This is a genomic window from Pseudooceanicola sp., assembly GCF_041987405.1.
GTDB lineage: Bacteria > Pseudomonadota > Alphaproteobacteria > Rhodobacterales > Rhodobacteraceae > Pseudooceanicola.
This window is the reverse complement of the sequence record NZ_JBHIWR010000001.1, coordinates 505,055-617,230: the sequence shown is the minus strand read 5'-3', so window position 1 is coordinate 617,230 and position 112,176 is coordinate 505,055. Positions and strand designations below refer to the sequence as shown.

The following is a 112,176-nucleotide window of genomic DNA, read 5'->3' as shown; positions in this document are numbered from 1 at the left end:
GCGTCCAGCTTGGCCTTCACCGCCTCCGGATAGGGCGCGACCCGCGGCCCCGACTGGTCGATATGCAGCGATATTCCCTCGCCCGTGGCCGCGACCCAGCCATCCTGATGGAACAGCTCCTGGCAGAAATGATAGGCCTTGGGCCCCACATCCAGCAGCCGGAAGGACACGCGGACCCTGTCGCCCAGATGCAGCTCCCGGACATAGCGGATGCGGAATTCGGCGGAATAGGTCGTATGCGTGCCCCCCGCGGTATAATCCCATCCCAGCCCGAACATCTTTGCCAGCTCATCGACCCCGGTATCGAACAACACGCCGTAATAGGCCATGTTCAGATGACCGTTCTGGTCGATCCAGTCGGGTTTGATATCCATCGGGTCTGACAGGAAAATATCGCTCAAGATCTCACTCCAAGTGGCAGCCCGACCCAATCGGGCAGGGGCCACTCTGCCTGTTCCGCGGCCATCTCTTCAAGCGCTTTCCGCCGCGCCTCCGTATAGGGCGCCACCTTCCGCGCCTTGATGTCCACATGCAGGTTGACCCCCTCCGCCGTCGCCGCGATCCAGCCATCGGAATGGAACAGCTCCTGACAATAATGGAACGCCTTGGTCCCGACCTTCACCACCCGGAACGAACACCGCACCCGATCCCCCAGGTGCAGCTCCCGCAGATAGCGGATGCGGAAATCGGCGGTCATCGTGGTGAACCCGTGGCTCTTGCGATAGTCATCGCCGAACCCCAGCTTGCGAAATCCGTGATTGCACCCGACGTCAAAGAGCACGCTGTAGTAGGCCATGTTGAGATGGCCGTTAAAGTCGATCCACTCCGGCAATATCTCCATGTCTTCGCTTAGGAAATGGCCATCTATGACCTCGCCTGACATATTGCGGCGGTAGGGATCTGGGGTCATGTGCGGGCTCCGTCTGGTGTCTTGACCCTTTGGTAGAATGGGTGAACGGCGGAGTAAACGGCCAACGACCCATGTGGCGCGCAGCGTTGACTTGAAGGGCGGTTCCCATAGGCTCTGCCCATGCGGATCAAAGAGAAAACAGACACCCGTTTGACCCTGACCGACGATCAGGCGGTCAAGCGTATCGCCCTGACGATCCTTGGCGTCCTGCTGATCGGCGGTGGTCTTTGGATGGCCATGTCCGGCGACTGGATTGCCCTGCCAATCGCGGCCCTGGCAGCTGCGGGGCTTTATCTCTACGCCAAACGCAGCGCCATCCGGTCCGTCCTCAAGATTGATCGCGCCGCCGACAGCGTCACGCTGACGGTAGATGATCGGACCGGGTCGCAGACATGGACCTGGCCCCTGTCAGACGTCCAAACCGCCGAGGTAAACACTCGTGGGCAACAGGGCACGGACTCGGGCATCGACCGCCCCGACCTTGTTCTGAAGGATGGCACCCGCGTGCCCATGCGGCCCTATCATTCCGCCGGCAGCCAAAGCTGGCACGCCGTCGCCGCGATCAAGCTGTTTCTGGGCCAGGACCTCGATGATGCCCCCGTTGGCTGGATCCCGCCCGAACAATTCGACCAGCTGTTCGGCGAAGAAATGGCACGCCACTACAAGTGATCCCGCGTCACGAAGAAGGCCGGGCAGGGCCAACCCGTCCCGCCCGCGTCACCTCATGGCGGTAGGGCGGGGTTCCACCCCGCCGGCCCACCCGCCGCCGAAAAAACACCGACGCAATACCGACGTAATACCGACGTGCCACCGACCACAGAATCCCCAACAATAAAGGCCGGAGACGCCCTCGCGTCCCCGGCCTTCCAAAACCACCGTGCGCCCCGTTAACCCGGCGCGCGGGGGGCTACACCGCCCTCAAAGCCCCAGCTTCTGGCTCACCATCTGGTTCACCGCCGCCGGGTTCGCCTTGCCGCCCGTGGCCTTCATGACCTGGCCGACAAACCAGCCCGCAAGCTTCGGATTCTGCTTGGCTTTTTCTACCTGAGCCGGGTTCGCCGCGATCACCTCGTCCACCGCCGCCTCGATGGCGCCGGTATCGGTGACCTGCTTCATCCCCTCGGTCTCCACGATCTCCTCGGGGTCGCGGTCCGAAGTATAAGCGATTTCAAAGACATCCTTGGCGATCTTGCCGCTGATGTCGCCCTTCTTGATCAGCGCCACGATCTGCCCCAGGCGCGCCGGGGAAATCGGGCTCGCCTCGATCTCGTGATCCTCTTTCTTCAACCGGCCGAAGAGCTCGTTGATGACCCAGTTCGCGGCCAGTTTTCCGTCCCCGCAGGCCGCCACAACCTGTTCAAAATAATCGGCATTTTCCGTCTCTGCCGTCAGGACGGAGGCATCGTAATCCGACAGGCCCATATCCCCGATGAACCGCGCTTTCTTCTGGTCCGGCAGCTCCGGCAGGGAGGCCGCGATGTCATCCACCCAGCCCTGTTCGATCTCCAGAGGCAGCAGGTCGGGGCAGGGGAAGTACCTGTAATCATGGGCTTCTTCCTTCGACCGCATCGACCGCGTCTCGTTCTTGTCCGGATCGTAAAGCCGCGTCTCCTGCACGACCTCGCCGCCCGCCTCGACAATCGCAATCTGCCGCCGCGCCTCGACCTCGATCGCCGCCTGGATGAACCGCATGGAGTTCATGTTCTTGATCTCGCAGCGCGTGCCCAGATGCGAAAAGTCCTGCGTTTCCTGATACTTCTCATACTGCCCCGGCAGGCAGACCGAGACGTTCACATCCGCCCGCAAATTGCCGTTCTGCATGTTCCCGTCACAGGTCCCCAGGTACCGCAGGATCTGCCGCAGCTTGGTCACATAGGCCGCCGCTTCCTCCGGCCCCCGGATATCGGGGCGCGAGACGATCTCCATCAGCGCCACACCCGTCCGGTTCAGATCGACAAAGGACATCGCCGGATCCATGTCATGGATCGACTTGCCCGCATCCTGTTCCAGGTGGATCCGTTCGATCCGCACCAGCCGCGCCACCCCTTCGGAAAGCTCCACCAGCACCTCGCCCTCGCCCACAATCGGATGATAAAGCTGGGAAATCTGGTAGCCCTGCGGCAGGTCAGGATAGAAATAATTCTTCCGATCGAAGGCGCTTTCCAGGTTGATCTGGGCTTTCAGACCCAGCCCGGTGCGCACCGCCTGTTCGACGCAGAATTCGTTGATGACGGGCAGCATCCCCGGCATGGCCGCATCCACGAAGGCGACGTTGGAATTCGGCTCGGCCCCGAATTTCGTCGACGCGCCCGAGAAGAGCTTGGCGTTGGAGGAGACCTGCGCATGGATCTCCATCCCGATGACCAGTTCCCAGTCATGCTTTGCCCCGGCGATCACCTTGGGCTTCGGCGCTTCAAAAGTCAGGTCCAGCATGGCGGCCTCTCATGTCCCGTATCGAGAGGCGTTCTAGGCCAGCGGCGCAAGGGGGGCAAGGGGCGCGACGGCGCCGGGTCAGAGTTGCGCGGCGGCGCTGACGGCGCCGGGCAACGTGGTGAGGGCCAGCGCCATTCCCACGGCGCCCTGGGCCCGCCGCGTGGCCGCGGCGATCCGGCCCGACGACAGCGGGCCCAGGTGCGACGCGCCGGGCAGGGCATCGGCCCGTGCCCAGACCTGCGGATGCAGTTCCGTCAGGTGGCGTTCGGTCAGGTCCGGCAGGGCGGCATGAATGCGCGCGCGGGTCTCCAGCGCGGCAGCGGGCAGATCATCCGGCGCCGCCTCCGGGTCCATGCCGTCGGCATAGGCGGCAAAGAGATTGGCCAGAACCGGATCGGGCCGCGATGTCAGGATGGCATGCATCCCTGCGATAAAACGCTGTGTATCAATCACTTCCCCCGCCAGCGGATCAAGGCGCAGCGCATCAAACCACATCCAGGTATAGCCGCCGTCGGCCCAGATGTGACGCATGTCCCGTGCCACCTTCTGCGCGGTCTCTTCCAGGCGCTCATGGGTCCCGAACCAGCGCGGCAGCAGATGCACGCCATAGGCCCGGATGCGGCCGGGATTGTCCCGGTCCGTGGTCACGGAGGCAATATGCAGATCATCCACGCGATCCATGGCCCGTGGGTCCGCCGCCAGAAGGTCGCATCGCGTCGCGGCGATCTCCGCACTTTCGGGGGCCTGGGCCGTGGCGCGTTCGATCAGCGTCGCCGCCTCCTCGAACCGTTCAAGGAAGCCGTCACTGGGATCCGACGGCAAGGCATAGGGATCGACCTGACCCTCATAGGCCCAGGCACACTCGATCTGCGCCCGGGCGACGACCAGCGCGACCCCCCAGGCGTTTTCATGTTCTTCGGCGATCTCCTGCAACGCGAGAATGCCGCCCGGCACCTCCGTATCGCCCTGGCTTACCGCCCCGCGCGCATGCCGCACCGCATCCGACCGCGCCCCGTCCGCCAACAAGGCGGCCATGGAGACACCGGAGAGCGAGGAGGCGCGCTTGCGATCCGTTTCCGCGATCAGTTTGGCCAGCATGTCCCAACGATCCTGCCGGGCCAGATCCTGCCCCTTGGAGAAATAGACATTGCGACCGCGGTCCTGCACCGTTTCACCGCGCACGGGCAATTTGGTGCGGGCGGTCGTCTCGGCGGGGGTCGAGGTCTGCTGTTGGGGGGTCGGCATCGGGGGCTCCGTCATCTGTTGCCGACACTCTGACCCGTCTTTCGGGCCGAAACGCGGCGCCCTTCGGGTCATTGCGAGAAAATCCCGGGCCAGCCTGTCGACATCGCGGCACATTGATGGCCGATCCCGCATGATCTGGGCAATCCGGTGTGAACCAAGGCAAAGCTGCCCGATCCTCGCCACCGGGCTTAATGGGGCGGGGCCAGTTCAGGGACTGTCCGCCAAGCCGGGAAACCGCACATCCGTCAGCCGGGCCTTGAAGAAGGGGAAATAGTCTGCCGTGCCGACATGGTTGCCCACCTCCGCCGCAAAGGGAATGACCAGCCCGCCGACCTCGCGATGGTCAGACAGGGTGCCGCCAAAGGGCTGAACTCGATAGGTTTTCTCCGAGTTGGCATTGCTCCACCGGGGCAGGGTGATCTCCACCGCATGTCCCGCCGCATTCAGGGTGATCTCCGCGCTCTGCTCCATCCCATCGCGGGTGATCGTGACCCGTGCCCGTTGATCGTCGACCGCCTCCCATGTCACCCCGGGTTGCGGCAGGACGGAACTGGGCAACCAGATCACCGCCTCCGCCACCGACCGCCCGAAGGCGGAGCGTCGGTGATCCGCATCCCCGCCGACCCGCGCCACGGGGATCAACCCTGCCAACCAGAACCGTGTCCAGCCCTCGCTGTCGGATCCCGAAACCCGCATCCCGCCCCGCATCCGCGCCTGCCAGAGAAAGCCCTGCACCCCGGCAAGAACCTGCCGCGCCTGCATCTCCAGCGGCCTGGGCGCCTCCAGCGAGCCAAGGTCGAACCGGCCGGTCATCTCGATCTCCGCAACGCGGTAAAGGGGCGTGCCAGGCCGGATCGCCCCCTCGAAGAACCGCCGCGCCGGGGCGGGCAGATCGGCGACCATCGCGGGATCGAACCGACCGCTGGCCTCGGCCACGAGACCACGCAGCCGGTCCATCTCCGCCCGGTCACGCCGCAGATCGCTCCACCGCCAGAGGGCGAGCGCAGCGAGCAGGAGAAGGACAAGCAGGATCAGGAAGAGCAGGATGCGCATGACGGTCTCCGAAAGATACTCGCCGATCTTCCACCCGCCGCCCCGCAGCGTCCTTGCGGCAGGTCAACTTGCCTACCGCCCGCCAGCGACATCCACGACGGTGCGTGTGACGTAGGAGGCGCTGTCGGATAGCAGCCAGAGGATCACCTCCGCCACTTCCTCCGTCGATCCGGGGCGGCCGAGGGGCGGGGTATGGCCGATACTGTCCAGCCGCTCCGGCTGCCCGCCCTTGGCATGGATCTCGGTCTCAATCAGCCCCGGCCGCACGGCATTCACCCTTATCCCTTCGGCTGCCAGCTCATCCGCAAGGCCGATGGTGAAACAGTCGATCGCGGCCTTGGAGGCGGCATAATCCACATATTCACCGCCCATCCCCTTGCGCGCAGCTGTCGACGAGACATTGACGATCTGCCCGCCCGCGCCCCGCCGCATCAGCGCCACCGCCGCCTGCGCGACAAGGATCGCGCCCACGGTGTTCACCGCGAACATTCGGGTCAGCCGCTCCGCCGTCAGATCGGCGAGGGAGGCGCGCTGATCCACGATCCCGGCATTGTTGATCAGATGCAGTGGCAGGGCGGGGTCCGCCGCCTCGGCCATCTCCGCCCCCAGTCGCGCGATCTCCGTCGCGTCGCCGACATCGGCCTGAAGCAAGGTCACCGTCGCGCCCTTGGCCCTGGCGTCCTTGGCCACCGCCTCCGCCCCTTCCCGGTTGCGCCCGTAGTGCAGCAGCAGATGCTGCCCCGGTGCCGCCGCCAGACGCGCGCAGGCCGCGCCGATGCCGGAGCTTGCGCCGGTGATGAGTAGTGTTCTGTCCATATGTCCCGGGCCTCGCGTTTCAGTTCAGAAGGCAGGGTCGCACTTGCGATGCCGCACTGCAAGCGGAGGGGAGGGGCGCAGCCCCCGGGACCCCTTTCAGGCCGACAGGATCCGCCCCACCATCTCGCCCGTATCCCGGCTCAGCTCTTTCAACCCGGCGATCCGCTCCAACTGCTCCTGCATCATCCCCTGCCGGTCCGCATCGTAGCGCCGCCAGGTCTGGAAGGCCGAACACATCCGCGCCGTGGTCTGCGGGTTCACCGGGTCGAGCTTCATCAGCCAGTCCGCCATCAGCTGGTAACCCGCGCCGGAGGCATGGTGGAACCCCGCCTGGTTCATCGCCAGCGCGCCAAAGACCGCGCGGAAGCGGTTGGGGTTGGTCATGGTGAAATCCGCCCGCTCGGTCAGCGAGTGCGCCACCGGCGCCGCCTGATCGGGCCGGGCATGGGCGACCTGCACCATGAACCATTTGTCCATCACCAGCCGCTCATGCGCCCACTGATCGGCGAAAAGGCCAAGCTCCAGCGAGCCCAGATCGGCCGCCAGGAGCGACGAGAGGGCGCCCAACTGTTCGGTCATGTTGTCCGCAGCCGCATATTGCGCCCTGGCCGTATCCCCCTGATCCCGCAGAGTGATCAGCGACAGCAGTGCCCCGGTCAGTGCGCGCTTGCCCGCCGGTCCGGCCTCCGGGCTGTAGGGCCCGGGCACGCGATGCGCGGCGTAAAGGCGGGGCAGGTCGGCCGAGAGCACCTCCGCCAGCGCCGCGCGCATCTCTTGCCGCCCTTGCCAGATCGCCTGCGGATCGGGGGTGCGGCCCATGTCGACAAAGCTCTGCGCCAGGTCGTCCTCCGACGGCAGGCCGAGGCAGAGCGCCCGGAAGGCCGGGTCGAGGCTTTCATCCGTGACCAGCCGCTGCAGCCCGTCGAGGTAGGCGGGATCGGGCGATTGCCCGCCGTCGATCATCCCGATCAGCGCGGATTTCGCCAGTTGCCGCCCGGCTTCCCATCTGTTGAACGGGTCCGTGTCATGGGCCAGCAGGAAGGCGCGGTCGGCATTCGTCACCTCCCGCTGCAAGATCACCGGGGCCGAAAAGCCACGCAGGGGGGAGGGGATGGGACGCTCCGCCAGCCCCTCGAAGGTGAAGCTCTGCTCGGCTTCGGTGAATTCCAGCAGGGTGGTGGGCACGACCTCCTCGCCCGAGGGATCGAGCAGCCCGATGGCAAAGGGGATCACCTGGGGTTTTTTCTCCGCCGTCTCCGGCGTGGGGCGCAGGGTCTGTTTCAGGTGCAGGGTATAGGTGCCATCGGCCCAGTCGTCGGTCATGGTGACCTTCGGCGTGCCGGCCTGGCTGTACCACAGCTTGAACTGCGTCAGGTCGCGACCCGTCGCATCCTCGAACACCTTGAGCCAGTCCTCGATCGTGCAGGCCTGCCCGTCGTGCCGCTCGAAATAGAGGTCCAGCGCGCGGCCATAGGCCTCATCCCCGACCAGCCGCTTGAGCATGCCGATCACCTCGGCGCCCTTCTCATAGACGGTGGCGGTGTAGAAGTTGTTGATCTCCTGAAAGCTTTCCGGTCGCACCGGATGGGCCAGCGGCCCGCCATCCTCGCGGAACTGCCGCCCGCGCAGGTCCAGCACGTCGGAGATCCGCTTCACCGGTTCGGACCGCATGTCGGCGGTGAACTGAGCATCGCGGAAGACGGTCAGCCCCTCCTTCAGGCACAGCTGGAACCAGTCGCGACAGGTGATCCGGTTGCCGGTCCAGTTATGGAAATACTCATGCGCGATGATCGCCTCGATCCGCTCGAAATTCGCATCCGTCGCGGTTTCGGGGCTGGCCAGAACGGCGGAGGAGTTGAAGATATTCAACCCCTTGTTCTCCATCGCGCCCATGTTGAAGTCGTCCACCGCCACGATGTTGAAGATGTCGAGGTCGTATTCCCGACCATAAACCTCCTCGTCCCATGTCATCGACTTTTTCAGCGCCTCCATGGCGAAGTCGCATTTGTCCTCGTCGCCCTTGCGGACCCAGACGTTCAGCTCGACCTCGCGGCCCGACCGCGTGGTGAAGCTGCCGGGCAGGTTCAGCAACTCCCCCGCTACCAGCGCAAACAGGTACGCAGGTTTGGGCCAGGGGTCGTGCCATTCGGCGAACCCGTTGCCCTCCGCCACCTTGTTGCCGTTGGACAGCAGCACGGGCAGGTCGCTTTCGATCCGGACGGTGAAGACCGACATGACGTCGGGCCGGTCGGGGTAGTAGGTGATCTTGCGGAAACCCTGCGCCTCGCATTGGGTCGAATACATGCCGTTCGACATGTAGAGCCCTTCGAGCGCGGTATTCGTCGCCGGGCTGATCTCGACCTCCGCCTCCCAGGTAAAGGCGTCATCAGGCACGGCGCAGGTCAGCCCCTCCGCCGTCACCTCGGGCTTGACCTCCACCCCGTCGATCCGGGCGGAGATCAGCTTGAGCTCCTCGCCCTCCAGGAAAAACCTCCGGTCAGCCGTGGCGGGGTTCGGGACAAAACGGATCTTCGACACCACACGCGTGGCCTCGGGGGCGAGGCGGAAGGTCAGGTGGACGTCTTCGACCAGCCAGGCAGGCGGGGTATAGTCCTTGAGGTAGATGGTAGGATTTTCCGCGTCCTTCATGGCCTGCTCTCCTTGGCATCGGGAAGTGCGCCGGTTGTTCCACCCGGGGCGGGGGAGCGCAAGGCCCCGGAAATTTTCGTCGGAGTTGCACATTTGACAGGCTGTGCGGATCGTCTCTGCGCTCACGCACAGCCTGACCTGTTCCACAGGGCCGCGCCGCACTGTATATAGTCACTCAGACAAAGGACCGGACAAACCATGGCACGCCCCCGCATCGGCATCATCACCAACCTGCACGTCATGAACGAAGGCTATCGCACCCATATGGGCGGCGTGATGAATTCCGAGGCCGTGGCCGAGGCGGCGGGCGGCATGCCCCTGCTGATCCCCGCGGACCCCCGCCTGATGTCGGTGGAGGAACTGTTGGAGACCTTCGACGGTTTCGTGCTGACCGGCGGCCGCCCGAACGTCCATCCGGAGGAATACGGCGAAGAGGAAACCGTTGCCCATGGGGCATTTGACCGGGGGCGGGATGCAATCACCCTGCCGCTGGTGCGCGCCTGCGTTGAGCGGGGGCAGCCCTTCCTAGGCATCTGCCGCGGCTTTCAAGAGGTCGCGGTCGCCATGGGATCGGCCCTGCATCCGGAAATCCGGGATGTGCCGGGACGGATGAACCACCGCATGCCCCCGAACGGCACGCAGGAAGAACGCTTCGCCCTGCGCCACAAGGTGACGGTGAGCGAGGGCGGCCCCTTCCACAAGGTGTTCGGCGCCACTCAAGTGATGACCAATACGCTGCACGGCCAGGCGGTGATCCGGGCGGGCGACCGCTTTGTCGTCGATGGCACGGCGCCGGATGGCACCGCCGAGGCGGCCTATATCAAGGACGCGCCGGGCTTCACCCTGTCGGTCCAGTGGCATCCGGAGTTCAACGCCGCACAGGATCCGGTCTCGCGCCCGCTGTTCGAAGCCTTCGGAGACGCGGCCCGGTTGTGGATGGAACGCCGACAGCCCCTGGCGTTGGCCAAGAGCGCCTGAGCGGGTCCGTCTCGCCGCTCCGCAATCGTGGACGGCTAGCACGGCGCCTTGCGGCCTTATCCCACCCGGTACGAAATGGGGGCGCCCGATAAGGCGCCCCTGGGTGATGAAAAGCAATTTGGGTTCAATGGTTTCAACGCCTCGGCGTCACCGAAGCCCGAGCAATGTCAGCGGCGCGGTGAGACGCGTGGTAGCATCCGCAGGAGGCGATCTGTCCGGTGCATTGCCATGTCTGGCCCCGGAATTGCCGCGAACTTTGTGCCGTTGTTAACTTTTTGAACACTGTGCGATCCGAAGGTGGAGGCGCGGACTGCACTGCGTCAAGAATTCGGAGCGGGCCTTTTCGGATTGAAAAGAGGATGGGCTTTCCTGTGCCGTTGTCGTCAACTTCGGTCCATCGCTTCACGCCGCGCATCGCCATGATATTCGGTAAGTTCAGGTCTAGATCGGCGGCCGATCTGCCCTGAAGCGGAAAGTTCTTTTTTTCAAAATGAAAATCGCCGGAGCCGACCAGTATTGCAGGTCGCTGCGGACTTCCTCCCAACACGCCCATGTCTCGAGGAAATTCCGATTCGCTCTCTCCGACAAGCTTAGGCCCCCTTGCGAGGGGGTCAGCAGGCCGTTTCAGGATACGCTGCCCGCGATGCCCGGAGGAAGGACCAGCTCAGCCCTGGCCATCACCCCTCCTAAGCGGACACGACCTCAGCCCCGAACCTCTCTCAGGGGGAGGGAGGTTCGGGGCCGCGCTTACGTGAGTGACAGACCGCCCGCTCAGGCAACGAAATCGAACTCCTGCGCCAGCGGCAGCCGCCGCGCCCGCTGGCCGGTCAGGTCGAACAGCGCATTGGCCAGGGCCGCCGCTGCCGGGGGTGTCCCCGGCTCGCCCACACCGCTGATCTTGTGGCCGTTTTCGAGGATGCGGATCTCCATCACCTCCGGCATCGTGTTCATGCGGATGGAGTCGAAATCGTAGAAGTTCAACTGCTCCGCCGCGCCATCGGCAAAGGTGATCTGCTGATGCACCGCCGCCGACAGCCCGTAGACCATGCCGCCAAACAGCTGCGCCTCGATGTTTTTCGGATCGACCGCCATGCCGGGGTCTGCGGCGATCCAGGCTTTGGCGATGCGGATGCCGCCGTCGGTCTGATGCACCTCGATCACCTCGGCCACCGGGGTGCCGAAGGAATAGCAGAAGCCAACACCCCGACCCACGCCCTCCGGCGTCTGGCCGGTCCAGTCACAGCTGTCGCGTACCGCCTCCAGCACCTTGGCCGACCGGGGATCTTCGGCGCGCATCAGCGCCAGCCGGAACTCCAGCGGGTCGGCACCTGCGGCATGGGCCAGCTCGTCCATGAAGCTGTCAAAGAAGAACCCGTTGACCGAGGCCCCCACGGACCGCCAGGGCCCGACCGGCAGGCCGATCCGCGACAGGTAGCCCCGGATCCGCGCATTGGGGATCGCATAGGGCTGGTCAAAGGCGCCCTCGACATGGATCTTGTCCGGCCCCGGCGGCGTAAAGCCCAGAAGAACCGGCATCACCCCGTTGGTCGCCGGCTGGCCGCCGATCTTGCCGTCCAGCATCACCAGCTTGCCGTCCTTGACCGCGCCCCGGAAGGAGCCGAGCGCGCCGGGGCGGTAATTGCCATGGGTCATGTCCTCTTCGCGCGACCATAGCAGTTGGACCGGGGTGCCCTGCATCTTTGTCGCCAGCCGCGCGGCGTAGCGGGTGAAGTCCTTGTACCCGCGCCGACCGAAGCCGCCGCCCATGAGCGTCGTGTGCAACTCCACCGCCTCGGCCTCCAGCCCCGCCTCCTCGGCGGCGGCGTCGCGGCAATGCACGGGGATCTGGTTGCCGGACCAGACCTCCATCCGGTCGCCGTGGTGCAGGGCCGTGGCGCTCAGCGGTTCCATCTGCGCATGGCTCAGATAGGGCACCGAATATTCCGCCGTCAGCAGCTCCGCCCCCTCGGGCAGGCTCTCCACATCGCCGCGGTCGAGGAAGGTGGAATTCGGGTCCCCCTCCATCACCCGGGCGATGTCGGCAAAGATTTCCTCGGTCGTTTCGGGGTAGGGGCCCTTACCCCAGTCAAAGCTGACCGCCTCCGCCCCCTGCATCGCGGACCAGGAGTTGTTGGCGACCACCGCGACCCCGTCGCCCAAGTCGATCACATCCTCCACGCCCGGCACTTCCAGCGCGGCGGCGGCGTCAAAGCCATTCATCGCGCCGCCCTGATAAGGGTTCCGCTTGAGCGCGGCGAACTTCATGCCGGGCAGGCGCACGTCGATGGAAAACTCCGCCGTGCCGGTCGCCTTGGGCATCTGGTCATGGCGCGGCTGGCTCTTGCCGATATAGCGCCAGGTGGATTTCGGCCGCAGATCGGCACGCACCGGCTCGATCTCCGCCGCCTCCAGCGCCAGCTCGGAATAGGCGATCCGCGTGCCATCGGGGGCAATCACTGCGCCGCCCTCGGTCTTGAGGGTCGAGCGGTCTACGCCGCGCCTCAGCGCCGCCGCCTCTTTCAGCGTTTCGCGGGCGGAGGCGCCTGCATGGCGCATCTTGTCGAACCCGTCGACGGTGGAGGTCGAGCCGCCGGTGATCTGCAGGTTCAGGAACTTGCCCATGACAGTCATCTGTTCGCCAAGCGATTCCTGCCAGGCCGACAGTCTGTACTCCGCCTCGGGCAGCAATTGCGCGCCCATGCCCCGGTTGTAATAGGCCTTGCCCGGGGGGCCATGCTCGATGCGCAGATCGGCCGGGTCCATGTCCAGCTCCTCCGCTGCCAGCGCGGCCCAGGTCGTTCGTACGCCCTGGCCCATCTCGGCCTTGGGCACGATGACGGTCACGCCGTCGCCATCCACCACGATAAACGGGTTCAGCGCCACTTCGCCCTCACCGGGCGACAGCGGGTTCGGGGCAGGTTTGCGCGCGGCATAGACGCCGAAGGCAACGCCACCGGCCACGGCGGCGGTGCCGATCAGGAAGGTGCGGCGGGCGATTTTTCCGATACGTGACATGGATCAGGCCTCCTGCATCTTCTGCGCGGCGTCATGGATCGCGGCGCGGATGCGCGGATAGGTGCCGCAGCGGCAGAGGTTGCCTGCCATGGCCTCGTCAATCTCCGCATCCGTGGGATTGGGCGTCTCCGCCAGCAGCGCCGCCGCCTGCATGATCTGGCCGGACTGGCAATAGCCGCATTGGGCCACCTGGTGATCCACCCAGGCCTGTTGCAGCAGGGCGGGGGTCTCGGGCGTTCCGACACCCTCGATCGTCGTCACCTCGCCCCAGACATCGCCGATGGCGACCTGACAGGAGCGGACGGCCTCGCCATCGATATGCACGGTGCAGGCGCCGCAGGCCGCGACCCCGCAGCCAAACTTCGTCCCGGTCATGTTCAGACCGTCCCGCAGCGCCCAGAGCAGGGGCACCTCGTCGGGCAGATCGACACGCTGCGCGGTGCCGTTGATCGTCAGATTGGCCATGGAATCGTCTCCCTGATTACGCAATGACAAAATGCGCTTAGATTGTCACTCTGTCAATTGACAGTTTTCACAAATTCTGTCAGAACGCCGGAATGACGCTCCAACTCCTTCCATCCGCTGATGAAAAAAGCGCCCGCATCCTCAATGCGGCGCTGTCTGTTTTCGCGCTCTACGGCTATCGGCGCGCCTCGATGGAGGATATTGCCAAGGCGGCGGGCATGTCGCGGGCGGCGATCTACCAGCACTTCCGCAACAAGGAAGACATCCTGTCCCACGGGGTCGAGGCCTATTTCACGGTCGCGCTCGCCGCGCTGAAAGAGGCGCTGCGCCCCGGTCGTCCGCTGCGCGAGGCGCTGCAACTGGCCTGCGCCTCTGGTACAGGCGAATTGGCCGAGGCCCTGCTGGACAGCCCGCATGGCGAAGAGCTTTTGTCGATGAAATCCGGCGAGGCGGAGGAGGAGACCCGGCGCGGCAATGAACAGATTGCGGCGGTCTGGGTCTCCTGGCTGACGGATGAGGCGGCCGCAGGGCGCATCTACCTGCCCGATGGCGATGCCGGACGTGTCGCGGATGCGATCATTGCGGGCCAGCACGGGCTGAAGATGACGGCGAAGAACTATCGCGATTACGTCGCCCGGTTGGAGATTTTCGCGGATCTGATGGCGCGCGGGTTGACGCCGTGAGGTGTTGAGCCGCTGGCCGGGGCGGCGGGGTTATCCCGCCCTGCGGGTGTCGGGCGTTCCGGTGCCCCTTGAAATTCTTTTGGTCGGTTTTTCCTTCGAAGATTTTTCGAAGCCCCGAGCATATCTCTCGCCCGGCGGCACGCCGGGCAGCGCCGACCCGCCCCCATGGGGCGGCGCTTGTGCGCCACCCCTCGGGTCGGCGCTGCCCTCAGTCCGAACCTGTTTCCATCGAAAGCGGCTCACACCAGAACAACCGGACGTATTCGCCCACACGGGCGGGGGCCAGGTCTGAACACTCAGTCGACCGCGGCGATAAAACTCACACCTGACCGCCGGCAATCTGCACCTCGGTCCCGCTGACGCTTTCGCAGACCGGGTTGCACAGCCACAGTGCCGCTGCGGCGACCTCCTCGGGCGCGATAAGCTTCTTGTGGCGGTTGAGGTCCACCATCATGTTTCGCGCCTCTTCCTCCGACACGCCCGCCCGCTGCGAAATCGCATCGGTGTTGCGGGTCACGATCGGCGTGTCCACATAGCCCGGGCAGATCGAGTTGAAGGTATAGGGCTCCTTCAGGAAATCCTCCGCGAAGGAACGGATCATCCCGATTACCCCGTGTTTCGATGCCGCATAGGCCCCGGCCCCCGCCGACCCGCGCACCCCCGCGATGGAGGAGATGGCGATCACCCGGCCATAATCCGTCGTCATCATCGACTTCAGGCTCTCGCGCACCGTGTAGAAACACCCGTCGAGGTTGGTCGTCATGATCTTGCGCCAGAAGTCGGAGGTCGTCTTGTGCAGCTTGCGCCCCTCGGCGATCCCCGCATTGGCGATGCAGATCTGGATCGGACCGCGCGCCGCCACCGCAGCGGCGGTCACCTCGATGATCTGGGCTTCGTCGGTCACATCCATGACCATCGGGAACATGCCCTCTTCGGCCACGTCCTCCAGCACCGCCAGCCGCCGCCCGGTGATCGTCACCTGCGCGCCCTCGGCCACCAGCGCCCGCGCGATGGCAAGACCGATCCCCGTGCCACCCCCGGTGACGATGGCGTGTTTCCCTGTCAGCATCATGATCCGCCCTCCCGCGCGAAATTAAATTCCGCCAGACCTTAGCCCCGCCGAGGCAAAGAGCAAGCCACCCTGTGCGCCCCTCCCCGATCTTGACGCAGGTCATTGACCCCAAGGCGCTGGCCGGGTCTGGTGCGGGCATGAAGTCCTGGATCGACATTCCGCCCGTCTGGCTTGCCCTCTGCCTGCTCCTCGCATGGGCACAGGCAACCTGCTGGCCCTTCGGTCTGTCCTTCGGGGGCGCCTGGGCGGATTTCATCGGCGGCATCCTGGTTGGCGGCGGGCTCCTCCTTATGGCGCTCGCTGTCTACGAGATGCGGGCCAAGCGCACGACCGTCATGCCGCACCGCGACGCGGACCATCTGGTGACCACCGGCATCTTCAGCCGGTCGCGCAATCCGATCTACCTGGGCGATGCGCTGATCCTCTCCGGTGCCATCCTCGCCTGGGACGCTGTGTTGGCCCTGCCGCTCATCCCCATCTTCGTCTGGTGGATCGAGCGACACTTCGTTATTCCCGAAGAAGACAGACTCAGACGGAAATTCCGGGCTGACTTTGCCCGCTATTGCCAGAAGACACGTCGTTGGGTTTGACTCTGCGGCGCAGAAAGGGCAAATCGGCACGGAATGCCCGCGCAATAATATTGCGCTGTGCGTGTCAAATCGGTCGGAATATTCCGGCCTGCGAAAAACCAGTTGTTCATAAGGGGGACGACACAGGTGAAGATCGGAACGCCTAAAGAGGTATTCGAAGGCGAGAACAGGGTCGCGATGACGCCGGACTCGGCAACGCAACTCCAGAAGCTCGGCCACGAATGCTACATCGAAACCGGGGCAGGGGCCGCCGCGGGCTTCTCTGACGAGACATACGAGGCCGCAGGGGTCACTGTCGTCAAGACCGCCGCCGCGCTGTGGAAAGAGGTCGACATCATCGCCAAGGTGCGTCAGCCGAACGAGACAGAGCTGAAGCGCCTCAACTCGGAGAAGACGCTGATTTCCTTCTTCAACCCTGCGGGCAACGAAGAGGGGATGGAACTGGCGAAATCCAAGGGTGCCACCGTCATCGCGATGGAGATGGTGCCGCGGATTTCGCGGGCGCAGAAGATGGACGCCCTGTCCTCGATGGCAAATATCGCAGGCTACCGCGCGGTGATCGAGGCCGGCAACAACTTCGGCCGCTTCTTCACCGGGCAGGTCACCGCCGCGGGCAAGGTGCCCCCGGCCAAGGTGCTGGTCGTCGGTGCCGGTGTGGCGGGTCTGGCCGCCATCGGCACCTCGACCTCCCTCGGGGCCGTGACCTTTGCCTTCGACGTGCGGCCCGAAGTGGCCGAACAGGTCGAATCCATGGGCGCGGAATTCGTCTACCTCGACTTCGAGGAAGAGCAGGCGGACGGCGCAACGACCGGCGGCTACGCCTCTGTCTCCTCGCCGGAATTCCGCGAGGCGCAGCTGGCCAAGTTCCGCGAACTGGCGCCGGAGATGGACATCGTCATCACCACCGCGCTGATCCCGAACCGCGAGGCGCCGGAGCTCTGGACCGAGGACATGGTCAAGGCCATGAAACCCGGCTCCGTCATCGTCGACCTGGCGGCGGAAAAGGGCGGCAACTGCAAGCTGACCGTCGCGGACGAGAAGATCGTCACCGACAACGGCGTGACCATCATCGGCTACACCGACTTCCCGTCGCGCATGGCCACCCAGGCCTCCAGCCTCTACGCCACCAACATCCGTCACATGATGACCGACCTCACGCCCGAGAAGGACGGTGTGGTCGATCACAACATGGATGACGACGTGATCCGCGGCGCCACCGTGACCCACAAGGGAGAGATCACCTGGCCGCCGCCACCGCCCAAAGTCGCGGCCATCGCGGCGCAGAAGCCCAAGGAAAAGGCCCCGGAACTGACCCCGGAAGAGAAGCGGGCGGCCGAGGTTGCAGCCTTCAAGAAAGAGACCAAGAACCAGGTCACGCTTCTGGGCGTCGGCGCGGTGCTGCTGCTGGCCGTGGGCCTTGTCGCCCCCGCCTCCTTCATGCAGCACTTCATCGTCTTCGTCCTGGCGGTCTTCGTCGGCTTCCAGGTTATCTGGAACGTGTCGCACTCGTTGCACACGCCGTTGATGGCCGTGACGAACGCGATCTCCTCGATCATCATTCTGGGCGCGCTGATGCAGATCGGCTCCGGCTCCTTCCTGGTGATCCTCCTTGCCGCGGTTTCGGTCTTCATGGCCGGGATCAACATCTTCGGCGGCTTCCTCGTAACACGGCGCATGCTCGCCATGTTCCAGAAATCGTAAGGGGTAGGGGATAATGGAATACGGATTCACCACGGCGGCCTATGTGGTCGCGGCTGTCCTCTTTATCCTGTCGCTCGGGGGCCTCTCGGGGCAGGAAAGCGCGAAGCGTGCCGTCTGGTACGGCATTGTCGGCATGGCGCTGGCGGTCTTCGCCACGCTCATCGGCCCAGGCGCGGGCCTGTGGCTGCTGTCGCTCGTCCTGATCGCGGCCGGCGGGGCCATCGGCGTCTATGTCGCCAAGAAGGTCGAGATGACCGAGATGCCGCAGCTGGTCGCGGCCATGCACTCGCTCGTCGGTCTGGCGGCGGTCTTTGTCGGCTTCAACGCACATATCGAGATCGGGCGCGTCGCCACGGCCTTTGCCGAAGCCAACGTGCCCTTCCCGCACGAAACCTACGGCGTGATGAGCGCTGCGGCCCTTGCGGTCGAGGAGTCGTTCCGCGGCTTCGCGGCCATCGTGGCGCACAAGACCGGGGTCGAGATCAACATCCTGCGGGTCGAGCTGTTCCTCGGGGTCTTCATCGGTGCAATCACCTTCACCGGTTCGGTCATCGCCTTTGGCAAGCTGGCGGGCAAGGTGACCTCCGCGGCCGAGAAACTGCCCGGCGGTCACATGCTGAACGCGGCGGCGGCGATCATCTCGCTCGTCTGTCTCTTCTGGTACGTCGGCGGCGGCGGGTTCCTCCCGCTCTTCATCATGACGCTGGCCGCGCTCTTCATCGGCTATCACCTGATCATGGGGATCGGTGGGGCGGACATGCCTGTCGTCGTCTCGATGCTGAACAGCTACTCGGGCTGGGCGGCGGCGGCCATCGGCTTCTCGCTCGGCAATGACCTGCTGATCGTGGTCGGGGCGCTGGTCGGCTCCTCCGGTGCGATCCTCAGCTACATCATGTGCAAGGCGATGAACCGCTCGTTCATTTCGGTGATCCTCGGCGGTTTCGGCGGCACGACGGGCCCGGCGATGGAGGTCGAGGGCGAACAGAAGCCGATCGACGTAGACGGTGTCGCCCAGGCGCTGGACGAGGCCGACAACGTCGTGATCGTCCCGGGCTACGGCATGGCCGTGGCGCAGGCACAGCAGAACGTGGCCGAACTGACCCGCAAGCTGCGCGCGAAGGGCAAGGAGGTGCGTTTCGCCATCCACCCCGTCGCGGGCCGTCTGCCGGGCCACATGAACGTGCTGCTGGCCGAGGCCAAGGTGCCCTACGACATCGTGCTGGAGATGGACGAGATCAACGACGACTTCCCGGATACGGACGTCGTGATCGTCATCGGGTCGAACGACATCGTGAACCCGGCGGCGCAGGACGATCCGAACTCTCCGATCGCCGGGATGCCGGTTCTGGAGGTCTGGAAAGCCAAGCAGGTCTTCGTGTCGAAGCGCGGCCAAGGCACAGGCTACTCCGGCATCGAGAACCCGCTGTTCTACAAGGACAACACGCGGATGTACTACGGCGACGCCAAGGAGTCGGTCGGCAACCTGCTGGCCAAGCTGGACTGAGCAACGGCACATCGCATGACAAAGGGCGGCCCTCGGGCCGCCCTTTTTCGTCAGATCACCATCCGCGCAATGGTGAAGAGGCCCATGGCCATCATCATCAGGTTCTCGGTCAGCGACACGAAGCCGAGTGGCACGTTCGACCCGCCCCCGACGCAGGCACATTTCAGCTCTCGCCGGTCGATATACACGGCCTTGAAGACCGAGACCGCCCCGACCGTACCGATAAACAGCGCCACCGGGCCCGAGACCCAGGGCAGAACCCCCGCGATCATCAGCACCCCGGCCAGCGTTTCGGCATAGGGATAGATGTAGCCATACGGCACCCATTTCCGCGCCAGCAGGTCGTAGTTGAGAAACATGGTCGAGAAGCTTTCGACATCTTGCAGCTTCTGGAGACCCAAAAGGACCATCGCCGCCGAGACGAAACCGGTGAGCAGGAACAGTGGGTCGATCCCGCCAGCCCGCAGCATCAGCGCGGCCGCGATCAGGAAGGCGACGGAGAAAATGGCGATGACGGGGCGGTAGGAGGTCTCCTCTTCGCCCTTCAGCGGCTCGTCAAAGTAGGCCCGCAACGCGTCATATCCTCCGATCCGTTCGCCCTCGATAAAGGTCTGCGGCGTGGTGTCGACCTCGTGCCGCTCCATGAAAGCGTCCGTTTCGGCGCGGGTGGTGAGGGTGTGATCCTCGACCTCATAGCCCGCGCGTTTCAGCAGCCATTTCGACTTGAGCCCGAACGGGCAGAGGTGATCGGGCGTGTCCATGCGGAACAGCCGCGCGCGGATCTTGTCCTCACGCGCTGCAGGTGTCTGGGTAAACAGCAGTGTATCGGTCATCCTGCGGCCTCCTTTCGGATCCCTGCAGGGTCAACGAGGCCGCAGTAAGGAAAGTTCCGACCTACCGCCCGCGGATCCGCGGATCCAGCGCGTCGCGAAGACCGTCGCCCAGGTAGTTCACCGTCAGCACCGTCAGCGAAATTGCCACACCGGGCAGGATCACCCGCTCGGGGTTCTGCTGCATGTAATCCACCGCATCGAACAGCAGCCGACCCCAGGTCGGGAAGTCCGGCGGGAAGCCGAGGCCGAGGAACGACAGCGCCGACTCGGTGATGATCGCGTTGGCGATGCCAAGCGTCGCCGACACCACGATCGGCGAGATCACGTTCGGCAGGATATGCCGCAGGATCATCTTGCCATCCGTCGTCCCGATGGACCGCGCGGCCAGGACGAACTCCCGCTCCTTCAGGGCCAGGACGTCACCGCGCACGATCCGCGCTGTCGGCATCCAGGAGGTCACGCCGATGGCCACCACGATCAGGATGAAGATCCCCGTCTCAGGCCCGAAGGACGCGTTCAGCGGTTCGCGGAAGAGCAGCACCATGACCAGCAGCAGCGGCAGCAGGGGCAGGGCGAGGAACAGGTCCGTCGTCCGCATCAGCAGGTTGTCGAGCCATTTGAAATAGCCCGCGACCACCCCGACAAGCGAGCCGAGGAATAGCGCCAGCAGCATCGCGGTGATCCCGACAGACAGCGACACCTGCCCCCCCGCCATCATCCGGGCCAGCATGTCCCGGCCCAGCTGGTCGGTCCCGAAGGGATGCGCCAGCGACGGGCCCTGGTTACGCGCACGGATGTCGATATAGGTTGCCTCCACATGCCAGAAGATCGGCCCGAGGAAGACGGCCAGGACGATAAGCAGGAAGATGATCCCCCCCGCCATGGCGCCCTTGTGATGGCGAAACTGGTTCCAGACCTCCGCCCACTGGCTTCGCGGCGGGGTCGCAGGCAGCGGGGTGACCAGCACATCTGCGGCCTGCGCCTCGCCCGGGCCGGGTTCGATATGGCTTTGCGTGTTGTCGTCAGTCATAGCGGATCCGTGGGTCGAGAATGCCGTACAGCACATCGGCGATCAGGTTGAAGAGCACGATAAGCACGGCGAAGATGAAGGTCAGGGTTTGCACCATCGGCAGGTCATTCGCCTGGATCGCGGTGATCAGCAGCTGGCCGATCCCGTTCACCTTGAACACCTGTTCGGTGATGATCGCCCCGCCGAAGATCTGCGGAATGCCAAGCGCGATCACCGTGACCACCGGGATCATCGAATTGCGCACGACGTGGCTCAGCACCACGACGCGTTCCGACAGGCCCTTGGCCCGCGCCGTGCGGACGTAATCCTGGTTCAGGTTGTCGAGGGTCGAGGCCCGCATGAACCGGGCGATCTGCGCCGTGATCTGCAGCGCCAGCACCATCACCGGCAGGATCATCTGGCGCAACTGGATGACAAAGCTGTCCCAGTCGGTGACCTGATGCGTCGTGTCGTAGATCGAGGGGAACCACCCCAGGATCACGGAGAACACGACGATGGCCAGCACGCCGGAAAAGAACGGCGGGACGGAAAAGCCGATCATCGACACGAAAGTCCCGATATTGTCGAAGATCGAATATTGCCGATAGGCCGAATAGATCCCGATCGGCAGGGCGATTAGAACAGCGACCACATAGGCCGTCCCCACCACCCAGAGCGTCTGGGGAATCCGCTGGATCACGATGTCCATCACCGGCGAGCGGGTCTGCCAGGACAGCACGCGCAGCTGCCCTTCGGAGAAATTCGTTCCGAAGACCCAGTCGAACAGCACCTTCGGCTCGGTCCAGAAGAACTGCACGATCCATTTCCAGTACTGGATATACCAGGCATCCCCGAGGCCGAGCGCCTCGCGCATCTTCTGCTTCACCTCCGGCGGCACCGTCAGTGGCACCTGGGCCATCGGGTCCCCTGGGGCCAATTGCAGCAATCCGAAGATGACCAGTGAAATGAACAGGAGCGTCGGAATCGCCAGGATCAGGCGGCGGATCGTGAAAGTCAGCATCGGCCGGTCTCACGCGGGAGGGGAGGGTAGGTCAAGGAGTGCAAAGGCGGAATCCGTCTTCGAGGGCTGTATTCAAGAACCATCCTAGTGCAATGGCTCGCCAATACCGTCCGAAAAAACGAAGACGCCCCCGTGCAAAGGCACGGGGGCGCAAAGATCAGGCGTTTAGCCGTCGATCCGGTACCAGTCGGCTGCGTTCCACAGTTCCGAGTCCCAGGTGTTCAGGACCACGCCGCCAAGCGTGTTGGAATGTGCGGAGACACGACCACGGTCGACCAGCGGAACGATGACATAGCTGTCCTTGGTCAGCATGTCGTTCAGCTTCTTGGCGATCTCGGCCCGCTTTTCCAGCTCGCCGGTCTTGCCCAACTCGGCGACGAGCGCATCGAATTCCTCGTCGCAGAAGCGGTTGATGTTCTCACCCTGCCACTGGCTTTCCGGGCGCGGGAACTTCTCGCAGGTGTGCTGCGCGAGGTAGGCTTCCGGATCGGTGCCGTCGAAGTTGTTGGCGTACATTTCCACGTCCGCATAGAACTTCTGGAAGGTGTCCGGGGAGCCCGGGTCGCCACCGAAGAAGACCGAGCCGGAGATGTTGCGCAGTTCGGTTTCAACACCGATCTCGCTCCACCACTGCTTGATCAGGGCCTGGAAGTCCTGACGCACGGCGTTGGTCGACGTCTGGTAGGTTAGCGACAGTTTCATGCCGTCCTTGTCGCGGATGCCGTCACCGTCGGTGTCGGTCCAGCCTGCCTCTTCCAGCAGCGCCTTGGCGCCTTCGATGTCCTGGGTCAGACATTCCGTGTTGTCGGAGGCGTAGATTTCCGGCGCGGGTACCAGGTTACAGGTCGGACGACCCGCCTGGCCGTAGCCGATTTCAACCAGCAGCGGACGGTCGATCGCCATCGACAGCGCCTTGCGCACCTTCATATCCGTCAGGATCGGGTGCGGATGCTTGGCCGTCGCGCGTTCGCCTTCCGGCAGGTCCGGGGACGGGTCGGTCAGGTTCATCTCGATCCGCTCGACCAGGGTCCCGAAGGCCGACACCGGCGTGCCCTTGCCGCCTTCGGCCATCTTGGCGATGACTTCGGGGGCCAGTTGCAGGTTCCATGCGTAATCGTATTCGCCGGTTTCCAGAACCGCACGACCGGCTGCAGCCGCATCACCGCCACCCTTGAAGGTCATGGTGGCGAAGGCCGGTTTGTTCGGGTCGCGGTAGTTCGGGTTGGCCGAGAGGGAGATCACGTCGTTGGGACGGAAATCATCCACCACGAAGGGGCCTGTGCCGATTGGGTTGAAGTTGGCTTCGGTGCATTCCGGGGCCTTGGCGCCCAGGCACTCGGCGAATTGCGCTGCCTGGATGATCGGGGACTGGCCGCCCATGAACGCCTGGTAGGGGTTCGGCTTGGGTTCGGAGAAGTTCACCACGATGGTCAGGTCATCCGGCGTTTCGATCGAGGACACGCCCTCGAACTTGGCCGCCTGTGCGCAGCCGCCTTCGGGATGCATGCAGTATTCGGCGGTGAAGGCCACGTCGGCCGAGGTCACGGGGCTGCCGTCGGACCACAGCAGGCCCTCTTTCAGCTTCCAGGTGATCTGCTTGAGGTCTTCGGTCACGCCACCGTTTTCGATCGTCGGGATCTCTTGGGCGAGGTAGGGGACCATGGCGCCGGTTTCGTCAAAGCGGCCAAGCGGCTCGATCACCAGCGAGGCGGATTCGATATCCTTGGTGCCGGACGACAGATAGGGGTTCAGGATCGACGGCGCCTGCCAGTAGATCACGTTGACATGACCGTCCGCGCCACGCTCCGCCATGGCAGCGGGCGCCATGACCGATGCAGCGGCGGCGCCGAGCAGCAGGGATTTGAGTTTCATCACATACTCCATTGTTGGATTGGCCTCGCCACTTCTGCGGTGACGCGGCTTTTTGTTCGTGGGGTGAGAAAGCGACATTCGCTACCGTAACCGGAATTGCCACCCCCCACGCATTGGACCATCGAAAAGCGGTTTCGTTCAAAATGCAAGCCCGCTGACGACCGGACCCAAGGTCAGCCGTGTCCCGCGTTTGACATTTTGGCCGCTCCGTCGCTAGCGTCGGGGGGTCAGACAGGACAGGACCCCCATGTTGGATCAGCCCCAAACCTCGGATGCCACTGGCGCATCCGCCATCGCCCGGATCGAAAACCTCAGGGTGTCGTTTCAGACCAAGGACGGCGAGGTCTTCGGGGTCGAGGATGTCTCCTTCTCCATCAATCCCGGCGAAACCGTCTGCATCGTCGGCGAATCCGGGTCCGGCAAATCCGTCTCGTCGCTGTCGCTGATGCGGCTGGTGGAATATGGCGGCGGCAAGATCGCGGGCGGGCATCTCTTCTTTGATCGCAGTGATGGCAAGGAAATGGATATTGCCAAGGCGGATCAAGGCCTTATGCGCACGATCCGCGGCAACGAAATCGGCATGATCTTTCAGGAGCCGATGACGGCCCTGAACCCTGTTTTCACCGTCGGACGCCAGCTGACCGAGGGGTTGCGCCTGCACCTCGACCTCGACAAGGAGGCGGCAAAGGCCCGCGCCATCGAACTGCTGCGCGAGGTCCGCATCCCCGAACCGGAACGCCGGATGACGCAATACCCGCACGAACTGTCTGGCGGGATGCGGCAGCGTGTGGTCATCGCCATGGCGCTGGCCTGCAAGCCGCGGCTGCTGATCGCGGACGAGCCGACGACCGCGCTGGACGTGACGATTCAGGCAGAGATTCTCGCCCTGATGGACCGTCTCAAGCGCGAAACCGGCACCGCGGTGATGTTCATCACCCATGACATGGCCGTTGTTGCACAAATGGCGGACCGTGTGGTCGTCATGTTCCGCGGCAACAAGGTCGAGGAAGGGCCGGTTGCTGAAATTTTCAACAACCCGCAGCATGACTATACCAAGGCCCTGCTCGCCGCCGTGCCCAAGCTGGGCGAGATGACCGGTAAATCCGCGCCGGAACCGATGCGGCTGGTCGGTGTGGATGCGGGTGAGGTCAAGCCGATCCCCGGCACGAACGAAGTGCTGCTGGAGGTCAAGAACCTGACCACGCGCTTTCCGGTGAAGGGCGGCTTTTTTCGGCGGACGGTCGCGCAGGTCCATGCGGTGGAGGATGTCTCCTTCACGGTGAACAAGGGCCAGACGCTCAGCCTTGTCGGGGAATCCGGTTGCGGCAAATCCTCGGCGGGTCGGTCGCTGCTGCGGCTGGTCGAACCGAACTCCGGCGAAATCCGCCTCGATGGCAAGGATATCATGGCGCTGAACGACCGCGAATTGCGCAAGGCGCGGCTCGACATGCAGATGATCTTCCAGGATCCCTTCGCCTCGCTCAATCCGCAGATGATGCTGCGCGATCAGGTCGCCGAACCGATGTGGAACTACCGCACCCTCAAGGGGCAGGAGATGGAAGACCGCATCGCCATGCTCTTTGACCGGGTCCACCTGCCGCGCGGTTTCATGCGCCGCTATCCGCACGAACTCTCCGGCGGCCAGCGGCAGCGTGTTGCCATCGCCCGGGCGCTGGCCCTGAACCCCAAGCTGATCGTCGCGGACGAGGCGGTCTCGGCGCTCGACGTCTCTGTGCAGGCGCAGGTCCTCAACCTGATGATGGAACTGCAGGCGGAACTCGGCCTCTCCTTCCTCTTTATCAGCCACGACATGGCCGTCGTCGAACGCGTCAGCCACCGCGTCGGCGTGATGTACCTGGGCCGGATCGTGGAAATCGGCGCGCGTCAGGCAGTCTTCGAGAACCCGCAACACGCCTATACCCGCGCCCTGATGAAGGCCGTGCCGATCGCCGACCCGAACCGTCGCAAGTCCGAGCGGGAGCTGAACTTCAAGCCCATCCCGTCCCCGATCCACGACCTCGGTTACAAGCCCGAGCCCTCCGTCTATGAACAGGTCGGCGATGACCACTACGTACTGACGACCGACTCCGGTTACTGAAATGCCCGCAAGACTGACGCCCTACGAGATCATGGAGAAGCTGGTCAGCTTCCCCACGGTATCCCGCGACACGAACCTGCCCCTGATCGACTGGGTGCAGGACTATCTGGAAAGCCACGGCGTCGCCGTGCAACGCCACCTGCATCCCTCGGAACCAAAGGCCGGCCTTTGGGCCCATGCCGGACCGATGGAGGAGGGGGGCGTTGTCCTGTCCGGTCATACCGACGTCGTGCCGGTCGATGGTCAGAAGTGGTCCTCCGACCCCTTTACCGTGACCGAGCGCGACGGGCGCTACTACGGGCGCGGTTGCTGCGACATGAAGGGGTTCGACGCCCTGGCCATCTGGGCCGTGGTGGAGGCGCAGGCCAATAGCACCGTCCGCCCGCTGCAACTGGCCCTGACCTATGACGAGGAAATCGGTCTGCTCGGCGCGGAACCCCTGATCGAGGATCTGGGCGAGGCCTTCCCCCGCGCTGCCGCCGCCATCATCGGCGAGCCGACCACGATGCAGGCCGTCACCGGCCACAAGGGCGGGCTGGCCTGGACGATGCATTTCCATGGCTATGAAATCCACTCCTCCCTCTCGCATCGCGGTGTGTCCGCCATCATGGAGGGCGCGCGGCTGATCCAATGGGCCAACGAGGTCAACGCGGAAAGTGCCGCCGCCACCCCGAACGAGATCAACGCGCTCTTCGAACCGCCATGGTCGAACCTGCATGTCGGCATGATCGAGGGCGGCACCGCCCATAACATCACCGCCAAGGACTGCGAATTCGTCTTCTCCATCCGCGTTGCCCCGGGGGATGACCCGGAGGACTGGCGCCGCCGCGTCATGGACAAGGTGGCGGAGATCGAGGCGGGCATGAAGGCCATCCACCCCGAAGCCCGGATCGAGGTGACCGAGCGGTTCTCCGGCCCCGGGCTCTTTTCCGACCCCGGTGGCCCGGCGGAAACGCTGGCCCGGCAGCTCACCGGCGACAACGCCCGGCATGTAGTAAGTTACGGCACCGAAGCCGGGTATTTCCAGAAACACGGATTCGACGCGGTGGTCTGCGGCCCCGGCGACATCGAACAGGCGCATCAGCCCGACGAATTCATCGAGATCGCGCAATTCGAGGCCGGGGAGGCCTTCATGCGACACCTGCTCGACCACTTGAACCAAGACTGAGTCCCCCATGCCCATCAAGAACCGCTTCGCCGAACTCCTGCCCGAAATCACCGCCTGGCGGCATGATTTCCACGAACACCCCGAAATCCTCTACGAGGTGCACCGCACCGCCGGGATCGTTGCCGAAAAGCTGCGCGAGTTTGGCTGTGACGAAGTGGTGGAGGGGATCGGCCGTACCGGTGTTGTCGCCGTCATACGGGGACAGACAGACACAAGCGGCCGGACCCTTGGCCTGCGCGCCGACATGGACGCCCTGCCGATGGAGGAGAAGACCGGGCTGCCCCATGCCTCCAAGACGCCGGGCGCGATGCATGCCTGCGGGCATGACGGCCATACCTCCATCTTGCTGGGCACCGCGAAATACCTGGCCGAAACCCGGCGTTTTGACGGCACGGTCGTGTTGATCTTCCAGCCCGCCGAAGAGGGCGGGGCCGGCGGCAAGGCCATGGTCGACGACGGTCTGATGGAGCGCTGGAAGATCGACGAGGTCTACGGGCTGCACAACATGCCCGGCATCCCGGCGGGCGAATTCGCCATCCGCCCCGGCGCCCTGCTCGCCTCCGCCGATGAATTCGCGATCACCATCAACGGCAAGGGCGGCCATGCGGCCCAGCCCCATACGACAATCGACCCCGTCGTGGCCTCCGCCCATGTGATCGTCGCCCTGCAAAGCGTCGCCAGCCGCAACGCCGATCCGACCAAATCCGTCGTCGTCTCGGTCTGCACCGTCAAATCTGACACCGAGTCGCAAAACATCATCCCCGGCGCGGTCGCTCTGCGCGGCACCGTCCGCACGCTCGACCCCGCCATTCGTGACCTCGCCGAAACCCGCATCCGCGCGTTGGTGACCTCCACCGCCGAAGCTTTCGGCGCCACGGCCGAGATCGACTACAAACGCGGCTATCCCGTCACAATGAACACGCCCGAACAGACCGATTTCGCGGCCCAGATCGCCGAAAAGGTCGCCGGAGCCGTGACCACCGACATCCCGCCCATCATGGCGGCAGAAGATTTCGCCTATATGCTAGAGGAACGCCCCGGCGCCTATATCATGCTGGGCAATGGCGACACCGCCATGGTCCATCACCCCGCCTATGACTTCAACGACGAGGCCATCCCGGCCGGCTGCAGCTGGTTCGCGGAGCTTGTCGAAACACGCATGCCCGCCTGAGCGCGGGCCAAGAGAAGGAGAGAAACATGCCCGTGAAGAACCGTTTTGCCGAGCTGCTGCCCGAGATTACCGAGTGGCGGCACGACCTGCACGAGAACCCCGAGATCCTGTTCGACACCGTCCGCACCGCCCAGGTGGTGGAAGAAAAGCTGAAGACCTTCGGCTGCGACGAGGTCGTCACCGGGCTGGGCCGCACCGGCCTGGTCGGAGTCATCAAGGGCAAATCCACCGCGTCGGGCAAGGTGATCGGCCTGCGCGCCGATATGGACGCCCTGCCGATCCTGGAAAACACCGGGGTGGATTATGCCTCCAAGACCCCGGGCGCGATGCATGCCTGTGGGCATGATGGGCACACGGCGATGCTTCTGGGCGCGGCCAAATACCTGGCGGAGACGCGGAATTTCGACGGCACGGTCGTCGTGATCTTCCAGCCCGCCGAAGAGGGCGGCGGCGGCGGCAAGGAGATGTGCGACGACGGCATGATGGAGCGCTTCGGCATTCAGGAGGTCTACGGTATGCACAACTGGCCCGGCATCCCCACGGGCCAGTTCGCCATCCGGCCCGGCGGCTTCTTCGCCTCCACCGATCAGTTCGAGATCACGGTGCGCGGCCAGGGCGGCCATGCGGCGCAGCCCAACCGGACCGTGGACCCGATCGTGACGACCTCTTCGGTGGTCAGCGCCTTGCAGAGTATCGCCTCGCGCAATGCCGACCCGATCCAGCAGATCGTGGTCTCCGTCTGCTCCATCGAAAGCTCCTCCAAGGCGTTCAACGTGATCCCCGACGCGGTGACCATCCGCGGCACGATCCGCACCATGTCCAAGGAAACCCGCGAACTGGCGGAAACCCGGCTGAAGGCCATCGCGACCTCCACCTGCGAGGCCTATGGCGCCAAGGCCGAGATCACCTGGATCAAGGGCTACCCGGCCATGGTCAACAGCGAGGAGCAGACGGATTTCGCCGCCGAGGTGGCGCGAGAGGTCTCCGGCACCTGCGATTTCGCGGAGGTCACCATGGGGGGCGAGGATTTCGCCTATATGCTCGAAGAACGCCCCGGCGCCTATATTCTGGTCGGCAACGGCGACAGCGCCAATGTCCACACGCCGGAGTACAACTTCAACGACGAGGCCATCCCGGCGGGCTGTTCCTGGTGGGCCGGGATCGCGGAACGGCGGATGCCGGCGGCCTGATCTGACGGGGGCAGGGGGCTGTCTGCCCCCCGCCGCCTGCGGCGTCTCCCCCCGAGGATATTTCGGGCAAAAAGAAAGCTCAGCCGCGCCAGAGCGCCTCGTAGACCTCGGCGATCCCCGCGGCCTCCCGCTCGATCGAGAAGAGTTGTACGGCGTCGCGGCGGGCATGGGTGGCCATCTCCGCCAGCCGCGCCTCGTCGCGTAGCAGGGCGATCATCTCTGCCGCCGCGCGGTCCGCGGCCTCTTGCGGCACGACCACGCCGTTGGAGCCGCCCTGGGTGAAATGCCGGAAATACCCGGCCTCCGACGCCAGCAACGGCACGGCGGCGGCCATGGCCTCCAGCGGGGCCAGCCCGTAGCCCTCGTAGCGCGGCAGTTGCACGCAGAGATCGAGCGCGGGCAGCAATTGAGCCATCCGCTCCGGCGGCAGTTCGCCGGCGAAAATCACCCGGTCGCCCAGCCCGGCGGCGGAGAGTTTCGCCTTCTGCTCGGCCAGGAACCCTTCGTGTTTCCGGGTCGCCTTGCCGATGATTAACGCGGTGACGCCCGGCAGATCGGGCAGGGCGCGGATCAGCGTTTCGACAAAGACATCGGTGCCCTTTTCCGGCCGGATGCGTCCCACGGTGGCGATGCCGCGCTGGCCGGGATAGCCCGTGGCCGCCCAGGCCGCCCTGCGGTCTGTCGCGGGGGTGTAGAGCGCGGCATCCACCCCATGCGACACCACCGCCCGGACATGCGGCACGAACTCCGCCGCCCGGTCTGTCGTTGCGATGACCGCATCCATGCGGGAGATCAGCCAGCGCGGAAAGGCCGAATGCAGCCTTTGCGCGGCGGAGGTGAAGACGATGCGGATCGGCAGGCGCAGGACATCCCGCGCCCAGATCGCCGTCTGCATCTCCGGATTGCGGCGCACATGCCAGATCGCAAAGGGGCGGCCCTCTGGGGGCTGGCGCGACAGCCGCTTGGCCTCCGTCTTGGTGATCGGGGCGGGCGCGCCGGGCAGGGGATGTCCGACGAGCCGCAGGTCATATTGTCCGACCTGCTGGCGCAGCACACCGGCCGCCGTGGCGGAGACCCCGGTGTAATTGCGATTAAAATTTGTGACGAAAAGCTCCGGCATGGCCCGTCATCGCCGCGCGGCGGGGTCAGGTCAAGAGTTGCTGCTCCAGCACATCGGCCAGGTCGTCCAACTCCGCCAGTTGTGACTGGGCCAGGGCCATGGCGACGGATTTCTGGCTGCGCTGTTCCTCCAGATCGGTCAGCAGCAGGGCCACGGCGGAGGCCAGCTCCTTGGCGTTCTTGACCAGCCGTACCGCGCCTGCCTCCTCGAAGGCGGCATAGGTGTCGGCGAAATTGGCCACCCGCCGCCCCGACAGCAGGGCGCAGTTCATCTGGGCCGGCTCATAGGGGTTGTGCCCGCCCGCGCGCCCGAAGGAGCCGCCCATGAAGACCACCGAGGCCAGCTGATACCACAGCCCCATCTCGCCAAGGGTGTCCGCGATGTACACCTCCGCCGCGCCGGGATCCTTGGTCTGGCTGCGCCGGGCGCAGGTCAGCCCCTTGGCCTCGACCATCGCGGCGATTTCGCCTGCGCGTTCGGGATGGCGCGGCACGAGGATGAGCCGGGCACCGCGCACATGTTCCGCCAGCCGGATCTGCGCCTCGATCACCTTGGCCTCCTCCCCGGGGTGGGTGGAGGCGGCAACCCAGACCAGCCCGGTATAAGCCGCCTCGATGTCGTCATAGGCCATGTCGTCTACCGGCAGGGGGTCCGACATCGCCTTGAGGTTCGGGCCAAGTGCCAGGCTGGCAGGGTCGGCGCCCAGCTCCAGCAACCCGTCCAGGGTGCGCTGGTCCTGGGTGCGGATCATGGTGAACAACCCCAGGAGATAGCGCGCCGTGTCGTTGAACCGCTGCCAGTTCTTCAGGCTGGAGGCCGACATCCGCGCGTTCAGCAGCGCCAGCGGAATCCCCGCCTTGTGCGCCGCGCCCAGCATCTGCGGCCAGAGCTCGCTCTCGATGAAGATCGCGGCGTCCGGTTGCCAATGCGCCAGAAAGCGTTTCAACGCGTCGCGCCGGTCGAGCGGGGCAAACTGGTGGCGGCAGCCCGGCGGCATGCGGCTTTCGAGGATCTCGGCGGAGGAGGCCGTGCCGGAGGTGATCAGCACCTCTGTCCGGTCGTCTCGCTCTACCATTCGCCGCGCCAGGGCCAGGACCGACAGGCTTTCGCCGACGCTGGCGGCATGAAACCAGATCAGCCGCCCTTCGGGACGGGGCAGGGTGGCATGGCCCAGCCTTTCGCGCCGCCGTTCAGGCGATACGCCATGCCGGGCCAGTTTGCGTGATACGCGATACCAGACCACCGGCGCGGCGATGCCCGCGATGACCCTGTAGAAGTGATAAAAGACGGTACCTTGCGGCGCCATCAGCCGCCCGTATGGCTCATGTGGCGGGACACCTGGCCATCCGCACGCTGCCGCGAGTAGTCGAAATCATGTCCTTTGGGTTTCAGGGCGATTGCCGCGCGAATGGCGTCCTCCAGCGGGCCGGTGTCGTCGGGATGGGCGCGCAGCGGCGCGCGCAGATCGGCCACGTCCTCCTGTCCGAGGCACATGTAGATCTCGCCGGTGCAGGTCACCCGAACGCGGTTGCAGCTTTCGCAGAAATTATGGCTGAGCGGGGTGATGAAGCCGATCTTCTGCCCCGTCTCCTGCAGCTGCACATAGCGCGCCGGGCCGCCGGTGCGCTCCGCCAGGTCGATCAGCGTGTAGTTCTCCGCCAGCCGGGCGCGCACGTCCTTGAGCGACCAGTACTGGCCGATCCGGTCCTCGTTGCCCAGATCGCCCATGGGCATGACCTCGATCCAAGTCAGGTCCATACCACGCTCGGCGCAGAATTCGGTCAGGGTGAAGAGCTCGTCCTCGTTGAAGTCCTTCAGCGCCACGGCGTTCAGCTTCACCCGAAGTCCCGCCGCCTGCGCCGCGTCCAGCCCCCGCAGAACCTGCGCCAACCGCCCCCATCTGGTGACGCGGGCGAATTTCGCCTCGTCCAGCGTGTCGAGCGAAACGTTGATCCGGCGCACCCCGGCCGCATAGAGATCCTTGGCAAAGCGTTCGAGTTGCGAGCCGTTGGTCGTGACTGTCAGCTCTTTCAGAGCGCCGCTCTCCAGATGCCGGGACATGCCCTGGAAAAAGGTCATGATGTCCCGCCGCACCAGCGGCTCCCCCCCGGTGATCCGCAGCTTTTCGACGCCGAGCCCGACGAAGGTGGAGCAGAGACGGTCCAGCTCCTCCAGCGTCAGCAGCTCCTTCTTGGGCAGGAAGGTCATGTTTTCCGACATGCAGTAGACGCAGCGGAAATCACACCGATCCGTAACCGAAACTCGGAGGTAGGTGATCGCGCGGGCGAAGGGATCGATGAGAGGTGCCGACATGCGAGGAACTTATGCCTGCCAGGGCATCGGGGCAAGGGGCCACGACCGCACCGCGCCGGAGGTGGGACCGGGCGGAATTGCCATTGACCCGGGATGCGCAACCGCCATCATTCAACCTATGAGAATTCTTGTCCTTCCCCTCTGTCTTGCTCTGGCGGCCTGCGGCTCAGGCAATGGGCCCTTTTCGCGCTCCGCCACGCCCGCCGCCGCGCCGCCTGCCGTCGGTGGCCCCTATGCCGAAATCCGTCCGCAGGGGCGACCGGGGGAGGGCGGTGAGATTTCCGTGGCTCAACCCGCCGCGCCACTTGAGACAGGGTCGCTTGGCACGACGATCGCGTCGCTTGGCAATGCGGCGGAACCGGGGCTCTGGCTGAAAACCCCTCTGGTGCGGGCGGAGGGTCCGGGCACCGTGCGCTACAGTGGCACCGGCAAGAGCGTGACCGCGCGGCTCATTCCGATTGATGGCCCCAGGACAGCCGGATCGCGCGCCTCGCTGCAACTGATGCAGGCCCTGGGCGCGCCGCTGACAGGCCTGCCGGAGTTCAGCGTTAGCCGCTAAGGCTCTGTCCTAGAGGTATTTTTCGGCTTCCTTGCGGGCGAAGGCTTTCATCTCGGCACCGTGAGCGTCCAGAAAGGCCCGGGCGCGGTCCGGATCGTGTTTCGACAGATCGCGCAGCCACCAGGCCACGGCCTTCTGGATGAACCATTCCCTGTCAGGCACATAGCCCGCAGCCCAGCCCAGCACACGATCCCGGGCGGCGGCCTCGGGCTCCGACGGGTGGTTCGACTTGGTCAGGAACAGGGTCGCGACAAGGGCGGCGCGTCGCGTCCACATGTGATCGGAGGTGACCCAGCCTTCAACCTCGTCCAATCGTGCGAGGTCCGCCTGAATACGCCGCCCGATCGCGCTGCAGGCATGGTCCGCAATAGCCCAGGCGTCGAAATCCGGCACCCAGGACAGCAACAGCGCCCAGACCTCCACATCCTCCTTGATCCGGGCCTGGGTCAGCAGTTTGGCTGCGGCGATCCGCGCTTCGTGAATATTTGTGTCCCAGAGCGCCGCCGCAATCTCCGACCGCTGCGCCAGCGTCATCTCGCGCCGCCAGGCCGCCGTCAGATCGTTGATCGCCGGGTTGGGCACGCCCAGATAACGACGCGGCACCTTGTGATAGGCCGCGCTGCCCTCCGCCCGTCCCGGTTCCTCATGGGCTTGGAGCGCCGCCAGCGCCTCGTCCAGCGTCGTAGGCGCGGTCATTCCACCGTCACGGATTTCGCCAGGTTGCGCGGCTGATCCACATCCGTCCCCTTGGCCACCGCCGTATGATAGGCGATCTGCTGCGCCGGGATGGCGTATAGGATCGGGGCCAGGACATCCTCGATCTCCGGCATCTCGATGCTACGCCACAGACCGTCGCCCGCGGTGTCCAGCCCCGCCTTGTCAGAGATAAGCAGCACCTTGCCGCCCCGTGCCAGAACCTCCTGCATGTTCGACACCGTCTTGTCGAACAGCGCGTCGCGCGGCGCCATGACCACCACCGGCATATTGGCGTCGATCAGGGCGATCGGCCCGTGCTTCAACTCCCCACTGGCGTAGGCTTCGGCGTGGATGTAGCTGATTTCCTTCAGCTTCAATGCGCCTTCCAGCGCCAGCGGATACATCTGCCCGCGCCCCAGGAACAACACGTCGCGCGCCTCTTCCAGCTCCACTGCCAGCGCCTCGATCACGGCCTCGTTGTCCAGCGCGATGTTGATCCGCGAAGGCAGGCCGCGCAACGACGCGACAATCGCGGCCATGCGATCGTCCGAGAGCGTCCCGCGTTGCCGCGCCGCCTCCATCGCGACGACCAGCAGGACCGTCAATTGACAGGAGAACGCCTTGGTCGAGGCCACGCCGATTTCCGTGCCCGCCAGGATCGGCAGGGCCACGTCGCTTTCCCGCGCGATGGAGCTTTCGGGCACATTGACGACCGAGACGATCTTGTCCGCCTTGTCCCGGCAATAGCGCAGGGCGGCGAGCGTGTCGGCAGTTTCGCCGGACTGGCTAACAAACAGCGCCAGGACCCCGGGGCCGACCGGCGGCTCACGATAGCGGAATTCCGAGGCGACATCGACCTCCACCGGAATGCCGGCCAGCTTTTCGATCCAGTATTTCGCGGTCAGACAGGCATAATAAGCCGTGCCGCAGGCCACCAAGACCATGCGCTGGACCTTGGTGAAATCCACCTGATCCGACGGAAATCGGATCTCGTGCCCGCTGGCACCGAAATAATGGCCGATCGCCTCGGCAATGACCTGCGGTTGTTCGGCGATTTCCTTGGCCATGAAGTGCTTGTGGCCGCCCTTGTCCACCCGCACCTTGTCCATCTGAACCTGTCGCATCTCGCGATTGGCCAGCTGCCCTTCGGCATCCCGGATTTCCACAGAGTTCCGAGTGATGACGGCCATGTCACCCTCTTCGAGATAGGTGATCTGGTCGGTCAGCAGGGCCAGGGCAATGGCGTCGGAGCCGACGTAGTTCTCGCCCTCACCGTGCCCGATGGCCAGGGGCGATCCCTTGCGCGCGGCGATCATCAGATCTTCTTCGCCCTCGAACAGGAAGGCCAGCGCGTAGGCCCCTTCCAATCGTTCCAGCAGACGTTCGACGGCCATGCGCGGCGTGTCGCCCTGGCGCATATATGTTTCCACCATCAGGGCGACGGTTTCGGTGTCGGTGTCTGTATGGAAATCGACGCCTATCTCACTGAGTTCGTTGCGGAAATCGCGGTAGTTCTCGATGATCCCGTTATGCACGACCGCCACCGGACCAGCGCGATGCGGGTGCGCGTTGCGGGTTGAGGGCTCACCATGCGTGGCCCATCTGGTGTGGCCGATCCCGGACTTTCCCGCCAGCGGCTCATGCACCAGAAGGTCCGACAGGTTGACCAGCTTGCCGACAGCGCGCCGACGGTCCAGCTTGCCACCGTTGATGGTGGCGATCCCGGCGCTGTCATAGCCGCGATATTCCAGCCGTTTCAACGCATCCAAAAGGAACGGCGCCGCTTCATGCTTGCCGAGATACCCGATAATTCCACACATTTACGATGCACCCTGGTTCTTTTTCAGCTTTTGCTGCTTGAGCATTTCGAACAATCTCCGGGCGAGCCCCGGTTTCGTCACCTGCCGGGCCCTCCCGATCGCCAGCGCGCCGGGCTCCACGTCTTCGGTGATCACCGATCCGGAGGCCGTCATGGCATCGTCCCCGACCGACACCGGCGCGACCAGCATGGTCGAGGACCCGATGAAGGCGCGCGCGCCGATCCGGGTCTGGTGTTTCATCACCCCGTCGTAATTGCAGGTCACCGTGCCCGCCCCGATGTTGGCCTCTTCGCCCACTTCGGCGTCGCCGACATAGGTCAGGTGGTTGATCTTCGCCCCGCGGTCCACCCGCGCGGCCTTGATTTCCACGAAATTTCCAACTTTTACGTCCTCGGCCAGTTCCGCCCCCGGCCGCAGTCGTGCATAGGGCCCGACCACCGCGCCGCGGCTGACATGGCAGCCCTCAAGATGGGAAAAGGCGCGGATGGTGGTGCCGGATTCGACACTGGCGCCCGGGCCGAAGACGACATTTGGCTCGATCACCGTGTCGCGGCCCACCACCGTGTCGAAGGCAAAGAACACCGTTTCCGGCGCCACCAGTGTCACCCCGTCCGCCAGCGCCTCCGCCCGCATCCGGGATTGAAAAACCTGTTCCGCGCCAGCCAGTTCCGCGCGGGAGTTGATGCCGAGCGTCTCGGCCTCCGCGCAGGTGACGGCCCCGGCCGACAGCCCGCGCTCCCGCGCCAAGCCCACGATATCGGTCAGGTAGTATTCTCCGGCCGCATTGGCATTGCCCACCCCGTCGATCAGATCGAACAGAATCTGCGCGTTCGCCGCCACAACGCCCGAATTACAAAGGGTTATCTGACGCTCTTCATCCGTGGCGTCTTTGAATTCGACGATCTTCTCCAGCGTCTCGCCCGCCATGACCAGCCGCCCGTAGCGCCCGGGGTCCGCCGCTTCGAAGCCCAGAACAACCACATCATGCGCCGCCCGCGCCGCCTGCATCCGTTCCAGCGTCTCCGGCTGGATGAAGGGCGTGTCGCCATAAAGCACGATCACATCGCCATCGAACCCCGCCAACGCCGCGCGCGCCTGCGCCACCGCATGGGCGGTGCCAAGCTGCTCTTCCTGCACGGCCACATCGACATGGGGCGCGTAGCTCAGCGCGGACTGACCGACCGCTTCGCCACCATGGCCTGTGACGACGACGATCCGCGCGGGCTCCAGCGCTTCGCCGGACCGGATCGCATGCACCAGCATCGGCGCGCCGCCAATGGGGTGCAGCACCTTGGGCAGGTCGGAGTTCATCCGCGTTCCTTGCCCCGCCGCCAGAATGACGAGTGCTGTGCTCATCCGCTCATGCCTCTGCATTGTTTTTCGATCGCGCTCGTTTTATCCGGATGAGGCTGGCACGCAAGGGCGGCCGGATCAACTTGGGTTTCGGTCCCGTAACAGGGCGTCACCATGGGAAGGGGCTGCCATGGGCACCATTGTTTTCGACCTCGACGGGACGCTGGCTGACACCAGCGGCGATCTGCTGGCGGCCGCCAACGCGTGTTTCGTCGATATGGGTGAGGGGGCCTTGCTGACGCCCGCCGATGCGGGCACGGCGCTGCGCGGCGGCAAGGCGATGCTGCGTCTGGGCCTGTCGCGTATCGGGCGCACCGACGACGTGGCGGAGATCGAGCGGCAGTATCCCCGCCTGCTGGCCGCCTATGCCGATGCCATCGCCGTGCACACCCGCCTCTATCCCGGCGCGATGGAGTCGATTGCCGCCCTGCGCGGCCTGGGCTACGGCATCGCCATCTGCACCAACAAGCCCGAGGCGCTGGCCCGGAAACTGCTGACCGACCTCGGCGTGATGGGCGAATTTCCCGCCCTGGTGGGGGCCGACACGCTGGCCGTGCGGAAGCCCGATCCCGAGCCCCTGCGCGAAGCGGTTCGGCGGGCGGGCGGGGATCCCACGATCGCCGCCCTGGTCGGGGACAGCGATACCGACCGCAACACAGCCCGCGCCGCCAATGTCCCCTCCATCCTCGTGACCTTCGGCCCGAGCGGGGAGGATATGGCGGCCCTCGCCCCCGAGGCGCTGATCGGCCATTTCGACGAATTGCCCGGGGTGGTGCGCGGCCTCTGGCCCTGAAAGCCTGCGACTGCAGCGAAACCGGGCCAGCCACTGTCGTAGAAGATTGCCTTGACCCCTGCCAGGCATGGGCCTAACGGCTTTGCACGGAGTGTCCCCATGGCCAGTGTTTCCCCTGACGCGCCGCCCGTCCAGAGGCCGGCCGTTGTGTTCGTTTTCATCACCGTCCTGATCGACATGATCGGCGTTGGCCTCATCTTTCCGGTGATGCCCGCGCTGTTGCAGGATGTCGGCCAGTTCGACCTCTCCCGCGCGTCCGTCATCGGCGGCTGGATGTTTGCCGCCTATTCCCTCGCGCAATTCCTGGCCGGTCCGCTGGTTGGCAACCTGTCGGATGCCTATGGCCGCCGTCCCCTGCTGCTGTTGGCGATCGGCGGGTTGGCCCTGGACTACGTACTCTCCGCCATCGCGCCCACGATCTGGCTGCTGTTTCTGGGCCGGATCATCGCGGGCCTCTGCGGTGCGTCTTACGTCGTGGCCAACGCCTTCCTCACGGATATCACCGCTCCGGCCGACCGCGCACGCGCCTTCGGGCTGATCGGCGCGGCCTTTGGCATGGGGTTTGTCTTTGGTCCGGCCATCGGGGGCATCCTGGGCGAATTCGGCCCGCGTGTACCCTTCTGGGCCGCGGCTGCGCTGGCAGGCGCGAACTTCATTTTCGGCGCGCTGATCCTGCCCGAATCCTTGCCGCCGGAGAAACGGCGTCCCTTCGAATGGCGGCGCGCCAACCCTGTTGCGCTTCTCAAGGTTTTTCGCGGCTATCCCAGTGTTCTGCCTTTGGCGGCCATCCTCACGCTCTATCACTTCGCCGGCAGCGCCTACCCGACGCTCTGGTCCTTCTGGGGCATCGCCAACTTCGGGTGGAGCGAGCTGACAATCGGCGTGACTCTGGCCCTCTTCGGGATCATGGCGGCGCTGGTGGAGGGCGGACTCTCCGGCCCCTTCGTCCGCTGGTTCGGGGAACATCGTCTGATCATCGCGGGCCTGGCCATCGGCACGATCTGCGCCGTGGGCTTCGGCCTGGCCTCCACCATGACAATGGTGGTGATCCTGCTGATCGTCGTCTCGATTGAGGGGCTGGTGCATCCCTGCCTGACCGCGCGGATGACTGCCGAAGTGCCCGACAATGCGCAGGGGGAACTGCACGGGGGCCTCTCCAGCCTGGCCAATCTGGCGGTTCTTTTCGCGGCGATCTTCTACACGCAGATCTTTGGCTGGTTCATACGTCCGGAGGCCGAAACTCCCAATCCCGGCGCGCCCTTCCTCGTGACGGCGGGGCTGCTGGCCCTTGCGCTGCTCTCCTACCTTTGGGTCAGCCGCGGCCGGGTGGATTGACGCCGCCCGCCGCCCCGCGCAGGATCACCCGCGCAGGAGGCCCCATGACCGAACATTTCACCGGCTCTTTCACGCAGCAGGAACCCATCCCCGACGACGCCATAGAAGCGGCGGTGGAAGTCATGCGTTCGGGGCGTCTGCACCGCTACAACGTGGCCGAGGGGGAGGCGGGCGAGGTCGCCCTGCTGGAACAGGAATTCGCCCGGGCGATGTCGGCGGAGTATGCGCTCGCCACGGCCTCCGGCGGCTCGGCCATCGCCACGGCGCTGCGGGCGGTCGGGGTCAAGCCGGGCGACAGGGTGCTGACCAACGCCTTCACCCTCGCGCCGGTGCCGGGGGCCATCGCCTCGCTCGGGGCCGTGCCGGTCTATGTCGGTGTGACCGAAAGCCTGGTAATCGACCTGGATCATCTTGGGGATCTGGCCGGGCAGGGGCGATCGAAGGTCCTGCTGCTCAGCCATATGCGCGGGCATATCTGCGATATGGACCGGCTGATGGCGATCTGCGACGAAGCCGACATCAAGGTGATCGAGGACTGCGCCCACACCATGGGGGCCGCCTGGAACGGCACGCCTTCCGGGGCGCATGGGATCGCGGCATGCTATTCCACCCAGACCTACAAGCACCTGAATTCGGGCGAGGGCGGGTTTCTGACGACCAATGACCCCGATCTGATGGCTCGGGCAGTCATCCTGTCGGGCAGCTACATGCTCTACGACCGGCATCTCGCTGCGCCGGACCCGGAGGCCTTCGAGGCGGTGAAATACCTCACTCCCAATGTCTCCGGCCGGATGGACAACCTGCGCGCGGCGATCCTGCGGCCGCAATTGCGCCGACTGGAAACGCAGTGCGACCGCTGGAACGAACGCTACCGCGCTGTCGAGGCGGGGCTGCGCGAGACACCGGGCCTAACCGTGATCGAACGGCCGGAGGCGGAGCGCTACGTCGGCTCCTCCATCCAGTTCCTGTTGCTTGACTGGTCCGAGCAGGCGATTGGCGAAGTTCTGCGCCGCTGCGCCGCCCGGGGGGTGGAGTTGAAATGGTTCGGGGGCGCGGAGCCCTCTGGATTTACCTCGCGCTATGACAGCTGGCGATACGCCCCGTCGGAACGCATGCCCAGGACGGACCGGGTGTTGAAATCCATCCTCGACATGCGCCTGCCGCTGACCTTTTCGCTGGAGGATTGCGCCCTGATCGCCCGGATCATCCGGGCCGAGGTCGGCGCTGTCTGGCAAGCCCGCGGCGCGGGATAGCGCAGGGAAAAGGGACGGCCGCGCGGCGACCGTCCCGCTGCTGACGGTTCGTCAGAACGTAACCCGGCCGTGATCGCCCAGGTCGGCGGTTTCGCCGGTCAGCTTGGATTTCGCCACCTGATAGATGAACCCGGCAGAGCCGTCCGTCGCCCAGACCTCGCCTTCGGTCGGACGGAAGGCCAGCAGCCGCACATCATCGTCCTCTCGCCCGTCGTCGAACCACATCGATGCGACCGGCGACCATAGCTCATCCAGCTTGTCGGGGTTGTCCGATACGGTGAGACTGCCTTCGATGTCGGCGAAAATCTGCGCGGATATGTCGGAGACGATCACACGCACCCGGCCGCCGCCGCGCGCTGATGTGTGCGCCTCGGTCCCTTCGGCGGTGATGAACCAGATCAGCCCCTCTCCGCGATCTATATAGGGGGTCATCGGCACCGTGCGGCCGCCGACATCCAGCATCACGGTGGAAAGCTCTTTCGAACGTGTCCAGAACAGGTCTGCAAGGTTGTGCGCTTGGTCTTTCATCGCTGTCTCCTTTGGCTGCGGGCCACCATCGGCCCCTTGAGACGACAACGCCCCCGGTCCTTCGGGGGTTCCTGCCTATTGACCCGACTCGCCGCCTGTGATTGATATATGAACGAGTGTTCAATAAACGGGAGGGAGGAGCCCATGTTCACCGCATCCATGGCCTTTGATCTAGGCGAGGACGTGAACGCCCTGCGCGAAATGGTGCATCGCTTTGCGCAGGAGCGGATCAAACCGCTCGCGGCGGAGATCGACAGCTCCAACGAATTTCCCGCGCATCTCTGGAAAGAGATGGGGGAACTCGGCCTGCTTGGCGTGACCGTGCCCGAGGAATACGGCGGCTCCGGCCTCAGCTACCTCGCCCATGTCGTCGCTGTGGAAGAGATCGCCCGCGCCTCCGCCTCCGTCTCCCTCTCCTACGGCGCGCATTCCAACCTCTGCGTGAACCAGATCAAGCTGAACGGCACCGAGGAACAGAAGGCACACTACCTCCCCGGTCTCGTCTCCGGTGAGCACGTCGGCGCGCTGGCCATGTCCGAACCCTCCGCCGGGTCCGACGTGGTGTCGATGAAGCTGCGAGCAGAGAAGCGGAACGATCATTTCCGTTTGAACGGCAACAAATACTGGATCACCAACGGCCCCGATGCCGATACATTGGTGGTCTATGCCAAGACCGATCCCGACGCAGGGTCCAAGGGGATCACCGCCTTCATAATCGAGAAGGATATGAAGGGGTTCTCCACCTCTCCTCACTTCGACAAGCTCGGGATGCGCGGCTCCAACACGGCCGAGCTGATTTTCGATGACGTCGAGGTGCCCTTCGAAAACATCCTTGGCGAAGAGGGCAAGGGCGTGCGCGTCCTGATGTCCGGCCTGGATTACGAAAGGGTCGTTCTGTCCGGCATCGGCACCGGCATCATGGCCGCCTGCCTGGACGAGATCATGCCCTACATGGTCGAGCGCAAGCAGTTCGGCCAGTCCATCGGGAACTTCCAGCTGATGCAGGGCAAAATCGCGGACATGTACACCAAGATGAACTCCGCCCGGGCCTATGTCTACGAGGTCGCCAAGGCCTGTGACCGGGGCGAGGTCACGCGCCAGGACGCCGCCGCCTGCGTGCTCTACGCCTCCGAAGAGGCGATGGTCGTCGCTCATCAGGCGGTGCAGGCCATGGGCGGTGCTGGCTACCTCAACGACAATCCCGTTGGCCGCATCTTCCGCGACGCCAAGCTGATGGAGATCGGCGCGGGCACCTCGGAAATCCGGCGGATGCTGGTCGGACGCGAACTCATGGCGTCGATGCAGTGACCACCGTGCTCGCCAGCACCCGAGCCCGGCTCTACCTCTTCCGCATCCAGCGGAAGGAGACCGACCAATGACCGATTTCACCGGCCTGCAGGCCCTCTACATCAATACCTCGCTCAAGAAGCAGCCCTCTGACAGCCACACGGCGCTGTTGTTGACGGCATCCAGCAAGATCATGCAGGCGCAGGGGGTGGATATCGAGCACCTGTACCTGCTCGATCACCAGGTCCCTCCGGGCGTCTACCCCGACATGACGGATCATGGCTGGGACCGCGACGACTGGCCCAAGATCTGGGAACGGGTCAAGGCCGCCGACATTCTGGTGATCGGCACGCCGCTCTGGCTGGGCGAGGAAAGCTCTGTCTGCCGCGTGCTGATCGAACGCCTCTACGCCATGTCGGGAATGCTGAACGACCGGGGCCAGTCGATCTTCTACGGCAAGGTCGGCGGCTGTGTCGTCACCGGCAACGAGGACGGGATCAAGCACGCCGCGATGACCCTCGGTTTCGCGTTGAACCACCTCGGCTACACCATCCCGCCCCAGGCCGACTGCGGCTGGATCGGAGAGGCGGGGCCGGGCCCCTCCTACGGCGACGAGCGGGAGGACGGCACCCGCGCGGGCTTCGACAACGACTTCACGCAGCGCAACACGACCATCATGACCTGGAACCTCATGCATCTCGCCCGCATTCTGCGCGACGCGGAGGGATACCCGCGGGAGGGCAACGACAGGACCGCATGGAAGGCCGGGACACGCTTCGGTTTCGAAAACCCGGAGTATCGCAGCTGATGCTCGCCCCCGCCCGGTCATATGAGACGCTGCGCGATAGCTTCACCTGGGACATACCAGCCCGGCTGAACATGGCGGCGCAGGTCTGCGACGACTGGGCAGCCAAGGATCCCGCCCGCACGGCGATCATCGACATGACCGGCCCGCGCCGCCGCGATGTCTCCTACGCCACGCTGCGGGAGATGGCGGAGACCCTGGCCACCGCGCTGGCGGATCGGGGCGTGGGGCAGGGGGACCGCGTCGGCGTGCTGCGCTCGCAGGACCCCTGGTGCGCCGCCGCCCATATCGCGATCTGGAAGCTCGGCGCGATCTCCGTCCCGCTCTTCAAACTGTTCGGAGAGGACGCCCTGCGCAGCCGGGTCGAGGACAGCGGGCTGACGCTCTCCGTCGCTGATGCGGACGGCGCGCGGATGCTGGCCAGGATCGGGTCTGCCACGCTGATCCCCGAGGATGGGCTGCCTGAGGCGATGACCGGCACGCTCGACACCGCCAGCGAAGACCCGGCCATTCTGATCTACACCTCCGGCACCACGGGCAAACCCAAGGGCGCGCTCCATGCGCATCGCCTTTTGACCGGCCATCTGCCCGGGGTGGAGCTGAGCCATGATTTCCTGGGTCAGCCGGGCGATTGCCTCTGGACCCCGGCCGACTGGGCCTGGATCGGAGGGCTGTTCGACGTGCTGATGCCCGGCCTGGCGCTTGGCGTGCCGGTCGTGGCGGCGCGAATGCCCAAATTCTCCGTCCCCGCCTGTCGCGACCTGATCGGCGCGACCGGCATTCGCAACGTCTTCTTCCCACCAACCGCGCTGCGGATGCTCAAGGCCGAGGGGGCGGCGATCCCCGGCCTGCGCTCCGTCGCCTCCGGGGGCGAGCCGCTCGGCGCGGAAATGTTGGCCTGGGGGCAGGAGGCGCTTGGCGTCGCGATCAACGAATTCTACGGTCAGACCGAATGCAACATGATCGTTTCCTCCTGCGGGGACCTGTTTCCGGCGCGACGGGGCTGTGCCGGTCGCCCTGTGCCGGGGCACGAGGTCACGGTGATCGACGCGGCGGGCCATCCGACCGAGGATGAGGGCGATGTGGCCGTCAAACGCGGCTCCGCCTCCATGATGCTGGAATACTGGACCAATCCCGCCGCCACGGCAGAGAAGTTTCGCGGCGACTGGATGTTAACCGGTGACCGCGGCGTGATGGAGGAGGGCTTCCTGCGCTTCGTGGGCCGGGAGGATGATGTCATCACCTCCGCCGGGTATCGCATCGGCCCGGGCGAGGTCGAGGATTGCCTGCTGACCCATCCCGCCGTTGCCACGGCGGGCGTTGTCGGCAAACCCGATCCGCTGCGCACCGAAATCGTCAAGGCCTACATCGTGTTGAAAGCCGGAGTTCCGGCAACGGATGACACACGTCAGGACATTGTTAACTATGTGAAATCGCGCCTCTCCGGTCACAACTACCCGCGCGAGGTGGCCTTCCTCGACGCGCTGCCCATGACCGTCACCGGCAAGGTGATCCGCAAGGCCCTGAAGGCCATGGCGGCGGAGGAGGGGGCATGAAACGGCTGCTCTCAATCCTTGCCATCCTCGGCGCAGCAGAGGCCCGGGCGGAGTATATTCCCGACCTGCAGACCTGCCTCAACGCCCATGTGGGACGCTACGAATGGTTGCTCGACATTCACGCGGATACGCCGGTGGATGAGATTCCGGGCGGTATCTGGCACCCGGGCAACGTGCACTACTGTGGCACGCTCGGGATCGTGCGCTGCGACCGCTCCGACGATCCTGTCGCCTGCCAGATCGACTTGGCAGAGCGCCAAGACAGGATCACCGCCGCCGTAAAACGCGATCTGCCCCCTCCCGCCGAACTGGAGGGCAACGACTGGCCCGTGCGGCTCTACGAGGCGGCCCATGCCCTGGCCCACGGCACCTCTGCCGGCCCGGATTGCGCCGGTCAGCCGGACCTGTTCGAGGCCTGGTGCGAAGCAAATGCCGCCAGCCACCGTCTGCGCCTGTCGGTCATGGCCTGGGAGGTCGCCCGCTATCTGGGCGCGGCCCCGAAGGCGACCGAGGCAGGCTGGGCAGGCCCCCCGCCCGTGCTACGCCCGAGGGTGCGGCCATGATCGCGCCCGGTTCCGAATGCAGCGGCCCTCGTCGGGTCGGACCAGACACATACCCCGCCGCCCCTCTGTCGGGCGCGGGAAACGAAGACAGGCGCCGCATGATCGGCGCAACCAATGAGGAGAAGCTGCCATGAAGCTGCAAAGCCAGGTCGTGACGGGGTCCGAGGCGTATCGCGCCAACCACGACGCGCATCTCGATGCGCTGGAAACCATCCGGAGCGCGGCCGAAGCCGCGACCCAGGGCGGCGGACAGAAATCCCGCGACCGCCATGTCTCGCGCGGAAAGATGCTGCCGCGCGACCGGGTGGCCGGGCTGCTCGATCCCGGCTCGCCCTTCCTCGAACTGTCGGCCACCGCCGCGCATGACATGTACGACAACGCCGCCCCCTGCGCCGGGATCATCACTGGAATCGGGCGCGTGCAGGGCCACGAGTGCATGATCGTCTGCAACGACGCGACGGTGAAGGGCGGCACCTATTACCCGATGACCGTCAAGAAACACCTGCGCGCGCAGGAGATCGCAGAGGAAAACCACCTCCCCTGCATCTACCTGGTCGACAGCGGCGGGGCGAACCTGCCCAACCAGGACGAGGTCTTCCCCGACAAGGAACATTTCGGCCGGATCTTCTACAATCAGGCCCGGATGAGCGGCAAGGGCATCCCCCAGATCGCCGTCGTCATGGGCTCCTGCACCGCCGGCGGCGCTTATGTGCCCGCCATGTCCGATGTGACCATCATCGTGAAGGAACAGGGCACGATCTTTCTGGCCGGTCCGCCGCTGGTCAAGGCCGCAACGGGCGAGGTCGTGAGCGCCGAGGATCTGGGCGGTGGCGATGTCCACACGCGCCTCTCTGGCGTGGCCGATTACCTGGCGGAGGATGACACCCACGCCCTGGCGCTGGCCCGCCGCGCCGTGGGGCACCTGAACCGCGCGCGGCCGACGACTGTGCAATGGGAAACCCCGGAAGACCCGGCCTATGACCCCGCAGAGATCATCGGCGTCGTCCCCGCCGACCTGCGCACCCCCTATGACATCCGCGAGGTCATCGCCCGAACTGTCGACGGCTCGCGCTTCGACGAGTTCAAACCGCGCTTTGGCGAGACACTGGTCACCGGCTTCGCCCATATCATGGGCTGCCCGGTCGGGATCATCGCCAACAACGGCGTCTTGTTCAGCGAGGCCGCCCAGAAGGGCGCGCATTTTGTCGAGCTTTGCTCGCAGCGCAAGATCCCGCTGGTCTTCCTGCAGAATATCACTGGCTTCATGGTCGGGCGGAAATACGAGAACGAGGGCATCGCCCGGCACGGGGCCAAGATGGTGACGGCTGTGGCCTCCACCAACGTGCCCAAGATCACCATGCTGGTTGGCGGCTCCTTTGGCGCGGGCAATTACGGCATGGCGGGCCGGGCCTATTCGCCCCGGTTCCTCTGGACATGGCCGAACTCGCGCATTTCGGTGATGGGCGGCGAACAGGCAGCGGGCGTTCTGGCTACGGTCAAACGCGACGGGATCGAACGCGCGGGCGGGTCGTGGTCGTCGGAGGAGGAGGCGGAGTTCAAGCGCCCGACGATCGAGATGTTCGAGCGCCAGTCGCATCCGCTCTATGCCTCTGCCCGGCTCTGGGACGATGGCATCATCGACCCGCGCAAGAGCCGCGACGTGCTGGCGCTGAGCCTCACGGCAGCGCTGAATGCGCCGATCGAGGACACGCGCTTTGGTGTCTTCCGCATGTAACCTTTCCGGACCGGGGAGGGGGCGCTGCCCCTGCGACAAAGCAGGCTTTGTCGCTACCCCGGAGTATTTGGAGAAAGATGAAGGACATGGACCTGTGATCGAGACCCGATTGACCCGCGATTTTGGATTGGACCATCCGATCCTGTCGGCGCCCATGGCGCTGGCGGCGGGCGGCGCGCTGGCGGCGGCAGTGACCGCTGCGGGCGGGCTGGGCCTGATCGGCGGCGGTTATGGTGACGCCGACTGGATCGAGACCGCCTTTCGCGATGCGGGCAATGCCCGGGTCGGCTGCGGCTTCATCACCTGGAAACTGGCGGAGAAGCCGGAGCTGCTGACCCGTGTGCTGACACATGATCCGGCGGCACTGTTCCTGTCATTCGGCGATCCCGCGCCCTTTGCCGCGGAGATTGCCGAGGCGGGGGTGCCCCTGATCTGCCAGGTGCAAACGCTGGGACAGGCGCGGCAGGCCCTGGCGGCCGGGGCGCGGGTGATCGTGGCCCAGGGCAGCGAGGCCGGAGGGCATGGCGCGTCCCGCGCGACGATGACCCTGGTGCCCGAGGTGGCGGACCTGCTTGCGCGCGAGGCGCCGGAGGTGCTGTTGCTGGCGGCGGGCGGCATTGCCGATGGACGGGGTCTGGCGGCTGCGCTGATGCTGGGGGCGGATGGCGTGCTGGTCGGCACGCGCTTTTGGGCCAGCCGCGAGGCGTTGGTGCCCGATCCGATCCGCGCGGCGGGGGTCGCGGCGACGGGAGATCAGACGATCCGGTCGTCGCTGCCCGATATTGCGCGGCAGCTCGACTGGCCCACGCCTTTCAACATCCGCACGGTGGAGAATGATTTCACCCGCCGCTGGCAGGATGATCCCGAGGGGCTGCGCGCCCGGGAGGATATCCCGCCCGCCTATGCGCAGGCCCTGCAGGAGGGGGATGCCACCCTCGCCCCGCCGATCGCGGGGGAGGCCGTGGGCCTGATCCACGACGCCCCCGGCGCGGCAGAGATCGTGACCCGCATGGCGGCGGAGGCCGAGGCGCTTCTGGGCGGGGGCTGGCGGCGATGATCCGGGTCTGGCAGGGCGATATCACCACGCTGGCGGTCGATGCGATCGTCAATGCCGCCAACAGCGCGCTCTTGGGCGGGGGCGGCGTCGACGGGGCGATCCACCGCGCCGCGGGGCCCGCGTTGCTGGAGGAATGTCGCGCCCTGGGCGGCTGCCCGACGGGCGAGGCCCGGATCACCGGCGGTTACGATCTGCCCGCGCGCCACGTCATTCACACGGTCGGGCCGGTCTGGAAGGGCGGCGCGGCGGGCGAGGCAGCCTTGCTGGCCGCCTGCTATCGAAATGCGATGGACCTGGCGGAAAGCGTCGACGCGACGCGCGTTGCCTTCCCGGCCATTTCCACCGGCGTCTATGGCTATCCGGCCGATGAGGCCGCGCAGATCGCAGTGGACGCGCTGATCGGCTGGTTGGCCGGGCGCGACAGCTATGAAATCACCCTGGTCGCTTTTGACGGCGCGGCGGCGGATCACCTGCGCCGCGCCCTGGGGGACCGGTCATGACACAAGAAGAACTCCGTAGGCCGAGGGCCGGAGAGGGGGAAAGATGTTCGACAAGATCCTGATAGCCAACCGGGGCGAGATCGCCTGCCGGGTGATCGACACGGCCCGCGCGATGGGTGTGCGCACCGTTGCGGTCTATTCCGATGCAGACGCCGCCGCGCGCCATGTCGCCATGGCGGACGAGGCGATCCACATCGGTGGGCCTGCCCCGGCCGACAGCTATCTGCGGGGCGATGCGATCATTGCCGCCGCCCATGCCTCCGGGGCGCAGGCGATCCACCCGGGCTATGGCTTCCTGTCGGAAAACCCGGATTTCGTGGATGCGGTCGAGGCGGCCGACCTGACCTTCATTGGCCCCTCGGCCAAGGCGATCCGCGCCATGGGGCTGAAGGATGCTGCCAAGAAGCTGATGGAAGAAGCGGGGGTGCCGGTCGTGCCGGGTTATCATGGCGCGGACCAGTCGGACGCCATCCTGTCCAAGGCGGCGGACGACATCGATTATCCGGTGCTCATCAAGGCCGTGGCCGGTGGCGGCGGCAAGGGCATGCGTCTGGTCGAAAAGCCCGAGGATTTCGCCGATGCGCTGGCGAGTGCGCGGAGCGAGGCAAAGACCGCGTTTGGGAACCCGGACGTTCTGGTCGAGAAGTTCGTGGAAAAACCGCGCCATATCGAGGTGCAGGTTTTCGGTGACGGGAACAGCGCCGTGCATCTGTTCGAGCGGGACTGTTCGCTGCAACGCCGCCATCAGAAGGTGATCGAGGAAGCCCCGGCCCCCGGCATGACCGAGGAGATGCGCGCCGCCATGGGCGCGGCGGCGGTCCGCGCGGCGGAGGCCATCGGCTACAAGGGCGCGGGCACGATCGAGTTCATCGTCGACGGCTCCGATGGGCTCCGCCCCGACGGCTTCTGGTTCATGGAGATGAACACCCGCCTGCAGGTGGAACACCCTGTGACCGAGGCGATCACCGGCGTCGATCTGGTGGAATGGCAGTTGCGCGTCGCCAGCGGCGAGGCCCTGCCGAAACGCCAGGACGAGCTGACCATCAACGGCCATGCCTTCGAGGCGCGGCTCTATGCCGAAGACGTGCCCGCAGGCTTCCTGCCCGCCACCGGCCGCCTGTCGCATCTGGCCTTCCCCGACGGCGCGCGGTCGGACACCGGGGTCCGGTCGGGCGATGTCATCAGCCCCCATTACGACCCGATGATTGCCAAGATCATCACCCACGGTCCGACCCGCGAAATCGCGCTGAAACGCCTGTCGCGCGGGTTGGAAGAGACGAAGGTTGCGGGCACGGTCACGAACCTCGCCTTCCTCGGCGCGCTCGCGGCGCACAAGGGTTTTGCCCGCGGCGATGTCGACACCGGGTTGATCGGGCGCGACATCGACACGCTGGCCGCCGCCCCCGAGGCCTCGCCCGTTGCCATGGCCTGGGCCGCGATGGTCGCGCTTGGCCTGGAGGGGGCGCCACAGGATTTGACCGGCTTCCGCCTCTGGGGCGATATGGTGAGGCGGATCACCCTGCGCCATGGCGGCGAGGATCTGGAGGTGGTCGTGACCAGCCGCGCGGGCACCTCGCATCTGGTCGACCTGCCCACGGGCATCGTGGTCGAGGCGCTCTTTGACGAGGTCTGGACCTTGGATGATCAACCCGCCCCGGCGCATCACCGCGCGGGCCAGCATGTCACGGTCTTTGACGGCTACGGTCAGGCCTTTGACCTGATCGACCCGCTGGACCGCGCCGCCGAAGGCGCGGCGGGCGGCAACCTGATCGAGGCGCCGATGCCCGGGCTGGTGAAATCCATGTTCGCCACGGCAGGGCAGGAGGTCGCCGCAGGCATGCGTCTGGCCGTTCTGGAGGCGATGAAGATGGAACACGGCCTGCTGGCCCCGCGCGACGGGGTTGTCGCCGAGGTTCTGGTGGAGGAAGGTGCGCAGGTCGAGGCCGGAGCGCCTCTCATCAGACTTGAGGAGGAAGAATGACCCCGATCCTGCACCACATCCCCGGCGCCCGCTCGTTCCGTATCCTGTGGCTTCTGCAGGAGATGGGGATCACCCCCGAGATCAAGGAATGGAAGATCCAGGACGGCTCCATGCGTAGTCCGGAGTTCCTGTGCAAGTCACCCGCCGGCCGTATCCCCGCGCTGGAGATCGACGGAGAGGTCATCTACGAAAGCGGCGCGATCACCGAATACCTGTGCGAAACCCGGCCCGAACACGGGCTGGGTCGCGCGCCGGGCGATCCCGAACGCATCCCCTTTCTGGAGGCGATGCACTACGCCGAAACCATTGGCCACCTGATCGCCGGGCTGAACCTGCAGTGGATCTTCCTGCGCAATCCCGAGGACCGGTCTGACACCGTCGTCAAGATCGAGGCGCGGCGCCTTACGGCCACCCTGGCCCCGATCGAGGCGCTGCTGGAGCAGCAGGATCATATCCTGGCCAGCGGGTTTTCCGCCGCGGACACGATGTATGGCTTCACCCTGACCGCCGCCGGGCGCTATGTCCGGCTGGAGCAGTTCCCCAACATCACCGCCTATATCGCCCGCATGGCCGAACGGCCCGGCCATATCGCCGCGCGCGCTCTGGACGGGGAACGCAACTTCCCCGGCAAGGACTTCTACGAGGTCGGCGCGTGATAACACTGCATCACTGTCCTCAGACCCGGTCCATGCGGGTGCTCTGGCTGCTGGAGGAGTTGGGCGTGCCGTTTCAGGTCGCGCCCCATGCCTTTGACAAGACCCTTCGTTCGCCGGATTACCTGAGTATCTCGCCCGCAGGTCGCGTCCCGGCGCTGGAGATGGACGGCGACACCTTCTTCGAATCCGGGGCGCTGATGGAGATCCTCTGCGAACGCTTTCCGGAGCGCGGCCTGGGCCGGTCGCCCGGGGACCTGGACCGCCCGGAATGGCTGGTCTGGCTGCATTTCGCGGAAACCATCACGCAACACTCCGCCGCCCTGACCCAGCAACATGTCGCGATCTACGAAGACGCCATGCGCTCCCCGATCGTGATGAAGCTGGAGGCGGCGCGGCTGAAGAAATGCTATGCGGCGATCGAGGGGCGGCTGTCCACCCTGGTGGAAAACCGCGACTACCTGCTGACCTCAGGCTATTCCGCCGCCGATATTGCTGTCGGGCAGGCGGTCTATCTGGCGCAGTTCTTTGCCAAGCTGGACGACTTTCCCGAAACCGCCAAGTGGTACGCCCGCCTGACCGAACGCCCGGCCTTCAAGGCGGCGTTGCCCGGGCCGGGGCAGGGCATCTACACCCGCGATTTCTATCCCGCCTGGGAGGGCTGAATGACCGCAACAGTCGAGATATTCGAGGTCGGCCCCCGCGACGGCCTGCAGAACGAAAAACGCGACATCCCGGTCGCGGACAAGATCGCCCTGGTCGACACCCTGTCGCGCGCGGGCTTCCGTCGGATCGAATGCGCCAGCTTTGTCAGCCCGAAATGGGTGCCCCAGATGGCCGGATCGGCCGAGGTGCTGGCCGGGATCACCCGGGCCAAGGGGGTGCGCTATGCCGCGCTGACGCCCAACATGCGCGGGTTCGAGGATGCCGCGCGCGCCGGTGCGGACGAGGTGGCGATCTTCGGCTCGGCCTCCGAAGGGTTCTCCAAGGCGAACATCAACGCCACCATTGCAGAGAGCCTGGAACGTTTCGCCCCCGTGGCCCGCGCCGCAATGGAAGAGGGGCTGCCGGTGCGCGGCTATATCTCCTGCGTGACCGACTGCCCCTATGACGGCGCGACCCCGCCCGGCGCGGTGGCCCGCGTGGCGGCGGCGCTGCGCGACATGGGCTGTTACGAGATCAGCCTGGGCGACACCATCGGGCAGGGCACGCCGGAAAGCATCGGCGCAATGCTCGACGCGGTGCTGGAAGAACTGCCCGCGACGCGGCTGGCCGGGCATTACCACGACACCGCCGCTAGGGCGCTCGCGAATATCGAGGTCTCGCTGGACCGGGGGCTACGCGTCTTCGATGCCGCCGTCGGCGGTCTGGGCGGCTGCCCCTATGCGCCCGGCGCTGCAGGGAATGTGGCGACGGAGGCCGTGCACGACCGGGTGACCGCTTTGGGCTACGACAGCGGGCTTAACCGCGACGTGCTGGTCGAGGCGGCCGCGATGGCGCGCGCGATGCGGGGGCATGATGCGTGAGGACGCAGATGGGTGCTCCGCACCCATCTCCCCAAATCACCAGGCCAACCCCCTCCCCCCACGACAGAAACCGAGGACCCAAAATGACCCACGACACCGTCTCCATCACCCGCGACGACCGCGGCGTCGCCACCCTCTGGCTGGACCGTGCGGACAAGCATAACGCGCTGAGCGCGCAGATGATCCGTGAGATGCATGAGGCCGCGGACACTCTGGCGAAGGACGACACCGTGCGCGTCGTGATCCTGGCCGCGAAAGGGAAAACCTTCTGCGCAGGCGGCGACCTCGGCTGGATGCGCGATCAGTTCGACGCCACCCCGGACACCCGGGCGAAGGAGGCGGGCGCACTGGCCCATATGCTGCAGGCGATCAATCTGATGCCGAAGCCGGTGATCGGGCGGGTGCAGGGCAATGCCTTCGGCGGCGGGGTCGGCATGGCAGCTGTCTGCGACGTCGCCATCGGCACGACCGGAGTCACCATGGCGCTGACCGAAACCAAGCTGGGCCTGATCCCGGCCACCATCGGCCCCTATGTCGCCGCACGGATGGGCGAGGCCCGCGCCCGCCGCGTCTTCATGTCCGGTCGCCCCTTCAAGGGGCCGGAGGCGGTGGATCTGGGCCTGCTGGCCCGCGCTGTCGCGCCGGAGGAGCTGGACGAGGCCGTGGAGGCCGAAGTCGCCCCCTATCTGCAGACAGCCCCCGCCGCCGTGGCCCGTGCCAAGGCCCTGCTGCGTCACCTCGGCCCGCCGATCACGACCGAGGTGATCGACCATTCCATCGGCGAACTGGTGGCTTGCTGGGAAGGCCCCGAAGCGCCCGAAGGGATCGGCGCCTTCTTCGAGAAGTCCAAGCCCTCCTGGCAGAGCTGACCATACCGGACAACGCCCCGACACCTCACCCCGCGCCGACGGGCTGCCACAGCTCCACCGGGTTGCCCTCCGGATCGTGGATCCGGGCGAAGGTGCCGACCTCGGGGTGTTGGTCCCAATCGGGATTCGTGATCACCTCGATCCCCGCCGCCTGCAGTTGCGCGATCATCGCGGGCAGGTTGTCGACGCGGAAGTTGATCATCCACTGGCGATCCGCGGCGAAGTAATCGCTGTCGGCCGGGAAGGGCGACAGCACCGTCGGCCCCGCCTCCTGCTGCCAGACCGTGGGCAGACCATCGACCCCCAGCACGTCGCGATACCAGGCGGCCAGCGCCTCCGGATCCCGCGCCCGAAAGAACAAACCGCCGATACCGTTGACCTTTTCCATTACCACCTCCCCGACCCGCAATCGCGTCACAGGGTAGACCGGATGCCTCCTCCTGTCAGCCCGCCCGATCCGCCCCAAAAAGCCGACAAAAATACTCAGAAATGATGCCGCTAAGTCATTGGAAAGGTTTTACTGTAACCTCTCCGCACCCATGTTGCGGGCGCAGCATTCAATTTGAGGAATGTTGCCCACTTTGGTTGACCCTGCCATGGGGCAGGAGTAAACCCCAGACAGCCCGGACGGCCGCTAACCGCCTGTCCCGCACCCAGGAAAGGAGCCATCCAAGTGGAAGAGATGCTCAGGGAATATCTTCCCATTCTCGTTTTCCTTGCTATCGCCATTCTGTTGGGCCTTGTGTTCATCCTCGCGGCCGTCATCATCGCGGTGCGCAATCCCGATCCTGAAAAGGTGTCGGCCTATGAATGCGGCTTCAACGCCTTTGACGATGCGCGGATGAAATTCGATGTCCGGTTCTACCTGGTCTCGATCCTCTTCATCATCTTCGATCTGGAAATCGCGATGCTCTTCCCCTGGGCCGTGGCGTTCAAGGATATCTCCATGGTCGGCTTCTGGTCGATGATGGTTTTCCTGGCCGTCCTGACCATCGGCTTCGCCTATGAATGGAAGAAAGGCGCCCTCGAATGGCAGTAAGCAAAGACGACGCCCTCGTAACACGCGTTCAGGGCGACGGCACCCAGACCGATCGCGTCAAGTCGGGCCCCTCGAACCTGGCACCCTACGGGGCCAATACCGCCGAGGGGGACAAGGAATACGCCACGCAGGCCCTGAACAAGGAGCTGCAGGATAAAGGCTTCCTGCTGACCTCGACCGAGGATCTGATCAACTGGGCGCGCACCGGCTCGCTGCACTGGATGACCTTCGGCCTCGCCTGCTGCGCGGTCGAGATGATGCACACCTCCATGCCGCGCTACGACGCCGAGCGTTTCGGCATCGCGCCGCGTGCCTCCCCGCGCCAGTCGGACGTGATGATCGTGGCCGGAACCCTGACCAACAAGATGGCCCCGGCGCTGCGCAAGGTCTACGACCAGATGCCGGAACCGCGTTACGTGATCTCCATGGGGTCCTGCGCCAACGGCGGCGGCTATTATCACTACAGCTATTCCGTCGTGCGCGGCTGCGACCGGATCGTGCCCGTGGACATCTATGTCCCCGGCTGCCCCCCGACCGCCGAGGCGCTGCTCTACGGGATCATGCAGCTGGCCCGGAAAATCCGCCGCACCGGTACGATTACGAGGTAACAGATGACCGAAGCCCTCAAGGAACTCGGCACCCATATCGAGCTGAAGCGCCCGGACTGCGTGTTGTCCTGGGATGTGACGCTGGACGAGCTGACCATCGACGTGACCCCGGCGAATATCGCGGGGTTCGTGGAGTTTCTGAAGACCGACGCCACCTGCCGCTTTTCCACCCTGATCGACATCACGGCGGTGGACTATCCCGAGCGGGCCAAGCGGTTCGACGTGATCTACCACTTCCTGTCGATGTACCAGAACCAGCGCATCCGCCTGCGTGTCTCGGTCCGCGAGGATGAGATGGTGCCGACGATCACCGATGTGCACCCCTCCGCCAACTGGTTCGAGCGCGAGGTCTTCGACATGTTCGGGATCATCTATTCGGGCCACCCTGACCTGCGCCGCCTGCTGACCGATTACGGGTTCCGCGGCTACCCGCTGCGCAAGGATTTCCCGACCACCGGTTATACCGAGGTTCGCTATGACGAGACCGCCAAGCGCGTCGTCTATGAACCGGTGAAGCTGACGCAGGAATACCGCCAGTTCGATTTCATGTCCCCCTGGGAAGGTGCGAAATACGTGCTTCCGGGGGATGACAAAGCAGAAGGAAAGGCCTGATGCGTCCCGCTTTGAACAGTGTGTCGCGCCCGGCCCGAGGGGGGGTGCGGAACGCGCCCGCCCTGGGGGGCGGGTCGGGCGCGTGTCAGATCGCATCGCGATCTGACATGGTCTGCAATGCATCCGGAGGTGCGCTATGATGGACGGCTCCAACCAGTTCGGCGACGCCCAGACGGGCGAACAGCAGATCCGCAACTTCAACATCAACTTCGGGCCTCAGCACCCGGCGGCACATGGCGTGCTGCGTCTGGTGCTGGAACTCGACGGCGAGATCGTGGAACGCTGCGACCCGCATGTCGGGCTGCTGCACCGCGGCACCGAAAAGCTGATGGAGAGCCGGACGTACCTGCAGAACCTGCCCTATCTCGACCGCCTCGACTATGTGGCGCCGATGAACCAGGAACATGCCTGGTGCCTCGCCATCGAGAAGCTGACCGGGATCGAGGTGCCGCGCCGCGCCTCGCTCATCCGGGTTCTCTACAGCGAAATCGGCCGTATCCTGAACCACCTGCTGAACGTCACGACGCAGGCGATGGACGTCGGCGCGCTGACCCCGCCGCTCTGGGGGTTCGAGGAACGCGAAGACCTGATGATCTTCTACGAACGGGCCTGTGGCGCGCGTCTGCACTCCGCCTACTTCCGGCCCGGCGGCGTCCACCAGGACCTACCGCCCGATCTGATCGACGATATCGAGACCTGGGCCAAGCGGTTCCCGCAGCGGCTGGACGACATCGACAACCTGCTGACGGAAAACCGTATCTTCAAGCAGCGGAACGTCGATATCGGCATCGTCACAGAAGAAGACATTCAGAACTACGCCTTCTCGGGTGTCATGGTGCGCGGCTCCGGCCTTGCCTGGGACCTGCGTCGTGCGCAGCCCTACGAGTGCTATGACGAGTTCGATTTCCAGATCCCCGTCGGCAAGAATGGCGACTGCTACGACCGCTACCTCGTCCGGATGGAGGAGATGCGCCAGTCGACCAGGATCATCCTGCAGGCGATCGAGAAGCTGCGCGCACCCGAAGGGCAGGGCGATGTCCTGGCTCGCGGCAAGATCACGCCGCCGAACCGGCGCGAGATGAAGACCTCGATGGAGGCGCTCATCCACCACTTCAAACTCTATACCGAGGGCTTCAAGGTCCCCGCCGGTCAGGTCTACGCCGCCGTCGAGGCGCCCAAGGGCGAGTTCGGGGTCTACCTCGTCTCCGATGGCAGCAACAAACCCTACCGCGCCAAGCTGCGCGCGCCGGGCTATCCGCATCTGGCCGCGATGGATCACGTCGCCACGGGCCACCAGCTGGCCGATGTCGCCGCCATCATCGGCACCATGGACATCGTGTTCGGGGAAATCGACCGGTGAAGCGCCTGGCCCTCCTTCCCGTGCTCGGCCTCACAGCCGCCTGCGCCGTACCGCCGCAAGGCACGCCCGCCGATGCGGTGACCGCCTATGATGCCGCCGTGGCTTCCATCGGCTGCAACCTGCGCACGGAGAAAGACTATCTGCCGGTCGAATTGCAGACCGGCATGACGCGCGAGCAGGTGCTTGCGATGACATCCTACAAGATTGCCAACAAACAGGCGGTGAAACTGCCTGATGGCACCGTACAACTGAAGACCGGAGCCTGTGCCTGATGCTGCGTCGCCTGCACCAAGAGCAACCCGAAAGTTTTGCCTTTACCCCGGCCAACCAGGCCTGGGCCGAAGCGCAGATGACGAAGTACCCCGAAGGTCGCCAGGCCAGCGCGATCATCCCGCTGCTGTGGCGCGCGCAGGAGCAGGAGGGCTGGCTGTCCCGTCCCGCGATCGAACATATCGCGGACATGCTGGGCATGGCCTATATCCGCGCGCTTGAGGTCGCGACCTTCTACTTCATGTTCCAACTGAAGCCGGTCGGCTCTGTTGCGCATATCCAGATCTGCGGCACCCTGTCCTGCATGATTTGCGGGGCGGAGGATCTGGTCGGTGTCTGCAAGGAAATGATCAACGATCAGCCCCACGCCCTGTCGGCGGATGGCAAGTTTTCGTGGGAAGAGGTCGAATGCCTCGGTGCCTGTGCCAACGCGCCCATGGCGCAGATCGGCAAGGATTATTACGAGGATCTGACCACCGAGAAACTGCGCGAGATCCTGACCGATCTCGGCAACGGCAAGGTTCCGGTGCCCGGGCCGCAGAACGGCCGCTACGCCGCCGAACCTCTCAAAGGTCTGACATCGTTGACGGAGTATGACAGCGGCCGGACGCAATACAACGCCTCCGTCGCCCTGGCAACGGACATTGGCGACACGGTCAAGCGCATCGACGGCACCGAGGTTCCCCTGCTGACGCCCTGGCAGGGCAAGGGCAAATCTGGCGACAAATCCTCCGGCAGCGCCAGGGTGAGCGAGGCGGTCGCCGCCAAGAAAGCCAAGACCACGGAGCCGCGCCCGGCCGCGGGCAAACCCGTCGACAAGACCGGCGTCGCCGAACAGGAGGCCGAGGCCTCTTCGCGCGGGACACCGCCGTCCAAGATCGAACCCAAGGGCACCGCCGCCGATGTCGCAGCTGCCGCGAGCGCGAAGCCGAGCGTCACGCCGGTAGAAGGCGAGGGGCGCCAGCCCGAAGGACTGTCCTCGCCCCGCGAAGGCAAGAGGGATGATCTGAAACAGATCAAGGGCGTCGGACCGGCGCTTGAAAGGCTGTGCAACAACCTCGGGATTTACCATTTCGACCAGATCGCCGAATGGGGCGCCGAGGAACTGGCCTGGATCGACCAGAACCTGAAGGGGTTCAAAGGGCGCGCCAGCCGGGACAATTGGATCGACCAGGCGAAAGTCCTGGCCTCCGGCGGAACGACGGAGTTTTCCGACCGGGTCAAAAAGGGTGACGTGTACGACGAATAATCAACGGGTAAGGGGACAGACGAATGGGAAACAACTGCAAACGTAACAGCTGGATTGCTGCGGTGGTGCTGGGCATCATCGTGTTTCTCATCGCGTTGCCGGGTTTCTTCGGCGCCCTGGTTCTGGGCGTCATCGCGGCGCTGATCCTGGGCTTCGGCCTGACCGTGTTTGTCTGCAGGGACGAAGGCACAGCCCCGAACGCCGCCAGCGATCAGGCCCCTGGCGCCGTCGCAGCCCCGGCGGCCGCACCCGCCCCCGCACCGGCCCCCGAGGCGGCACAGGCTGACCGGCCGGCGAATGCCGGGGCGGCAACGGCATCCCCGGCCACGGCCAAGGCTGACACCGCCGCCAAGGAAAAGCCTGCCTCGTCGCCGGGCAAGATCGCCGACACGGAAACAAAAGGTGGCACCGAACCTGCGGCGCCCGTTGCGGCCCCGCCCGAAAAGCCCGCCGTTGCCGATGCGACCGCCGCCACAGCCGCCGATGGCGAAGGCACCAAGCCCGCCGGGCTGAGCGCCCCGCGCGATGGCAAGGCGGATGACCTGCGCAAGATCAAGGGGGTCGGGCCCAAGCTGCAGAGCACGCTGAACGAGATGGGCTATTACCACTACGATCAGATCGCCGCATGGACGGCGGAAGAGGTGGCCTGGGTCGATCAGAACCTCAAGGGGTTCAAGGGCCGCGTCAGCCGCGACAACTGGGTCGACCAGGCCAAGCAACTCGCCACCGGCGAGGGGACTGAATTTTCGAAGCGCGTCGACGACGGTGACGTGTATTGAGTGGGGCAATGACCGATAGGGATGAAGCGATAGCGAAAAAGGGCAGGGTCGTCGCCCTTGTCATCGCGGGCGCCATGGTGTTCTGGATCGGCGGGCAGTTCCTGCGCGCCGAACTGGAGATGCCGCTGCGCTTTGCCTTCCTCATCGATTTTATCGCCATCGCGGCTTTTGTCTGGGCGCTGGTGGTCATTCTACAAATCTGGCGCGCGCGTCAGGATGGCAAAGGCCAGGATTGAGAAGGGTTGAGCATGCTCAAGGATCAGGACCGCATCTTTACCAATATCTACGGGATGCATGACCGCACGCTGAAAGGCGCGCAGTCCCGTGGGCATTGGGACGGCACAGCCGACATCATCAAGAAGGGCCGCGACTGGATCATCGACACGATGAAGGCCTCGGGTCTGCGCGGTCGTGGCGGCGCGGGCTTCCCGACCGGTCTCAAGTGGTCCTTCATGCCGAAGGAAAGCGACGGTCGCCCGGCCTATCTGGTCGTCAACGCGGATGAGTCCGAGCCCGGCACCTGCAAAGACCGGGAGATCATGCGCCACGATCCGCATACGCTGATCGAGGGCTGCCTGATCGCCTCCTTCGCGATGAACGCGCACGCCTGCTACATCTACATCCGCGGCGAATACATCCGCGAGCGCGAGGCCCTGCAGGCCGCGATCGACGAATGCTATGACGCGGGCCTTCTGGGCAAGAACGCCGCCAAGTCCGGCTGGGATTTCGACCTTTACCTCCACCACGGGGCAGGGGCCTATATCTGCGGCGAGGAAACCGCGCTGCTGGAAAGCCTTGAAGGCAAGAAGGGCATGCCCCGGATGAAGCCGCCGTTCCCGGCCGGCGCGGGTCTCTATGGCTGCCCGACCACGGTGAACAACGTCGAATCCATCGCCGTCGCGCCGACCATCCTGCGTCGCGGTGCCGACTGGTTCGCGGGTTTCGGGCGCGAGAACAACGCGGGAACCAAGCTGTTTGCGATCTCCGGCCACGTGAACAACCCCTGCGTCGTCGAGGAGGCCATGTCGATCACCTTCGAGGAACTGATCGACAAGCATTGCGGCGGCATCCGCGGTGGCTGGGACAACCTGCTCGCGGTGATCCCCGGCGGCTCTTCCGTGCCCTGCGTGCGTGGCGAGAAGATGAAAGACGCCATCATGGACTTCGACTACCTGCGCGGCGAGTTGGGCTCCGGCCTGGGCACCGCAGCGGTGATCGTGATGGACAAGCAGACCGACATCATCAAGGCGATCTGGCGGCTGGCCAAGTTCTACAAGCACGAAAGCTGCGGCCAGTGCACGCCCTGCCGCGAAGGCACCGGTTGGATGATGCGTGTGATGGAGCGTCTGGTGAACGGCGATGCCAGCCCCGAAGAGGTCGACATGCTCTGGGACGTGACCAAACAGGTCGAAGGACACACCATCTGCGCCCTCGGCGACGCGGCCGCCTGGCCGATCCAGGGCCTGATCCGCAACTTCCGCGACGTGATCGAGGACCGGATCAAGCACAAGCGCCCGGCGGTCGCGGCGGAGTGAGCTTGCGACGCTTCATATCCCGGCTCACGCCGGTCACGGCTCTCGTTGCGATGGTGCTGGCGGGCTGTTCCGCGCAGACCATGCGCGAGAACTGGCAGAACCGTGTGTCCGGCGAAACCGAGGTAAATATCGCGGAGGGCAACTATCGCGTCGCCTTCCTGCCGCTCGCCTCGCCCCCCGGCACGGCGGCCGATGCCTGGGTCTACGGTCCCGGTGTCTCCGCCCCCTTCACGATTCCGGACGGTGGTGTGCCCGGCCTGCGGATCAGCCGCCTCGACGGGCAGCCAATGACCCGTGCCGACCACGAAAACGCCAGGGCCGCGGCCTCTGCGGGCTGCGCGGATCGCCCGGGCTGGACACCGGCCAAGGCCGCCGCCATCGCGCGGACCACGGCGCGCACGGAATCCACCGCCTACTACGGCACCGGCTATCTGACCGGCGGGGCGTGGGTGTTGCTGGGGGTGTGCAAATGACCCATCTGGCCGCCTTCAACCTCGGTGTTCTGCGCCACGACTGGGATGATCCCCGTATCGCGGATTTCGCCGAGAACCTCGACCGGGTGAATGCCATCGCGCAGCGCGCGCCGGGATTCATCTGGATGCTGGACGAGGAGCAGATGGACGCGGCCCAGAACGACCCGCAAGGCGCATTGGGCGGCAACCCCCGCACCGCCAGCACCCTGTCGGTCTGGCGCGATGCGGATAGCCTGGGCCATTTCGTCTGGAACACACTCCACCGCGCCTTCTATGCACGGCGCGAGGAATGGTTCGCGCCGGGGCAGGGACCGCGTGTCGTCATGTGGCGGGTCGCAGCCGACCATCGACCGTCGATCGAAGAGGCCGTCCAGCGGCTGGACCACCTGAAAACCCACGGCCCGGGCGAGCATGCCTTTGGCTGGACCCACATCCAACATGAGGCGACCGATTGGGTCGCGCATCAATGCGGAGAAGCAGCATGAGGCGCGTTTTCATCCTCTCTCTCGTCGCCGTTACGGCGCTCACCGCCTGTAATCGGGGGGGCAAGGGAAACCCCTGGGGCAACCGTCAGCTCTTCGACGGCCAGTACTTCCGCGTGAAGCTGGACTCCGACAAGGACGACCGGCGGCAGTTCGTGGTGACGGTTAACGACGCCGGTAAATCCCTCGTCGGTGCGCGCACCGCCGCGATTACCAAGGCCAGCGAACACTGCGTGAAAGGGTTCGGCACGTCCGACATGGTCTGGGAGGTCTCTCCGGAGGTCGAGGATGCGGAACTGCCCCTCGTCAATGGCGACCTTGTCCTGAAAGGAACCTGCGACGGATGGCGGTAAAGGCCGGATATCACCTGGCAGAGCTGAACGTCGGGCGTTTGATCGCCCCGACCGATGACCCGCGCGTGGCCGAGTTCATGGAGAACCTCGACCGCATCAACGGGCTGGGCAAGCGTATGCCGGGTTTTGTCTGGATGATGGAGGGCTCGGGCGAACCGGGCACGGGCAATACCGAGGCCAAGATCGACGGCGATCCGCAGTTCGTCGCCAATCTGACCGTCTGGGAAGACCTCGACAGCCTGGAGCATTTCGTCTGGAACACCCTGCACCGGCAGTTCTACGAACGCCGGGCGGAATGGTTCGAGGTTCTGGGCGGCATGCATTTCGTCATGTGGTGGGTGCCCGAGGGCCATGAACCGACCCTGGAAGAAGGTCTGGCGCGCCTCGCCCGGCTCGAGGCCGAAGGGGCCAGCGACGAGGCCTTCACCTGGTCCTGGCTGCGCGATCAGGGCTTGTGGCAGGACCACAATTGCCGGGTGGCCGCGGAATGAAGCGTTTTGCCACCATATCAACCCCTTGCGCGGCTCGTTATTGCATAACACGCCCCCGAGGCCCCATCTGCGCAGCAGATGGGGCGGCCCGTTTCGCCGCCCTGCGCTGCACCGAAGGGAGACCGACATGCGCCTGACCACATCCGCCATACTTCTGGCCCTGACCACCTCTGCCGCCTTGGCCAAGGCGCCGCTGCGCGAAGTGCCGGAGATCGACAATTCCATGTTCTCCGTCGCCATGGCGATCGAGATCAGCGACAAATGCGCCTCGATCAAGCCGCGGACCCTGAAAGGGCTGGGCTTCCTCATGCGGCTGTCCGAAAAGGCCCAGGACATGGGCTACAGCAAGGCCGAGATCGACGCCTATCGCAAAAGCGATATCGAAAAGGCCCGCATCCGGGCCAAGGGCGAAGCCTACGTCCGCGACAAGGGCCTGGATCCGCTGGATCCCCAGGACCTCTGCAAGCTGGGCGAGATGGAGATGGCCCAGGGCAGCCAGATCGGATCATTCCTGAAATGATCCCTGCGGGGCGCAGGCCTCGCGACCGAACAACCGCCCCGGCAACCATGCCGGGGCACCGAAGAACAGCCGGACCCGATCCGGCAGACGAGAGCAAAGTGAGAGACCATGTCTGACCTGCGCAAGATCATCATCGACGACCAAGAGGTCGAGGTCGATCCCGCCCTGACCCTGATCCAGGCTTGCGAGCAGGCCGGGGTCGAGGTGCCGCGCTTCTGCTATCACGAGCGTCTGTCGATCGCGGGCAACTGCCGCATGTGTCTGGTCGAAGTGGTCGGCGGCCCGCCGAAACCCGCCGCCTCCTGCGCGATGCAGGTCAAGGACCTGCGCCCCGGGCCGGAAGGCGCGCCGCCGGTGATCAAGACCAACTCGCCCATGGTGAAGAAGGCCCGCGAGGGGGTGATGGAGTTCCTGCTCATCAACCACCCGCTCGACTGCCCGATCTGCGATCAGGGCGGCGAATGCGACCTGCAGGACCAAGCGATGGCCTATGGCGTCGACTTCTCACGCTATCGCGAACCCAAGCGGGCGTCGGACGATCTGGACCTCGGCCCGCTGGTCGAAACGCATATGACGCGCTGCATCTCCTGCACCCGCTGCGTCCGCTTCACCTCGGAGGTCGCGGGCATCATGCAGATGGGCCAGACGGGTCGTGGCGAGGATGCGGAGATCACATCGTACCTCAACCAGACGCTCGACAGCGAATTGCAGGGCAACATCATCGACCTCTGCCCCGTCGGGGCGCTCGTGTCGAAGCCCTATGCATTCACCGCCCGTCCCTGGGAACTGACCAAGACCGAAACCATCGACGTGATGGATGCGCTCGGCTCGAACATTCGGGTCGACACCAAGGGCCGCGAAGTCATGCGCATCCTGCCGCGCAACCATGACGGCGTGAACGAGGAATGGATTTCCGACAAGACCCGCTTCGTCTGGGACGGGTTGCGCCGTCAGCGTCTCGACAAGCCCTACATCCGCGAAAACGGCAAGCTGCGCCCCGCCACTTGGCCCGAGGCGCTGACCAAGGCGGCCGAGGCGATGAAGGGCAAGAAGGTCACCGGGTTGATCGGCGATCTCGCCCCCGTCGAAGCGGCCTTTGCGTTGAAACAGATGGTCGAAGGGCTGGGCGGCACCGTAGAATGCCGCACCGATGGCGCGAAACTGCCCGCCGGAAACCGGTCCGCCTATGTCGGCACGGCGACGATCGAGGATATCGAGAGCGCGAAATTCATCCAGCTGATCGGCACCAACCCGCGCGCCGAGGCGCCGGTGCTGAACGCCCGGATCCGCAAGGCCTGGATCGCCGGTGCCAATGTCGGGCTGATCGGCGAAAACGTCGACCTGACCTACGATTACGTCCACATGGGCACCGACCGCAAAGCGCTGGATGATCTGACCAAACACGAATTCACCGAGATCAAGGACCAGCCCTCCGTCGTGATCCTGGGGCAGGGCGCCCTGCGCGAAGCCGATGGCGAGGCCGTGCTGGCCGCCGCCATGGACGTGGTGGAGAAGACCAACGGCAAGCTGCTGATCCTGCACACCGCCGCCTCCCGCGTGGGGGCGATGGATGTGGGTGCGGTGACCGAAGGGGGCCTCAAGGCCGCCATCGACGGGGCAGAGGTGATCTACAACCTCGGCGCGGACGAGGTGGAGATCGGCGAGGGCGCCTTTGTCATCTACCAGGGCTCTCACGGCGACCGTGGTGCACACCGCGCCGACGTGATCCTGCCGGGGGCCGCCTATACCGAGGAAAACGGCCTCTTCGTCAACACCGAAGGCCGCCCGCAACTTGCCCTGCGCGCCGGGTTCGCCCCGGGCGAGGCCAAGGAAAACTGGGCCATCCTCCGCGCGCTCAGCGCCGAAGTCGGCGAGGCGCTGCCCTATGACAGCCTGGCGCAACTGCGCAAGACACTGATCGAGGCCGTGCCGCATCTCAAGCAGATCGACCAGGTGCCGGAAAACGACTGGACCCCTCTCGCCACGGCCAAACTGGGCGACGCGACCTTCGTGGGCGCGGTCAAGGATCACTACCTGACCAACCCGATCGCCCGCGCATCCCAGGTCATGGCGGAACTGTCGGCGAACGCTGCCTCCCGCGCCAACCCCAAGGTCGCGGCGGAGTGATCCGCTTTGCCCTCATAACTGCGGTCGGCCTAACCGCCGCCTGCACCGCGCAGGAGGTGTCCCGCGCGGCCCCCCGTGCGCTGGCGCCCGAGGGGGCGAGTTATGAGGGGATCGAGACCCGGCTGCTGGACAACGATCTGGTGGCCTTCCACGTCAAGATGCGCGGGGCCCGCGACGGTCAGGACGTGGCCGATTACGCGGAATGCGCGGCGGCTCAGTACACGCTGATCCGCGGCTTCGGTTTTGCCCGACATCTGCGCACAAAAACTGCCGAAGTCTCTGGCCTCTGGCAGGCAGATGCGATTTATACCATCTCGCCGGCGATACCCGCCGGGCTGCGGACGATCGACGCGGAAGTGACGGTCGAAAATTGCAGAAACAACGGAATACCCACGGTGTGAGGACCAATGGCTGACTTCTTTACAACTCACCCCTTCGGCATCCTCCTCCTGACGGTCGGTCAGGTGCTTCTGGTGGTGGTGCCGCTGCTGGTGGCGCTCGCCTTCCTCCTCTATGCCGACCGCAAGATCTGGGCGGCGGTGCAGCTGCGCAAGGGCCCGAACGTCGTCGGCGTCTTTGGTCTGCTCCAGTCCTTCGCGGACTTCGGCAAGTACATCACCAAGGAAATCGTGGTCCCCGCGGGCGCGGACAAGTTCGTCTTCTTCCTCGCCCCGATGGTTAGCCTCGTCATGGCGATGATCGCTTGGGCTGTGATCCCCTTCAACGATGGCTGGGTCTTGTCGGACATCAATGTCGCCATCCTCTATGTCTTCGCCGTCTCCTCGCTGGAGGTCTATGGCGTGATCATGGGGGGCTGGGCTTCCAACTCCAAATACCCCTTCCTCGGCTCGCTGCGCTCCGCCGCGCAGATGATCTCCTATGAGGTCTCTCTCGGCCTGATCATCATCGGCGTCATCATCTCCACCGGCTCGATGAACTTCGGTGACATCGTCGCCGCACAGGATGGCCGCTACGGCATCTTCTCCTGGTACTGGCTGCCGCACTTCCCGATGCTGTTCCTCTTCATCATCTCGGCCATGGCGGAAACCAACCGCCCACCCTTCGACCTGCCGGAGGCGGAATCGGAACTCGTCGCGGGCTACCAGGTGGAATACTCCTCGACGCCCTTCCTGCTCTTCATGATCGGGGAATACGTGGCGATCGTGCTGATGTGCGCGCTGGTTACGCTGATGTTCCTGGGCGGCTGGCTCTCGCCGATCCCGGGTCTGCCCGACGGCGTGCTGTGGTTCGTGCTGAAGCTCTGCTTTGTCTTCTTCATCTTCGCGCTGACAAAGGCCGTGGTCCCGCGCTACCGCTACGACCAGTTGATGCGGATCGGCTGGAAGGTGTTCCTGCCGCTCAGCCTCGTGTGGGTCGTGCTCGTCGCCTTCTTCGCAAAATTTGAACTTTTCGGCGGCGCGTACGCCCGCTGGATGATGTGAGGTTGACATGACCCAGATCGACTACACCCGCGCTGCAAAATACTTCCTGCTGATGGATGTCTGGCAGGGCTTCAAGATGGGGCTGAAGTACTTCTTCAAACCCAAGGCCACGCTGAACTATCCGCATGAAAAGGGCCCGCTCTCGCCGCGTTTCCGCGGTGAACACGCCCTGCGCCGCTATCCGAACGGCGAGGAACGCTGCATCGCCTGCAAACTCTGCGAGGCGATCTGCCCGGCCCAGGCGATCACCATCGACGCCGAACCGCGCGAGGACGGCTCCCGCCGGACCACGCGCTACGACATCGACATGACCAAGTGCATCTACTGCGGCTTCTGTCAGGAGGCCTGCCCGGTCGATGCCATCGTCGAGGGGCCGAACTTCGAATTCGCGACCGAAACGCGCGAAGAGCTGTTCTACGACAAGGCCAAACTGCTGGCCAACGGCGACCGTTGGGAAGCCGAAATCGCCCGCAACCTCGAAATCGACGCGCCGTACCGATGACCACACCCCAAGGGCATATCACGATCGGAGGCGCGCATGTCTGACGCCAAGACTCCGTTCGAGCTGATGATGGCGCAGGCGCAGGAGATGGTGAAATCCATGAACCCCGCGCTGGAAACCTTCACGCCCAAGGGCTTTGACAGCCTCTGGCCGACCATGCCCAAGGAATGGATGGAAATGGCCTTTGGCAACACGTTCAACACCGGCGGTCTGGATGCCAAGACGCGGCTTTATCTGACGCTGGCCGGGCTGACCATGCAGGGCGCCCAGGCCGAGGCGCAGATCCGCATGACCGTCCGCCATCTGCTGGAGCTGGGCGCGACGAAACAGGAAATCGGTGAATGCATCGCCCAGATGTCGATGTTCGCCGGACTGCCCGCCATGACCAAGGCGGGCGAAATCGCCAATGACGTGATCAAGGATCACGAGGCGGGGAACAAGGAAGAGGACGAGGAATGACCGTCACAACACTGGCCTTTTACCTGTTCGCATTGTCGACGCTGGTCGGCGGCCTCTTCACCGTGATGAGCCGCAACCCGGTGCATTCGGTGCTCTGGCTGATCCTGGCCTTCCTGTCCTCGGCCGGGCTCTTCATCCTGCTCGGGGCGGAATTCGTCGCGATGCTGCTGATCATCGTCTACGTCGGCGCGGTCGCGGTGCTCTTCCTCTTCGTCGTCATGATGCTGGATGTCGACTTTGCCGCGCTCAAGGCGGAGATGGCGAAATATATGCCGCTGGCCCTGCTGATCGGGGTGATCCTGCTGATGCAGTTCGGCCTCGCATATGGGTCCTGGGAGGCGTCCGCCTCCGCCGAAGCCAACCGCTTGGCCGTCATGCCCGCCGGAGAGAACACGCAAGGCTTGGGTCTGCTGATCTACGACCAGTACTTCCTGCTGTTCCAACTGGCCGGCCTGATCCTGCTGGTCGCCATGATCGGCGCCATCGTCCTGACCCTGCGCCACCGCAGCGACGTCAAGCGCCAGAACGTGCTGCACCAGATGTGGCGTGATCCGGCCAAGGCGATGGAGCTGAAGGACGTCAAGCCCGGGCAGGGGCTCTGATGGAATTCGCGGCGCTTGTCGTGGCCAAGGTCGGCTACGGCGGTGTCGCCATGATATGGGCGGCGAAGGTCGCTCTCGTCTGGGCCGCACACCGGCTCTGGAAAAGAAGAAACACGAAGGTCTGAGGGGACTGGGAATGATTGGTATCGAACATTACCTGACGGTGGCCGCCGCGCTATTCGTCATCGGCATCTTCGGGCTGTTCCTGAACCGCAAGAACATCATCATCCTGTTGATGAGCATCGAGTTGATGCTGCTGGCGGTGAACATCAACCTGGTGGCCTTCTCCTCCTTCCTCGGTGATCTCGCCGGACAGGTCTTTACCCTGTTCGTGCTGACGGTCGCCGCCGCCGAGGCCGCCATCGGCCTCGCCATCCTCGTCTGCTTCTTCCGCAACCGCGGCACGATCGCGGTCGAAGACGTCAACGTGATGAAAGGCTGAGCCCGATGCTACAGACCATCCTCTTCGCACCGATCATCGGCGCCCTCATCGCGGGTTTCGGCTGGCGGATCATCACGATCCGCGGCGCCCAATGGGTGACGACGGGCCTTTTGTTCCTGTCCTGCCTGCTCAGCTGGATCGTCTTTCTGACCCACGGTTCGGAAACCCAGCACATCGAGATCCTGCGCTGGATCGAAAGCGGCACGCTCTCCACCTCCTGGGGCATCCGGCTGGACCGGCTGACCTCAATCATGCTGATCGTCGTCACCACCGTCTCCGCGCTCGTGCACCTCTACAGCTTCGGCTACATGGCGCATGACGACAACTTCAAGGAGGGCGAGGAGAGCTACAAGGCGCGCTTCTTCGCCTATCTGTCGTTCTTCACCTTCGCCATGCTGATGTTGGTGACCGCCGACAACCTGGTCCAGATGTTCTTTGGCTGGGAAGGCGTCGGCGTCGCCTCCTACCTGCTGATCGGTTTCTACTACCGCAAGCCCTCGGCCAACGCCGCCGCCATCAAGGCCTTCGTGGTCAACCGTGTCGGCGACTTCGGCTTTGCGCTCGGTATCTTCGGCCTGTTCTACCTGACCGACAGCATCATGCTGGACGATATCTTTGCCATGGCGCCCACGCTGGCAGAGACGCAGATGACCTTCCTCTGGCGCGACTGGAACGCGGCCGAGGTACTGGCGCTGCTGCTCTTCATCGGGGCCATGGGCAAATCGGCCCAGTTGATCCTGCACACCTGGCTGCCGGACGCGATGGAAGGCCCGACGCCCGTGTCGGCCCTGATTCACGCCGCAACCATGGTGACGGCGGGCGTCTTCCTCGTCTGCCGCATGTCGCCGCTGATGGAGTTTGCCCCGAACGCGACGGCCTTCATCACCTTCCTTGGCGCGACCACGGCCTTCTTCGCCGCCACCGTCGGCCTGGTGCAGAACGACATCAAGCGCGTGATCGCCTATTCGACCTGTTCGCAGCTGGGCTACATGTTCGTCGCGGCGGGCGTCGGCGTCTACTCCGTCGCGATGTTCCACCTTTTCACCCACGCCTTCTTCAAGGCGATGCTCTTCCTCGGCGCGGGTTCCGTGATCCACGGCATGCACCACGAGCAGGACATGCGGAACTACGGCGGTCTGCGCAAAAAGCTGCCCTACACCTTCTGGGCGATGATGATCGGCACCCTGGCCATCACCGGTGTCGGCATTCCGCTGACGGGCTGGATCGGTTTCGCAGGCTTCGCGTCCAAGGACGCGGTGATCGAAAGCGCCTTTGCGGGCACGGCGGGCGGCTATGCCTTCTGGATGCTGGTGATCGCGGCGCTCTTCACCTCCTTCTACTCCTGGCGGCTCATCTTCCTCACCTTCTATGGCGAGCCGCGCGGCGACAAACACACCCACGACCATGCGCACGAAAGCCCGAAGGTCATGCTGATCCCCCTCGGCGTTCTTGCCCTTGGTGCTGTCTTTGCGGGGGCCATCTGGTACGGCAGCTTCTTCGGCAAGACCAACGAGGTCGTGAAATTCTTCGGCGGCAAATACGGTGAACCTACCCAGGAACTGGTCGAAGCGGTTGCCGAACGCAGCCCCAAGGCATCCGAACTGCACTACGTCATGGAAAGCGGACCGGGGGAGGCCGCGATCTTCATCGCGCCCGAGAACACGATCCTGCACGAAGCGCACTATGTGCCGACCTGGGTGAAACTCAGCCCCTTCGTCGCCATGGTGATCGGCCTGCTGACAGCGCTCTGGTTCTACATCTGGAACCCGGCGATGCCCGCGCGTGTGGCCGAAACCAACCGTCCGCTGTACCTGTTCCTGCTGAACAAGTGGTACTTTGACGAGATCTACAACGTGATCATCGTCAAGCCCGCCTTCTGGATCGGCAAGAACCTCTGGAAGAAGGGCGACGAAGCCACGATCGACGGCGGCATCAATGGCCTCGCAATGGGGATCATCCCCTTCTTCACCCGCCTCGCAGGCAAGGCGCAGTCGGGCTACATCTTCACCTACGCATTTGCCATGGTGATCGGCATCGCGGTCCTCGTGACCTGGGTGACGATGACCGGAGGGGCGGAATAATGAGCAACCTTCTCTCGATCGTCACCTTCCTCCCGGCCATCGCCGCGCTGATCCTCGCGGTCTTCCTGCGCGGCGAGGACGCGGCGGGCCAGCGCAACGCCAAATGGGTCGCGCTGATTGCCACGGTGATCACCTTCCTCGTCTCGCTCTTCATCCTCTTCGGCTTCGACCCGTCGAACACCGGCTTCCAGTTCGTCGAGGAACGCGATTGGCTGATGGGCCTGAAGTACAAGATGGGCGTCGACGGGATTTCGGTCCTCTTCGTCTTGCTGACCACCTTCATGATGCCGCTGACCATCGCCGCCTCCTGGGGTGTGGAGACGCGGGTGAAGGAATACATGATCGCCTTCCTGCTGCTGGAAACGCTGATGCTGGGCGTCTTCATGGCGCTGGACCTCGTGCTCTTCTACCTCTTCTTCGAGGCCGGGCTGATCCCGATGTTCCTGATCATCGGCATCTGGGGCGGGGCGAACCGGATCTACGCCTCGTTCAAGTTCTTCCTCTACACCTTCCTCGGCTCGGTCCTGATGCTGGTGGCCATGGTCGCCATGTATGCCGACGCGGGCACTACCGACATCCCGACGTTGATGGCGCATGAGTTCGGCTCCTCGACCCTCTCCGTCCTGGGCATCCAGATCGTCGGCGGGATGCAGACGCTGCTCTTCCTGGCCTTCTTCGCCTCCTTCGCGGTGAAGATGCCGATGTGGCCGGTGCACACCTGGCTGCCGGATGCGCACGTGCAGGCGCCGACCGCGGGCTCGGTCGTGCTGGCGGCGATCCTGTTGAAGATGGGCGGCTATGGCTTCCTGCGCTTCTCCCTGCCGATGTTCCCCGTGGGGTCCGACATCCTGACACCGCTGGTGCTGTGGATGTCCGCCATCGCCATCGTCTACACCTCGCTCGTCGCGCTGGTGCAGGAAGACATGAAGAAGCTGATCGCCTATTCGTCCGTCGCGCACATGGGATATGTCACCATGGGCATCTTCGCGGCCAACCAGCAGGGGATCGACGGCGCGATCTTCCAGATGCTGTCGCACGGCTTCATCTCCGGCGCGCTCTTCCTCTGCGTCGGGGTGATCTATGACCGGATGCACACGCGCGAGATCGACGCCTACGGCGGCCTTGTCAACAAGATGCCCGCCTATGCGCTGATCTTCATGCTCTTCACCATGGCCAATGTCGGCCTGCCGGGGACCAGCGGGTTCATCGGGGAATTCCTGACCCTCATGGGCATCTTCCAGGTCAACACCTGGGTCGCGGCCGTGGCCACCTCCGGCGTGATCCTCTCGGCGGGCTATGCGCTTTATCTCTACCGCCGGGTCGTCATGGGCGACCTGATCAAGGAGAGCCTGAAGTCGATCACCGACATGACCGCGCGCGAAAAGTGGATATTTGCCCCGCTCGTCGCCATGACCCTGCTGCTTGGCGTCTACCCGAGCCTCGTGACCGATGTGATCGGCCCGTCGGTGACGGCGCTGATCGAAAACCATGAAACCGCGCTTGCCAATGCCGACCGGCTGGGCGACGCGATGCACGCCGACGCCGGCTCGCACTAAGGGGACCTCAGATGACTTCCGATCTGAACACCATCCTACCGGAAATCCTCCTGTCGCTCTTTGCGATGCTGGCCCTGGTCGGCGCGGTCTATACCAGCAAGGACAAGCTGGCACCGATGCTGACCTGGCTGACCGCCGGGGTCATGGGGCTGCTTGCCCTCTGGATCGCCCTGACGGGGGAGGGGACGACCCCCGCCTTCGGTGGCATGTTTGTCGACGACGCCTTCGCCCGCTTTGCCAAGGTCACCCTGCTGCTCTCGGCCGCTTTGGTGCTGATCATGGGGCAGGACTACATGGAGCGGCGCGGTATCCTGCGCTTCGAATACCCGGTGCTCGTCGCTCTTTCAGTGGTCGGCATGATGGTCATGGTCTCCGCCGGAGATCTGATGGCCCTCTACATGGGGTTGGAGCTGCAATCGCTCGCCCTCTACGTCGTCGCCTCCATGCGTCGGGATAGCGTGCGCTCCACCGAGGCGGGGCTGAAATACTTCGTCCTCGGCGCACTGTCCTCCGGCCTGCTGCTCTACGGCGCGTCGCTGGTCTACGGTTACGCAGGCACCACGCTCTTCACCGGCATCATTGCTGCGGCGGGTGAGGGGCAGGCAGCGCTTGGCCTGCTCTTCGGCGTGGTCTTCATGCTGGCGGGTCTCGCCTTCAAGGTCTCCGCCGTGCCCTTCCACATGTGGACCCCGGACGTTTACGAGGGCGCGCCGACCCCGATCACCGCCTTCTTCGCCACCGCGCCGAAAGTCGCAGCCATGGGCCTCTTCGCCCGGGTGATGTACGACGCCTTCGGCGGCATCATCGGCGACTGGCAGCAGATCGTGGCGCTCCTGTCGATCCTGTCGATGTTCCTGGGCGCGATTGCCGCCATCGGCCAGACCAACATCAAGCGCCTGATGGCCTATTCCTCCATCGCCCACATGGGCTATGCGCTGATCGGCCTCGCCGCGGGGACGGAGCAGGGGGTCAGCGCCATGCTCACCTACCTCGCCATCTACGTGACGATGAACATCGGCACCTTTGCCTTCATCCTCTCGATGCAGCGGGATGGCGAACCGGTGGTGGACATCGCCTCGCTCAACCTCTTCGCCAAGACCGATCCGGCGCGGGCGCTGGCCATGCTGGTGCTGCTCTTCTCCCTCGCGGGCGTGCCGCCAATGCTGGGCTTCTTTGCGAAGCTGGGCGTCTGGCAGGCGGGTATCGCGGCTGACCTGGTCTGGCTCGTCGTCCTCTCCGCCGTCGCCTCGGCCATCGGGGCCTTCTACTACCTGCGCATCGTCTTCTACATGTATTTCGGTGAAGAAGGCGCACAGGTCGAACCGGCGAAATCCCCGTTGCTCTGGGGCCTGCTGATGGGATCCGCCGCAGTGATGGTCCTGGGTGTCGTCAACCTTTTCGGTGTCGACGGAATGGCACAGGCCGCAGCGGCCTCGCTGGTGAACTGATAAGATGAGCGGCCTGCCGTCGTGGCCCGAAGGTCATGACAAGCTCATCCTCGACAGCACCGACAGCACCCTGAGCGAGGCGCAGCGCCGCTTCGCCCAGGGCGTGACCCGCCCCCTCTGGATCCTTGCCCTGACCCAGACCGCCGCGCGCGGCCGCCGGGGGCGTCCCTGGTCCATGCCGCCGGGCAACTTTGCCACCACGCTGATCCTGCCGACCCGCGACCGTCCCGATCAGCTGGCCCTGCGCAGCTTCATCGCCTCCCTTGCGCTCTTCGATGCCTGCGCCCTGGCGACCGGCCGGACCGAGGGGCTGACCCTGAAATGGCCCAATGACGTGCTGCTGAACGGGGGCAAGCTGGCGGGTATCCTGCTGGAAAGCCTGACCTCGGGCGGACAGATCGCTGCCGCCTCCATCGGGATCGGCGTGAACCTCGCCACCGCCCCCGACGCGGGGGAAGTTGAAGCCCGCGCCCTACGTCCCGTCGCCCTGATGGAGGCCGGTGCCAGCCCCGCGCCGGAAGACTTCCTCGCGCTCCTCGCCCCCGCCTTTGCGCGCTATGAACAGCAGTTCACCACCTACGGCTTCGCGCCGATCCGGACCGAGTGGCTGAACCGTGCGGCGCATCTGGGTGATGTTATCACCGCGCGCACCGGCACAGACGAAACCACCGGCACGTTCGAAACGATCGACGAGGCCGGGCGCCTCATCCTGACCACTGCCCAGGGCCGCCAGGCGATCGCGGCGGCCGATATCTTTTTCTGACAGGAGGGTTCCATGCTCCTCGCCATCGACTGCGGCAATACCAATACCGTCTTCTCCGTCCTCGACGGGGACAAGGCGCTTTGCACGCTGCGCACCTCGACCGAACATCAGCGCACCGCGGATCAGTACTACGTCTGGCTCTCCACACTGCTGGAGCATCACAAGCTGCCGCTGGACATTGACGCGGTGATCATCTCCTCCACCGTGCCGCGTGTGGTCTTTAACCTGCGGGTCCTGTCGGACCGGTATTTCAACTGCCGCCCGCTGGTCGTGGGTAAGCCCGAGTGCCTGCTGCCGACCCAGCCCCGGGTGGACGAGGGAACGGTTGTCGGCCCCGACCGCCTGGTCAATTCGGCGGGGGCCTTCGACAGATACGGCGGGGACCTGATCGTGGTCGATTTCGGCACCGCGACCACCTTTGACGTCGTGGCGGGGGACGGCGCCTATGTCGGCGGTGTCATCGCGCCAGGCGTGAACCTCTCGCTTCAGGCGCTGCATGAGATGGCCGCCGCGCTGCCCCATGTGGATGTGACCAAACCGCAGAAGGTCATCGGCACCAACACCGTCGCCTGCATGCAATCGGGCATCTTCTGGGGCTATGTCGGCCTGGTGCGGGGCATCACCCAGAACATTCAGGCAGAATATGACCGGCCGATGAAGGTTATTTCCACCGGGGGCCTTGCACCGCTCTTCGGTCAGGGGGATACCCTCTACGATCACTTTGACGAATTCATCACGATCCACGGGCTGCGGATCATCTATGACTACAATCGCGAACAGGGCAACGTATGAGCAATGAACGGCTGATCTATCTCCCCCTCGGCGGTGCCGGGGAAATCGGTATGAACGCCTATGTCTATGGCTACGGCAAACCGGGGGAAGAGCGGCTGGTGCTTGTCGATATCGGTGTGGCCTTTCCCGATATGGACACCACGCCCGGCGTCGATCTCATCTTTGCCGACATCACCTGGCTGGAGGAACGCAAGGACCGGCTGGAGGCCGTCTTCATCACCCATGCCCACGAGGACCACGTCGGCGCGATCGGCCACCTGTACGAGCGTCTGGGCGCGCCCAAGATCTACGCTCGCGCCTTCACCGCCAATATCGCTCGCGGCAAACTGGCGGAATACGGGGTGGGGGACAACGCGGTCACGGTCGCCAACGCCTGGCCCGACATGATCCAGAGCGGCCCGTTCAAGATCGGCTTCCTGCCGATTTCGCATTCCATCCCCGAAAGCTCCGCGCTGGTGATCGACAGCCCCGAGGGCCGGGTGATCCACACCGGCGACTTCAAACTGGACGAAACCCCGCTGGTCGGCGAAGCCTTTGACGAGAACCTCTGGAAGGAGGCCTCCGCCCCCGGTGTCCGCGCCCTGGTCTGCGATTCCACCAATGTCTTTTCCAAACATCCCGGTCGGTCCGAAGCCGTTGTCGGCCCCGAAATCACCAGGCTGGTGAGCGAGTCGACCGGCATGTTCGTCGCCACGACCTTTGCCTCCAACGTCGCCCGCGTCAAAACCCTGGCGGATGCGGGCGCAGCCGCCGGACGCTCCATCGTTCTGCTTGGCCGGGCTATGCGCCGGATGATCGAAGCCTCGATCAAGACCGGCGTCCTGTCCGATTTCCCGACCGTCGTCCCTCCGGAAGATGCAAAGAGCATTCCGCGCGAAAACCTCATGCTGATCGTAACCGGCTCACAGGGCGAACGGCGTGCGGCCTCGGCACAGCTGGCGCGGGGCAAGCATATGGGGCTGACGATGAAGGAGGGGGATACCTTCCTCTTCTCCTCCAAGACGATCCCGGGCAACGAAAAGGGCGTGATCCACGTCATCAACGCCTTTTCCGAGATGGGCGTCGACGTGGTGGACGACAACGATGGCCTCTACCATGTCTCCGGCCATGCCAACCGCCCGGATCTGGAACGGATGCAGGACCTCGTGAACCCGCAGATCGTGATCCCGATGCATGGCGAACACCGCCACCTGCGCGAACATACCAAGCTGGCGCAGCAGAAACGGCGGCAGGGGGTGCTGGCGGTAAATGGCACGATGGTCTCCCTGTCCGGCAATGCACCGGAAGTGGTGGACTATGTCGAAACCGGCCGCACCTACCTGGATGGCTCGGTGCAGATCGGCGCGCTGGACGGCATCGTCCGTGACCGCATTCGCATGGCCCTGAACGGCCATGTCACCGTCACCGTCGTTCTGGACGAGGCGGATGAACCCCTCGGCGATCCCTGGTGCGACCTGATGGGCCTGCCGGAAACCGGCCGCTCCCGCGCGTCACTGCAGGAGGTGCTGGAGGAAGACCTGTCGCAATTCCTCAACCGCGCGGGGCAGGGGACCCTATCGGACGATGACAAGATCGAAGAGGCGCTGCGCCGCGTCGTGCGCAACTCCGCCAATGAGGAGATCGGCAAGAAGCCCGAGGTGACGGTGGTGGTCAGCCGCCTGACCTGAGCCTAGCCGTCGGTCGCAGCCTCGGTCAGACGAGCAAGTCCTGACTTCGCCTGGCCGGGGCTCAGAAACTCGACCCCGGCCTCGTGGCCCCGCGACCAGCGCCAAGCGATGCGCAACTGTAGCGCCCCGGCGATGCGCAATTCCCGCAGACCGCCCATGTCATAGGCCGTTGTTGGGAGGGGCAGGGCGATCCGTGCGCCCCCCATTGACAGATCCAGCACCCGCACCGTTGTTGAGGCCGTGGGAAAGAAGGCCGTGCCGGTCAGATCGACCGCATGGCGCGGATGTTGCCGCAGATCGCGGCGCGTCCTTGAAATTGCCAAAATCACACTCCTCTGCCAGCCACGGGTGGACCCGGTGCTAGCAGGGGAGGTTGAAGAATTGGTTGACGCCCCTAAGCGTCAGCTCGCGCGCCGCTCGTCAAAGCTCAGCGCGATGAAGCTGGGCATGTGATCGCCCATGCCGACGACCTTGTTGTCGTCGTCACGCCCACGCCGCCGACCGCCACGCTCCCGACGCCCTTCGGGCTTCGGTTGGCTCTCGGTCGTGGCCTCGACTGCCGGGGTCTCTTCCACGGCGGCCTCTGGGGTCTCCGTCACCGGCTCCTCGGTCTTGGTACGGCTCCGGCCGCGTCCGCCACGTGACCGGCGCGGTTTGTCTTCCGCCGCGCTGTCCTCGGTCTCCGCCTTGGGGCTGGGCGCATTCGGTGCCTCAAGCCGCGGAATTTCCTTTTCCACCAGCCGTTCGATATCGGCCAGGTTCCTCTCGTCCCGCGGCACGCAGATCATCATTGCCTTGCCCTGACGTCCGGCGCGGCCGGTCCGGCCGATCCGGTGCACATAGTCCTCGGCATGGCTCGGCACGTCGAAGTTGAACACATGGCTCACGTTCGGAATATCGAGGCCCCTAGCCGCCACATCGGAGGCCACGAGGAACCGCAGCGTGCCATCACGGAACCCGTCCAGCGTTTTCATCCGCTGCGACTGTTCCAGGTCACCATGGATCGGCGCGGCGTCATAGCCATATTTCTTCAGCGACTTCGCGGTGATATCCACATCCGTCTTGCGGTTGCAGAAGATAATCGCATTGCGGCAGGCCTCGCCTTCGCTCTCGATCAGGTCGCGCAGCAGGCGCCGCTTTTCCGAGCCCTCGCGATCCTTGCGCGAGGCCTTGTACATCACCACACCCTGCTCGATCGTCTCGGAGGTCGTCGCCTGGCGCGCCACCTCGACCCGTGCGGGGTTGGAAAGGAAGGTATTGGTAATCCGCTCGATTTCCGGCGCCATCGTGGCGGAGAAGAAGAGCGTCTGACGCGTGAAGGGCGTCAGCGAGAAAATGCGTTCGATATCAGGGATGAAGCCCATGTCCAGCATGCGGTCGGCTTCGTCCACCACCATGATCTGCACGCCGGTCAGCAGAAGCTTACCACGTTCGAAATGGTCAAGCAGACGACCCGGCGTCGCGATCAGAACGTCGACCCCACGGTCAATCAGTGCATCCTGCTCCTTGAAGGACACACCGCCGATCAGCAGCGCCTTCGTCAGCTTGAGGTGTTTGGTGTAAGTATCGAAATTCTCGGCAACTTGCGCCGCCAATTCCCGCGTCGGAGCCAGCACAAGGCTGCGCGGCATCCGCGCCCGCGCCCGCCCCTTGGACAGAAGCGTGATCATCGGCAAGGTAAAGCTCGCGGTCTTGCCAGTGCCGGTCTGGGCGATCCCCAGAACATCGCGCCCTTCGAGGGCCGGGGGGATGGCGCCCGCCTGAATGGGCGTGGGCGATTCGTAGCCCGCTTCGGTGACGGCCTTAAGGACCTTGGGAGCCAGGTTCAGATCAGTAAATTTTGTCATGAGTATCCGTTATTTGCGGACACGTCTTGGCCCGCGCAGCGAGAGGGCCGGTTGCCCGGATGGCTCTGATGAGTGAGTCAGATTGGCCCAATTGCGGCGGGAATAGCGAAAAAATCCCGTTTCGTCAAACATGTAAGCGCTAACTCTTTGTTTCCAAGCCAGCGAAATGCTTTTCTCTTAACGCTTCCAGTGGCATGCGGGCGCGCCGCAGCAACCCTGCGGCGAGCAGACGCTCCAAATGGCCGGGGGTCGCTGCGCAGACCTCGTCGAAGAAAAGCCGCAGCCCGGCTTCACCGCCCTCTGCCTCGATCACCGCAAACAGCTCATGCAGGGTCATTCCGCCCCGGTCCCGCGGGCGGTTCGGTTTCAGTTCCGCCCGGTAGGCGCCGCTTTCATGGCGATAGCGGTAGTGGGCATACCAGTCGGCCCAGGTCCGGGCGTGCAGATGCGCCAGGGCGATTGTATCCACCTCCTGCTGCCCCGGATTTTCCACCCCGTCCGCATAGAAGTTATGGATGCGGAACGCGGGGTCTGCCTGGCCCGTCCGGACAAAGATCTTGCCCGCGACATGGCTCAGAAACCCGCCGTTGAGATAGGGGCCATAGGTCGGCCAGACCTCGGTCGCAACGCACCGCCGCGCGGCAGGGTCGACCACCAGCACCTTGAAATTCCACGCATCCCCCTCTGGATCAACCGGCGCCAAGGCCTCCATCGGGCGGACACGGGCGACCATGCAATCCGGGGGCAGCGCGTCCAGCGCTTCGGAAACGGGTGCGTCGGACATCAGGAACTCGTCCACGTCCAGATGGCACAGCCAGTCGACATCGGCCCGGCGCGCATAAGTGCGGGTGGCGTTGAACGTCTGGCGCGGCTGGTGCTTTGTCGGCCGCCGCACACCGCTCGCCTCCCAATAGGCGCTGTCGGTGATCCGGGGGCGAATACGGGGATGCGCCTTGAGGATGTCGAAGGTGGCCGCATCCGGCGCGTCGAGATGCAGGAAGAGCCGATGCACCCCCATCTCCAGATGCCAGGCCGCGAATTCCAGAACCGCTCGCTGCGGCGCCTTGATCGTGCTGACGATGCCCCAGGTGGTCATTCACCGGCCCCCGCTCAGACCGCATGGAGGCACATCAAGAGCCTGCCGCAAGCCCCTGCTATCGCACCGCGCCCCAGTGTTATCCACAGGGGCGCCATCGGCCGGGGTTACCAAGGGACATCGCGCGCTCATAAGGGCAGAGTGACCGCAGCCGCCAGCCCTGACAAGGGCCCGCTCAGACCATCATTTCCTTTGTCGCGGTCAGGGTGATGTCGGGATAATCCCGCGCCACCCGGTCGATATCCCATTGCAGACGGGTCAGATAGACAACGTCGCCATCGTGATCCGTCGCGATATGCTGCTTGTTGGCATTCACAAACTTATCAACAGCTTGCTGGGTCCCCTTCACCCATCTTGCCGAGGTGAACTGGGAAGTGTCGAAGCGCACGGGCAGCCCGTACTCCAGTTCGATCCGCGATCCCAGGACCTCGAACTGCAGCGCGCCGACGACGCCGACGATGAAGCCGGAGCCGAAGGAGGGCTTGAAGACCTTGGCCGCGCCTTCCTCGGCAAACTGCATCAACGCCTTCTCCAGATGCTTCGCCTTCATCGGGTCGCCCGCGCGCACCGATTGCAGCAGTTCCGGCGCGAAGGAGGGGATGCCAGTGGCGCGCAGCGCCTCGCCCTCGGTCAGCGTGTCGCCGATGCGCAGCTGTCCGTGGTTGGGAATGCCGATGATATCGCCTGCCCAGGCCTCCTCCGCCAGTTCCCGGTCGGAGGCCAGGAAGAGCACCGGCGCCGAAATGGTCATAGGTTTCTTCGACCGTACATGGGTCAGCTTCATCCCGCGTTGGAAGTGCCCCGAGGCCAGCCGGATGAAGGCCACGCGGTCGCGGTGTTTGGGGTCCATATTGGCCTGCACCTTGAAGACAAAGCCCGTCACCTTCGGCTCGTCCGGCGCGATCTGCCGTGGTTCGGCGCTTTGCACCTGTGGTTCCGGCCCGTAGGTGGCGATGCCGTCCATCAGCTCCTTCACGCCGAAGGAATTGATGGCGCTGCCGAACCAGATCGGCGTCATATGCCCCTCCAGCACGGCCTGGGGATCAAGCGTCGGCAACAGCTCCTTCGCCATCTCGACCTCCTCGCGCAGCTGGTCCAGCAGGTGCGCGGGGACGTGTTTTTCCAGTAGGGGATCATCAAGCCCATTGATTTCAATGGTTTCGGCCACGCGGTTTCGGTCGGCCCGGTCCATCAGCTCCAGCCGGTCGCGCAGGATGTCATAGCAGCCGACGAAATCCGACCCGCTGCCGATCGGCCAGGACGCGGGGGTTACGTCGATGGCCAGGTTTTCCTGGATTTCGTCGATAATATCGAAGGTATCCCGACTATCCCGGTCCATTTTGTTGCAAAAGGTCAGGATCGGCAGATCGCGCAAACGGCACACCTCAAACAGTTTCCGCGTCTGACTCTCCACCCCCTTGGCCCCGTCGATGACCATCACCGCCGCATCCACGGCCGTCAGCGTCCGGTAGGTGTCCTCGGAAAAGTCCGAGTGGCCGGGCGTATCGACAAGATTGAAGCGGAAGCTCTTGAAATCGAACGACATCGCCGAGGCGGAGACGGAAATACCCCGGTCCTTCTCCATCTGCATGAAATCCGACCGCGTCCGCCGCGCTTCGCCCTTGGCGCGGACCTGGCCTGCCATCTGGATCGCCCCGCCGAACAGCAGGAACTTCTCCGTCAGCGTTGTCTTGCCCGCATCCGGGTGAGAGATGATGGCAAAGGTCCGACGCCGCGCGATTTCGGGCGGCAGGGTGGGGCGGTTTGTGGGCGTATCCAGCATGGCGCGGGATATAACAGGCCGCCCGGAAACGGCAAGCGGGCGAATGCCTAGTTGCCGATGGTCAGGATGCGCGTGCTCTCGCCGCTTGGACAGCAGCGAGGGTCGTTGTCCAGCAATTCAAAGATTACGAGGTGCAGATTGCCATCCACCTGTTCGACGCGCTTCAGCGACCGGTCGAGGCCGATGTCGGCGCTGGCCCCATAGCCCGTGTCCTCGCCGTCGAAGAGGTAGGTTCGCACATAGACCGCATTGCCGCCCTTGAAGGGATAGGCCGCCTGAACCAGCCATTCCATCGTCCCGTCCCCCTCCAGATCGACGGGCCAGCCGGACACGCCATCGAAGAGCTCTCCGTTCGCCCCGGCCTCCGCGCGCAATTGGTCAACGATAGGGGCGGGCGGATCTGTCCGGGTCAGCGGCTCTGCTATCAGGGGCAGGGGCAGGGGCAGAAGACAGGCAATCAGGAAAACAGGGCGCATGGAAACCTCCGGTCAGCAGGCGGAGGATGAAACGCGGTGCGGACCGCGTCAACCGGCGCGGCGGCCCCCGGTCCGGCGCGAGGCCTCGCGCAGCACGTCGGCCGCGTCCGGCTGATCCAGCAGCGCCTTCTGGACCTCGAACTGCAGATGCGCCCGATCCTCGTGCCCCGGCAGCTTGCGCGCCAGAACCTCGTCCAGCTCGGGCGGGAGGGCGGCGCGGGTGCGGGTGTCGACCAGCAGCGTCTCAGCGGCGATGCCCTCGGCATAGATGATCTCATGCCCGTCGAAGAGCAGCTGGTAATATTCGACAAACCCGCCGTCCTGCTGGATCACCGTGTCGCCGTTCACCAGATGACGCGCCTTGACCAGCAACTCGCGACGCCCGGCGCCGATGGCATCCTCGCGTTGATAAATGAACAGGCGATGATCGGGCGAGACCACCAGATCCGCCTCGTTGTTCAGCGCCCCGGCGCGGATCACGATCGGGGCAAAGTCGCCGACCGCGCGCACGGTCGAATGCCCGATCCAGCGGATTTCCTGCACGCCGTTGTCGCGGGTCAGCACCCGGTCGCCTATGGCGAGCTTTTCGATCCTGCGTTGCGCACCGGAGGCCAGCGTGATCCGCGTGCCACGGGTGAAGGAGACGCAGGCGACCTCGGCGAACTTGCGGGCCGCGCCGTCGATATCAATCCCGACGAGGGTGTAATCCGTGCGCGGGGACAGCGGGGCCAGCGGCAGGGCATAGACCGCCGCTGCATCGCCGAACATGTCGACCTCCACCAACAGCAGAACCTCGGTCGTGGTGCCATCGGGGGACATGACGGTCACGCAACTGTCCAGATGCAGCGAGGCGCCGGGCGTCCCGGCCTCCGTATCCTCGCCCACGGTGATCGCGCCACTTTCCGACGAGGCGATGCCGAGCCGCACCTGCCGCGCCGCTTCGGCGAACCAGTAGCTGTCATCCAGCATCAGCTCATCGGCGAAGGTCAGATCGTCCCCTTCGTTTGCGCCATGCACACAGGTCAGATCCCGGGCCCGAAAGACCGGAATGGACGCCGTGGGTTTGGCGATGGCCGAAATCATGTCTCTTTAAACCTTTCCTCTGCCGATCCGCTCCGGCATGAGTGGAGGAGTAGGCATTGATTGTGGCGGCAACCGGGCGGGTCCCGGGTCATTTGCCGTCATTGTTGCGCAAGCGGCGGGCAATCGGGATAACATGCCAAGGCGAACAGATGGAAACGGGCCGCAGGGTCCGGAAGGGAGATTACATGGACCTCGGGATTTCAGGCAAGCGCGCATTGGTTTGCGCCTCTTCCAAGGGGCTGGGACGGGGCTGTGCCATGGCACTGGCAGACGCGGGGGTGAACCTTGTTCTCAACGCCCGCGGGGCGGAGGCGCTGGAGGCCACCGCGCAGGAGATCCGCGACACCTATGGTGTGGAGGTGACAGCCGTCGCCGCCGACATCACCAGCGAAGCGGGCCGCGCCGAAGTACTGGAAGCCGCAGGCGCGCTCGACATCCTCGTCACCAACGCCGGTGGCCCGCCCCCGGGCTTCTGGACCGACTGGGACCGCGAGGATTTCATCAAGGCGCTGGACGCCAACATGCTGACCCCGATCGCGCTGATGAAGGCGCAGCTTCCCGGCATGATGGATCGCGGCTGGGGCAGGGTGGTCAATATCACCTCCGCCTCCGTCCGCTCGCCCATCCCGATCCTGGGCCTGTCGAACTCCGCCCGCGCCGGTCTGACCGGCTATGTCGCGGGCACCGCACGGCAGGTGGCGAAACATGGCGTGACCATCAACAACCTGCTGCCGGGCAGCCATGACACCGACCGCATCCGCTCCATGACCGAGGCGACGGCAAAGCGCGAAAGCATAAGTTTCGAAGAGGCCGCCAAGGCCCGCGACGCCGCCAACCCCACGGGCCGCATCGGCACGGCGGAGGAGTTCGGCGCGACCTGTGCCTTCATGTGTTCGGTTCATGCAGGCTTCATGGTGGGGCAGAACGTCCTGCTGGACGGTGGCGCGTTCAATTCGACCGTCTGACCGTCATGGCGGGGGGCTTTTCGCTCAAGGACGATCTGTTCAACGCGGAAACGGTCGGCGACCTCGCCGCCCGATTCCGCGCCAATGACCCCACCTTCGATCCCGGCTTTGAGGCGCGGGTGCTCTCCCGCTTTCCCGAACTGGAGCTGAAACAGCGCATCGACTGGATCGCGGACTGCCTGACCCAGGCGCTGCCCGACCATTTTCCTGCCGCCGCCGATGTGATCGAGGCCGCCCTGCCGCCGCCCCTCGACCCCACGCGGCGCGACGACGATTTCGGACGGTTCATCTATGCCCCCCTGGGCGAGGTGGCCGTGAAACGCGGGCTGGAGGATCACCGCGACCGGGCACTCGATTTGCTGGAGCAAGTCACGCAGCGGTTTTCCATGGAATATGCCATCCGCCCCTTCCTCAACCGTTGGCCGGAGGAGGTCATGGCGCGGCTGACGAATTGGGCCGACCATCCCCACTACCATGTCCGCCGGCTGGTGAGCGAAGGCACGCGACCCAGGCTGCCCTGGGGCATGGGCATCACTCTCACGCCGGGGGCGGCCATGCCCCTGCTGGATCGCCTCCACGCCGATCCGACCCGGTTTGTCACCCGCTCGGTCGCCAATCACCTCAACGACATTTCCAAGGTCGACGCACGGCCTGTGCTGGGCGCGCTCAACCGCTGGAAAAAGGCCGCAGCGCAGGACCCGGACGAACTGGCCTGGATGACCCGCCACGCCCTGCGCGACCTTGTGAAGAAAGGCCACCCCGGCGCCATGTCACTGCTGGGCTACCGGATGGAGGCGGTGATCACGGCCGATCTGACCCTGCCGGACACCGCCCGCATCGGGGAGGCGCTGGAGTTCTCCGTCACCCTGACCTGTCCTGAAGATCAGCCCGTTCTCGTCGACTACGCCATCGGTTTCCTCCGGCCCACGGGCGTCCGGCGCAAGGTCCACAAGCTGACGGTGACGAAGCTAGAGGGGGGCAGGCCCCTGACCCTGCAAAAACGCCACAAACTGCCCGCCTCGGCCACGACCTACAGCCTTCACCCCGGCCCGCATGAGGTCGAACTGGTGGTCAACGGACGCATCCGGGCCGCAGGCATCGTAACCCTGACGGCGTAGGTCGGCTTCACCGACCTGACCACTTGCCGCCAGGGGGGGCGCCTGATACCCACGCGGGAACCTTTGCAAATCGGTCAGGCATCTGGTGACATCCCCGCCCCGTCTTGAAATCCGCAATCTGACGCGCAGCTTTGACGGCCGCGTGGTGGTGGATGACGTCTCGCTGTCCATCCAGCCGGGGCAGGTGACCTGTCTGCTCGGCCCCTCCGGTTGCGGCAAGTCGACGACCCTGCGGATGATCGCCGGGGTGGAAATGCAGGACAGCGGCGAAATCCACGTGGACGGAGAGCTGATCTGCGACACCGTGGTCCGCGTCCCCGCCGAGCGCCGCCGCATCGGCCTGATGTTCCAGGATTTCGCCCTCTTTCCGCATCTGACCGTGGCCGACAATGTTGCCTTTGGTCTCTCCGGCTCTGCCGCCGTCAAACGCGCCCGGGTGGAGGAGATGCTGGACCGCGTCGACCTGCGCCGATTCATCGACGCCTGGCCACATGAGCTGTCGGGCGGCGAACAGCAGCGCGTCGCCCTGGCTCGCGCCCTGGCCCCGAATCCCCGCATCATGTTGATGGACGAGCCCTTTTCCGGCCTCGACAACCGGCTGCGTGATGACATCCGGGATACCACCCTGACGATCCTGAAGGAGGCCGGCACCGCCGTCCTCCTCGTCACGCACGAGCCGGACGAGGCCATGCGCATGGCCGATGACATTGCCTTGATGCGCAATGGTAAAATCGTCCAGCAGGGGGCGCCCTACAATATCTACAACGCGCCGATCGACAAGGCTGCGGTCGCGTTCTTCAGCGACATCAACGTGATCCGCGGCAAGGTGCAGGGCGCGCTGACCCATACCCCCTTTGGCGAATTCCTCGCCCCCGGTGTGCCGGACGGGCAGGAGGTGGAGATCGTGATCCGCCCCCAGCACCTCAAAATCGACTTCGACCGCGACGGGCAGGGGCCCTTGCCGACCGCCCAGGATGGCACCCCGGCGCGCGGCGTGGTCACTCGTGCGCGTTTCATGGGCAATGAAAGCCTGGTCGAATTCCGCATGGACGGCGACGGATCGACCGTGAAGGCCACGGTGCCCAATGTCTTCCTGCCGCGCCCGGGCAAGCCGCTCTGGCTCACCATCCGGCGGGATCGCTGTTTCGTCTTCCCGGTCACAGGCTGACCCGAGCCCCTCTCGCGCGTCATCCCGGGATCAAGTCCAAGGATGACGCAACACCAGGTCCGGCCCCCCAGACGAAATGCCGCGCAGCCAGACGGCGATTTATCTCACAATCCAAGGATTGCACCTTCCCCTCGCGCGGCTGAACCATTAGATACATCTGGACTTTCGACCCGGGCGGTTCACTCCTCACACCCCGCCCGGTGCACCAGGGGAGAGAAGACATGCTCAACAATATCGGCCTTCCCGGCCTCCTGCTGATCGCCGTGGTCGTGCTGGTCCTCTTCGGGCGCGGCAAGATCTCCTCGCTCATGGGCGAGGTCGGCAAGGGCATCACCGCCTTCAAGAAGGGCGTGAGCGACAGCACCAAGGAACTGGATGACGCGCAATCCGAAACGGCTCGCGACGTGACTCCGGAAGAAAAAGACAAGGTCTGATCCACCATGTTCGGCATGGGCTGGACCGAGCTTCTGGTCATCGGCATCGTCGCCCTCATCGTGGTCGGTCCCAAGGACCTTCCGGTCCTGTTCCGGTCGATGGGCCAATTCGTGGGCAAGGCCCGCGGCATGGCACGGGAATTTTCCCGCGCCATGGAGGATGCTGCCGACCAGTCCGGCGTGAAAGAGGCCACGGATACGCTCCGTGGTCTGTCCAATCCTGCCAAATATGGGCTCGACAAGGTCAAGGACGCGACGGATTTCACCAAGTGGGATCCCGATAGCGAGACCGGCAAGCTGGCCAAGGATCGCGCCGAGAACGCCGAAAAGATCAGAAACGCCGCCGCCGAAAAGGCCCAGAAGCGCCTTGATGCCGAAGCCGCCGAGGCGGAAAAGGCGGCCCAGGCCGAAAAGGCGGACAAGTCCGACGCCCTGGGCAAGGCCGTCGCAAAGGCCAAGGGCGACCCCGCGTCCGAGACACCCGGTACCGCTGCGGCCAAGCCCGCGGCCAAACCCAAGACCGCCGCGAAACCGGCCGCCAAGGCAAAACCGGCCACCAAGCCCGCGGCGAAGAAGACGGCAAAGACAGCAGCCAAATCGGCCGCCGCCGCCCCGGATGAGGGCCAGGACAAGGCATGACCACCGCAGACGACGAGATCGAAGACAGCTCCGCCCCGTTGATCGAACACCTGGCGGAACTCCGCACCCGGCTGATTCATTCGGCGGTGGCCTTCATCATCGGCATGGTGATCTGCTTCACCGTCTGGAACCCGATCTTCAACTTCCTGACGCAGCCGCTCTGCGATGCCATGGCGGCCCGTGGCCAGACCGGCGATTGCGGGTTGATCCTCATCAAGCTGCAGGAAGGATTCTTCGTCGCCATCTCGATCTCGCTTCTGGGCGGGCTCTGCCTGTCCTTCCCCTATATCGCCCTGCAGATGTGGCGTTTCGTGGCGCCCGGCCTCTACAAGAGCGAAAAGGGCGCCTTTCTGCCCTTCCTGATCTCCTCGCCGGTGATGTTCTTCCTCGGCGCCTCCTTCGCTTTCTACGTCGTCACTCCGCTGGCCTTCGACTTCTTCCTCGGCTTCCAGCAGCCCGGATCGGTGCTGGGCGACGAGGCGACGGACAACGGCATCGCCGGTATCGCCTTCCAGGGCTCCGCGCAGGAATACCTCTCGCTCACCATCAAGTTCATCGTCGCCTTCGGCCTCTGTTTCCAGCTGCCGGTGCTGCTGACGCTGATGGGCAAGGCGGGGCTCGTCTCTTCCGAGGGGCTGGGCAATGTGCGCAAATATGCGGTAGTCGCCATTCTGGTGCTCGCCGCCCTCGTCACCCCGCCCGACGTCATCACCCAGGTGATCCTCTTCGTCGTGGTCTATGGCCTTTATGAAATCTCCATCTGGCTCGTGCGCCGTGTCGAGAAAAAGCGCGATGAACGCCTGCGCGCCGAGGGCTACTTCGACGACGAGGATGAAGTGATGGAGTCCGAGGCCGCCGCGGATACCGCCATGGCCGAAGACCCGGCAGACAGCGCACCAGACGACGGTACCGGCCGCAAGAATGACTGAGACCGACCTGACCCGCATCGCCGACGCGCTGGAGCGTATGGCCCCCGCGCCGCTGGACAGCCCGGATTTCGACGGCGCGGATGCCTTCGTCTGGCAGGTCGCCCCGGAGCGGCTGGACCCGGTGACGCGCGTCTCGCGCGTGGCGCTGGACCTGCTGGTCGGGATCAACCGGTCGCGCGACACGCTGCTGGCCAATACTTTGCAATTCGCCCGCGGTCTGCCTGCCAACAATGCCCTGCTCTGGGGCGCGCGTGGGATGGGCAAATCCAGCCTGGTCAAGGCCGTCCATGCCGAGGTGCTGGCCAAAGGCCTGCCGCTCAAGATCGTTGAACTTCAGCGCGAGGACCTGCCGACGGTCGACCGGCTGATGCAGATCCTCGGGGCCTCGGAACATCGTTTCCTGCTTTTCTGCGACGACCTGTCGTTCAGCCATGACGACCAGCACTACAAATCGCTCAAGGCGGTGCTGGATGGCGGGATCGCCGGGCGGCCTGAAAACGTCCTCTTCTACGCCACCTCGAACCGCCGCCACCTGATGCCGCGAGACATGATCGAGAACGAGCGGTCGTCGGCCATCAACCCGGCGGAAGCGGTGGAGGAAAAGGTCTCCCTCTCCGACCGCTTCGGCCTCTGGCTCGGCTTCCATCCCTGTGATCAGGATGATTTCCTGGCCATGATCGACGGCTACTGCGCCGCCCACGGGCTCAAGATTGATCCCGACACGCTGCGGGCCGAGGCGATTGAATGGCAGGCCACCCGCGGCGCGCGCTCAGGCCGTGTCGCCTGGCAGTTCTTCACCGATCTGGCCGGCCGTCACGGGGTCAAGATCGGCTGATCTTCACCTTTCCGAAAATACTCCGGGGGAGGCCGCAGGCCGGGGGCGGAGCCCCCTGAACCCTATCGCAGCCCTGAAGCCTATCGCAGGTAGTCCATGGGGTCGGTCGCCTCCAGCCCCTTTCGCACCTCGAAATGCACATAGGGCGAGGAGCCACCGCGCACCTCGGCCAGCTTCTGCCCGCGCGACACGCTCGCGCCCTCCTTGACGACGATATTGTCGACGTTCGAATAGATGGTCAGCAGCTTGCCCTCGTGGCGCAGCACGATGACCCGGACGTTATCCGCATCGGAGGTGATCGCCGCCACGGTGCCGTTGGTCGCCGCCCGCACCGCGGTGCCGCGATCCGCGGCGATGTCGATGCCGTCGCTCTTGCCCTTCTGGAAATCCCGGATGATCCGGCCCTTCACCGGATAATCCATGGCCGTCTTGGGCCCGTCGCTCTGCGTCTGGCCCAGATCGGGCGCGGCGGAGGGTTCGGGCTTGGCGGCGGCGCTCTGCGTCTGCGCGGGCGTGTTCACCGGCTGGGTCTGTTCTGCGGGCAGGGGGGCGCTGGCGCTTGGTGGCACGGGCGTGGGCGATCCAGCCCCCGGGGGCTGGGTCTGCACCGGGGCCACCGCGGCGGTCTCGGCCGCGACGGGGATCAACAGGAATTGCCCTTCGCGGATCGTGTAGTCCTGATCCAGACCGTTCCAGTCGGCCAGCGACCGGACCGAGACATTGTAGAGCCGCGAGATCGTATAGGCGGTCTCGCCCCGCGCCACCTTGTGGCGCACTGGTTCCGCGCCCGTCATGCGGGTCTCCGCGGGCGGCAGGGTTTCCACCGCAACCCGCTGGTCGCCCGCCCGGTCGATCGCCGCCCCGGCCATCGAGCCGATATCGACCTGTCCCGGCGGCAGGATCGGACCTGTGCCGGTCGCGCCGGTCGCGGGCGAAGGTTCGGCCACGCGGGAGGGCAGGGCGAGCACCTCGCCATTGCGCAGGCGATCGTCCACCCGCAACCCGTTGTAGTCGGCCAGTTGCTGCGCATCGACCCCGACCCGGCGGGCCACATCGGCAACGCTGTCATCGCGCCGGGATACGGCCACCTGATAGTTGGGGTAGGAAATCACACCGCGATCGTCCGGCCTCGGCCGGTCCACCGTGGCCTGGCGCGCGGCGTCCGTCGTCGAAAACCCGCCAAGTCCGCCGCGCACATCCATGTCGAAGCCGTTCTGACAGGCTGTCAGCGCCAAGACCGCCGTCCCCGCCAGCAACATGCGCCACACCTGGCCCCTTTGGGCCGACATCCCAGTGTTGTCCTGCATCTGCTCTATCCCTCACACGTCCCCGTTGTCCGGGGCTCTGCTACCCATGCGGCGCCTGTCGCGCCCTCAGTCGTCTCGCGCCATACCCTCGACCAGAGGGACGAACCGCACTGACCGAAGCTCTTCATACTCATACCCGGTCTCTGTCCGCGTCACGCGGATCAGGCTCTGCACCGTATCGGACTGGCCAACAGGCAATACCATGATACCGCCAATCTTCAACTGAGCCAAGAGAGGCCCCGGAGGGTCCTCTGCCGCCGCCGTCACGATGATCCGGTCAAAGGGCGCCTGATCGGGAAGCCCGTGACTGCCATCCGCCGCAAAGGTCGTGATATTGCCCAGACCCATGCGGTCGAAAATCGCCTCGGCGTCCTTCACCAGCTTGGGGTGGCGGTCGATCGTGTAGACCCGCCGCGCCATCTGCGCCAGAACCGCCGCCTGATAGCCCGACCCGGTCCCGACCTCCAGCACCCGGTGGCGCGGATCGACATTCAGCGCCTGGGTCATCAGCCCGACGATCGAGGGCTGGGAAATCGTCTGCCCGCAGGCAATGGGCAGGGGCATGTCCTCATAGGCGCGTTCAGCAAAGAGGCCGCGCAGGAACTCCCCCCGGTCGACCTTCTCCATCGCGGCGAGCGTACGTTTGTCGGTCACCCCGCGCGTGCGCAGGGTGAACAGGAACTGCATCTTGCGTTCTGCGATGCTGTCGTCGGTCATTCGATGGCCTTCAGAGGCTCCAATGCGTCATGCGCGGTCAGGTCCGCCCGCATCGGCGTGACAGAGATGTAGTTTTCCAGGTTCACCGCCGCATCCGTCCCCTCCGCCGAGCGCTGCCGCTGGTCGGTGCCGCGGATCCAAAGGAACTTGCGCCCCGAGGGCGACAGGTGCGGTTCCAGCCCGAAGCTGGTGTAGGGGCGGATGCCCTGCGGCGCGACCCGCACCCCCGCCACATCCGCGGCGGGGCAGGGCGGAAAGTTGATGTTGTAGAAGAGTTTGTAGTCCTGGCTGTCCTTCGGCTCCGCCGCCAGGATCTTGCGGATCACCTCCGCCCCATGGGCGGCCGCACCTTCAAACGGGTTCTCGATGTTGAAGTTGTCCGGGCCGAGGTACTGCGACAGCGCAAAGGCCTTGTAGCCCTGCAGCGCCCCCTCCATCGCCCCGCCGAGCGTGCCGGAATAAAGCGCGTTCTCGGCGGAGTTGTTGCCCCGGTTCACCCCCGACAGGATCAGATCGACCTTGTGACCGTTCAGCACCTCGTGCAGCCCCGCCATCACGCAATCGGCGGGCGATCCTTCCGCCGCATAGCGCCGGTCACTCATCTTCGAGAGCATGAAGGGGTGCGTGTAGGAAATCTTGTGCCCGACGCCGGATTGTTCAAACGCGGGGGCGACGATCCAGACCTCGCCATCGGGGCCGGCCAGGTCGGTTGCGATATCCTCCAGCACGGCAAGGCCCGGCGCGTTGATACCGTCGTCATTGGTGATGAGAATTCGCATGGCGCGCCCCGCTGCTCTGTTTTGCTCTCCATACAATCCGGGGCAGGGGCGGGCAAGGCGGGAGGTGGGGGAGCGGTGTGCCGGAGGATCGCGGCCTCCAGAATTCAGGCAGCAGTTGCGATGCTGAAGCTGTAACCGTTTCTGAAGGTTTAATGCAGGATCGACGTTGATGCGCGGCTCTGGCAGGCTGCGCGGCTGGCGCTCAAGCCACCCAACCCCCATCTCTTCCCGGAAACCACCGGACGACCCGATGCGCCTAGCCCTCTACCTGAACCTCTCCCTGCTGATCCTCTTTCCGGTTTCCTGGTTTGCCCCGCTGGTCCGCGCCGGATTGCTGCCCCTTTTCGGCCTGTCGGAAATCTCCGTCCTCTCGGGCATCGCCTCGCTCTGGGAAACCGATCTCGTCCTCGCCCTGCTGGTCGCACTCTTCGCCCTCGTCGCGCCGATGGGCAAGACGATCGCGCTGGCGATGATCCAGACCGGGCGCGGACCGCGCGCCGCACTGGCCCCGCTGACATGGCTGGGACGGCTGGCCATGGCGGATGTCTTCCTGATCGCGCTCTACATCACCCTGGCCAAGGGGATGGGCGTGGGGCGGGTCGAAACGGCCTGGGGCCTTTATCTTTTCACCGGCTGCGTGCTGGCCTCGCTTGGACTGTCGCTCTGGACCAAACATGTCGGCGCGAAGACGCCGGATTGACCACTGTGCCCCGCTAAGGCACAACATCTGCCATGGCCAAACCCCAGATATCCTACACCTGCCAATCCTGTGGCGCGCAATTTCCCAAGTGGTCCGGGCAATGCGACGCTTGCGGCGAATGGAATTCACTGGTCGAGGAGGCGCCGCTCTCTGCCGGGCCGGGCAAGGCGCTCAAGGGGCCGCGGGGCCGGTCGCTGATCCTCACCGACCTCTCCGCCAAGGAGGCCCCGCCACCGCGCAGCCCCTCCGGGATGGAAGAACTGGACCGCGTGCTGGGCGGGGGGCTGGTGCCGGCCTCGGCGATCCTGGTTGGCGGCGATCCGGGCATCGGCAAATCGACCCTGTTGCTGCAGGCAGCCGCGCGGTTTGCCTCCAGCGGCTTGAAGACCTTCTACATCTCGGGCGAGGAAGCCTCCGCCCAGGTGCGCCTGCGCGCCGCCCGCCTTGGGCTGACGGATGCGCCGGTGCAACTGGCCACCGAAACCTCCCTGCGCGACATCATGACGACGCTGGACAAGGAGCGGCCCGACCTCGTCATCATCGATTCCGTCCAGACCATGTGGTCCGACAATGTCGACAGCGCCCCCGGATCGGTCAGCCAGGTCCGCGCCACGGCGCAGGAGCTGACGACCTTTGCCAAGCGGCGGGGATCGGCGGTGATCCTTGTCGGCCATGTCACCAAGGAAGGCCAGATCGCCGGCCCTCGCGTGGTCGAGCATATGGTCGACACGGTTCTCTATTTCGAGGGCGAGCGCGGTCATCAGTTCCGCATCCTGCGCTCCGTCAAGAACCGCTTCGGCCCGGCGGATGAGATCGGCGTCTTCGAGATGACCGGCGGCGGTCTGGCCGAGGTCACCAACCCCTCCGCCCTGTTCCTCAGCGAACGTGGCACGCCCGCCCCCGGATCCGTGGTCTTTGCCGGGATCGAGGGCACGCGCCCCGTGCTGGTCGAATTTCAGGCCCTTGTCGCCCCCACACCGCACAGCCAGCCGCGCCGCACGGTCGTGGGCTGGGATGGCGGCCGACTCGCCATGATCCTGGCGGTGTTGGAAGCGCGCTGCGGCATCCCCTTTGCCGGGCTGGACGTCTACCTCAACGTCGCGGGCGGGCTGAAAGTGGGCGAACCGGCGGCCGATCTTGCCGTGGCCTGCGCCCTGCTGTCCGCGCGGGAGGATGCGGCGCTCCCCGCGGAGTGTGTGGTTTTTGGCGAGATTTCTCTCTCTGGCGCGCTCAGACCGGTCGGTCAGACCGAAAACAGGTTGAAAGAAGCGGCGAAACTTGGTTTCTCCTCCGCCATAGCCCCGGCCGGGGGCAAGATCTCGGGCTTCGGGGGGATGACACTCCGCGAAATGCCGGATCTGACGGCGGTCGTGGGGGACGTGTTCGGCGCAGGTTAGGCGCAGCAAAAAGGACGAAAAGATGGAAGGTTTCACAGTCATCGACGCCGTGGTTGCGGTGGTGATCGTCCTGTCGGCACTGCTGGCCTATTCGCGCGGCATCGTGCGCGAAGCGCTGGCGATCGGCGGATGGATCGCCGCGGGTATCCTGGCCTTCATCTTCGCGCCGCAGGTGGCGCCGCTGGTCAAGGAAGTGCCCTTCATCGGTCCCTTCATCTCCGACAACTGCGAACTGTCGATGATCACGGGCTTTGCCGCCGTCTTTGCCGTGGTCCTGCTGATCGCCTCGCTCTTCACGCCGCTTTTCTCCTCTGTGGTGCAGAAGTCGGCGCTTGGCGGCGTTGATCAGGCGCTCGGGTTCCTCTTCGGCGTGGCGCGCGGCCTGCTGCTCGTCGCGATTGCCTTCTTCGTCTACAACACGATCTTCTCGGCCCAGCATACGGAGATGGTCGACAACTCCCGCTCCGCCCAGGTCTTCGGTCAGCTGACCGGCAAGATCGAGAACGAGAACCCAGAGCAGGCGCTTGGCTGGGTAACGCAGCAGTATGAACAGCTGATCGGCACCTGCGCTCAGTAACCCCGCCTACCCCCGGCGATCCGTCCCGTGGTCGCGCAAGGACCGGGCAGGGCGATCACGATCCCTCTCTTTGGGACAGGGCATTGTGATCCTTTCGTGACACTGGGGGCCGTTCGTCCTATGACGGCCCCAAGGAAGCGAACGGATTCGGAGACCGCCTTGTCCCGCAAGACCCCTGCCACTGTGACCCCCACTCAGATCAGTCCCCAGATCACCTCCGGCAAAGACCTGCCCCAACTGCCCTGGGACGATGACAAGCTGAAAGAGGAATGCGGCATCTTTGGCGTCGTCGGCGTGACCGACGCGGCCAGCTTCGTCGCCCTCGGCCTGCACGCCCTGCAACATCGCGGGCAGGAGGCGGGCGGCATCGTCAGCCACGATCCGGCGCAGGGCTTCAATTCCGCTCGCCGCATGGGCTACGTGCGCGACAACTTCACCTCCGCCTCGCTGATGGACACGCTGCCCGGGCCCCTGGCCATCGGTCACGTCCGCTATTCCACCGCTGGCAGCAAGGGTCAGACCGCCATGCGCGACGTCCAGCCCTTCTTTGGCGAGTTCGCCATGGGCGGCGCAGCCATGGCGCACAACGGCAACATCACCAACGCCGATGCCCTGCGGAAGGAGCTGATCGAACGCGGGGCGATCTTCCAGAGCTCCTCGGACAGCGAGTGCATCATCCATCTGATGGCTCGCTCGCTGCAGCGCAATATCCCCGACCGGATGGAAGATGCGCTGCGCCGGGTCGAGGGTGCGTTCTCCGTCGTCGCCATGACCGAAACGCAGCTGATCGGCGTGCGCGATCCGCTTGGCGTCCGTCCACTGGTGCTGGGCAAGGTCGCCGATGGCTGGGTCTTGTCGTCGGAAACCTGCGCGCTGGACATCATCGGGGCCGAATTCGTGCGCGAGGTCGAGCCTGGCGAGATGGTCGTCATCACCGAAAAGGGCGTCGACTCGCGCTTTCCCTTCCGCCCGCAGTCGCCCCGCTTCTGCATCTTCGAACATGTCTATTTCTCGCGCCCCGACAGCATCATCGGCGGACGGTCGGTGTATGAAACCCGCCGCCAGATCGGTGTGGAACTGGCCCGCGAAGCCCCGGTGGACGCCGATCTGGTCTGCCCCGTGCCCGACAGCGGTACCCCCGCAGCCATCGGCTTCAGCCAGGAATCGGGCATCCCCTATGCCATGGGGATCATCCGCAACCAGTACATGGGCCGGACCTTCATCGAACCGACGGAGCAAATCCGCAACATGGGCGTCCGGCTGAAGCTGAACGTCAACCGGGCGCTGATCAAGGGCAAGCGCGTGATCCTCGTTGACGACTCGGTGGTGCGCGGGACGACCTCGCGCAAGATCAAGGAGATGATCCTGGATGCCGGCGCGGCCGAGGTGCATTTCCGCATCGCCAGCCCGCCGACCGCCTGGCCCTGTTTCTACGGTGTCGACACGCCACAGCGAGAAAAGCTGCTGGCCGCCACCATGTCCGAGGATGAAATGTGCGCGCATCTGGCCGTCGACAGCCTCAAGTTCATCTCGCTGGATGGCCTGTATCGGGCCGTGGGCGCGGTGGAGGGGCGCGATGCCAACTGCCCTCAGTATTGCGACGCCTGTTTCTCCGGCGAATATCCGGTGGCGCCCTCGGACATGATCAACAAGGGGTTTGAGCTGAAGGCCGCCGAGTAAACCGGCGCCTTTCGCGACCTGAAAGGGGGGGATCGGCGACGATCTGCCGCCTTATGCTGCACCTGCGAGATGAGGGTTTCCTTTTGCCTGGTCCTCAGGCAGATCGCGCCCTTCGCATATCGCGCATGACAAGATCGCAGAGAGCCCCCGATGGTCGATACACCCGAACCCGTTTCCAGACATGCCACCGAAAAGGGCGCGCTGGACCTCAGCTCAACCGCCCTCCTGGGTACCCTGGTCGAACCCGAGGGCCCCCGCGCCCTGATCCGCACCTCGAACGGCGCCATCCGCAAGGTCGCGCCCGGAGACCGGATCGGCACGGCGCGGGTGCAGGCGATCGCCACCGGGATGGTCCAGATGGTCAATCTGGGCATGGTCCAGACCCTGACGATGCCCGGCCAATAGGCCCTGCGGCGTGCGGCCTCTCTTGACGGTGTCCGACAAAGCCGCCAAACCGCCGGCATGACCGACAAGATCGCCCTCATCACCGGCGCGTCGCGGGGCCTCGGGGCCGCGCTCGCAAAGGCCTTGGCCCCGACCCACCATATCGTTGCCGTCGCCCGCACCGTGGGCGCGCTGGAAGAGCTGGACGATGCGATCCAGGCGGCGGGTGGTCAGGCGACCCTGGCGCCAATGGATGTGACCAAGGCCGATGCCATGGCGCAGCTGTGCCGGTCGGTGCATGACAGATGGGGTGGCGCCGCGCTCTGGCTGCATACGGCGGTTCATGCCGCGCCGCTGTCGCCCGCCGCGCATATGGATGCCAAGGACTGGGCCAAGTCGGTTGAAACCAATGTGACCGCCCTGGGCCACCTGATCCCCTATATCGCCGCGCTCCTCGGGACCGAGGGGCAGGCGGTCTTCTTCGACGATGCGGCCAAGGATCAGAAGTTCCACGGCGCCTATGGCGCGACCAAGGCGGCGCAGATCACCCTGGCCCATGCCTGGGCGGCGGAAACCGCGAAATCCGGTCCCCGGGTGCAAATCCTGTCGCCCCAGCCCATGCCGACCGCCACCCGCGCGCGGTTCTATCCCGGCGAGGATCGCTCCGCCCTGGTGCACCCTGATCAGGAGGCCGCGCGCCTCCTCCCGCTCATCCTCTGAAAATGGCCGACACGCCCGCCAGCTACATCGCCGAACAGCCCGCCGCACAGGCGCGGGCCCTGCGGGCGCTGCGGGCGTTTCTGGCCACACGGATCGCCCATGCTGGCATCGCGGTGGAGGAGGTGATGTCCTACGGCATGCCCGGCTTCCGCATCCTGTCGGGCCGGGGGCAGGGCAAGATGCTGCTGGGCTATGCCGCCTGGAAGGATCATCTGGCGCTCTATCCGCATTCAGGCACCGTGCTGGCCCGGATGCGCACCGAGACCCGCGGCATGAGCCAGACCAAAAGCGCCCTGCACCTCGGCCTCGGCTCCCTGCCGGCGCAGGCCGTGGTCGACCGGATGATCCACCTGCGGCTGGAGGAACTGGACTAGGGGCGCTGCCCCGGGACATTTCCGGCAAAAAAGAAAGGCGCGTCAGCGCACCGCCTCGATCGGGCCTTCGGCGCGGCCGTGGATGAACTGGTCGAGATAGGGATCGCCGGAACTGTCCATCTGCGACACCGGACCGGTCCAGCGGATCTTGCCCCCGTGCAGCATCGCCACCCGGTCGGCAATTGCGCGCACGCTGGTCATGTCATGGGTGATCGTCATCGCCGTCGCGCCCATTTCCACCACGATCTCGCGGATCAGGTCGTTGATGACCCCGGCCATGATCGGGTCGAGCCCGGTGGTCGGTTCATCGAAAAAGATGATCTCCGGCTCAGCGGCGATGGCCCGGGCTAGGCCGACGCGCTTCTGCATTCCGCCCGACAGTTCCGCCGGGAAGCGGTCGGCCACATCCGGGGTCAGCCCGACGCGGCGCAGCTTTTCGATGGCGATCTCCCGCGCTTCCGCCTTGGGGCGCTTGAGCGCGCCGCGCAGCAGGCGGAAGGCCACGTTCTGCCAGACCGGAAGGCTGTCAAAGAGCGCCCCGCCCTGAAAGAGCATGCCGAAGCGCGCCAGGAAGGCATCGCGATCCCCGGTGGTTGCCGGTTTGCCGTCCACGAGGATGGACCCGCTGTCTGGCGTCACAAGGCCCAGCACGCATTTCAGCGCCACCGACTTGCCCGTGCCCGAGCCGCCGATGATCACCATTGACTCTCCCTTGGGCACCTCCAGCGTCACGCCGCGCAGCACCTGGTTGGCGCCAAAGGCCTTATGAACATCGTCGAAGCGGATCATGCCGAGAAAAACACCCCCGTCAGGATGAAATTCGCCGCGAGGATCAGTACCGAGGCCGCCTCGACCGAGGATTTCGTCGCCGCCCCCACGCCCTGCGCCCCGCGGCCGGAATTCATGCCGGAATAGCAGCCCATCAAGGTTGCGATCACCCCGAAGGCCGCGCCCTTGACCAGCGACGAGATGACGTCGAGTGGTTCGAGGAAATCCACCGTGTTCTGCAGATAGGTCGCGGAGTTGAAGCCGAGCGAGCGCACCGCCACCTGATAGCCGCCGAAGATGCCGATGATGTCGCCGATCCCGACCAGCAGCGGCACGGTGACCAGCCCGGCCAGCACCCGGGGCACGGTGAGGTATTTCATCGGATGGGTCGAGAGCGTCACCAGCGCGTCGATCTGCTCGGTCACCTTCATCGTCGCGATTTCCGCCGCGATGGAGGAGGTCACCCGCGCCGCGATCATCAGCCCGACCAGCACCGGGCCCAGTTCGCGCACCATGCCGATGGCGACGATCTGCGGCACCACCGCCGCCGCGTCAAAGCGCGAGCCGCCCGCGTAGATCTGCAATGCCAGCGCGCCGCCGGTGAAGACCGCCGTCAGCCCGACGACGGGCAGGGACAGCCAGCCGATGTTCAAGAGCGCGTTCAGGAATTCCCGCCCGTAGAAGGGCGGCATGACCACATGGCGCAGAACCTGCCCGGCATAGATCGACACCCGGCCCACCACCGCGAGGAGCGAAAGGACCTGCGCCCCGATCCCGCCGAGGAACCGCGCGACCACCTCAGCCCCCCTTGTACCGGCGCGAGAAGCGTCCGCCGAGGGCCGTCAGCACCTCATAGCCGATGGTCTGGGCATTGTCGGCGATCACATCCACCGTCTGCTGCGGGCCAAGCAGGGTAAGGCCCTGCGGCTCTTCCTCCAGATGCGTGATGTCGACCCCGATCAGATCCATCGAGATCCGGCCCCGGATCGGGCAGGGCACATCCCCGGCATAGAGCGAAGTTTTCGGCCCCATGATCCGGTGGATGCCATCGGCGTATCCCGCCGCGACGGTGGCGATCACGGTCTTTTCCGTGGCCGTCCATGTGTTGCCGTAGCCGACCGTTTCCCCGGCCTGCAACTCCCGCGTCTGGATCACCGGCAGGTCGAGCCGGGCCACCGGCATCGCATCGGCGAAAGGCAGGCCGCCATAAAGGCCGACGCCGGGGCGGGTGATGTCGAAATGATATTCCGGCCCCAGCAGGATGCCGCCCGTCGCGGCCAGCGAGCGCGGCACCGACAGACCGTCGGTCAGCTGATGGAAAGTTTCCAACTGTTGGCGGTTCATCGGGTGATCCGGTTCATCCGCGCAAGCCAGATGCGACATGATCAGGTTCGGCCCGAGGTTCAGTGCCGTCTCGCTCAGCGCGACCCATTCTTCCGGCTCCATCCCCAGACGGTTCATGCCGGTGTCGAGCTGAATACCGAAGGGATGGCCGGGCAGGGCCTCCACATGGCGCAGCATCTGGTCGATCGAATTGATCATCGGAACCAGGTTGAGGTCGCCGAACATATCCGTGTCGCCGCGCATATGACCCGAAAAGACGTTGATTTCGGCATTGGGGCCCAGCACGTCGCGCAGGGCGGCGCCCTCTTCGGCGACGGCGACGAAAAAGCGTTTCACCCCGGCCTTGAAAAGCGCCCGGGCCACCGGCTGCACGCCGAGGCCATAGCCGTTGGCCTTGACCACGGCGGCGGTCTCCACCGTGTCGGAACTCAGGGAATCCAGCGCGCGCCAGTTGGACACAAGCGCATCGAGGTCGACGGTCAATCGTGCGGTGCTCATGCGGCTCTTTTGCAGTCAGGTCAGAGGCGGTGCAAGGGCTATCGGCATCCTCCGGCGCATTGTCCGGGTCTGAGGTTACCTTGCCGGGGTGGCCCGCCTGTGGCGAGGGCGCTCAGCCCATCACCGACAACGGGTCGATCCGGGCCAGCGCCCCGCGCTGCCCGATCACCTGGGCCGAGACGCGGCACCCGACCCGCGCGGCTTCGGACAGCGATGCGCCACCCAGCCACTGGGCGAGGAAGCCGGCGTTGAAGGCGTCCCCGGCGGCGGTACTGTCCACCACTTGCGCCACGGGCTCCGGCTGAATGCGCTGCAGCGGGGCGTCGGCAGGGGCGATCAGAACCTCGCCGCCGCCGTTCTTGACCACCACGATCCCGGCCCCCGCATCGATGTAACGTTGCGCCGTGGCCTCCGGCGTGGCATCGCCGAAATGTCGCGCCTCGTCCTCATGAGAAGGCAGCAGGATATCCGCCCGCCGCGCCGCCCGGCTGATCCAGTCGCACATGACATCGTCCGAGGGCCAGAGGCGCGGCCGCAGGTTCGGATCGAAGGCCACAGTCACGCCGCGCCCCCGCGCCTCCGCCACCAGATCGAGGAAACCGGCGCGGGTTTCGGGCAGCAGGATTGCGACAGTGATGCCGGAAAAGACCAGCAGATCACCCGCCGCCAGCGCGCGCAGCGGTTCCGGCGCCACTGTCCCGGTGCCGTCGAACATGGACCGCGCGGCGGAGGCCGAGCGCCAGTAGGAGAAACTCCTTTCCCCCTCCACAAGCGAGATCATGTAGAGGCCGACGGATGCCCCCGGGCGGATCATGGGGTCAAAGCCGATCCCGGACCCGCGGATGAACTCCGCCATCTCCGCCGAGGCCGCGTCATCGCCAATGGCCGAATAGTAGGCCACCGCGGTTTCTTTGCCGACAAGCTGCCGCAGATACCACGCCGTGTTGAACGTATCGCCCGCAAACCCCCGGCGGTATAGTCCGCTCGCCTCGGGCGCAAACTCAACCATGCATTCACCGATGGAGAGGATCCGGGTCACGCCGCGACATCCTCGAAAAACTCGGTATTCTCGTCGCGGATCTGATCCATGATGCGCAGGATCCGCTCCAGATGCGCGCGCATCAGCGCCCGGGCCGTTTCGTCATCCCGCGCGGCAAAGGCGTCGCGAATCCCCAAGTGTTCGTTAAAGGCGATATCCAGGCTGAAGGGCAGGGAAAGATAGCGCACCCGATCCACATGCGCCTTGTATTCGCGGATCACGTTCCACACATGCGCCCGTCCGCCGATCTCGCAGATCGTGCGGTGAAACGCATCGTCCAGCGCGTGAAAGGCCGACCCGTCCTTGTCCTCCACCGCCTTCTTCTGGCCAGCCAGGACCTCGTCGATCCGGCGCATCGCATCGGCGTCCATATATTTGATCGCCTCTGTCACGCAGGCCAGCTCCAGCGCCATGCGGATGAAGGCGGCTTGCTGGACCGCCTCGACCGAAATCTTGGTGATCAGGGTCGCGCGCTGCGGTCGAATTGCCAGAAAGCCGAGTTTGGACAGCCGAAAGAAGGCGTCGCGCACGGGCTGGCGCGAGACATCCATCTGCTTGGCGATATCGGCCTCCGAAACCTTGGTGCCTGGAGGTAGCTCGAAGGATACGATGGCCGCGTAGAGCGCCTCGAACACCTGATCCGTCGTCGTCACAGGAGTGGATTGAATGGTCGCCAAGGACAAAGTGGCCATCTGAGGAACCCCGAAAACATCTTGCCGGTCGGATACCACTATTTCATCTTTTGACACAACTAATCAACTAGCATATTAGTATGCAAGAAGTTGCGAGAATCGAGAGGTTTCATGCCCTTGCTGGATCCAGATCGTCTGTTCCCGGTTGACCCGTCCTCACGGGATCTGGCCCGGGCGCTGTTCCAGTCGGTCGAGGACCTGCCGATCATCAGCCCCCATGGCCATTGCGACCCGCGCTGGTTTGCCGAGAACGCCAGGTTTCCCAATCCGGCAGAGCTTTTCGTGATCCCCGACCACTATGTTTTCCGCATGCTGGTGTCCCAGGGTGTCCCGATGGAGGCACTGGGCGTGCCGCGCGTCGATGGCGGCCCGGTGGAAACCGATCCGCGGGCGATCTGGCGGCTGTTTGCGGCGCATCAGCATCTGTTCCGCGCGACGCCCTCGGCCATGTGGCTGGCCCATGCCTTCAGCGAGGTCTTCGGAATGACCGAGCCGCTGAACGCAGACACCGCCGATGCCTATTACGATCAGATTGACGCCATGCTGGACCAGCCGGAGTTCCGCCCCCGCGCTCTCTTCGACCGGTTCGGGGTGGAGGTTCTGGCGACGACCGAGGGCGCCCTGGACGATCTCAAATGGCACCGCCGCATCCGGCAAAGCGGCTGGACGGGCAGGGTGGTGACCACCTATCGGCCCGACGCGGTTGTCGATCCAGATTTCGAGGGTTTCGCCGCCAATGTCGAAGAACTGGGCGCGCTGACCGGAGAGGATATCGGCACCTGGCAAGGGTATCTCGCCGCGCATCGCAAGCGCCGCGCCTTCTTTCGCGAACATGGCGCCACGGCGACGGACCATGGCCATCCCACGGCCCGCACCGCCGATCTGCCCGCTGCGGAGGCCGAGGCGCTTTATCACAAGGTCCTCAAACCCGGCGTCAGCGCGGAGGAGGCGGAGCTGTTCCGCGCCCAGATGCTGACCGAAATGGCCCGGATGAGCGTCGAGGACGGGATGGTCATGCAGATCCATCCTGGCGCGCGCCGCAACCATCACGCGGGCGTCTTTGCGCGGCACGGTCGGGACAAGGGCTTCGATATTCCGGGGCCGACCGATTACGTGGCGGCGCTGTCGCCGCTGCTGGATGCCGTGGGGATGGAGCCGGATCTGACCGTGATCCTCTTCACCCTCGACGAAACCACCTATGGCCGCGAACTGGCGCCGCTGGCAGGCGCTTATCCCGCGCTGCGCCTTGGCCCGCCCTGGTGGTTCTTTGACAGTTTCGAAGGCATCCGCCGCTTCCGCGAGACGGTCACGGAAACTGCAGGCTTCTACAATACGGCCGGGTTCAACGATGACACCCGCGCCTTCTGTTCAATCCCCGCCCGGCACGACGTTGCCCGGCGGTCGGATTGTGCCTATCTCGCGACGCTTGTCGGCACGGGTCGGCTCGTCGAAAGCGAGGCATTCGAGGTCGCTCACGACCTCACTTATCGGCTGGCAAAAGAGGCCTACCGCCTGTGACAGCCATTTTCTGGGAGGAGAAAAAATGAAACTGATCACAACGAGCGCCATCGCTCTACTTGCCGCCTCCGCTGCGGCCCAGGCCTGCGAAATCACGCTGCGCTCGTCTGACACCCACCCCGAAGGCTATCCGACCGTCGCCGCGGTCGAGGCCATGGGCGAAATGCTGGAGGAACGGTCCGACGGCCGCATCTGTGTCGAGGTCTTCCACTCCGCACAATTGGGGCAGGAGAAGGACACGATCGAACAGACCCAACTGGGCGTCATCGACCTGAACCGCGTCTCCCTCGGGCCGTTCAACAACATCATCGAGGAAACCAAGGTCTTCTCGCTGCCCTATATCTTCCGCTCGGTCGAGCATATGCACAACGTCGTGGATGGCGAGATCGGGGACGAGATCCTGGGCGAATTCTCCAACCATGACCTGGTGGGGCTGGCCTATTACGACGGCGGCTCGCGCTCCTTCTACAACAGCCAGAAACCGATCACCTCGATCGAGGACATCGCAGGCCTGAAATTCCGCGTCATGCAGTCCGACGTCTTTGTCGACATGGTGGATGCCCTGGGCGGCAACGCCACCCCGCTGCCCTATGGCGAGGTCTATTCCTCGATCCAGACCGGCGTGATCGACGGGGCCGAGAACAACTGGCCCTCCTTCGAAAGCTCGGGTCACTATGAGGTGGCGGGCTACTACACCCTCGACCAGCACCTGATCGTGCCTGAGGTCCTGGTGATGTCGAAAGCCAAATTCGACAGCCTCAGCGCCGAGGATCAGGACCTGATCCGTCAGGCGGCGAAGGACTCCATGCCGATCATGCGTGAGCTTTGGGTCGCCCGCGAGAAAGCCTCCGAGGAGAAGGTGCGCGCAGCCGGTGTCGAGATCGTCGAGAACATCGACAAGACACCCTTCATCGAGGCGATGGATGTCGTCTATGAGAAGCACGTCACCTCTGACAAACTCAAAGACCTCGTCACGCGCATCCGCGCCGTCGAGTGATCCCTGACGGGGCACCCGGCCCAGGCGTCGGGTGTCCCATGTCCTGAGAGGCGGGCAACGTGAGAAAATTCGTGGAAAACCTGTCCGCCGTGCTGGATCGCGTGGCCGGGCTCTCGATCCGGCTGGCTGGCGTCGGGCTGGTGCTGATGACCATCTTCATCGCCTGGCAGGTCTTCGGCCGGTTCGTGTTGAACGACACGCCGACCTGGACCGAAAGCAGCTCGGTCCTGATCATGGGATGGTTCCTGCTGCTCGGCGCGGCCTCCGGCATTCGTGAGGGCAACCACCTCAGCTTCGACGTGCTGCTGTTCCTTTTCGGCCCCAGGTCCAAGGCCGTGGCCTTCACGATCTCGGATATCGTGGTCGTGGCCTTCGGCGGGGGGATGGTCGTCTATGGCCTGCAACTGGCGATGAAGACCTGGCCGACCACCATTCCCAACCTCGGCATCTCCGGCGGCGTTGCCTTCCTTGCGCTGATCACCGGGGGTGCCCTTCTGGTCATCTATTCTATCGAGCGGCTCTTGCGCCGCGCCGTGGGGCTGCCCACGACGCGCTTTGCCGACAAGCTGGCGGAGCCCGAGTGACATGGAACTTTTCGTCCTTTTCGGATCCTTCACCTTCCTTCTGCTGATCGGAACGCCCGTGGCCTTCTGCCTCGGCGCCTCCTCCTTCGCGACCATCGCCTATATCGGCCTGCCGCCTGTGGTGGTCTTCCAGCAGCTGAACTCCGGCCTTTCGGTCTTTGCCCTGATGGCGATCCCCTTCTTCATCTACGCCGGCGAATTGATGGTGCGCGGCGATATCGCCCGGCGTCTGGTGGCGCTGGCGGGCGGGATCGTCGGGCACCTGCGCGGCGGGCTGGGGCAGGTGAATATCTCCGCCTCCGTCCTCTTCGGCGGTATCTCCGGATCGGCCGCGGCGGATGCCACGGCGATCGGCGGCATCATGATCCCGCAGATGGCCGAACGCGGCTATGACCGGGACTATGCGGTCAGCGTGACGGTCATGTCCTCGATCATCGCGCTGATGCTGCCGCCCTCGCACAACCTGATCATCTATTCGATCTCCGCGGGCGGCCGCCTCTCCATCGCCGATCTCTTTACCGCGGGGATCATCCCCGGTCTCGTTCTGGCACTGTCGCTGATGATTGTGGCCTGGTACATCGCCCGCCGCCGCGGCTATCCGACCGAACGCTTCCCCGGCCTGGGCGCCGTCATGGGCTTGCTGATCAACGCGATCCCCGGCCTGATCCTCGTCGCGATCATCTTCGGCGGCGTGCGTTCCGGCGTCTTCACCGCCTCCGAAAGCTCCTGCATTGCCGTGGTTTATGCGATCCTCGTCACGATCCTTGCCTATCGCACGCTCAACTGGGAGGCCTTCGTCGATGCCACGCTGAACGCGGTGCGGACCTCGTCGATGGTGCTGCTGGTGATCGGCTGCGCGGCGGCCTTCGGCTGGCTGCTGGCCTACATGCGCGTCCCGGCGGCGCTGGTCGAGGCGCTGAAAGGCGTGTCGGACAACCCGATCGTGATCCTGCTGCTGCTCAACCTCGTGCTGCTGGCCCTGGGCACCTTCATGGACATGTCGCCGCTGATCGTTATCACCACGCCGATCTTCCTGCCCGTCGCCACCGCCTATGGCGTGGACCCGGTGCATTTCGGCATCATCTTGATCCTCAACCTCGGGATCGGCCTGTGTACGCCCCCTGTGGGATCAGTGCTGTTTGTCGGCTGTGCGGTCGGGCGGGTTTCTGTCGGGCAGGTCATGAAATCCATCCTGCCGTTCTATGGCGCGGCCGTCGCGACGCTGATGCTGGTCACCTATGTGCCGGCCCTGTCGCTCTGGCTGCCCTCCCTGTTCCAATGAGGTGCCAAAGATGACCCATGTGAAATCCTTTCCCGCGCATCAGCTTGACGGTGTTGTCCGCCAGGTCCTGTCGGACAGTCCGGATCTGATGGTCGTCTCCTTCACCTTCGACAAGGGGGCACAGGGCGCGCCGCACAATCATCCCCATGTTCAATCCACCTATGTCGAAAGCGGGCGCTTCACCTTCGAGATCGCGGGAGAAAGCTTCGAGATCGGCCCGGGGGACAGCTTTGTCATCCCCTCCGGTGCGATCCATGGCTGCACCTGCCAGGAGGCAGGCCGCCTGATCGACACCTTCACCCCCCGCCGCGACGATTTTCTCTGAAGGAGACCCCATGCTGACCGTTGAAACCCGCCACGCCATCCACGCCGACCACGCCAAGACCATGGACACTGACACACTGCGCCGCCACTTCCTGGCGGAGGGCCTGTTCCGCGAGGGCGAAATCCGGCTGGTCTATACCCATTACGACCGGTTCACCCTGGGCGGCGCGGTGCCTGCGGGCGGGTCGCTCACGCTGGACAAGGTGGAGGAGACCCGCACCGACAGCTTCCTCGACCGCCGCGAGATGGGGATCGTCAATATCGGGGACACCGGCACGGTGAAGGCGGGCGGCGACAGCTGGACGCTGGAACGTGGCGATGTCCTGTACCTGGGGCGCGGCGCAGGGGCGGTGACCTTTGAAGGGCAGGGGCGGTTCTACATCACCTCCGCCCCGGCCCATGCGACCTTCCCGAACCGGCTGATCACCATCGCCGACGCGGTCAAGGTCGAGATGGGCGAGGCCGCTACCTCCAACAAGCGGGTCATCAACCAGTTCATCCACCCCCTGGTGATGGAGAGCTGCCAACTGGTCCTCGGCTATACCCAGCTTGTCGACGGCTCCGTCTGGAACACCATGCCCGCGCATCTGCACGACCGCCGGATGGAGGCCTACCTCTACTGGGGCATGGACGAGGCCTCGCGCGTGGTCCATTTCATGGGCGAACCGCAGGAAACCCGCCACATGATCGTGGCCGATGAACAGGCCACGCTTTCGCCCCCCTGGTCGATCCATTCCGGTGCGGGGATCGGCGAATACACCTTCATCTGGGCCATGGCGGGCGACAATGTCGACTATACCGACATGGACTTCGTCCAGCCGGGAGAGTTGCGGTGACCGCCTTTTCCCTCGACAACCGACGCGCGCTGGTGACAGGCGCGAATACCGGCATCGGACAGGCGATTGCCATCTCGCTCGCCGCGCAGGGGGCACGGGTGACCTGCGCCGGACGGCGGGACTGCGACGAAACGATCGCGATGATCCGCGAGGCGGGGGGCGAGGCCGAGGGGCTGATCCTCGATTTCGCCGATCCGATGGCCGCGCAGGGGGTTTTCGACGGCGCGGGCTATTCGATCCTGGTCAACAACGCCGGGATCATCCGGCGCGAGGACAGCCTGCACTTCACCGAGACCGACTGGGACGCGGTGATGGATGTGAACCTCAAGGCGCTCTTCTTCACAACCCAGGCCTTTGCCCGCGCCGCACTGGCCGCCGAAACCCTGCCCGCCGCCGTGGTCAATATCGCCTCGCTCCTGTCCTTTCAGGGCGGCATCCGCGTGCCCTCCTACACCGCGTCGAAACATGGCGTGGCCGGGCTGACCAAGATCCTGGCCAATGAATGGGCCGCGAAGGGCATCAACGTGAACGCCATCGCACCCGGCTATATCGCCACCAACAACACCGAGGCGCTGCGCAACGACCCGGACCGCAACCAGGCGATATTGGAGCGGATCCCGGCCGGCAGATGGGGCGATCCCTCCGACATCGGCGGCACGGCGGCCTTCCTGGCCTCGCCCGCCGCGCAGTATGTTCACGGGGCGGTCATCAATGTGGATGGAGGGTGGCTTGCCCGCTGACCCCGCCGCGACATACCCCCGGTTCAGCCGCAGCGCGCCGACCCCGAAAATCGGCATCGTCCACCTTGGCCCCGGTGCCTTCTTCCGCGCCTTCAACGCCGTCTACACTGACGAGGCGATGACCCGCGCCGGGGGGGATTGGGGCATTCTGGCGGTCAGCCTGCAAAGTCCGACCGCCCGCGACCAATTGGACCCGCAGGGCGGCGCCTATCAGGTCGTCACCCTCGGTCCGGAGGGCGAGACGCCGCAGCCGGTGAACGCCATCGCCCGGGTCCTGGTCGCGCCCGAAGACCCCGCCGCGGTGATCGCCGCCATGGCCAATCCGGCGGTGCGTATCGTTTCGCTCACCATCACCGAAAAGGGTTATCGCCACGCCCCCGCCACCGGGCGGCTGAACCTCGACGATCCGGATGTGGCCCATGATCTGGCCCACCCGGAGGCCCCGGTGACTGCCGTCGGTTTCATCGTCACTGCCCTCGCGCGCCGTCGCACCGCCGGGGCGCGCCCCTTCACCGTACAATCCTGCGACAACCTGCCCGACAATGGCCACCTGGCCCGTGGGATCGTGCTGGATTTCGCCCGCGCCCTCGACCCCGATCTGGCCGACTGGATCGCGGCGAAGGGGCGCTTTCCCTCGTCCATGGTCGACCGGATCACACCCGCGACCACGCCCGAGGATCTGGATCGTCTCGCCGCGCGCACCCGGGCCTATGACGCCGCCGCCGTCTTTTGCGAACCCTTCCGCCAGTGGGTCATCGAGGATGACTTTGTCGACGGTGCCCGCCCCGCCTGGCAAGAGGCCGGGGCGCAGATGGTCCGCGATGTCGCCGCCCATGAGGCGATGAAACTGCGCTGCCTGAACGGCACCCATTCGACGCTCGCCTACCTCGGCTATCTTGCCGGGTTCGAAACGATTGCCGAGACGGTGACCGCGCCGGGCTATGACCGGATGCTCCTGCGCCTCTGGCGGGATGAGATCCTGCCGACAGTCGCCCAGCCCGAGGGGGAGGATCTGCAGGCCTATTGCGATGCCCTGCTGGCGCGCTATCGCAATCCCGCGATCCGCCACCGCACCTGGCAGATCGCCATGGACGGCAGCCAGAAACTGCCGCAGCGCCTGCTGGGCACTTTGGCCGAGACACTGGCGGCGGGGCGTCCCGCGCCGGGGCTGATCCTCGCCGTGGCGGGATGGATGCGCTATATGGGCGGGGTCGATGATGCAGGGCGCGAGATCACGCTGAAGGACCCGCTGGCCGGGCCGCTCAAATCCGCCTCCGACGCCGCCTCCACCGCTGCGGACAAGGTCGCCGCCTTCCTGGCCTTCGACACGATTTTCCCCGCCGATCTGGCCGCGACCCCGGGCCTCGCCGAAGCGCTGACCCGCGCCTATGAGGATCTGGCCACCCGCGGCGCCCATGCCTGTGTGAAGGACTATGCCAATGGATGAGACCTGGCGCTGGTTTGGCCCCCTTGACGATATTTCCCTCGCGGAGATTGCCCAGACCGGGGCACAGGGCATTGTCACCGCCCTGCATGAAATTCCCTATGGTGAAGTCTGGAGCAGGGAGGCCATCGCAACCCGCAAGGCCTTGGTCGCACAGCAAAACCCCCTTTGCTGGTCGGTGGTGGAAAGCCTGCCGGTGCACGAGGATATAAAGCGCGGGGTGGGGCCGCTTGACCGCCTCTTCGCCAATTACCGGCAATCGCTGGCGAACCTCGCGGCCGAGGGGATCACCACGGTCTGCTACAACTTCATGCCGCTGCTGGACTGGACCCGCACCGATCTGGACGCGCCCCTGCCTGCGGGCGGCACTGCGCTGCGGTTCGACATGATGCGCATGACGGCCTTCGACGCCTTCATGCTGGCCCGCCCCGGCGCGGAGGAGGGTGTCGACCCCGACGTCCTGTCCCGGGCGAAGGCCTGGATCGACCGGTCTCAACAGGCCGACCGTGACACGTTGCTGACGGCCATCATGGCCGGTTTGCCCGGCGCTTACGCCCGGTTCGACGTCGAGGGGCTGCGCGCCGCACTGGCCCCCTGGGAAGGCTTTACCGCCGCGGATCTGCGCGCCTCTCTCGCCCGCTTCCTGGCGGAGGTCGTGCCGACGGCCGAAGAGCTGGGCATCCGCCTGTGTATCCACCCCGATGACCCGCCGCGCCCGATCCTGGGCCTGCCACGCATCGTGTCGTCGGAGGAGGACATCGCCAGGATCTTCGCCATGCAGGACAGTATCGCTAACGGGCTGACGCTCTGCACCGGCTCGCTCGGCGCGAACCCTGCGAATGATCCGGTCCGGATCGCCACCCGCTTTGCCGACCGCATCCACTTCGCCCACCTCCGCAACGTGGCGAAGGAGAACGACGGATCCTTTCAGGAGGCCGCCCATCTGGAGGGGGACACCGATCTTCCGGCGGTCATGAGGGCGCTGTTGGACGAAGAGGCGCGACGCCGGGCCGTGGGGCGCGCCGACCACGCCATCCCCTTCCGCCCCGATCACGGCCATGCGCTGCTGCAGGACATCGGGCGCAAGACGCACCCCGGCTATCCGCTGATCGGGCGGCTGCGGGGCCTGTCGGAACTGCGCGGGGTCATCGCCGGGCTGAAGGCAGGGGTGTCCCATGGCTGACCCGCTTGTCCTGCATCCCGACGATGACGTCGCCATCCTGACCGAGGCCGTGCCGGGCATGGCGGCAGGCCACAAGATCGCCCGCCACGCCATTGCCAAGGGCGCGCCGCTGCGCAAGTTCGGCCAGGTCATCGGCACCGCCCTGACCGATATCGCGGCAGGCGATCATGTTCACAGCCACAACCTGGCCATGTCCGCTCACGCCACCGACCACAGCATCGGGGACCAGGTGGAGGCCGCTCGCGCCGCCGTCGCCCCGCGCTCGCCCGGCACGTTTCAGGGCTACCGCCGCGCCGATGGTCGCGTCGGCATCCGCAACTACGTCGTGCTCTGCGCCACGGTGAACTGCTCTGCCACCGTGATCCGCCGCGCGGCGGAGGAGGCGGAGCGGCGCGGCATGTTGCAGGACTATCCCAATGTCGACGGGGTGATTGCCGTGGCCCATGGCACCGGCTGCGGCATGGCCGCCTCCGGCCCCGGATGGGACAA

General features: G+C 65.1%; 114 protein-coding genes (2 of these 114 only partly in view). 78 read left to right on the top strand and 36 right to left on the bottom strand.

Annotated features, from left to right (window positions below):
- Together ACFC2Y_RS02995 and ACFC2Y_RS02990 are read right to left on the bottom strand one after the other, a co-directional pair.
- Positions 1-401: the 5' portion of a thioesterase family protein gene (locus ACFC2Y_RS02995; protein WP_375173570.1), read on the bottom strand. Its footprint begins 70 nt before the window's first position; only the first 401 of its 471 coding nucleotides appear in the window; the start codon lies at positions 399-401; its stop codon lies beyond the left edge, outside the window.
- A complete protein-coding gene (locus tag ACFC2Y_RS02990; protein WP_375173569.1) occupies positions 398-910 on the bottom strand; it encodes an acyl-CoA thioesterase in 513 nt (170 codons plus the stop codon). Before ACFC2Y_RS02990 ends, ACFC2Y_RS02995 begins: the two co-directional genes overlap by 4 nt.
- 150 nt (positions 911-1,060) lie before the next feature.
- Here ACFC2Y_RS02990 and ACFC2Y_RS02985 point away from each other — a divergent pair, with 150 nt between their 5' ends.
- Positions 1,061-1,579, top strand: coding sequence for a hypothetical protein (locus tag ACFC2Y_RS02985; RefSeq protein WP_375186397.1), 519 nt, complete (start codon positions 1,061-1,063; stop codon positions 1,577-1,579).
- Positions 1,580-1,828: 249 nt separating this feature from the next.
- Here ACFC2Y_RS02985 and gatB read toward each other — a convergent pair whose 3' ends face one another.
- The 5 genes from gatB to pepN all read right to left on the bottom strand — a co-directional run bounded on the left by gatB (position 1,829) and on the right by pepN (position 9,106).
- Positions 1,829-3,343, bottom strand: coding sequence for an Asp-tRNA(Asn)/Glu-tRNA(Gln) amidotransferase subunit GatB (gatB, locus tag ACFC2Y_RS02980; protein WP_375173567.1), 1,515 nt, complete (start codon positions 3,341-3,343; stop codon positions 1,829-1,831).
- A 78-nt stretch (positions 3,344-3,421) separates the two neighbouring features.
- Positions 3,422-4,588 carry a hypothetical protein gene (locus ACFC2Y_RS02975; RefSeq protein WP_375173566.1) on the bottom strand — a complete coding sequence of 389 codons (1,167 nt, stop codon included), beginning with the start codon at positions 4,586-4,588 and terminating at the stop codon, positions 3,422-3,424.
- Between the two features lie 207 nt (positions 4,589-4,795).
- Positions 4,796-5,641, bottom strand: coding sequence for a DUF6544 family protein (locus tag ACFC2Y_RS02970; RefSeq protein ID WP_375173565.1), 846 nt, complete (start codon positions 5,639-5,641; stop codon positions 4,796-4,798).
- 72 nt (positions 5,642-5,713) lie between these two features.
- Positions 5,714-6,457 carry an SDR family oxidoreductase gene (locus ACFC2Y_RS02965; protein WP_375173564.1) on the bottom strand — a complete coding sequence of 248 codons (744 nt, stop codon included), beginning with the start codon at positions 6,455-6,457 and terminating at the stop codon, positions 5,714-5,716.
- Positions 6,458-6,553: 96 nt separating this feature from the next.
- Positions 6,554-9,106 carry an aminopeptidase N gene (gene pepN / locus ACFC2Y_RS02960; RefSeq protein ID WP_375173563.1) on the bottom strand — a complete coding sequence of 851 codons (2,553 nt, stop codon included), beginning with the start codon at positions 9,104-9,106 and terminating at the stop codon, positions 6,554-6,556.
- A gap of 198 nt (positions 9,107-9,304) precedes the next feature.
- Here pepN and ACFC2Y_RS02955 point away from each other — a divergent pair, with 198 nt between their 5' ends.
- Entirely contained in the window at positions 9,305-10,084 is a 780-nt protein-coding gene (locus tag ACFC2Y_RS02955; RefSeq protein WP_375173562.1) for a gamma-glutamyl-gamma-aminobutyrate hydrolase family protein, read from the top strand.
- Between the two features lie 771 nt (positions 10,085-10,855).
- Here the strand turns inward: ACFC2Y_RS02955 and ACFC2Y_RS02950 are convergent.
- Positions 10,856-13,099: a molybdopterin cofactor-binding domain-containing protein gene (locus ACFC2Y_RS02950; protein WP_375173560.1), complete on the bottom strand. Its 2,244-nt coding sequence runs from the start codon at positions 13,097-13,099 to the stop codon at positions 10,856-10,858.
- 3 nt (positions 13,100-13,102) lie between these two features.
- Complete coding sequence (locus tag ACFC2Y_RS02945) at positions 13,103-13,564, bottom strand: (2Fe-2S)-binding protein (protein WP_375173559.1); 462 nt, start codon at positions 13,562-13,564, stop codon at positions 13,103-13,105.
- A 92-nt stretch (positions 13,565-13,656) separates the two neighbouring features.
- On the opposite strand from ACFC2Y_RS02945, the gene ACFC2Y_RS02940 reads away from it, so the two are divergent.
- Complete coding sequence (locus ACFC2Y_RS02940; protein ID WP_375173558.1) at positions 13,657-14,247, top strand: TetR family transcriptional regulator; 591 nt, start codon at positions 13,657-13,659, stop codon at positions 14,245-14,247.
- 319 nt (positions 14,248-14,566) lie between these two features.
- On the opposite strand, the gene ACFC2Y_RS02935 is transcribed toward ACFC2Y_RS02940, so the two are convergent.
- Positions 14,567-15,319, bottom strand: a complete 753-nt coding sequence (locus ACFC2Y_RS02935; protein WP_375173557.1) for an SDR family NAD(P)-dependent oxidoreductase — start codon at positions 15,317-15,319, stop codon at positions 14,567-14,569.
- A 137-nt stretch (positions 15,320-15,456) separates the two neighbouring features.
- Here ACFC2Y_RS02935 and ACFC2Y_RS02930 point away from each other — a divergent pair, with 137 nt between their 5' ends.
- The 3 genes from ACFC2Y_RS02930 (at position 15,457) to ACFC2Y_RS02920 (ending at position 19,114) form a co-directional block, all read left to right on the top strand.
- On the top strand, positions 15,457-15,909 hold the full coding sequence (locus ACFC2Y_RS02930; RefSeq protein WP_375173747.1) for a methyltransferase family protein: 453 nt from the start codon (positions 15,457-15,459) through the stop codon (positions 15,907-15,909).
- 126 nt (positions 15,910-16,035) lie between these two features.
- On the top strand, positions 16,036-17,610 hold the full coding sequence (locus ACFC2Y_RS02925) for a Re/Si-specific NAD(P)(+) transhydrogenase subunit alpha (protein ID WP_375173556.1): 1,575 nt from the start codon (positions 16,036-16,038) through the stop codon (positions 17,608-17,610).
- A gap of 13 nt (positions 17,611-17,623) precedes the next feature.
- Positions 17,624-19,114, top strand: coding sequence for an NAD(P)(+) transhydrogenase (Re/Si-specific) subunit beta (locus ACFC2Y_RS02920; protein WP_375173555.1), 1,491 nt, complete (start codon positions 17,624-17,626; stop codon positions 19,112-19,114).
- Positions 19,115-19,164: 50 nt separating this feature from the next.
- Here the strand turns inward: ACFC2Y_RS02920 and ACFC2Y_RS02915 are convergent, their stop codons facing one another.
- The 4 genes from ACFC2Y_RS02915 to ACFC2Y_RS02900 all read right to left on the bottom strand — a co-directional run bounded on the left by ACFC2Y_RS02915 (position 19,165) and on the right by ACFC2Y_RS02900 (position 23,849).
- Positions 19,165-19,947 (bottom strand): MauE/DoxX family redox-associated membrane protein, encoded by a 783-nt coding sequence (locus tag ACFC2Y_RS02915; RefSeq protein WP_375173554.1) that lies wholly within the window; start codon positions 19,945-19,947, stop codon positions 19,165-19,167.
- Between the two features lie 61 nt (positions 19,948-20,008).
- Positions 20,009-20,977, bottom strand: coding sequence for an ABC transporter permease (locus ACFC2Y_RS02910; RefSeq protein WP_375173553.1), 969 nt, complete (start codon positions 20,975-20,977; stop codon positions 20,009-20,011).
- Complete coding sequence (locus ACFC2Y_RS02905) at positions 20,970-21,977, bottom strand: ABC transporter permease (protein WP_375173552.1); 1,008 nt, start codon at positions 21,975-21,977, stop codon at positions 20,970-20,972. Before ACFC2Y_RS02905 ends, ACFC2Y_RS02910 begins: the two co-directional genes overlap by 8 nt.
- A gap of 165 nt (positions 21,978-22,142) precedes the next feature.
- Positions 22,143-23,849: a peptide ABC transporter substrate-binding protein gene (locus ACFC2Y_RS02900; RefSeq protein ID WP_375173551.1), complete on the bottom strand. Its 1,707-nt coding sequence runs from the start codon at positions 23,847-23,849 to the stop codon at positions 22,143-22,145.
- A 247-nt stretch (positions 23,850-24,096) separates the two neighbouring features.
- On the opposite strand from ACFC2Y_RS02900, the gene ACFC2Y_RS02895 reads away from it, so the two are divergent.
- Genes ACFC2Y_RS02895 through ACFC2Y_RS02880 form a run of 4 tightly spaced genes read left to right on the top strand, consistent with a single transcriptional unit; the run spans position 24,097 to position 29,476 of the window.
- Entirely contained in the window at positions 24,097-25,947 is a 1,851-nt protein-coding gene (locus ACFC2Y_RS02895; RefSeq protein WP_375173550.1) for an ABC transporter ATP-binding protein, read from the top strand.
- A gap of 1 nt (position 25,948) precedes the next feature.
- On the top strand, positions 25,949-27,115 hold the full coding sequence (argE, locus tag ACFC2Y_RS02890; RefSeq protein ID WP_375173549.1) for an acetylornithine deacetylase: 1,167 nt from the start codon (positions 25,949-25,951) through the stop codon (positions 27,113-27,115).
- Positions 27,116-27,122: 7 nt separating this feature from the next.
- A complete protein-coding gene (locus tag ACFC2Y_RS02885; RefSeq protein ID WP_375173548.1) occupies positions 27,123-28,286 on the top strand; it encodes a M20 aminoacylase family protein in 1,164 nt (387 codons plus the stop codon).
- Between the two features lie 26 nt (positions 28,287-28,312).
- Positions 28,313-29,476, top strand: coding sequence for a M20 aminoacylase family protein (locus ACFC2Y_RS02880; RefSeq protein ID WP_375173547.1), 1,164 nt, complete (start codon positions 28,313-28,315; stop codon positions 29,474-29,476).
- Between the two features lie 79 nt (positions 29,477-29,555).
- Here ACFC2Y_RS02880 and ACFC2Y_RS02875 read toward each other — a convergent pair whose 3' ends face one another.
- From ACFC2Y_RS02875 to moaA, 3 genes are read right to left on the bottom strand one after another with little or no spacing between them, the layout of a single operon-like run.
- Positions 29,556-30,596 carry a glycosyltransferase family 4 protein gene (locus tag ACFC2Y_RS02875; RefSeq protein WP_375173546.1) on the bottom strand — a complete coding sequence of 347 codons (1,041 nt, stop codon included), beginning with the start codon at positions 30,594-30,596 and terminating at the stop codon, positions 29,556-29,558.
- 25 nt (positions 30,597-30,621) lie between these two features.
- Positions 30,622-31,902: a 3-deoxy-D-manno-octulosonic acid transferase gene (locus ACFC2Y_RS02870; RefSeq protein ID WP_375173545.1), complete on the bottom strand. Its 1,281-nt coding sequence runs from the start codon at positions 31,900-31,902 to the stop codon at positions 30,622-30,624.
- Positions 31,902-32,909, bottom strand: a complete 1,008-nt coding sequence (moaA, locus tag ACFC2Y_RS02865) for a GTP 3',8-cyclase MoaA (RefSeq protein ID WP_375173544.1) — start codon at positions 32,907-32,909, stop codon at positions 31,902-31,904. The genes ACFC2Y_RS02870 and moaA overlap by 1 nt, the downstream gene beginning before the upstream one ends.
- Before the next feature lie 283 nt (positions 32,910-33,192).
- Here moaA and ACFC2Y_RS02860 point away from each other — a divergent pair, with 283 nt between their 5' ends.
- Positions 33,193-33,468 (top strand): hypothetical protein, encoded by a 276-nt coding sequence (locus ACFC2Y_RS02860; protein WP_375186396.1) that lies wholly within the window; start codon positions 33,193-33,195, stop codon positions 33,466-33,468.
- A 9-nt stretch (positions 33,469-33,477) separates the two neighbouring features.
- Here ACFC2Y_RS02860 and ACFC2Y_RS02855 read toward each other — a convergent pair whose 3' ends face one another.
- From ACFC2Y_RS02855 to glmU, 3 genes are read right to left on the bottom strand one after another with little or no spacing between them, the layout of a single operon-like run.
- On the bottom strand, positions 33,478-34,164 hold the full coding sequence (locus ACFC2Y_RS02855) for a DNA alkylation repair protein (RefSeq protein WP_375173542.1): 687 nt from the start codon (positions 34,162-34,164) through the stop codon (positions 33,478-33,480).
- Positions 34,161-35,984, bottom strand: coding sequence for a glutamine--fructose-6-phosphate transaminase (isomerizing) (gene glmS / locus ACFC2Y_RS02850; RefSeq protein WP_375173541.1), 1,824 nt, complete (start codon positions 35,982-35,984; stop codon positions 34,161-34,163). Before glmS ends, ACFC2Y_RS02855 begins: the two co-directional genes overlap by 4 nt.
- A complete protein-coding gene (gene glmU, locus ACFC2Y_RS02845; protein WP_375173540.1) occupies positions 35,985-37,340 on the bottom strand; it encodes a bifunctional UDP-N-acetylglucosamine diphosphorylase/glucosamine-1-phosphate N-acetyltransferase GlmU in 1,356 nt (451 codons plus the stop codon).
- A gap of 127 nt (positions 37,341-37,467) precedes the next feature.
- On the opposite strand from glmU, the gene ACFC2Y_RS02840 reads away from it, so the two are divergent.
- The 3 genes from ACFC2Y_RS02840 (at position 37,468) to ACFC2Y_RS02830 (ending at position 40,718) form a co-directional block, all read left to right on the top strand.
- On the top strand, positions 37,468-38,130 hold the full coding sequence (locus ACFC2Y_RS02840; RefSeq protein ID WP_375173539.1) for an HAD-IA family hydrolase: 663 nt from the start codon (positions 37,468-37,470) through the stop codon (positions 38,128-38,130).
- 99 nt (positions 38,131-38,229) lie between these two features.
- Entirely contained in the window at positions 38,230-39,465 is a 1,236-nt protein-coding gene (locus tag ACFC2Y_RS02835; RefSeq protein ID WP_375173538.1) for an MFS transporter, read from the top strand.
- 44 nt (positions 39,466-39,509) lie between these two features.
- On the top strand, positions 39,510-40,718 hold the full coding sequence (locus tag ACFC2Y_RS02830) for a DegT/DnrJ/EryC1/StrS family aminotransferase (protein ID WP_375173537.1): 1,209 nt from the start codon (positions 39,510-39,512) through the stop codon (positions 40,716-40,718).
- A gap of 51 nt (positions 40,719-40,769) precedes the next feature.
- On the opposite strand, the gene ACFC2Y_RS02825 is transcribed toward ACFC2Y_RS02830, so the two are convergent.
- Positions 40,770-41,246, bottom strand: a complete 477-nt coding sequence (locus ACFC2Y_RS02825) for a pyridoxamine 5'-phosphate oxidase family protein (protein WP_375173536.1) — start codon at positions 41,244-41,246, stop codon at positions 40,770-40,772.
- A 144-nt stretch (positions 41,247-41,390) separates the two neighbouring features.
- Between ACFC2Y_RS02825 and ACFC2Y_RS02820 the strand changes: the two genes are divergently transcribed.
- The 12 genes from ACFC2Y_RS02820 (at position 41,391) to ACFC2Y_RS02765 (ending at position 53,778) form a co-directional block, all read left to right on the top strand.
- Positions 41,391-42,554: an isovaleryl-CoA dehydrogenase gene (locus ACFC2Y_RS02820; RefSeq protein WP_375173535.1), complete on the top strand. Its 1,164-nt coding sequence runs from the start codon at positions 41,391-41,393 to the stop codon at positions 42,552-42,554.
- Positions 42,555-42,621: 67 nt separating this feature from the next.
- Complete coding sequence (locus ACFC2Y_RS02815; protein ID WP_375173534.1) at positions 42,622-43,341, top strand: flavodoxin family protein; 720 nt, start codon at positions 42,622-42,624, stop codon at positions 43,339-43,341.
- A complete protein-coding gene (locus ACFC2Y_RS02810) occupies positions 43,341-44,894 on the top strand; it encodes an AMP-binding protein (protein ID WP_375173533.1) in 1,554 nt (517 codons plus the stop codon). The genes ACFC2Y_RS02815 and ACFC2Y_RS02810 overlap by 1 nt, the downstream gene beginning before the upstream one ends.
- Positions 44,891-45,457 (top strand): hypothetical protein, encoded by a 567-nt coding sequence (locus tag ACFC2Y_RS02805; protein ID WP_375173532.1) that lies wholly within the window; start codon positions 44,891-44,893, stop codon positions 45,455-45,457. Before ACFC2Y_RS02810 ends, ACFC2Y_RS02805 begins: the two co-directional genes overlap by 4 nt.
- 130 nt (positions 45,458-45,587) lie before the next feature.
- Complete coding sequence (locus tag ACFC2Y_RS02800) at positions 45,588-47,192, top strand: carboxyl transferase domain-containing protein (protein ID WP_375173531.1); 1,605 nt, start codon at positions 45,588-45,590, stop codon at positions 47,190-47,192.
- 97 nt (positions 47,193-47,289) lie between these two features.
- Positions 47,290-48,249, top strand: coding sequence for an NAD(P)H-dependent flavin oxidoreductase (locus ACFC2Y_RS02795; protein ID WP_375186410.1), 960 nt, complete (start codon positions 47,290-47,292; stop codon positions 48,247-48,249).
- A complete protein-coding gene (locus ACFC2Y_RS02790; protein ID WP_375173529.1) occupies positions 48,246-48,749 on the top strand; it encodes an O-acetyl-ADP-ribose deacetylase in 504 nt (167 codons plus the stop codon). The genes ACFC2Y_RS02795 and ACFC2Y_RS02790 overlap by 4 nt, the downstream gene beginning before the upstream one ends.
- Before the next feature lie 43 nt (positions 48,750-48,792).
- A complete protein-coding gene (locus ACFC2Y_RS02785; protein ID WP_375173528.1) occupies positions 48,793-50,730 on the top strand; it encodes a biotin carboxylase N-terminal domain-containing protein in 1,938 nt (645 codons plus the stop codon).
- A complete protein-coding gene (locus ACFC2Y_RS02780) occupies positions 50,727-51,386 on the top strand; it encodes a glutathione S-transferase family protein (protein WP_375173527.1) in 660 nt (219 codons plus the stop codon). Before ACFC2Y_RS02785 ends, ACFC2Y_RS02780 begins: the two co-directional genes overlap by 4 nt.
- Positions 51,383-52,048 (top strand): glutathione S-transferase family protein, encoded by a 666-nt coding sequence (locus ACFC2Y_RS02775; RefSeq protein ID WP_375173526.1) that lies wholly within the window; start codon positions 51,383-51,385, stop codon positions 52,046-52,048. Before ACFC2Y_RS02780 ends, ACFC2Y_RS02775 begins: the two co-directional genes overlap by 4 nt.
- Positions 52,049-52,909, top strand: a complete 861-nt coding sequence (locus ACFC2Y_RS02770; RefSeq protein WP_375173525.1) for a hydroxymethylglutaryl-CoA lyase — start codon at positions 52,049-52,051, stop codon at positions 52,907-52,909.
- 83 nt (positions 52,910-52,992) lie between these two features.
- Positions 52,993-53,778, top strand: coding sequence for a crotonase/enoyl-CoA hydratase family protein (locus tag ACFC2Y_RS02765; protein WP_375173524.1), 786 nt, complete (start codon positions 52,993-52,995; stop codon positions 53,776-53,778).
- Positions 53,779-53,803: 25 nt separating this feature from the next.
- On the opposite strand, the gene ACFC2Y_RS02760 is transcribed toward ACFC2Y_RS02765, so the two are convergent.
- On the bottom strand, positions 53,804-54,166 hold the full coding sequence (locus tag ACFC2Y_RS02760; protein WP_375173523.1) for a VOC family protein: 363 nt from the start codon (positions 54,164-54,166) through the stop codon (positions 53,804-53,806).
- A 285-nt stretch (positions 54,167-54,451) separates the two neighbouring features.
- On the opposite strand from ACFC2Y_RS02760, the gene ACFC2Y_RS02755 reads away from it, so the two are divergent.
- From ACFC2Y_RS02755 to ACFC2Y_RS02620, 28 genes are all read left to right on the top strand, one after another.
- A complete protein-coding gene (locus tag ACFC2Y_RS02755; RefSeq protein ID WP_375173522.1) occupies positions 54,452-54,817 on the top strand; it encodes an NADH-quinone oxidoreductase subunit A in 366 nt (121 codons plus the stop codon).
- Positions 54,818-54,894: 77 nt separating this feature from the next.
- Complete coding sequence (locus tag ACFC2Y_RS02750) at positions 54,895-55,425, top strand: NuoB/complex I 20 kDa subunit family protein (RefSeq protein ID WP_375173746.1); 531 nt, start codon at positions 54,895-54,897, stop codon at positions 55,423-55,425.
- A 3-nt stretch (positions 55,426-55,428) separates the two neighbouring features.
- Entirely contained in the window at positions 55,429-56,037 is a 609-nt protein-coding gene (locus ACFC2Y_RS02745) for an NADH-quinone oxidoreductase subunit C (protein WP_375173521.1), read from the top strand.
- Between the two features lie 139 nt (positions 56,038-56,176).
- Positions 56,177-57,397: an NADH-quinone oxidoreductase subunit D gene (locus ACFC2Y_RS02740; protein ID WP_375173745.1), complete on the top strand. Its 1,221-nt coding sequence runs from the start codon at positions 56,177-56,179 to the stop codon at positions 57,395-57,397.
- Positions 57,394-57,669, top strand: coding sequence for a hypothetical protein (locus ACFC2Y_RS02735; RefSeq protein ID WP_375173520.1), 276 nt, complete (start codon positions 57,394-57,396; stop codon positions 57,667-57,669). The genes ACFC2Y_RS02740 and ACFC2Y_RS02735 overlap by 4 nt, the downstream gene beginning before the upstream one ends.
- Complete coding sequence (locus ACFC2Y_RS02730) at positions 57,669-58,916, top strand: NADH-quinone oxidoreductase subunit E (RefSeq protein WP_375173519.1); 1,248 nt, start codon at positions 57,669-57,671, stop codon at positions 58,914-58,916. The genes ACFC2Y_RS02735 and ACFC2Y_RS02730 overlap by 1 nt, the downstream gene beginning before the upstream one ends.
- A 23-nt stretch (positions 58,917-58,939) precedes the next feature.
- On the top strand, positions 58,940-59,695 hold the full coding sequence (locus tag ACFC2Y_RS02725; protein ID WP_375173518.1) for an endonuclease: 756 nt from the start codon (positions 58,940-58,942) through the stop codon (positions 59,693-59,695).
- 8 nt (positions 59,696-59,703) lie between these two features.
- A complete protein-coding gene (locus ACFC2Y_RS02720) occupies positions 59,704-59,931 on the top strand; it encodes a DUF5337 domain-containing protein (protein WP_375173517.1) in 228 nt (75 codons plus the stop codon).
- A 12-nt stretch (positions 59,932-59,943) separates the two neighbouring features.
- Positions 59,944-61,230 carry an NADH-quinone oxidoreductase subunit NuoF gene (nuoF, locus tag ACFC2Y_RS02715; RefSeq protein WP_375173516.1) on the top strand — a complete coding sequence of 429 codons (1,287 nt, stop codon included), beginning with the start codon at positions 59,944-59,946 and terminating at the stop codon, positions 61,228-61,230.
- A 2-nt stretch (positions 61,231-61,232) separates the two neighbouring features.
- Positions 61,233-61,703 (top strand): hypothetical protein, encoded by a 471-nt coding sequence (locus ACFC2Y_RS02710; protein WP_375186395.1) that lies wholly within the window; start codon positions 61,233-61,235, stop codon positions 61,701-61,703.
- Entirely contained in the window at positions 61,700-62,188 is a 489-nt protein-coding gene (locus ACFC2Y_RS02705; RefSeq protein ID WP_375173514.1) for a DUF3291 domain-containing protein, read from the top strand. The genes ACFC2Y_RS02710 and ACFC2Y_RS02705 overlap by 4 nt, the downstream gene beginning before the upstream one ends.
- Positions 62,185-62,538, top strand: coding sequence for a hypothetical protein (locus ACFC2Y_RS02700; RefSeq protein WP_375173513.1), 354 nt, complete (start codon positions 62,185-62,187; stop codon positions 62,536-62,538). Before ACFC2Y_RS02705 ends, ACFC2Y_RS02700 begins: the two co-directional genes overlap by 4 nt.
- The gene (locus tag ACFC2Y_RS02695) at positions 62,529-63,029 is read left to right on the top strand and encodes a DUF3291 domain-containing protein (protein ID WP_375173512.1); all 501 of its coding nucleotides are present in this window, start codon (positions 62,529-62,531) and stop codon (positions 63,027-63,029) included. Before ACFC2Y_RS02700 ends, ACFC2Y_RS02695 begins: the two co-directional genes overlap by 10 nt.
- 127 nt (positions 63,030-63,156) lie before the next feature.
- Positions 63,157-63,549 (top strand): DUF5333 domain-containing protein, encoded by a 393-nt coding sequence (locus ACFC2Y_RS02690; protein WP_375173511.1) that lies wholly within the window; start codon positions 63,157-63,159, stop codon positions 63,547-63,549.
- Positions 63,550-63,657: 108 nt separating this feature from the next.
- Positions 63,658-65,676, top strand: a complete 2,019-nt coding sequence (gene nuoG / locus ACFC2Y_RS02685; RefSeq protein ID WP_375173510.1) for an NADH-quinone oxidoreductase subunit NuoG — start codon at positions 63,658-63,660, stop codon at positions 65,674-65,676.
- Positions 65,676-66,077, top strand: a complete 402-nt coding sequence (locus tag ACFC2Y_RS02680; protein ID WP_375173744.1) for a hypothetical protein — start codon at positions 65,676-65,678, stop codon at positions 66,075-66,077. Before nuoG ends, ACFC2Y_RS02680 begins: the two co-directional genes overlap by 1 nt.
- Positions 66,078-66,083: 6 nt before the next feature.
- Positions 66,084-67,118, top strand: coding sequence for an NADH-quinone oxidoreductase subunit NuoH (nuoH, locus tag ACFC2Y_RS02675; protein ID WP_375173509.1), 1,035 nt, complete (start codon positions 66,084-66,086; stop codon positions 67,116-67,118).
- Positions 67,119-67,125: 7 nt separating this feature from the next.
- Complete coding sequence (gene nuoI / locus ACFC2Y_RS02670; RefSeq protein ID WP_375173508.1) at positions 67,126-67,620, top strand: NADH-quinone oxidoreductase subunit NuoI; 495 nt, start codon at positions 67,126-67,128, stop codon at positions 67,618-67,620.
- Between the two features lie 36 nt (positions 67,621-67,656).
- Positions 67,657-68,079 (top strand): carboxymuconolactone decarboxylase family protein, encoded by a 423-nt coding sequence (locus ACFC2Y_RS02665; protein WP_375173507.1) that lies wholly within the window; start codon positions 67,657-67,659, stop codon positions 68,077-68,079.
- On the top strand, positions 68,076-68,681 hold the full coding sequence (locus tag ACFC2Y_RS02660; RefSeq protein WP_375173506.1) for an NADH-quinone oxidoreductase subunit J: 606 nt from the start codon (positions 68,076-68,078) through the stop codon (positions 68,679-68,681). Before ACFC2Y_RS02665 ends, ACFC2Y_RS02660 begins: the two co-directional genes overlap by 4 nt.
- The gene (locus ACFC2Y_RS02655) at positions 68,681-68,806 is read left to right on the top strand and encodes a hypothetical protein (protein WP_375173505.1); all 126 of its coding nucleotides are present in this window, start codon (positions 68,681-68,683) and stop codon (positions 68,804-68,806) included. The genes ACFC2Y_RS02660 and ACFC2Y_RS02655 overlap by 1 nt, the downstream gene beginning before the upstream one ends.
- Before the next feature lie 11 nt (positions 68,807-68,817).
- A complete protein-coding gene (nuoK, locus tag ACFC2Y_RS02650) occupies positions 68,818-69,123 on the top strand; it encodes an NADH-quinone oxidoreductase subunit NuoK (protein ID WP_093447570.1) in 306 nt (101 codons plus the stop codon).
- 5 nt (positions 69,124-69,128) lie between these two features.
- Positions 69,129-71,204: an NADH-quinone oxidoreductase subunit L gene (gene nuoL, locus ACFC2Y_RS02645; protein ID WP_375173504.1), complete on the top strand. Its 2,076-nt coding sequence runs from the start codon at positions 69,129-69,131 to the stop codon at positions 71,202-71,204.
- Complete coding sequence (locus tag ACFC2Y_RS02640) at positions 71,204-72,760, top strand: NADH-quinone oxidoreductase subunit M (RefSeq protein ID WP_375173503.1); 1,557 nt, start codon at positions 71,204-71,206, stop codon at positions 72,758-72,760. The genes nuoL and ACFC2Y_RS02640 overlap by 1 nt, the downstream gene beginning before the upstream one ends.
- 11 nt (positions 72,761-72,771) lie before the next feature.
- Positions 72,772-74,208, top strand: a complete 1,437-nt coding sequence (gene nuoN / locus ACFC2Y_RS02635; RefSeq protein ID WP_375173502.1) for an NADH-quinone oxidoreductase subunit NuoN — start codon at positions 72,772-72,774, stop codon at positions 74,206-74,208.
- A 4-nt stretch (positions 74,209-74,212) separates the two neighbouring features.
- The gene (locus tag ACFC2Y_RS02630; protein ID WP_375173501.1) at positions 74,213-74,971 is read left to right on the top strand and encodes a biotin--[acetyl-CoA-carboxylase] ligase; all 759 of its coding nucleotides are present in this window, start codon (positions 74,213-74,215) and stop codon (positions 74,969-74,971) included.
- 12 nt (positions 74,972-74,983) lie between these two features.
- Positions 74,984-75,763, top strand: coding sequence for a type III pantothenate kinase (locus ACFC2Y_RS02625; RefSeq protein WP_375173500.1), 780 nt, complete (start codon positions 74,984-74,986; stop codon positions 75,761-75,763).
- Positions 75,760-77,430: a ribonuclease J gene (locus ACFC2Y_RS02620; RefSeq protein ID WP_375173499.1), complete on the top strand. Its 1,671-nt coding sequence runs from the start codon at positions 75,760-75,762 to the stop codon at positions 77,428-77,430. The genes ACFC2Y_RS02625 and ACFC2Y_RS02620 overlap by 4 nt, the downstream gene beginning before the upstream one ends.
- Before the next feature lie 2 nt (positions 77,431-77,432).
- On the opposite strand, the gene ACFC2Y_RS02615 is transcribed toward ACFC2Y_RS02620, so the two are convergent.
- The 6 genes from ACFC2Y_RS02615 to ACFC2Y_RS02590 all read right to left on the bottom strand — a co-directional run bounded on the left by ACFC2Y_RS02615 (position 77,433) and on the right by ACFC2Y_RS02590 (position 83,715).
- Entirely contained in the window at positions 77,433-77,753 is a 321-nt protein-coding gene (locus tag ACFC2Y_RS02615; RefSeq protein WP_375173498.1) for a PilZ domain-containing protein, read from the bottom strand.
- 78 nt (positions 77,754-77,831) lie between these two features.
- On the bottom strand, positions 77,832-79,277 hold the full coding sequence (locus ACFC2Y_RS02610; RefSeq protein ID WP_375173497.1) for a DEAD/DEAH box helicase: 1,446 nt from the start codon (positions 79,275-79,277) through the stop codon (positions 77,832-77,834).
- Between the two features lie 139 nt (positions 79,278-79,416).
- Positions 79,417-80,373 (bottom strand): glycosyltransferase family 2 protein, encoded by a 957-nt coding sequence (locus tag ACFC2Y_RS02605; protein WP_375173496.1) that lies wholly within the window; start codon positions 80,371-80,373, stop codon positions 79,417-79,419.
- A gap of 175 nt (positions 80,374-80,548) precedes the next feature.
- Entirely contained in the window at positions 80,549-82,156 is a 1,608-nt protein-coding gene (locus ACFC2Y_RS02600) for a peptide chain release factor 3 (RefSeq protein ID WP_375173495.1), read from the bottom strand.
- A gap of 47 nt (positions 82,157-82,203) precedes the next feature.
- Complete coding sequence (locus ACFC2Y_RS02595; protein ID WP_375173494.1) at positions 82,204-82,632, bottom strand: hypothetical protein; 429 nt, start codon at positions 82,630-82,632, stop codon at positions 82,204-82,206.
- 48 nt (positions 82,633-82,680) lie between these two features.
- Positions 82,681-83,715 carry a Hint domain-containing protein gene (locus ACFC2Y_RS02590; protein ID WP_375173493.1) on the bottom strand — a complete coding sequence of 345 codons (1,035 nt, stop codon included), beginning with the start codon at positions 83,713-83,715 and terminating at the stop codon, positions 82,681-82,683.
- Between the two features lie 185 nt (positions 83,716-83,900).
- On the opposite strand from ACFC2Y_RS02590, the gene ACFC2Y_RS02585 reads away from it, so the two are divergent.
- From ACFC2Y_RS02585 to ACFC2Y_RS02555, 7 genes are all read left to right on the top strand, one after another.
- Entirely contained in the window at positions 83,901-84,680 is a 780-nt protein-coding gene (locus ACFC2Y_RS02585; protein ID WP_375173492.1) for an SDR family oxidoreductase, read from the top strand.
- Between the two features lie 5 nt (positions 84,681-84,685).
- Entirely contained in the window at positions 84,686-85,798 is a 1,113-nt protein-coding gene (locus tag ACFC2Y_RS02580; RefSeq protein ID WP_375173491.1) for a hypothetical protein, read from the top strand.
- Positions 85,799-85,883: 85 nt separating this feature from the next.
- A complete protein-coding gene (locus ACFC2Y_RS02575; protein WP_375173490.1) occupies positions 85,884-86,966 on the top strand; it encodes an ABC transporter ATP-binding protein in 1,083 nt (360 codons plus the stop codon).
- A gap of 221 nt (positions 86,967-87,187) precedes the next feature.
- The gene (locus ACFC2Y_RS02570; RefSeq protein ID WP_375173489.1) at positions 87,188-87,400 is read left to right on the top strand and encodes a twin-arginine translocase TatA/TatE family subunit; all 213 of its coding nucleotides are present in this window, start codon (positions 87,188-87,190) and stop codon (positions 87,398-87,400) included.
- A 6-nt stretch (positions 87,401-87,406) separates the two neighbouring features.
- Positions 87,407-88,039 (top strand): Sec-independent protein translocase protein TatB, encoded by a 633-nt coding sequence (gene tatB / locus ACFC2Y_RS02565; RefSeq protein ID WP_375186394.1) that lies wholly within the window; start codon positions 87,407-87,409, stop codon positions 88,037-88,039.
- The gene (tatC, locus tag ACFC2Y_RS02560) at positions 88,036-88,968 is read left to right on the top strand and encodes a twin-arginine translocase subunit TatC (protein ID WP_375173487.1); all 933 of its coding nucleotides are present in this window, start codon (positions 88,036-88,038) and stop codon (positions 88,966-88,968) included. The genes tatB and tatC overlap by 4 nt, the downstream gene beginning before the upstream one ends.
- The gene (locus ACFC2Y_RS02555) at positions 88,961-89,803 is read left to right on the top strand and encodes an ATP-binding protein (RefSeq protein ID WP_375173486.1); all 843 of its coding nucleotides are present in this window, start codon (positions 88,961-88,963) and stop codon (positions 89,801-89,803) included. The genes tatC and ACFC2Y_RS02555 overlap by 8 nt, the downstream gene beginning before the upstream one ends.
- Before the next feature lie 80 nt (positions 89,804-89,883).
- On the opposite strand, the gene ACFC2Y_RS02550 is transcribed toward ACFC2Y_RS02555, so the two are convergent.
- The 3 genes from ACFC2Y_RS02550 to surE form a co-directional block, all read right to left on the bottom strand.
- A complete protein-coding gene (locus ACFC2Y_RS02550) occupies positions 89,884-91,110 on the bottom strand; it encodes a peptidoglycan DD-metalloendopeptidase family protein (RefSeq protein WP_375173485.1) in 1,227 nt (408 codons plus the stop codon).
- A 66-nt stretch (positions 91,111-91,176) separates the two neighbouring features.
- Positions 91,177-91,827 carry a protein-L-isoaspartate(D-aspartate) O-methyltransferase gene (locus ACFC2Y_RS02545; RefSeq protein WP_375173484.1) on the bottom strand — a complete coding sequence of 217 codons (651 nt, stop codon included), beginning with the start codon at positions 91,825-91,827 and terminating at the stop codon, positions 91,177-91,179.
- The gene (gene surE / locus ACFC2Y_RS02540) at positions 91,824-92,606 is read right to left on the bottom strand and encodes a 5'/3'-nucleotidase SurE (RefSeq protein WP_375173483.1); all 783 of its coding nucleotides are present in this window, start codon (positions 92,604-92,606) and stop codon (positions 91,824-91,826) included. The genes ACFC2Y_RS02545 and surE overlap by 4 nt, the downstream gene beginning before the upstream one ends.
- Before the next feature lie 250 nt (positions 92,607-92,856).
- Between surE and ACFC2Y_RS02535 the strand changes: the two genes are divergently transcribed.
- From ACFC2Y_RS02535 to ACFC2Y_RS02505, 7 genes are all read left to right on the top strand, one after another.
- On the top strand, positions 92,857-93,306 hold the full coding sequence (locus tag ACFC2Y_RS02535) for a paraquat-inducible protein A (RefSeq protein ID WP_375173482.1): 450 nt from the start codon (positions 92,857-92,859) through the stop codon (positions 93,304-93,306).
- A gap of 32 nt (positions 93,307-93,338) precedes the next feature.
- A complete protein-coding gene (gene radA, locus ACFC2Y_RS02530) occupies positions 93,339-94,703 on the top strand; it encodes a DNA repair protein RadA (protein WP_375173481.1) in 1,365 nt (454 codons plus the stop codon).
- A 22-nt stretch (positions 94,704-94,725) separates the two neighbouring features.
- Entirely contained in the window at positions 94,726-95,280 is a 555-nt protein-coding gene (locus ACFC2Y_RS02525) for a CvpA family protein (RefSeq protein ID WP_375173480.1), read from the top strand.
- A gap of 198 nt (positions 95,281-95,478) precedes the next feature.
- The gene (gene purF, locus ACFC2Y_RS02520) at positions 95,479-96,960 is read left to right on the top strand and encodes an amidophosphoribosyltransferase (protein WP_375173743.1); all 1,482 of its coding nucleotides are present in this window, start codon (positions 95,479-95,481) and stop codon (positions 96,958-96,960) included.
- A 150-nt stretch (positions 96,961-97,110) separates the two neighbouring features.
- Positions 97,111-97,365: a hypothetical protein gene (locus ACFC2Y_RS02515; protein WP_375173479.1), complete on the top strand. Its 255-nt coding sequence runs from the start codon at positions 97,111-97,113 to the stop codon at positions 97,363-97,365.
- Positions 97,366-97,422: 57 nt separating this feature from the next.
- Positions 97,423-98,064 (top strand): SDR family NAD(P)-dependent oxidoreductase, encoded by a 642-nt coding sequence (locus ACFC2Y_RS02510; protein WP_375173478.1) that lies wholly within the window; start codon positions 97,423-97,425, stop codon positions 98,062-98,064.
- A 2-nt stretch (positions 98,065-98,066) separates the two neighbouring features.
- A complete protein-coding gene (locus ACFC2Y_RS02505; protein WP_375173477.1) occupies positions 98,067-98,438 on the top strand; it encodes a hypothetical protein in 372 nt (123 codons plus the stop codon).
- Positions 98,439-98,480: 42 nt separating this feature from the next.
- Here the strand turns inward: ACFC2Y_RS02505 and ACFC2Y_RS02500 are convergent, their stop codons facing one another.
- The 5 genes from ACFC2Y_RS02500 to ACFC2Y_RS02480 all read right to left on the bottom strand — a co-directional run bounded on the left by ACFC2Y_RS02500 (position 98,481) and on the right by ACFC2Y_RS02480 (position 102,779).
- A complete protein-coding gene (locus ACFC2Y_RS02500; protein WP_375173476.1) occupies positions 98,481-99,227 on the bottom strand; it encodes an ABC transporter ATP-binding protein in 747 nt (248 codons plus the stop codon).
- Positions 99,224-99,949 (bottom strand): MlaE family ABC transporter permease, encoded by a 726-nt coding sequence (locus ACFC2Y_RS02495; protein WP_375173742.1) that lies wholly within the window; start codon positions 99,947-99,949, stop codon positions 99,224-99,226. Before ACFC2Y_RS02495 ends, ACFC2Y_RS02500 begins: the two co-directional genes overlap by 4 nt.
- A 55-nt stretch (positions 99,950-100,004) precedes the next feature.
- The gene (gene alr, locus ACFC2Y_RS02490; RefSeq protein WP_375173475.1) at positions 100,005-101,048 is read right to left on the bottom strand and encodes an alanine racemase; all 1,044 of its coding nucleotides are present in this window, start codon (positions 101,046-101,048) and stop codon (positions 100,005-100,007) included.
- Between the two features lie 112 nt (positions 101,049-101,160).
- On the bottom strand, positions 101,161-102,087 hold the full coding sequence (locus ACFC2Y_RS02485) for a sugar kinase (protein WP_375173474.1): 927 nt from the start codon (positions 102,085-102,087) through the stop codon (positions 101,161-101,163).
- A complete protein-coding gene (locus ACFC2Y_RS02480; RefSeq protein WP_375173473.1) occupies positions 102,084-102,779 on the bottom strand; it encodes a GntR family transcriptional regulator in 696 nt (231 codons plus the stop codon). Before ACFC2Y_RS02480 ends, ACFC2Y_RS02485 begins: the two co-directional genes overlap by 4 nt.
- Positions 102,780-102,890: 111 nt before the next feature.
- Here ACFC2Y_RS02480 and uxaC point away from each other — a divergent pair, with 111 nt between their 5' ends.
- The 10 genes in view from uxaC to ACFC2Y_RS02430 are tightly spaced (at most 59 nt apart) and all read left to right on the top strand, a layout consistent with a single transcriptional unit that may run on beyond the window.
- A complete protein-coding gene (gene uxaC, locus ACFC2Y_RS02475) occupies positions 102,891-104,297 on the top strand; it encodes a glucuronate isomerase (RefSeq protein ID WP_375173472.1) in 1,407 nt (468 codons plus the stop codon).
- A 25-nt stretch (positions 104,298-104,322) separates the two neighbouring features.
- Positions 104,323-105,294 (top strand): TRAP transporter substrate-binding protein, encoded by a 972-nt coding sequence (locus tag ACFC2Y_RS02470; protein WP_375173471.1) that lies wholly within the window; start codon positions 104,323-104,325, stop codon positions 105,292-105,294.
- Between the two features lie 59 nt (positions 105,295-105,353).
- Positions 105,354-105,878, top strand: a complete 525-nt coding sequence (locus ACFC2Y_RS02465; RefSeq protein WP_375173470.1) for a TRAP transporter small permease — start codon at positions 105,354-105,356, stop codon at positions 105,876-105,878.
- Between the two features lies 1 nt (position 105,879).
- Positions 105,880-107,160: a TRAP transporter large permease gene (locus tag ACFC2Y_RS02460; RefSeq protein ID WP_375173469.1), complete on the top strand. Its 1,281-nt coding sequence runs from the start codon at positions 105,880-105,882 to the stop codon at positions 107,158-107,160.
- Between the two features lie 10 nt (positions 107,161-107,170).
- Positions 107,171-107,485, top strand: a complete 315-nt coding sequence (locus ACFC2Y_RS02455) for a cupin domain-containing protein (protein ID WP_375173468.1) — start codon at positions 107,171-107,173, stop codon at positions 107,483-107,485.
- A gap of 10 nt (positions 107,486-107,495) precedes the next feature.
- On the top strand, positions 107,496-108,320 hold the full coding sequence (kduI, locus tag ACFC2Y_RS02450; protein WP_375173467.1) for a 5-dehydro-4-deoxy-D-glucuronate isomerase: 825 nt from the start codon (positions 107,496-107,498) through the stop codon (positions 108,318-108,320).
- Entirely contained in the window at positions 108,317-109,060 is a 744-nt protein-coding gene (gene kduD, locus ACFC2Y_RS02445; RefSeq protein ID WP_375173466.1) for a 2-dehydro-3-deoxy-D-gluconate 5-dehydrogenase KduD, read from the top strand. Before kduI ends, kduD begins: the two co-directional genes overlap by 4 nt.
- Positions 109,050-110,507: a mannitol dehydrogenase family protein gene (locus ACFC2Y_RS02440; protein ID WP_375173465.1), complete on the top strand. Its 1,458-nt coding sequence runs from the start codon at positions 109,050-109,052 to the stop codon at positions 110,505-110,507. The genes kduD and ACFC2Y_RS02440 overlap by 11 nt, the downstream gene beginning before the upstream one ends.
- Positions 110,500-111,687, top strand: coding sequence for a mannonate dehydratase (gene uxuA, locus ACFC2Y_RS02435; protein WP_375173464.1), 1,188 nt, complete (start codon positions 110,500-110,502; stop codon positions 111,685-111,687). Before ACFC2Y_RS02440 ends, uxuA begins: the two co-directional genes overlap by 8 nt.
- Positions 111,680-112,176, top strand: partial view of a UxaA family hydrolase gene (locus ACFC2Y_RS02430; RefSeq protein WP_375173463.1) — the start only. It continues 985 nt past the right edge of the window; the window shows 497 of its 1,482 coding nt (coding positions 1-497); the start codon lies at positions 111,680-111,682; the stop codon falls past the right edge of the window. The genes uxuA and ACFC2Y_RS02430 overlap by 8 nt, the downstream gene beginning before the upstream one ends.

Coding starts and splice junctions, on each gene's coding strand:
- ACFC2Y_RS02990 (WP_375173569.1), bottom strand. CDS start 910: ATGACCCCAGATCCCTACCGCCGCAATATGTCAGGCGAGGTCATAGAT.
- gatB (WP_375173567.1), bottom strand. CDS start 3,343: ATGCTGGACCTGACTTTTGAAGCGCCGAAGCCCAAGGTGATCGCCGGG.
- ACFC2Y_RS02975 (WP_375173566.1), bottom strand. CDS start 4,588: ATGCCGACCCCCCAACAGCAGACCTCGACCCCCGCCGAGACGACCGCC.
- ACFC2Y_RS02970 (WP_375173565.1), bottom strand. CDS start 5,641: ATGCGCATCCTGCTCTTCCTGATCCTGCTTGTCCTTCTCCTGCTCGCT.
- ACFC2Y_RS02965 (WP_375173564.1), bottom strand. CDS start 6,457: ATGGACAGAACACTACTCATCACCGGCGCAAGCTCCGGCATCGGCGCG.
- pepN (WP_375173563.1), bottom strand. CDS start 9,106: ATGAAGGACGCGGAAAATCCTACCATCTACCTCAAGGACTATACCCCG.
- ACFC2Y_RS02955 (WP_375173562.1), top strand. CDS start 9,305: ATGGCACGCCCCCGCATCGGCATCATCACCAACCTGCACGTCATGAAC.
- ACFC2Y_RS02950 (WP_375173560.1), bottom strand. CDS start 13,099: ATGTCACGTATCGGAAAAATCGCCCGCCGCACCTTCCTGATCGGCACC.
- ACFC2Y_RS02945 (WP_375173559.1), bottom strand. CDS start 13,564: ATGGCCAATCTGACGATCAACGGCACCGCGCAGCGTGTCGATCTGCCC.
- ACFC2Y_RS02940 (WP_375173558.1), top strand. CDS start 13,657: ATGACGCTCCAACTCCTTCCATCCGCTGATGAAAAAAGCGCCCGCATC.
- ACFC2Y_RS02935 (WP_375173557.1), bottom strand. CDS start 15,319: ATGATGCTGACAGGGAAACACGCCATCGTCACCGGGGGTGGCACGGGG.
- ACFC2Y_RS02930 (WP_375173747.1), top strand. CDS start 15,457: ATGAAGTCCTGGATCGACATTCCGCCCGTCTGGCTTGCCCTCTGCCTG.
- ACFC2Y_RS02920 (WP_375173555.1), top strand. CDS start 17,624: ATGGAATACGGATTCACCACGGCGGCCTATGTGGTCGCGGCTGTCCTC.
- ACFC2Y_RS02915 (WP_375173554.1), bottom strand. CDS start 19,947: ATGACCGATACACTGCTGTTTACCCAGACACCTGCAGCGCGTGAGGAC.
- ACFC2Y_RS02910 (WP_375173553.1), bottom strand. CDS start 20,977: ATGACTGACGACAACACGCAAAGCCATATCGAACCCGGCCCGGGCGAG.
- ACFC2Y_RS02905 (WP_375173552.1), bottom strand. CDS start 21,977: ATGCTGACTTTCACGATCCGCCGCCTGATCCTGGCGATTCCGACGCTC.
- ACFC2Y_RS02900 (WP_375173551.1), bottom strand. CDS start 23,849: ATGAAACTCAAATCCCTGCTGCTCGGCGCCGCCGCTGCATCGGTCATG.
- ACFC2Y_RS02895 (WP_375173550.1), top strand. CDS start 24,097: ATGTTGGATCAGCCCCAAACCTCGGATGCCACTGGCGCATCCGCCATC.
- argE (WP_375173549.1), top strand. CDS start 25,949: ATGCCCGCAAGACTGACGCCCTACGAGATCATGGAGAAGCTGGTCAGC.
- ACFC2Y_RS02885 (WP_375173548.1), top strand. CDS start 27,123: ATGCCCATCAAGAACCGCTTCGCCGAACTCCTGCCCGAAATCACCGCC.
- ACFC2Y_RS02880 (WP_375173547.1), top strand. CDS start 28,313: ATGCCCGTGAAGAACCGTTTTGCCGAGCTGCTGCCCGAGATTACCGAG.
- ACFC2Y_RS02875 (WP_375173546.1), bottom strand. CDS start 30,596: ATGCCGGAGCTTTTCGTCACAAATTTTAATCGCAATTACACCGGGGTC.
- ACFC2Y_RS02870 (WP_375173545.1), bottom strand. CDS start 31,902: ATGGCGCCGCAAGGTACCGTCTTTTATCACTTCTACAGGGTCATCGCG.
- moaA (WP_375173544.1), bottom strand. CDS start 32,909: ATGTCGGCACCTCTCATCGATCCCTTCGCCCGCGCGATCACCTACCTC.
- ACFC2Y_RS02855 (WP_375173542.1), bottom strand. CDS start 34,164: ATGACCGCGCCTACGACGCTGGACGAGGCGCTGGCGGCGCTCCAAGCC.
- glmS (WP_375173541.1), bottom strand. CDS start 35,984: ATGTGTGGAATTATCGGGTATCTCGGCAAGCATGAAGCGGCGCCGTTC.
- glmU (WP_375173540.1), bottom strand. CDS start 37,340: ATGAGCACAGCACTCGTCATTCTGGCGGCGGGGCAAGGAACGCGGATG.
- ACFC2Y_RS02840 (WP_375173539.1), top strand. CDS start 37,468: ATGGGCACCATTGTTTTCGACCTCGACGGGACGCTGGCTGACACCAGC.
- ACFC2Y_RS02835 (WP_375173538.1), top strand. CDS start 38,230: ATGGCCAGTGTTTCCCCTGACGCGCCGCCCGTCCAGAGGCCGGCCGTT.
- ACFC2Y_RS02830 (WP_375173537.1), top strand. CDS start 39,510: ATGACCGAACATTTCACCGGCTCTTTCACGCAGCAGGAACCCATCCCC.
- ACFC2Y_RS02825 (WP_375173536.1), bottom strand. CDS start 41,246: ATGAAAGACCAAGCGCACAACCTTGCAGACCTGTTCTGGACACGTTCG.
- ACFC2Y_RS02820 (WP_375173535.1), top strand. CDS start 41,391: ATGTTCACCGCATCCATGGCCTTTGATCTAGGCGAGGACGTGAACGCC.
- ACFC2Y_RS02815 (WP_375173534.1), top strand. CDS start 42,622: ATGACCGATTTCACCGGCCTGCAGGCCCTCTACATCAATACCTCGCTC.
- ACFC2Y_RS02810 (WP_375173533.1), top strand. CDS start 43,341: ATGCTCGCCCCCGCCCGGTCATATGAGACGCTGCGCGATAGCTTCACC.
- ACFC2Y_RS02805 (WP_375173532.1), top strand. CDS start 44,891: ATGAAACGGCTGCTCTCAATCCTTGCCATCCTCGGCGCAGCAGAGGCC.
- ACFC2Y_RS02800 (WP_375173531.1), top strand. CDS start 45,588: ATGAAGCTGCAAAGCCAGGTCGTGACGGGGTCCGAGGCGTATCGCGCC.
- ACFC2Y_RS02790 (WP_375173529.1), top strand. CDS start 48,246: ATGATCCGGGTCTGGCAGGGCGATATCACCACGCTGGCGGTCGATGCG.
- ACFC2Y_RS02785 (WP_375173528.1), top strand. CDS start 48,793: ATGTTCGACAAGATCCTGATAGCCAACCGGGGCGAGATCGCCTGCCGG.
- ACFC2Y_RS02780 (WP_375173527.1), top strand. CDS start 50,727: ATGACCCCGATCCTGCACCACATCCCCGGCGCCCGCTCGTTCCGTATC.
- ACFC2Y_RS02770 (WP_375173525.1), top strand. CDS start 52,049: ATGACCGCAACAGTCGAGATATTCGAGGTCGGCCCCCGCGACGGCCTG.
- ACFC2Y_RS02765 (WP_375173524.1), top strand. CDS start 52,993: ATGACCCACGACACCGTCTCCATCACCCGCGACGACCGCGGCGTCGCC.
- ACFC2Y_RS02760 (WP_375173523.1), bottom strand. CDS start 54,166: ATGGAAAAGGTCAACGGTATCGGCGGTTTGTTCTTTCGGGCGCGGGAT.
- ACFC2Y_RS02745 (WP_375173521.1), top strand. CDS start 55,429: ATGACCGAAGCCCTCAAGGAACTCGGCACCCATATCGAGCTGAAGCGC.
- ACFC2Y_RS02740 (WP_375173745.1), top strand. CDS start 56,177: ATGGACGGCTCCAACCAGTTCGGCGACGCCCAGACGGGCGAACAGCAG.
- ACFC2Y_RS02730 (WP_375173519.1), top strand. CDS start 57,669: ATGCTGCGTCGCCTGCACCAAGAGCAACCCGAAAGTTTTGCCTTTACC.
- ACFC2Y_RS02725 (WP_375173518.1), top strand. CDS start 58,940: ATGGGAAACAACTGCAAACGTAACAGCTGGATTGCTGCGGTGGTGCTG.
- ACFC2Y_RS02720 (WP_375173517.1), top strand. CDS start 59,704: ATGACCGATAGGGATGAAGCGATAGCGAAAAAGGGCAGGGTCGTCGCC.
- nuoF (WP_375173516.1), top strand. CDS start 59,944: ATGCTCAAGGATCAGGACCGCATCTTTACCAATATCTACGGGATGCAT.
- ACFC2Y_RS02705 (WP_375173514.1), top strand. CDS start 61,700: ATGACCCATCTGGCCGCCTTCAACCTCGGTGTTCTGCGCCACGACTGG.
- ACFC2Y_RS02700 (WP_375173513.1), top strand. CDS start 62,185: ATGAGGCGCGTTTTCATCCTCTCTCTCGTCGCCGTTACGGCGCTCACC.
- ACFC2Y_RS02695 (WP_375173512.1), top strand. CDS start 62,529: ATGGCGGTAAAGGCCGGATATCACCTGGCAGAGCTGAACGTCGGGCGT.
- ACFC2Y_RS02690 (WP_375173511.1), top strand. CDS start 63,157: ATGCGCCTGACCACATCCGCCATACTTCTGGCCCTGACCACCTCTGCC.
- nuoG (WP_375173510.1), top strand. CDS start 63,658: ATGTCTGACCTGCGCAAGATCATCATCGACGACCAAGAGGTCGAGGTC.
- nuoH (WP_375173509.1), top strand. CDS start 66,084: ATGGCTGACTTCTTTACAACTCACCCCTTCGGCATCCTCCTCCTGACG.
- nuoI (WP_375173508.1), top strand. CDS start 67,126: ATGACCCAGATCGACTACACCCGCGCTGCAAAATACTTCCTGCTGATG.
- ACFC2Y_RS02665 (WP_375173507.1), top strand. CDS start 67,657: ATGTCTGACGCCAAGACTCCGTTCGAGCTGATGATGGCGCAGGCGCAG.
- ACFC2Y_RS02660 (WP_375173506.1), top strand. CDS start 68,076: ATGACCGTCACAACACTGGCCTTTTACCTGTTCGCATTGTCGACGCTG.
- ACFC2Y_RS02655 (WP_375173505.1), top strand. CDS start 68,681: ATGGAATTCGCGGCGCTTGTCGTGGCCAAGGTCGGCTACGGCGGTGTC.
- nuoK (WP_093447570.1), top strand. CDS start 68,818: ATGATTGGTATCGAACATTACCTGACGGTGGCCGCCGCGCTATTCGTC.
- nuoL (WP_375173504.1), top strand. CDS start 69,129: ATGCTACAGACCATCCTCTTCGCACCGATCATCGGCGCCCTCATCGCG.
- ACFC2Y_RS02640 (WP_375173503.1), top strand. CDS start 71,204: ATGAGCAACCTTCTCTCGATCGTCACCTTCCTCCCGGCCATCGCCGCG.
- nuoN (WP_375173502.1), top strand. CDS start 72,772: ATGACTTCCGATCTGAACACCATCCTACCGGAAATCCTCCTGTCGCTC.
- ACFC2Y_RS02630 (WP_375173501.1), top strand. CDS start 74,213: ATGAGCGGCCTGCCGTCGTGGCCCGAAGGTCATGACAAGCTCATCCTC.
- ACFC2Y_RS02625 (WP_375173500.1), top strand. CDS start 74,984: ATGCTCCTCGCCATCGACTGCGGCAATACCAATACCGTCTTCTCCGTC.
- ACFC2Y_RS02620 (WP_375173499.1), top strand. CDS start 75,760: ATGAGCAATGAACGGCTGATCTATCTCCCCCTCGGCGGTGCCGGGGAA.
- ACFC2Y_RS02610 (WP_375173497.1), bottom strand. CDS start 79,277: ATGACAAAATTTACTGATCTGAACCTGGCTCCCAAGGTCCTTAAGGCC.
- ACFC2Y_RS02605 (WP_375173496.1), bottom strand. CDS start 80,373: ATGACCACCTGGGGCATCGTCAGCACGATCAAGGCGCCGCAGCGAGCG.
- ACFC2Y_RS02600 (WP_375173495.1), bottom strand. CDS start 82,156: ATGCTGGATACGCCCACAAACCGCCCCACCCTGCCGCCCGAAATCGCG.
- ACFC2Y_RS02595 (WP_375173494.1), bottom strand. CDS start 82,632: ATGCGCCCTGTTTTCCTGATTGCCTGTCTTCTGCCCCTGCCCCTGCCC.
- ACFC2Y_RS02590 (WP_375173493.1), bottom strand. CDS start 83,715: ATGATTTCGGCCATCGCCAAACCCACGGCGTCCATTCCGGTCTTTCGG.
- ACFC2Y_RS02585 (WP_375173492.1), top strand. CDS start 83,901: ATGGACCTCGGGATTTCAGGCAAGCGCGCATTGGTTTGCGCCTCTTCC.
- ACFC2Y_RS02580 (WP_375173491.1), top strand. CDS start 84,686: ATGGCGGGGGGCTTTTCGCTCAAGGACGATCTGTTCAACGCGGAAACG.
- ACFC2Y_RS02570 (WP_375173489.1), top strand. CDS start 87,188: ATGCTCAACAATATCGGCCTTCCCGGCCTCCTGCTGATCGCCGTGGTC.
- tatB (WP_375186394.1), top strand. CDS start 87,407: ATGTTCGGCATGGGCTGGACCGAGCTTCTGGTCATCGGCATCGTCGCC.
- tatC (WP_375173487.1), top strand. CDS start 88,036: ATGACCACCGCAGACGACGAGATCGAAGACAGCTCCGCCCCGTTGATC.
- ACFC2Y_RS02555 (WP_375173486.1), top strand. CDS start 88,961: ATGACTGAGACCGACCTGACCCGCATCGCCGACGCGCTGGAGCGTATG.
- ACFC2Y_RS02550 (WP_375173485.1), bottom strand. CDS start 91,110: ATGCAGGACAACACTGGGATGTCGGCCCAAAGGGGCCAGGTGTGGCGC.
- ACFC2Y_RS02545 (WP_375173484.1), bottom strand. CDS start 91,827: ATGACCGACGACAGCATCGCAGAACGCAAGATGCAGTTCCTGTTCACC.
- surE (WP_375173483.1), bottom strand. CDS start 92,606: ATGCGAATTCTCATCACCAATGACGACGGTATCAACGCGCCGGGCCTT.
- ACFC2Y_RS02535 (WP_375173482.1), top strand. CDS start 92,857: ATGCGCCTAGCCCTCTACCTGAACCTCTCCCTGCTGATCCTCTTTCCG.
- radA (WP_375173481.1), top strand. CDS start 93,339: ATGGCCAAACCCCAGATATCCTACACCTGCCAATCCTGTGGCGCGCAA.
- ACFC2Y_RS02525 (WP_375173480.1), top strand. CDS start 94,726: ATGGAAGGTTTCACAGTCATCGACGCCGTGGTTGCGGTGGTGATCGTC.
- ACFC2Y_RS02515 (WP_375173479.1), top strand. CDS start 97,111: ATGGTCGATACACCCGAACCCGTTTCCAGACATGCCACCGAAAAGGGC.
- ACFC2Y_RS02510 (WP_375173478.1), top strand. CDS start 97,423: ATGACCGACAAGATCGCCCTCATCACCGGCGCGTCGCGGGGCCTCGGG.
- ACFC2Y_RS02505 (WP_375173477.1), top strand. CDS start 98,067: ATGGCCGACACGCCCGCCAGCTACATCGCCGAACAGCCCGCCGCACAG.
- ACFC2Y_RS02500 (WP_375173476.1), bottom strand. CDS start 99,227: ATGATCCGCTTCGACGATGTTCATAAGGCCTTTGGCGCCAACCAGGTG.
- alr (WP_375173475.1), bottom strand. CDS start 101,048: ATGAGCACCGCACGATTGACCGTCGACCTCGATGCGCTTGTGTCCAAC.
- ACFC2Y_RS02480 (WP_375173473.1), bottom strand. CDS start 102,779: ATGGCCACTTTGTCCTTGGCGACCATTCAATCCACTCCTGTGACGACG.
- uxaC (WP_375173472.1), top strand. CDS start 102,891: ATGCCCTTGCTGGATCCAGATCGTCTGTTCCCGGTTGACCCGTCCTCA.
- ACFC2Y_RS02470 (WP_375173471.1), top strand. CDS start 104,323: ATGAAACTGATCACAACGAGCGCCATCGCTCTACTTGCCGCCTCCGCT.
- ACFC2Y_RS02460 (WP_375173469.1), top strand. CDS start 105,880: ATGGAACTTTTCGTCCTTTTCGGATCCTTCACCTTCCTTCTGCTGATC.
- ACFC2Y_RS02455 (WP_375173468.1), top strand. CDS start 107,171: ATGACCCATGTGAAATCCTTTCCCGCGCATCAGCTTGACGGTGTTGTC.
- kduI (WP_375173467.1), top strand. CDS start 107,496: ATGCTGACCGTTGAAACCCGCCACGCCATCCACGCCGACCACGCCAAG.
- uxuA (WP_375173464.1), top strand. CDS start 110,500: ATGGATGAGACCTGGCGCTGGTTTGGCCCCCTTGACGATATTTCCCTC.